This window comes from Marinobacter goseongensis (assembly GCF_023156235.1).
GTDB lineage: Bacteria > Pseudomonadota > Gammaproteobacteria > Pseudomonadales > Oleiphilaceae > Marinobacter > Marinobacter goseongensis.
Genome location: NZ_JAKZAI010000009.1, coordinates 57672 through 173014 on the forward strand (window position 1 = coordinate 57672; position 115343 = coordinate 173014).

The window sequence follows — 115343 nt, forward strand, 5'->3', positions numbered from 1 at the left end:
TCCACAGGCGGCCGAAAAGACCGATGCGGATGGTTGGTATGTAATGGATCAGCGTGCTGGCGGAACCCGCACACGATTGGCTCAGGAGGGAGAAAACACCAAGCGCCACCTGCCATCGTTGGCACAAAGGCAAGGCATATCCCCGATTCCGGGCTACGGATTATAAGGAGTACCCCCCTTAATTACAAACGTGCAACGCAGCCCAATGCCTGTAAACAGCGGCTTCACACCCACTATATGGATGATTGACAAATTCAATTTGAACGCGGACACGGCCCTGTTCGGGTATCCCCTCATTGACAGCTTCTGTCAAATATTGAGTTTTCCCACCTCATTTATTGACAAAAAAAGCCAACGCCCTATATTTTGCCGCCAGTTTTGCGATAATACGCGCCTTCCAAGCGCATCTATAAACGTAGATAAAGCTGTCAAAGCTGATAAATAGGAGAGCACCATGACCGACAGGAAAGCCACGCTCTCGGTGGGGGACAAGTCCATTGAGCTACCGGTTTACTCAGGCACCGTCGGCCCTGACGTTATCGACGTACGAGGCCTCGTCCAGGAAGGCGTTTTCACATACGATCCCGGGTTCGTATCTACAGCAGCGTGCGAATCAGCCATCACCTATATCGATGGCGCCAACGGCGTTCTCCTTCACCGCGGTTACCCGATCGAGCAACTTGCGGAACATTCCGACTACCTTGAAGTCTGCTATCTGCTGCTGAACGGCGAACTGCCGACACCGGAAGAGAACAAGCGCTTCCACGAAACCATCAAAAACCACACCATGCTGCACGACCAGATGCGCAACTTCTTCCAGGGTTTCCGCCGGGATGCGCATCCGATGGCCATCATGTGCGGTGTGGTAGGTGCGCTGTCTGCGTTCTACCACGACCAGATGGACGTTACCGATGTGCATCAGCGTGAAATCACCGCGCATCGCCTGATCGCCAAGATGCCGACCATCGCTGCCTGGTGTTACAAGTACAGTATCGGCCAGCCATTCATGTACCCGCGCAACGATCTTTCCTATTCCGAGAACTTCCTGCAGATGATGTTCGGCGTGCCCTGTGAAGAGTACAAGCCGAACCCGATTCTGGCGAAGGCGATGGACAAGATCTTCATCCTGCACGCGGATCACGAGCAGAATGCGTCAACGTCTACCGTGCGCCTCGCCGGCTCTACCGGCGCCAACCCCTATGCCTGCATCGCGTCGGGCATTGCAGCCCTGTGGGGGCCCGCTCACGGCGGCGCTAATGAAGCGGTTCTGGATATGCTGGCTGAGATCGGCGACGAATCCAACATCGAGAAGTTCATTGCCAAGGCCAAGGACAAGGACGACCCGTTCCGCCTGATGGGGTTTGGCCACCGGGTCTACAAGAATTTCGACCCGCGCGCCAAGGTCATGGCGGAAACGGCCCATGAGGTGCTGACCGAGCTGGGCCTGGAAAATGATCCGCTGCTGAGGATCGCCCAGCGCCTGGAGAAGATCGCACTGGAAGACGAATACTTCGTGAAGCGCAAACTGTACCCGAACGTGGACTTCTACTCCGGCCTGATCCTCAAGGCCATCGGCATTCCCACCTCCATGTTCACGGTCATCTTTGCCCTGTCGCGCACCATCGGCTGGTTCTCGCACTGGAACGAAATGGTTTCCGGCGATTACCGCATCGGTCGCCCGCGTCAGCTGTACACCGGTTCCGATGCCCGCGAATACCCGAAAAAGTAATCGAAGGCACGGTAACGGAATGGAAAAAGGCCGCTGAATCAGCGGCCTTTTTTTATGCGCGGCGCCCTACTCCCTGTGATAAGTTAAGCCAAACACAACCACAGCGGGAGATGATGCATGACTATCAAGGCAGCCTTTATCGGGCTTGGTGTTATGGGCTATCCCATGGCTGGCCATCTGGCCCGGGCGGGCATTGATGTCAGGGTCTGGAACCGTACGTCGGCCAAGGCCGAGGCCTGGGCCGGCGAACACACCGGGCGCGCCTGCAGCTCCATTGCCGAAGCGGTGAGTGACGCGGATATCGTGCTGACCTGTGTCGGCGCAGACAAAGACCTGAAGGCGGTATTCGAGGGCGACGACGGCATTATACGTCACGCGCCAGAGGGCGCCATCCTGGTGGACCACACAACCGCCTCGGCCGGCGTTGCCGTCAGACTGGCCGCTGCCGCTGCAAAACGTCGGCAGGGATTTATTGATGCGCCGGTGTCCGGGGGCCAGCAAGGTGCCGAGAACGGACAGCTCACCATTATGTGCGGCGGTGATCCGCAGGTATTCGAGCAGGCCCGGCCAGTGCTGGAACACTACGCCCGCGCACTCAACCTGATGGGGCCCGCCGGCAGTGGGCAGAAAACCAAGATGGTCAATCAGATTGCTATCGCCGGACTGGTGCAGGGCCTGTCCGAGGCGCTGCATTTTGCTGAACAGGCAGAACTCGATGTGGCCAGAGTGGTCGATGTGATCTCGAAAGGCGCCGCCCAGTCCTGGCAGATGGAAAACCGCTCGGGCACCATGATCGAGGGCAAATTCGACTACGGATTTGCGGTCGACTGGATGCGAAAGGATCTGGGGATCTGTCTTGAGGAAGCACGCAAGGTGAACGCGTCGTTGCCCGTTACCGCGCTGGTGGATCAGTTCTACGCCGACGTTCAGTCCATGGGCGGCAACCGCTGGGACACCTCATCACTGATTCAGCGTCTGAGAAAGTTCCGGTAGAGATTCCCGGCACAACGCTGCGACAAAGGTCTGCCCCCTCACCCATCACGTTGAAGGGGCAACCGTCACAACCTTACTTTTCCTTCGGCTGCCACTTGCCGTTGGCGTACCAGGCTGACCACCCGGTGGCCTTGCCGTCCTTCTCGGACATCACATACTGCTCCTTGCTCTTCCTGCTGTAACGGATCACGGTAGGATTACCTTCAGGGTCACGCTCCGGTGCGTCCATCAGGTAATCGTACTTGGGATCAATCTCTTTGCGATGGGGTTTGATTTCCATCACCAGCGGTGGCCGGGTTTCACGGTTTTTCGGAAACTTGCTGGCCGCCAGGAACAGACCGGATGCACCGTCCCGCAGCACGTAGGTATCGTCCACCTTCTGGCATTGCAGTTCCGGCATCGGAACCGGGTCCATTTTAGGCGGTGCCGGCTCGCCGCTTTTCAGCAGTTTGCGGGTATTCTTGCACTCGGTGTTGGTGCATCCGAAGTACTTGCCGAAACGACCGGTTTTCAGCTGCATCTCGGAGCCACACTTGTCGCAATCCAGCGTCGGCCCCTCGTACCCCTTGATACGGAACGTTCCCGTCTCTACCTCGTAGCCGGAGCAATCCGGATTGTTACCACAAACATGCAGCTTGCGGCCTTCATCCACCAGGTAACTGTCCATCGCGGTACCGCACTTAACACACCGACGTTTTTTACGCAGCAGGCGGGTCTCGCCCTCACCTTCCACGTCGTCATCAGCACTGACTACCTCATCTCCCGACACCAGGTTGATGGTGGTTTTGCAACGCTCCTTCGGTGGCAGCGAATACCCTGAGCAACCCAGGAACACACCGGTGCTGGCCACACGAATCTGCATCGGCCGGCTGCACGTGGGGCACGGGATATCGGTCTCGGTGGGGGTATTGGCGCGCATCCCCCCCTCCTCAGTGCTCTCGGCGGTTTCAAGCTGTTTGCGGAAGCGACTGTAAAAATCGTTCAGGACCTTCTTCCATTGCACCTCTCCCCCGGCGATGTCGTCGAGTTCGTCTTCCATCTTCGCGGTGAAATCGAAGTCCATAAGATTGGGGAACGACTCGGACAACCGCTCGGTGACAATCTCGCCCATCTTTTCAGCGTAAAAACGACGGTTCTGCAACCGCACGTAGCCTCGGTCCTGAATGGTGGAGATGATCGAGGCGTAGGTTGAGGGGCGGCCAATGCCCTGCTTTTCCAATTCCTTGACCAGGCTGGCTTCGGTATACCTCGGCGCCGGCTTGGTGAAGTGCTGGGTCGGGTCCAGCTTGGCCAGATCCAGTGCCTCATCCACCTTGATGTCCGGCAGCGCCACGTCCTCGTCTTTCTTGGCAGACTGCGGCGCTGCTTTGAGAAAACCGTCGAACTTGATGATGCGACCGCGGGTGCGCAGTTCGTAATCGCCATTGGCCACCACGATGGACGTGCTCAGGAACTCAGCGTCCGCCATCTGGCAGGCCATGAACTGGCGCCAGATGAGATCGTAGAGCTTCTCGGCGTCCTTCTCGAGGCCACTGATGTCTGCCGGCCTGCGGCTCACCTCGGTCGGGCGAATGGCCTCGTGGGCCTCCTGAGCGCCTTCCTTGCTGCCGTATACCCTCGGCTTCTCGGGCAGATAGCGCTCGCCGAACTGTTTCTGGATGAAATCACGGCAGGTGCTGACTGCATCCTGACTCAGGTTGGTCGAGTCCGTTCGCATATAGGTGATGTAGCCGGCCTCGTAAAGGCGCTGAGCCAGCATCATGGTTTTCTTGACGCTGAAACCCATACGATTGCTGGCAGCCTGCTGCAGCGTCGAGGTGATAAACGGCGCCGACGGACGCGAGCGAGTGGGTTTGTCTTCCCGCTTGGCAACCCGGAACGAGCCCTCCTTGAGACGCTCAACGTGTTCGCTGCTCTGCTGCTCATTCACCGGACGGTAGGGCTTGTCCTGATAACGGGTAACCTCGAAGCGGACCGGCTCTTTAGCCTGTTTTGCGCCCAGATCCGCGTGCAGCTGCCAGAACTCTTCCGGAATGAACTTGCGGATTTCCCGCTCACGCTCGACGATCAGGCGCACCGCCACTGACTGCACACGACCTGCAGACAGGCCGCGGGCAAGCTTCGCCCACAGCAAAGGTGACACCATGTAACCCACAACACGATCCAGAAAACGTCGTGCCTGCTGGGCATTGACCCGGTTATTGTCGAGGGCGCCAGGATCTTCGAACGCGGCCTGAATGGCGCGTTTGGTGATTTCGTTGAACACCACACGGCGGTACTTTTCCGGCTCACCGCCGATGGTCTGCTGCAGGTGCCACGCGATGGCTTCCCCCTCGCGGTCCAAATCCGTCGCGAGGTAAATGTGGTCGGCGGACTTGGCCAGGCGCTTCAGTTCGCTGACCACCTTCTCCTTGCCTGGCAGAATCTCGTAACGTGCACTCCAGTCCTGATCCGGGTCGACACCCATGCGGGCGACCAGCTGTTCACGAGCTTTGCGCTTTTTGTGAGCCACCTTTTCTTCGGGGCTCAGTTTGCGCGTCGCCGCCGCCTGTTTCGCGCGCTCTTTGGGATCTGACTGAGAGCCGCTGCCGCTGACCGGAAGATCACGAATGTGCCCGACGCTCGACTTTACAATGAAGTCGGACCCCAGGTACTTGTTGATGGTCTTCGCTTTCGCAGGCGACTCGACAATAACGAGACTTTTACCCATATCGGAGATCTGTATCCTTGGCGATAATCGGTTAATAATTCAGCAAACCGTAAACTCGCTGTAAAATCAGTCGGCTAGAAAACACACCATAGCCGGAACATTGTATAAGTGCATTGTTTTACAGGGTCAACAAATGCAAGACAACCCATTCTTGGTTTTCCGTTCTGCTTTTTTTAAATGAAGCATAAACAGGAAGGCCCGGCAATTGCCGGGCCTCCTGAAGAACGTTGCCAATTCGGTTTACCGAATCACAGACGCTCCCACACGGTCGCAATGCCCTGGCCCAGACCAATACACATGGTGGAAACACCAAGCTTACCGCCTTTGGCCTGCATGACATTCAGCAGGGTGGTAGAGATACGTGCACCGGAGCAGCCCAGCGGATGGCCAAGGGCAATCGCGCCGCCGTTCAGGTTCACTTTCTCTTCCATTACACCCAGCAGTTTCAGGTCTTTCAGAACCGGCAGGGACTGACCCGCGAAGGCTTCGTTCAGTTCCCAGAAGTCGATATCTTCAACTTTCAGGCCTGCACGCTTCAGCGCCTTCTTGGTGGCCGGAACCGGACCGTAACCCATGATCGCGGGATCACAGCCGGCAACCGCCATGCTGCGGATCTTGGCAATTGGCTTCAGACCCAGCGCTTCAGCACGCTCGGCGGACATCAGCACCATGGCGGCAGCGCCATCGGTCAGCTGCGAAGAGGTGCCCGCCGTTACGGTACCGCTCTTCGGATCGAACGCCGGCTTGAGCTGGCCCAGGGATTCCGCGGTGGTCTCGGGACGGATGGTTTCGTCGTTCTCGATCAGCACCTTGAAGCCATTCTCGTCGTGACCCTCGATGGGCACGATTTCGTTCTTGAAACGACCCTCAACGGTCGCTTCCTGGGCCAGACGGTGTGAACGTGCGCCAAACTCGTCCTGCTGCTCACGAGTGATGCCATGCATCTTGGCCAGCATTTCTGCGGTCAGGCCCATCATGTTGGACGCCTTAGCAGAATACTTGGAGGCGGCCGGGTTGTGGTCGAAACCTTCAGTCATCGGCACGTGGCCCATGTGCTCCACACCACCAACCACAAACACATCGCCGTTACCGGTCATGATGGCCTGGGCGGCAGTATGGATCGCGCTCATGGCAGAACCACACAGACGGTTGACGGTCTGCGCGGCCGACTCGTGAGGGATTCGGGTCAGCAGGGAAATCTGCCGTGCCACGTTGAAACCCTGCTCCTTGGTCTGGTTCACACAGCCCCAGATCACATCTTCCACTTCTTTCGGCTCGAGCTTCGGGTTGCGCTCAAACAGTGCTTCGATCAGCGCGGCGGACAGAGTCTCGGCACGCACGTTGCGGAAGCAACCATTTTTGGCACGACCCATCGGAGTCCGCACGCAATCGACGACGACAACGTCTCTCGGATTAAGGCTCATAGATCTTTCTCCGTTCGGAATCAGGGTTAGCCAAAGAACTTCTTGCCAGTCTTGGCCATTTCACGCAGCTTCTCGGTCGGGTGGTATAGAGGACCCAGATCTGCATACTTGTCTGCCAGTTCGACGAACTTGTCCACGCCCAGGTCGTCGATATAGCGCAGGGCGCCACCACGGAACGGCGGGAAACCGATACCGAAGATCAGACCCATGTCCGCGTCGGCCGGATCCTCAACGATGCCATCTTCCAGACAGCGAACGGTTTCAAGGCACAGCGGGATCATCATGCGGGCGATGATGTCGTCTTCTTCGAAGTCTTTCTTGCTCTGAACGATCGGCTCAAGCAGCTTGTAGGTTTCTTCGTCGACAACCTTCTTCTGCTTGCCCTTCCGGTCGAGTTCGTACTTGTAGAAGCCCTTGTCATTCTTCTGACCGTAGCGCTTGTTCTCGAACATCACGTCAATGGCGGTGGTGCCTTCGTGCTTCATCCGGTCCGGAAAGCCATCAGCCATCACTTCACCAGCGTGCTTGCCGGTGTCCATGCCAACGACGTCCAGCAGGTATGCAGGACCCATCGGCCAGCCAAACTTTTCCATTACCTTGTCGACTTTCTGGAAATCAGCACCGTCACGCACCAGGCCGATGAAGCCACCGAAGTACGGGAACAGGACACGGTTGACCAGGAAGCCCGGGCAATCGTTTACCACGATCGGCGTCTTGCCCATCGCTTTCGCGTAGGCGACGGTGGTCGCGATGGCGCGATCACTGGTTTTCTTGCCACGGATAACTTCAACCAACGGCATCATGTGCACCGGGTTGAAGAAGTGCATGCCACAGAAGTTTTCGGGACGCTTCAGGTTCTTGGCCAGAAGGTCGATGGAAATGGTGGAGGTGTTGGACGTCAGGATGGCGTCTTCACGCACATTGTCTTCAGTCTCACGCAGAACCGCATCTTTTACCTTCGGGTTTTCAACAACCGCTTCAACCACCAGGTCAACGTTCTTGAAGTCACCGTAGTTGAGGGTCGGCGTGATGCTGTTCAGGACGTCAGCCATCTGCTCCGGCTTCATCTTGCCCTTCTGGACACGCTTGGTCAGCAGCTTCTTGGCTTCTTTCAGACCCAGGGCGATACCGTCCTGGTTGATGTCTTTCATGACAATCGGGGTGCCTTTCAGCGCTGACTGGAACGCCACGCCGCCGCCCATGATACCGGCGCCGAGAACAGCGGCCAGGTTGACATCATTGGCTTCCTTCTCCCACGCCTTGGCCTTTTTCTTGAGTTCCTGATCGTTCAGGAACAGGCCTACCAGACAGGCCGCAACGTTGGTTTTGGCCATTTTGGCGAAGCCTTTGGCTTCCACTTCGATGGCCTTGTCACGGGTCATGCCGGCGTGCTTCTGCATGGTCTTGATGGCTTCAACCGGCGCAGGATAGTTCCGACCCGCTTTGGCACCCACAAACGCCTTGGAGATCTCGAACGCCATCATGCTTTCCATGGCGTTCAGCTTGATCTTGCCCTTCTTCTCGTCACGACGGGCCTGGTAATCCAGCTTGCCCTCGTTGCACTGGTTGATGATGGCAACGGCAGCTTCTACCAGCTTGGCAGACTCGACGACGGCATCAACGGCACCGGTTTTCAGCGCAGCGTCAGCGCGGTTTTCAGTACCACCGCAAATCCACTCAACAGCGTTATCCACACCCACCAGGCGGGACAGGCGAACGGTACCGCCGAAGCCCGGGAAGATGCCCAACTTGACTTCCGGCAGACCCACTTTGGCCTTCGGATCCATAACCCGGTAGTCGGTGGCGAGACACATTTCAAAACCGCCACCCAGCGCCATACCGTTGATGGCAGTCACGGTCGGGAACGGCAGGTCTTCAATAGCGTTGAAGACGTCATTAGCCTTGAGGTTGTTGGCTACCAGATCCTCTTCCGAGCCGGCAAACAACTCGGTGAATTCGGTAATGTCGGCACCAACAATGAAGCTGTCCTTGGAGCTGGTTACCACCAGACCCTCGAGTTTCTTCTGCGCTTTCAGTGCGTCAGTCGCGGCGTGGAGCTCTTCAATAGTGAGACGGTTGAACTTGTTGACTGACTCGCCCTGCAAGTCAAAGTTCAACTGAGCGATCCCGCCTTCGATCTCTTTAACCGTGATGGCTTTACCTTCGTAAATCATCAACTGATCTCCAGTCTGTGTTTGGAACTGCCTGCAAACGCTTCGCCTTCAGGAGGTGGTCGGCAAAGGCCTGCGGATGCAGCGAGATTTCGGTCACTGCCCGATAAACCGATTCAAAATTCATACAGTCGTTTGAATCGTGAGGGCACACGATGAAAAAAAACAGCTCATTTGTCAATTTGTTTCGGAAAAATCGGCGCAAAAGTCTCCACGTCCGTGAAGGCACCGGGGAATTTGTGGTTTGGATTTGTTGTTTTTCAGTGCGGTACATCCATGTCTGAACAGGAAACCGGAACTTCGTCACGCAAATTTGTCAGTTCTTTACAATTGCCCCGTGTTACGGGCTGTAAAACCGCTTGATCGGCCGGTAGAGTTACTTTACCTTCGGTTTAAGACCTTAGTCCACAATAATAAAACCCATTGACGGAGACATTTCCGATGTACGACGCTCGCCTGCGGGTACGCTCACTGGTGGCAGCTTTGATTCTGCTAGCCCTCACCTCCCTGACGGCCCGGGCAGAAACCGGAGACGGATTCCTGGCGGATCTCCACAACTTCCGTGTCAGCAATTACCTCGCCCTTGATGCCTACTACCGTTTCAGTGCCACAGGGGACACCGACACTCTCAACGAAATCGTCGGCAGTATCAATGAAGCCAATACCTCCATGAACGATCTGGCCGAAAGCACAGTCGGCATTCTCAGCGAGGAGCAGGTTGAAGGCCTCAACCAGGCCTTCGACACCTTCAAGAATCTGATGCGCGACAACATCAATGATGTGCGCAACACCGGCTACCCGGATTTGAGGCTGGTTTCTGACATGGCCAACCAGGCCTCGGCCCTGAGCGAAAAGGCCACAGCGCTCTACGTGATTGCCCAGGACAGCGGCGAAACCGGCGACAACCCGCGGGTGGAAGCGGCCCGTTCAGCCGCCATCACAATGGCACAAATGATGGCCAAGTACTCCGCTCGCACCCATTCAACGGTTGCTCAGACATTCCAGGGCTCCTCCTCTGACATCCCGCTTGATGAGCAGGCGCTGGAATTCGACGCCCTGCTCAGTGAAATCAACAAGGGCTCCAGTGAAGGCCAACTGAATACCGCACTCAACGACCTGTCCTCGAAATGGCAGTTCATTCGCGGCTCTTACATCAACTATAACGATAACAACGTGTCGTTCGTGATTGACCGATATTCGAAGGGCATTCTGCAGGGGCTGTCCACCGCCATTGAACTGCTGCAGGAAAACGCCTGACCTACCCGGGGCTGCGCCATCGCGGCCCCTCGCCTGCGGTCTTCGCTAACGTTAACCGCCCCGCTTCTTGATGCCCGTCACTTCCCGCCCCCAACAACTCGACTATCCTGAGTTCATTGTTATGCTGTAAGACAACACCCTGTTCGCCAAGGAGCAATGCGATGCCTACATACAAGAAAGTGCTGGTTGCCATCGACCTTACCGAAGAGGCACCACAGGTGCTGACCAAGGCCGTGGAGGTCTGCAGGGCACACCAGGCCGAACTGGTCCTGGTACATGTGGTTGAGCCGGTAGGCTACGCCTATGGCGGCGACATCCCGATGGATCTGACCGAACTGCAGGACCAGCTCGACAAGGCTGCCAGGGAACAGCTGACGACCTATGGAACCCAGTATGATGTTCGCGAGGAGAATCAGGTGGTGTCCGTCGGCCGGCCAGAATCGGAAATTCACCGACTGGCGAAGGAACACGGCGTGGATCTGGTGATCGTGGGAAGCCACGGGCGAAAGGGGTTCCAGTTGCTACTGGGCTCAACGGCAAACGGCGTTCTGCACGGTACCGAGTGCGACGTACTGGCCGTACGCATTCATTGACAGGTTGTGCCCGGCGCCGCACATCCGGCACCGGGCACATCCGCTGTCAACACGGGGTCAGTGCTCTGCCCCACCCTCCATTTTGCTCTCCAGCTTACGCAACTGACTTTCCAGGGAGAAACTGACACTGGAAGCCATCGAGAAAAAGTTCAGTAATGCCTTGAGGTTGCTGTCGCCTTTGCAGACCGAGTGAATCCTTTGCCACAGTGCCTGGTTGACCAGCTGTAACCGCTGATTGCGCTCCACCAGCCCTTTCAGATCCCAATCGGGGTCCCGGTGATTACGCTGGGCAAAGTACTGCTGCAACAGATAATGGGACACGCTGCGCATGATAAATTCATCGGTGCTGGCGAACGGCAGATGATGCACCGCCATCGGCTTCAATTCGCCCAGCACGGGGCACCCACTCGTGGCCATTTTCAACCCCAACAGCGAACGCAACGCTTCCTCAAGCGCCGTGGTCTTGGAATAGGTGCGCCTGTCGTCGGTGACGGACACATCCACTTTCTGATAGGCATCTTCCGCCTGAAAGGCATTGACCACCGGCAGAATTTCAATGGCAGCCGGACAGTGGGGAGAGTTCGCGGACTTCAGTGGACAATTGGAGCACTGACAGTGCTCCAGCCGCGTCCATGCCGGCGGGGGCGAGACCACCTCAGCCGGCTGGTCGGTGACCTTGAATTCAACCTGACGCCCATCCTGAAATTTGAAATTGTAATTAACGTTCATTGATTGGCCTGTTCTTCCAGCTCCATCCACCGCTCGATAACCTTTTCCAGACGGGATTCCGTTTCTGTCAACGCATCCAGAGTCGCCGAGACTTCGTTCGGTGGGCCTGAATAAAAGTCCGGATCAGAAATGCTTGCCTGCAATGCAGCCACTTCGCTCTCCAGAGCCTCAATTTTGCCCGGTAATTCCTCAAGCTCAAGCTTAAGCTTGTAACTGAGTTTTACCGGTTTCGTTTTTGTGGATTCCGCCACAGCTACGGGCTCTTTCTGCTCTGGTATCTCGCTTTTTTCAATACTGGGCGCGGGTTCCGGTTTGACAGGCTTTCGCGTAGGCGCCGCTTTCTGTTCCGCAGGGAATGCGCCACCTTGACGCCGCCAGTCGCTGTAGCCGCCCACATACTCTTTCACGGCGCCACTGCCATCCAAAAAGATGGTGTCGGTGACAACGTTGTCCAGAAACTCCCGGTCGTGACTGATCACAATCACTGTACCCTTGAATTCCACCAGCTGGGCCTCCAGCAACTCCAGAGTTTCGACATCCAAATCGTTGGTCGGCTCGTCGAGCACCAGAATATTGGCGGGCTTGCTGAACAGTTTGGCGAGCAGCAGCCGCGCCCGCTCGCCGCCGGAAAACACGCTTACCGGTGAGCGGGCGCGCTGCGGACTGAACAGGAACTCCTGCAGGTAGCCCAGCACATGCTTGCTCTGGCCGTTGATTTCAATGAACTCACGGCCCTCTGACAGGTTGTCCAAGGCATTGCGCTCCAGATCCAGTTCACCGCGCAACTGGTCGAAGTACGCCACTTCCAGATTGGTTCCGCGTCGGATACTGCCCTCTGTCGGCTCCAGATCACCCAGCAACAGACGAACCAGGGTGGTTTTACCGGTGCCGTTCTCACCTACCAGACCGATCTTGTCGCCTCGCAGAATCGTCAGATTCATGTCGCTGAGCACTGGCGTAGCATCTGGGTAGCGGAATCCGGCCTCTTTCGCCTCAACCACCAGCTTGCCGGAGCGCGCCGCATCCTCGACCACGAAGCTGGCAGTGCCGCCGCGCACTCGCCGTTGACGATGCTCTTCACGCATGGCCTTGAGGGCGCGAACGCGCCCCATATTGCGGGTCCGTCGTGCCTTGATGCCCTGTCGAATCCACACCTCTTCCTGCTTGAGGCGCTTGTCGAACAGCGCATTCTGCCGCTCCTCTTCCTCAAGCGCTTTTTCCTTGAGTTCGAGGTATTTGTCGTAACTCGCTGAAAAGCTGACCAGTTTACCTCGATCCAGCTCCACAACCCGGGTCGCCATTTTCCGAATAAAGGCTCGATCGTGACTGACGAACAGCATGGCACCACGAAACTGACCGAGGGCCTCTTCCAGCCAGGCGATGGCGGGGACATCCAGGTGGTTGGTCGGCTCGTCCAGCAACAGGATGTCCGGTTCTGCAACCAGCGCCTTTGCCAGCAGAACGCGGCGCTGCCAGCCACCAGACAGGGTGTTCAGGCGCTGTTCGGGATCGATGCGATACTGTGCAAGTATGGCGGTGACTTTCTGATCCAGACGCCAGCCATCCAGTGCCTCCAGACGCTCCTGCACTTTCATCATTTCATCAAGACTGGCCTCGTCGGCATTCTGGGCAAGCGCGTGAAACCGGGTAAGCAGCTGCCCTGTTTCCGGGAACGCACTGGCAACCGCCTCATAAGCCGTGCGGGTATCGGTGGCCGGCAGGTTCTGCGGCAACACTGCCAGTACCGCGCCCTCGTCCAGCCGCACTACTCCTCCATCGGGGGTCACGTCACCGCTGACAATCTTGAGCAGCGTTGATTTCCCCTCTCCGTTTCGACCCAGAAGGCAAACACGCTCTCCTGCTTCAATATTCAGCGAGGCCTGGTCCAGCAATGGCTGCATACCAAAAGCCAGGGAAATGGCATCCAGCGTTAACAATGGCACCTGTTGTTACTCCGTGGTTCTGTGAATGACCGGATCGCCAACACTGATCCGACCCGGTGTTTCGTGAATCCCATTCATACCGAAAATGACGCCATCCTCAGTACGCCGGTATTGCCCCAGGGTTCGAAGGGGTTGAAGGCTGGCAGCTTTGGTGCCTGTCAACGGATCAACGGTTGTCATCACGCAGCGGGAACAGGGCTTGACCAACCTGACCCGCTGATCCGCAATCTGAAGTTCATGCCAATGGTCCTCCTGCCACGCACCGGCGCCCTCAATCACAATATTGGGACGGAAGCGGATCATCTCCACCGGAGTTTCAAGGCGCGTGTTGAGCTCCTCGAGCGACAACAGATTGGCCACCAGCAGCGGAAATCCATCGGCGAAACCCACCCGCCTGATGTCCGTCACCCGACCGGCATCAACTCGGCGAAAGGTCTCATCCGGCATATAAACAAACCGGAGATCCGTGCCACAAAACCGACTCAGTGCCGCAGAGGCAACCGGCTCGCCCAACAGGGCTTTTACCCAGTCCTGCCAGATCCGGGCGCGAGTTTCATTCGCGGTTGCCTGCAACGGGAACCTGCCCTCGCCGGGTATGGTTACGGTAACACAATCGCCGTCGATGGATGTCGTCACCGTTGCCAGTTCGGGATGATCGCGTTGGGTCACAAACTGATCATCGGCATCAACGATCATCCAGCGGCGATCTCCCCGCGGTCCGAAGTTATCCAGGCCGAATGAGGACACAGGAATGCCAGCAAGGGACTTGACCGGATACAGATACAGGGCATGAACGCGCACGTTGGCTCCCACGGCTGGCAGAATAGAAATGCAGGGCCAGAGAGTATACCCGAGTTGACCGGAAAACGTGGAAATTGGAGGGGGCCGAAACGAAGAAACCCGGCCGTTTTAAAGGCCGGGTTTCCGGAATCTGGAGCGGGAAACGAGATTCGAACTCGCGACCCCAACCTTGGCAAGGTTGTGCTCTACCAACTGAGCTATTCCCGCAATTCGGTGCTGGCTTGAGGCCGACAACGGAGGCGTATTCTACGGATTCACTGGCGGCCGTCAACCACTTTTTTTCATGTTTTTGACGGCCTGATGGAACCGTGATCAGGTCCGGCTGGCGCCCTGCTCAGACGCACTGGCCATACGCCCAGTATCACAGTTCAGGTAGCCGGAAGACTGCAACCATTCCTGGTCGGGGTAATACTTGAACACCAACTGCCCCCCTTTGAGGTGATCAACCACCTGCCTGACCACCTGCTGATCAACGGCAGGGCAGCCATGGCTGCGGCCAATGCGCCCGTAATCCTTTACCCAGGTGTCGTTTACATAGTCGGCCCCGTGAATAACGATGGCACGCTGGCGCGCCAGATCGTTGATGCCCGGCTCCAGGCCGTCCAGCCTGAGCGAATAACCGTGTTTACCCCGGTAGGATTCACTGGCCCTGAACAGGCCGATGCTGGACTGGTGGCTGCCCTCGATGTTTGAGAATGCGTTGGACTCCAGCGTGCCGGAGTTCTTGCCATGCGCCACCAGATCCTGCAGCACAAGTTCGCCGGTCTGCAGATCAAAAATCCAGAGCCGCTCGACACTGGACGGCAGGGAAAAATCGATCACCGCGAGCCTGGCCGGCATCTCGACGCCGTTGCGCACTGCGCAGGCCGACGCGCTCAGTGCGCTCTGAAGAACATCCACATTCAGCGTGGGTGCAACACTTGATAGCCGGGAAAAAAGCGATGGGTCAAAGTCAGACGCGCTGGTCAGTGCCGGGAGGGCGAGCATGAGGGCCACCGTAGTAGCCCGGAAAACGCCGTGTTTTGACTGTTTCGGTTTCAGCATTCCGTCAATCCTGTCAGTCCAGCTCAACAAATGGTCAGCGGGCATCAGCCCGAGCCTGAGCTCAAGTGTCGGCTATTCTAACAGGGAAATTCGCGACGCTCGTCATGTTGTACATTGTTTATACAATTTACCACACAAGAGCACATCAGACGGCGAGCACCAGGCCAACGATCCGCCGCACAGCCTCCTCAAGTGCTTCCGGGTTGGCCGCCTGCCGATTCAACAAATGGTCATAACCCAGGCCCAGTACGACGCTTACCAGAAGCGAGGCATCCCGTGCCGGCGCCGGCGAGTCCAGACGCTGCAGAATCTGCTCGAGGCCGGCAACCCACACACTGCGGTACGTCCGGGCGAGTCCAGCGAGCTGATCGTCTCTCAGGGATTCCATCAGGAACACCTGCTCCGCCAGCATTTGCTCCCGGCGCTGCGTAAACTGCTGATCCAGATAAGCAGTCGCGATAGCGCTCAGACGCGATGCCAGGGCCTGACGACCAGCCCCACCACGCGACAGAGGCTCTGGCGGCATGTTGTCAAGCACCAGATTAACGGTGTCGTAAAAACACCCCAGTTCCTCGCGGGCCCGCTCCGCAAACAGCATGAAGGCGTCGCTGATGAGCTCGTCAATGTCGCGAAAGTAATACGTGGTTGCGGCCAGCGGCACCTTGGCCTCGCGGGCAACTGCCCGATGCTTGATACCCCGCAGGCCCTCCCGCGCAGCAATGCGCAGCGTCGCCTCAAGGATCTGTAATCGCCGGTGTTCGCTTTTCGCTCTTGCGGCCTTGCGGCCATGATACTGAATGGATTCCCGAAACGAGCGTTCTTCCGGCAGCTCCTGTGAATTCCATACGTTTATGGTTTGCGCTTGCCCCATGACCCCTGTCCTGTTTCGTCGCCTTCGCATCCGATGCTGTGCCGGACACTTTGCCGGTCCGCCCGGAGTTATTGTTATGTTTTGTAAATAATGACGGAAACGGAGGTCTGAAACCTTGACGGGTTCGGCAGTTTTCACCTTCTGAGACGGTAATCTGCACAACGCATAGGCCACTACTGACCGAAACGTCGCCCCTGCTCCAGATAACGCAATTCATCAGGGGTAGAGGGGCGCTTGAGAGCTGTATTGCGATGGGGAAAACGGCCGAACTCGCACACTATATCCCGATGATCTCGGGCCGCCTGCAGGAAGCTCTGCATGAGATTGCCCACAAGGCCCTCCGTCGATGCTGCCAGCTGCTCGTAACACTCGAGCGACAGGTCCTGGTCAGCGCGCCGTTCCGAGTGCTCCAGAGGCATATACAGAAACGCCCTTTGCACCGGGGGCAACATCATATCCTGGCCTTTTTCCATGGCCTGCCGGGTCAGGCTGCGCGCAAGCCGGTCGTGCTCGAAAGCCAGAGCGCTGCCACGGAAAATATTGCGGGTGAATTGATCCAGCAGCAGGATTTCAGCCAGCACCCCGCCGGGATGTTTTCGCCAGTGGTTCAGGCCGCCTTCGGATGCAAACAGCACCAGCGACAGAAACCGGTGGCGGATTTCCTGATCGAAGCGTCGGTCCGCACGGAACCAGCGTTTGCGATGTTCGTGGTCCGGCAGTCCTTCATCACCAAGTTCACCGAACCAGAAATCCAGAATGTCTTTCCAATCGAACATACCGGGGTATCCTGACCTGCAGAGTTTGGGGATTCACGGGCCCGTGCCCGTGGCCTATGGGTTACACTTTATGAAAAGCGTCTACGATAACAAGCTACAGATTGTTCACAGGAGCCCACATGGCCGAAGCGCACCGCATCATTCTCCTCGCACACGGCAGCAGCGATGCCCGCTGGTGCGAGACGTTCGAAAAACTGGCCGCGCCCACCGTTGAGTCGGTGCCCGGAGCGCGTGTTGCCTATATGGAACTCGCCGAGCCCTCCCTGGAGCGCATCGTAGAGGAAGGGGTTCAGGAGGGCGTTCGGCATTTCCGGGTTGTACCACTCTTTCTGGCCGCAGGGCGACATCTGCGCAAGGATGTGCCCGCCATGATCGACGCGCTGGAACAGACTCATGGCGTGTCGATTCATCTGGCGCCACCCATTGGAGAAAATCCGCAACTTGGTGACGCGATTCGCGATGTCGTGGAGCAGGAACTGGCAAAATAACCGCCCCGGTGACGCAAAACCGGGATAAGGGAGCTATCGAATGAGCAAACGCATTCTTGTCACCGGCGGCACCGGCTACATTGGCCAGGTCCTGTGCCCGAAACTCAATGCCCAAGGCCACAACCTGACCGTACTGAGCCGTCGGCCGGAAAATGACGTGCGGGCGATCTGTGGCCGCGTCGAAGCGGTATCGGATCTGGCGTTGCTGAGAGAACACCCCGGTTTTGACGCCATCATCAACCTAGCCGGTGAAGGCATTGCCGACAAGCGCTGGTCGGAACAACGCAAACAGGCACTCAGAAGCAGCCGCATCGGCCTGACTCGTGACCTGGTCAACGTCGCCAGAAGTTGGGCGACCAAACCGACGGTGTTGGTATCCGGATCGGCGGTAGGATTCTATGGCGATCAGCGCGATGCCCGGGTAACCGAGGCGACAGCGCCCAATGACGAGTTTACTCACCGTCTCTGCCGCGACTGGGAAGCAGAAGCGCTCAAGCTGGAAGACGACGGGGTGCGGGTATGCCTCTCGAGAACCGGCGTGGTGGCGGGTTCCGGCGGGGGCTTTCTGCAGCGGATGGTGCTGCCTTTTCGTCTCGGGCTGGGCGGAAGACTGGGCTCCGGCAGGCAGTTCATGCCCTGGGTGCACCGCGATGACGTTGTCGCCGCGCTGATGTTCATGCTCGAATCAGAGCAGGCCTCCGGCCCCTATAATGTGGTCAGCCCCAACCCGGTCACAAACCGGGAATTCACCCGTTGTCTCGCGAAGGCCGTCCATCGGCCGGCGCTATTCCCGGCGCCTGAGCCTGTCTTGAAACTGGTCCTCGGCGAGATGGCCCGACTGCTTCTGACCGGCCAACAAGCCGTCCCGGAGCGGCTGCAACAACAGGGTTTCCAGTTCACTCACCCTCAACTGCAGGAAGCGCTGGAGAGTTGCGTCCGGTGATCGCGCTACGGCTGCTGCAGCCTGTCATTGCTGTCACCCTGGCCATGGCGTTGTGGCCCGGCCAGGCGGCGGCCGAAGACCGCGGTCACAGCTTCAAAACCTGCAGTCTGATTACCGCTGAATACCTGACGGTGTTGCAGTTGGCCTCCCGTGGCCTCGATGAAACCACGCTGAACGCGTCGCTGCCTGACATCAGCGCGGCGGCCAGACAACGGGTCGACAGCCTCCTCGCCCTGTCTCGCAAAGAGGGGCTGGTTGACACCCATTCTCGGGTCCACTCTGAATACGCTGCCTGCGCCCGCCAGGTTTTCACGCGGCTCGGAATGCCCGAGGCCGGCACTCGCGACAGCGCTTTTCACTTCTGTGCCGGAGAAAACCGGGTTCGGTACGAAATCACACTCGCGGCCGTTATGGAAGCACCGGTGGAAGACGTGAAGCGAAGCCTTGAGCCTCAGCACCACGCTGTCGCCGAAGCGATTTATCGCATTTTTGAAGCCGAGGGACCGTTGGTAACCTTCGACCATCTCGCCGGGGAACTGAAGCACTGCCTGAACGACCCCGGGGCCTGATTTTTTTTCAAAAAAACTGTTTGACAGAGAAATCGTCGTTACTTAATATACGCGCCACCTCGACGAGGCAAGTCAGTAAGAACGTTGCGTCCCCTTCGTCTAGTGGCCTAGGACTCCGCCCTTTCACGGCGGCAACAGGGGTTCGAACCCCCTAGGGGACGCCAATTCTCTCTCTGTCACACCGGCTTTCCTTTCGGGCTCCGGACATTTTTACTGTCACCGTTTCTCTGCTGCTTTGCATCTCGCATTACGAACACGCCCACCGCAACCAGAAAGCCGATCATCAACAACACTGTTGCAATACCGGCAAATACCACCGCATCCATATACATAGCCTGATCTCCACCTTCGTTTTGTCTGATGGTTTTCAGATTACGCCTGCGGCGCTTCCACCGTATTGACCTGCATCAAACTGTCCGCGCGGGACATGGCCTTCAAAAGCCGGAACCGGGCCACACTTCTCTCTATTTTTCCCTTATTTGCAAGGCACTTGAAAGAAACTGCTGCTATAGTCCTGAGGATAACCAACGCTCAACTCTTGTTCCTCGATAAACTGGCCAGGGTGGCTGAACTAGCAGCATGCAGAAACTGTCGACACGTCTTCAACGTTTCCGGACGGGGTCTCCTCTTTCATTTCGGCTGCTTGCATGGATACTTCTGTTCAGCTCACTTTTCACACTGATTGCCTCTGCCATCCAGCTGCACTCCGATTACCGCAAAGACCTCCTGAAGATAGACAGCCGGATGCTGGTGGTGGAAACGGGCTATGCCTCCAGTCTGGCCCGCAGCTTGTGGGCATTGGATCAAAAACTTCTGCAAACCCAGATGGAAGGCATACTCAGCATGCCCGACGTCGTCCACCTCCGCCTGAGGATCGAGCCCGATTCTGAGCTGGTCATGGGCGAGATTCCCCGGCAGGCCAAAACCACCTCCCACAGTTTCGAACTGATTCATCGGGGCGATGAAATGTTCAAACTCGGGGAACTGACCGTCACCGCAGACCTGAATCGCGTATACGCCGACATGCAGCGCAAGGTCGGCTTTATTCTGGTCACCCAGTTCTTCAAAACCTTTCTGGTGTCCATCCTGATCATCTGGATCTTCCAGTATTTTGTGACCCGGCATTTGTCCGCCATGGCCGATTATGCCCGTGAATTTTCTCTGACCAACCCCACCAACCCCCTGCGGCTGGATAGGCCAGACACGCCGCGCAATCGCCGGGACGAACTGGCACAGGTCACCGATGCCATCAATCACATGCGTGAGCGCTTGAATGAAGATGTGGCACGGCAGGAACGGGATGCGGCTGAAATCCGGAAATTCTCCAAGGCCATTGAACAGAGCCCGTCGTCGGTATTGATCTGCGACCGCCAGTGGCGGATCGAATTTGCCAACCAGAAGTTTACCCAACTGACCGGCTATGACGCCGAAACGATTCACGGTAAACACCCGGGAGCCCTGTCCGAGAACGCCATGGAGCATCGGGAAACCCGTAATCTGTGGCAATCCATCCGCCTGCAGGTTCAGCGCGTGGGCGTCTGGCAGGGTGAAGTGAACAGCGTAAGGCGGAACGGTGAACGTTTCTGGGAGCAGCTGATCGTAACGCCCATCAAGAATTCCAGCGGCGAGGCCACCGGTTACCTGATTCTCGGTGAGGACATCAGCATCCGCAAACGCTATGAGCAGCAGCTGTTGCGGCAGGCCAACTACGACATTCTGACCGGCCTGCCTAATCGCATGCTGGCACTGGACCGCCTGAAACTGGCCCTCGCCCAGGCACGACGGGAAAATTCGCTGGTCGGCGTGATGTTTCTCGACCTGGACAACTTCAAACATATCAACGACACCCTCGGCCACGACGCCGGCGATAACCTGTTGATTGAGGCCGCCCGCCGCATCTCCAGTTGTCTGCGCGGTACCAGTACCGTCGCGCGACTGGGGGGCGATGAGTTCCTGGTGATCCTGCCAGGTCTGGCAGGACCTGAAGCAACCTCCCAGGTGGCGGAGCGCATCCTGAAAACCTTCGAGCCAGCCTACCTGCTCAATGGCCAGGAAGTGTTCGTCACCACCAGTATCGGGATTGCCATGTTCCCGACCGATTCCGATAACAGTGGCACCCTGCTCCAGCACGCGGACGCCGCCATGTACCAGGCCAAACATAAGGGCAAGAGTTCCTTTGCCCACTTTGCACCGGAGATGACCGAAGTCTCCCATGAACGACTGCAGATGGAATCGAGGATGCGGCGGGCCTTGGAGCTGAACGAATTCGAGCTGTATTTTCAGCCGATTGTTCACACCGACTCCGGGGCCCTGTGCAGCGCCGAAGCCCTGCTACGCTGGAACAATCCCACCATGGGTATGGTCATGCCTGACCGTTTTATCCCGCTGGCCGAAGAAACCGGCCTGATCATACCGATTGGCGAATGGGTGCTGCAGGAGGCCTGTAAAAAAGCCGTGCAATGGCGGGAGATAACCGGCACCGATATTGGCGTGTCGGTGAACGTTTCGCCACGCCAGTTCCGCGATCAGGGTTTCACCGCCGCCGTCATGGACGCCCTGCACAACAGTGGCCTTGCCGCCGAGAGACTGGAGCTGGAAATTACTGAACGGTTGATCCTGGACAACACCATTGAAACCGCTGACATCCTCAAGCAACTGGATGCTGCCGGAATCCGGCTGTCGGTCGACGATTTCGGCACCGGTTACTCCGCCCTGAGCTACCTCAAGAGCTACCCCTTTGATACCCTCAAGATCGACAAGTCCTTCGTTCAGGACGTCATGAAAGAGCAGGAAGACGCATCGCTGGTCAAGGCCATCATAAACATGGCCCACAGCCTGGGCCTCTCGGTCATCGCCGAGGGCGTCGAGGAAGAAGCACAGACCCACTTCCTGCAACAGCAAGGGTGTGACTACTCACAGGGCTATTTCTACAGCCGCCCCGTCCCCCACGCTGATTTCGAGACATGGTTGCGCACCAACCATCGCGCACAAGCCTGACAGAGGCACATCAGAAGCCTGATTAAAGGAGCATGATTCGTTTCATGGAAGCCATGGTACTGGTTATCAACTGCGGCAGTTCATCGCTCAAGGTGGCACTGTTTGACACCTCACTGAACAAATTGGCCGCTGGCCTGGCCGAACGGATCGGTGGCCCTGATGCCTTTGCCAGCCTGACCGGCACCCGGGACACCCTGCCGCTGGCGACCAATGCCGGTCATAAAGAGGCACTGCAGACCCTGATAGACGCACTGCGGGCTCAGGGCCTGTTGCGCGAAGCCCCGGTCGCAATTGGCCACCGGGTGGTTCATGGTGGCGAAACCTTCCGGGAAGCTGCACTGATCAACAACCCTGTCCTGTCCGCCATTCACGAATGCGCCAGCCTCGCGCCACTGCACAACCCGGTCAATCTGGTCGGTATCGAGGCCACCCGCGAACTGTTCCCAGGTGTCTCCCAGGTAGCGGTATTTGACACCGCGTTCCATCAGACACTGCCGGATTACGCCTACCGGTACGCGCTGCCGGAGCGCCTCTACAAGGACTGGGGCGTGCGCCGCTATGGATTCCACGGCACCAGCCACAGCTTCATGGCCAGCGAGACCGCGCGGCTTCTGAATCAGTCGCCGGAAACGACATCCATTATTTCCGCACACCTTGGCAACGGCTGCAGCATCACTGCGATACGGGATGGTGCCAGCGTAGACACCAGCATGGGACTCACACCGCTCGAAGGACTGGTGATGGGCACCCGCAGTGGCGATATCGATCCCGGCCTGTTCGACTTTCTGCGCTCCAAAGGCATCAATGCGGAGGACCTTCACCGCTTACTCAACCATGACAGTGGTCTATTGGGACTGTCCGGCGAAACCAATGACATGCGATCCCTGTGTGAACTCGCCGAACAGGGCCATGAAGCGTCGGCACTGGCTATCGAGGTTTTCTGCTTCCGGCTGGCGCGCTACATTGCAGCGATGATGGCCTCACTCACCCGCCTCGACGCTCTGGTGTTCACCGGTGGTATCGGGGAAAACAGCGCGCTCGTGCGCAGCAAAACTCTGGCTCACCTCTCCCTGGTCGGGCTCTCGCTCGACGCCGAGCGGAACCGGGATCATGGAAAACAGAGCGAATACCGCATCGAGAGCGGCGACAGCCGCTTCCGTATCCTGGTCATTCCCACCAACGAGGAACGGGTTATCGCCAGCGAAGCCCTGACCATCGCCCGGTCAGGCGCCAGTCACTGATACCGCATCTCCAGAAAGGACCCGCTCATGGCGAAAAGTCTGTTTATTGCTCCAACCTCCCTCGATTCCGGTCTCACCTCGGTCTGTCTCGGGCTGTTCCGCGCGCTGGAGCGCCAGGGGGTCAGTGTGGGCTTCTACAAACCCTTCAGCCAATCCGTCCATCAGGGCGAGTCACAGCACAACGATGGTAAGGACACCTCGATCGCCTTCGTGCGCGCCCGAAGCCATCTCGTGCCCCCCGATCCGATTGATCTCAAGGAAGCACAGCATCTTCTGAACAAGGGCAAGGCCGACCTGCTGATGGAAACCCTGGTCGGTGAGTACCAGAAGGTAGCCAGCATCGTCGATGTGGTGATTATCGAGGGGCTGGTTCCGGACCGCAGCGAGGCCTACATTGCCCGCCTGAATGTGGAGGTCGCACGCAATCTTGGCTCCGAGGTCATTCTGGTCAGTACTCCCAAGGACCTCTCTCCGGAAAAGCTGGATGAGGAGCTGGATTTCTCGTCTCGCCTGTTCGCGGATCCCTCCGACCCGGATGTGATCGCGGTGATCCTCAACAAAGTGGGAGAGCCGGAACGTTCGGAATTCACGCCAAGAATCAATTCCCACGCGGCTGGCGGCGATGTGGATTTTGCGACACGCTGCGCCGTGTTCCGCGACGGCCGGTTCCGGCTGCTGGCCAGCATTCCGTGGCAACCGGAGCTTTTAGCGGTGCGGGTTTCCGACATTGCGCGGGAAACCGGTATGCCCGTGTTACATGAGGGCCATATGCACACGCGCCGGGTGCAGAAAGTCTCGGTGTGTGCCCGCACCATTCGCAACATGGTGGATACCCTGAAACCCGGGACGCTGATGGTGACTCCGGGCGACCGTGAGGATATCGTCGTGGCGACCGCGGTGGCCGCGCTCAACGGCGTGCCACTGGCCGGACTCATGCTGACCGGCGGCCTCATGCCCGATGACCGTGTAATCGATCTGTGCCGGCGTGCCTTGGACACCGGGCTGCCGGTGCTGCGCGCGGACAGCAACACCTATGAGACCGCGCACCAGCTGGCCAACCTCTCCAACGCCATCCCCATTGACGATCCCGATCGCATCGAAAGCGCCATGGAGGCCGTCGCTAGCCGCATGGACACCGAATGGCTCCAGGAGCACCTCAAGGTTCATCGCCAGAGCCGTCTCTCACCGCCCGCATTCCGGCATCGGTTGTCCGAGCGTGCCCGGGCCGCGGCCAAACGGATCGTACTGCCGGAGGGTAACGAGCCCCGCACGGTTCAAGCGGCTATCATCTGCCATCAACGAGGGCTGGCAACCTGCGCGCTGATCGGCGAGCCTGCCGATATCCGTAATGTGGCCAACTCCCAGGGGCTTGAACTGCCCGAGGACATCGAGATCATCGACCCCGCAAAAGACCGTGAAAAATACGTGGCAGCCATGGTGGACCTGCGCAAGCACAAAGGGCTGACAACCGACATGGCCGACGCCATGCTGGAGGACAACGTGGTACTCGGCACCATGATGGTGGCGATGAACGAAGCCGACGGGCTGGTCTCCGGTGCGGTCCATACCACGGCCAATACCGTGCGCCCTGCCCTGCAACTGATCAAAACCCACGATCAGGCCAAAGTCGTATCCTCGGTGTTCTTCATGCTGCTGCCCCAGCAGGTGGTAGTTTACGGAGATTGCGCCATCAACCCCGACCCCAACGCCGAAGAGCTGGCCGACATTGCCATCCAGAGTGCGGAGTCAGCGGAAGCGTTTGGCATCGAACCCGTGGTCGCCATGATCAGCTACAGCACCGGTGAGTCAGGCAGCGGCCAGGATGTTGATAAGGTTCGGGAGGCCACCCGGATTGCCCGTGAGCGCCGCCCGGACCTGCTGATCGACGGTCCACTGCAGTACGATGCCGCCGCCATTGAGAGCGTCGCTAAAAGCAAGGCGCCGAACAGCAAGGTGGCCGGTCGTGCCACGGTGTTTATCTTCCCCGACCTGAACACCGGAAACACCACCTATAAGGCGGTCCAGCGAAGTGCCAACGTGATCAGTATTGGTCCGATGTTGCAGGGTCTGCGGAAGCCGGTGAACGATCTGTCACGTGGCGCACTGGTGGAAGACATCGTCTTCACCATCGCACTGACGGCGGTTCAGGCAAAACAGGTGGAGGATGCGGGGCTTGCATAACAGCCCCTTGGAGTTGCTAAAGGTCGTTTGAGGCCTAACGCTTCTTGCTTTTCATCCGGGGCTTTTTGGTTCGACGCCCCGCCTTGATATCGTTGTCTTTCTTGACCTTCTGGCGTGGCGTCAGGCGGTCGACCTTGTGGGCAAACGGGTTCTCGCTGGAGCGAAACTCGAAACGGATGGGAGACCCGGTCACTTTCAGCACCTTGCGGAAAGTGTTTTCCAGGTAACGCTTGTAGGATCCCGGCAGAGCGTCGGTCTGGTTGCCATGCACCACGATCACCGGCGGGTTGGAGCCCCCCTGGTGCGCATAGCGCAGTTTGATCCGGCGGTTGTGTACCATCGGCGGCTGATGCTGGGCAATGGCATCCTCGAGGATGGCCGTAAGCCGGTTAGTGGGCCACTTTGCCATGGCAGAGTCGTAGCAGGCCTGGACGGAATCGTACATCACGCCCACCCCGGACCCGTGCAGTGCAGAGATGTAGTGTTTGTCGGCGTAGTCGAGAAAATCGAGGCGTCGCTGCACCTGCTCCTTCACCCTCGCCCGGTCTTCCGGATCCATGCCGTCCCATTTATTGACCGCAATCACCAGCGACCGGCCCGCATCCAGCACGAAGCCGATCAGATGCAGATCCTGATTCATCAAACCATCGCGGGCGTCAATCACCAGAATCACCACATGGGCGTCATCAATGGCCTGCAGCGTCTTGATGATGGAGAATTTCTCCACCACCTCGTGCACATTTTTGCGACGGCGCACGCCCGCTGTGTCGATCAACGTGTATTGCTTGTCCTGACGCTCAAACGGAATGTAGACGCTGTCGCGGGTGGTACCCGGCATGTCGTACACCACCACCCGATCCTCACCGAGCATACGATTGACCAACGTCGATTTACCGACGTTCGGCCGCCCGACAATGCCGATACGGATACCAGGATAACGGTCTGCCCGATCCTGCTCTTCCCGCTCTTCCTCCGAAGGCAAAAGTAGCGTTAGCATCGAGCGGATCCCTCGATTATGGGACGCCGCGATCATGAAGGTGGAATCAAACCCAAGGCTGTAAAAATCGGAAGCGGCAATATCCGGATCCTGGCCGTCGGTTTTGTTCACCACCAGATGGGCACGCTTGCCTGTCTTGCGGAGGTGGTTGGCGATCAGCTCGTCGCCCGCCATCAAACCGGATCGGCCATCCACCAGAAACAGAACAATATCCGCCTCTTCGATTGCCTGCAGGGACTGGCGCGCCATTTCCGCGTCCAGGCCCTCTTCGTCACCGGTCAGGCCGCCGGTATCGATGACAATGAAACGCTGCCCCTCATGGTTGCCCTCACCGTATTTCCGGTCACGGGTAAGCCCGGGGAAATCCGCGACCAGCGCATCCCGGGACCGCGTCATCTGATTGAAAAGAGTCGATTTACCGACATTGGGTCGGCCGACAAGGGCAATTACAGGGGTCATAGTGTTCCGCTACAAAAGATTATCCGGGCCCTTGTGGACCCGGAGAAGGAGGCGATCAGTCGCTTTCCTTGAGTTCAAGCACGCTCAGTTTACCGCTGTTCCCGAACACCAGCAGCTTGCCATCGCGCAGCCGCTGGGCAGGCACACGAAGACCTTCATCGTCAAATTCCAGCTGGCCCTGAAGCGAGCCGTCTTCCAGCGACAGCATATGAATGTAACCTTCGAAATCCCCCACCAACAGGTAGTCACCGTAAACCACCGGCTGAGTAGTCTGGCGCCACGATAGCCTGTCCTGAGTCCACAGCTCACGGCGGTTCGAGCCCTGATAGGCAATGATGTCTCCATTGGCAGAGGAAACGTACAGGTTACCCGCACCTATCATGGGGGAATGAAGGCTGGAGGCACTGCGGCTCCAGATTTCCTCGCCATTACGCAGGTCCACCAGCGCCAGCTTGCCCTGATAACCGACCACCAGGGCCGCATTCTCCAGGATCAGTGGCTGGCTGGTCACATCCACCAGGCGTTCAAGCTCGGTACGCCCCTGCGCCTGTCCTACCTCATATTGCCAGGCCGGCTGGCCGTTCTTGGCAGACAAGGCCATCAGTTTGCCATTGGCAAAACCGGCCAGCACCAGCTCGCTACCCACCAGCGGTGGTGATGCCGCACGGATCGACAGTACCGGAACAACGCCGTCGTACTGCCAGTTGAGCTCACCGGAGGCGGTATCAAAAGCCAGCACTTTACCGTCGGTGGTCTGAATCACCACGATGTCGCCATTGGACTGCGGCATCGCCAGCACCTCGTTCGGCAGCGGCTCTTCCCAGATCACGTCTCCGGTATCCCGGGACAGCGCCACGAGCTGGGCGTCACGGGTCACCAGGTACAGTTGCGCACGATCACCGCCCAGACCGGCAAACACCTGCCTGTCCAGTTCCTGATACCACTCAACCTTGCCGTTCTCTGCCTGCACGGCGTATACGTCGCCGTTGGCCGCCGCCACATAGATAAGCTCACCGGTGTTCAGGGGCGTGAGGTAGAGAAACTGTTCCCCGTGGCCGTCGCCCACATCCATGGTCCAGACGCTGTCGAGTTCCACGGTGGTTTCGATCTCAGGGACCGGCGCAGGTTCCTCGATAGGCTCCCGCGTGCTACACCCGGCCACCAGAGTTGCTAGCAACGCAGCACCGATAAAACGACTGGCAATGGGCCGATCAGAAAACCAGGGCATTAGGCACCCCCTTGAACGCCGAGATCCGACAGTTTCAGCTCGAGAACGCCGCTGCGGCCCTGCTGACTCTGTTCGCGGGCAGCGAGGTAGGCTTCCCTGGCACCCTCACGATCACCCTTGGCCAGCAGAATGTCTCCGCGCAGTTCTGCGTAGATCGAAGCAAATGCCTGGTTGTCACCGGCAGCGTCCAGGGTGGCCAGAGCTTCGTCGTATTGTTCGGCAGCAAATTGGGCACGGGCCAGGCGGTTACGAATAACAAACGACAACGCGGTGCCGTCATCGATCCTGCTTTGAGCCCATTGCAGGGATTCAACGGCCGCCCCTGCGTCGCCCTGATCCATCAGTTGCTGACGGGCCAGCAGAAGCATGCCGTAGACCGCGTAGGCACTGTCAGAAAACTCTTCTTTCAGATTGCCGGCAACGAACGCCACAGTTTCGCCACTGTTGTCATCAGACTGATCGCTGTAGGCATTGAGCAGATTAGCAAACTGGGACGCCGCTTCGGTACGCTGCGTTTGCTGATGGTTCTGCCAGGTCTGCCAGCCAAAGACAATCGCCAGGGCTGCACCGATACCGATCAGAAGCGAACTGCCGTTCTTCTTCCACCAGTCCTTGATCGCCTGAATCTGTTCTTCCTCAGTCCGCAATTCAGCCATGATGACTCCTGTGATAAACGTTTTTATAAGTGTTCGCGGTTGCCCCGTTCAGGCGCCCAGCAAAGGTTTGAGTGTGGATACCAGTTCAGCCTGCGCCAATGCCTGTTGACCCTCGTCAGAGCGCAGCGGCTTAAGGCCAGCGGTGCCACTGTCGATTTCATTCTCGCCGAGGATGACCGCATAACGGGCGCCGCTGCGATCGGCTTTTTTCATCTGGCTCTTGAAGCTGCCGCCACCACAGTGGGTCACGATGACGGCACCCGGGAGTTCTGACCGCAGCGTTTCAGACAGCGCAAACGCAGCAGCCACTGCCCGTTCACCCATGGCGGTCACGTAGACGTCCGCATCACTGTTTGCGTCTTCGGGGACCAGGCCCAGGGTTTCCAGCAAAAGAATCAGGCGTTCGAGCCCCATGGCAAATCCGACTGCCACCGTGGGCTTTCCGCCGAGTTGCTCGACAAGGCCATCATAACGCCCGCCGGCACACACCGTGCCCTGAGCCCCGAGACTGTCGGTAATCCATTCGAACACCGTTTTGCCGTAATAATCCAGACCGCGCACCAGGCGGGGATTCACCGTGTACTGAATACCTGCGGCATCCAGCAGTTCGCACAGCCGGCTGAAATGGGCCAGTGATTCTTCGTCGAGGTATTCGTCCAGCTTCGGCGCATCGCCCAGAATAGCCTGGGTGTCCGGATTCTTGCTGTCCAGGATACGCAAGGGGTTGGTTTCCAGACGGCGCTGACTGTCCTCGTCCAGTTGATCACGAAATCCCGACAGATACCCCAGCAGAGCTTCCCGGTAGGCCTTCCGGGAGGCAGATGTACCGATCGAATTGATCTCGAGGCGGGTATGAGCGGTCAGGCCGAGCTCTTTCCAGAGTCGTGCCGTCAGAATCAGCAATTCCGCGTCAATATCCGGACCGGTCATGCCAAAGCATTCCACCCCAATCTGGTGAAACTGACGATACCGGCCTTTTTGCGGACGCTCGTGGCGGAACATCGGGCCGGTGTACCACAGCCGCTGCGTCTGGTTGAACAGCAGACCATGTTCCTCGGCCGCACGCACACAGCCAGCAGTACCTTCCGGCCGCAGGGTCAGGCTGTCCCCGTTGCGATCCTCGAAGGTGTACATTTCTTTTTCAACAATATCGGTCACTTCGCCGATGGAACGCTTGAACAGATCGGTCTGCTCCACAATAGGCATGCGGATTTCCCGGTAACCGTAACCGGCCAGCACTTTTCGAACCTTACCTTCAACAAACTGCCAGATCGGTGTCTGCTCCGGCAGGATGTCATTCATCCCGCGAATTGCCTGAATCTTAGCCAAGTTAAACCCTTAAATTCGAATCAATGATTGCGCGCTGACTGGTCACTCGCCCGAACGGGCAATAATGGCGTCTTCCTGCTCACGGCGGCGGGCAATTTCCTCCCGGATCAGACGCTCGAGATCGTCAGTCAGGGTGGCGTTATCCAGCTTCTGGTTCGGCTTTCCGCCCATATAGAACAGGTTCTTGGGGCTACCACCCGTGAGGCCGATGTCCGCTTCTTTCGCCTCTCCGGGGCCGTTCACGATGCACCCGATAATGGCCACATCCAGCGGGGAATTGACATCCTCCAGCCGGGCCTCGAGATCGTTCATGGTTTGGATAACATCAAAGTTCTGCCGTGAGCAGCTTGGGCAGGCAATGAAGTTAATGCCCCGGCTGCGTAAACGAAGGCTCTTGAGAATGTCGAAGCCGACCTTGACTTCCTGTATCGGGTCTGCGGCCAGCGATACCCGGATGGTATCGCCGATACCGTCCATCAGCAGCATACCGAGGCCAATGGAGGATTTAACCGTGCCCGAACGGAAACCGCCGGCCTCGGTAATGCCAAGATGCAGCGGCTGCTCGATCTGTGAGGCAATCTTGCGATAGGCGGCCACGGTCATGAAGACTTCTGAGGCCTTCAGGCTGACCTTGAAGTTCTGGAAATCGTGGCGATCAAGAATATCAATGTGGCGCATGGCGGATTCCACCAGTGCATCCGGCGTGGGCTCGCCGTACTTGCGTTGCAGTTCCTTTTCGAGAGAACCCGCGTTCACTCCGATCCGGATCGGGATGTTGCGATCCCGGGCCGCACTGATCACTGCACTGACCCGGTCTTCCCGGCCGATGTTGCCTGGGTTGATGCGAAGGCAATCCACTCCCAGTTCCGCCACCCGCAGCGCAATCTTGTGATCAAAGTGGATGTCCGCCACCAGAGGAACGGACACTTTAGAGCGAATCTGTCCGAACGCTTCAGCCGCGTCCATACTGGGCACGGACACCCGCACGATGTCGGCACCCGCGTCCTGCAACGCCTGAATCTGGCCGACCGTGGCCTCCACATCACAGGTGTTGGTGTTGGTCATACTCTGCACCGCAATAGGTGCATCGCCGCCCACGGGCACATCACCCACCATGATCTGGCGGGATTTACGTCTGATAATCGGAGATTCCTGTTTCATCTGGTGTTAACCAAAAATAAGTGTGTTCAGAATGTTCAGATTTCCAGGGAAAACTGGGCCCGGTTATTTACCACCTGGTAATCCGACAGCTCAACGGACTCGCCCTGGAAACGGATGGCGTCCACGGCGTCCACAGCACCGATAACGACCCTCAGCGGAACCTGCCCGGAAACGTCAATCACGTCACCGTCCCGTCGAAGGCCGCTGGCCAGCCTGACGCCGGTGGCGTCCGTAATTTCAACCCAGCAATCATTGGAAAAAGAGACCTCCAGACGGCCGGTACCCGGCAGATCACCGGTTCTGGACTCTTCGGTCAGCGCGGGGTCGGTACTGCTGGTCACTGTCGGTATCCGGCTCTCGTCCAGCGCGTCCTCATCATCCACGACCTCAGCCAGCGGCGCCGCGTCGTTCAGCGGCTCACCGGGCTCGGGTTCGGCACCAAGGGCCTGATTACCTTCCGAGGCCGCGTCGGGCTCTGCCTGCATAACCTCCGTCGGCGCCGCGTCTGAATCTGTTTCCGGTGCCACCACTTCCTCAGGCGCAACATTCGCACCCAGGGCGACGCCGTCGTCAGTGCCCTGTCCAGACGTGGCAGCTTCCTCCCTACCGCCACTGTCATCGCCCAGGAAAGTGAACGCCAGGGCACCCATCACGGCGAGTACCAGCAACACCATCAACGCCCTCGCTGCCTGGCGTTTCTGGCGCTTCCGACGTTCAATATCCACCAACGGGTTGGCCTCAAGTGCTTCGGCTTTCTGCTGTCGAAACGGCTCCAGTTCCCTGTCCAGCGTGGCCACGATGGCGTCGGCGTCTAGCCCGACCTGTTTCGCATAAGCTCTGACATAGCCCTTGAGAAACAGTTCGCTGTCGATTTGCTGGTACTCGCCATTTTCAATAGCCTGGATCACCGCAAGCCGGAGATGTTGCGCATTGGCAACGTCGGACACCGTCAGTCCTCGTTGCTCTCTGGCACGTCGGAGCTGGCTGCCTACCGACTCTCCGGAAACCTGCTGGGCGTTTTCTTCGTTACTCATTAGAAATCAGCACCCTGTATTGTTGGTATTCGACTGACTCCGGGAAATTATTTCGCAGTTGCAGCGCCAAGCTGGATTCCCGATCCCGTTCACCGAAATAGCGCGCAATCCGAATGCCCGTCAACAAACTCTCGGGAGAGTGCCGGTACCGGGAATTCTGCTGCATCAATGCGGACAGCCGCGCGTAATATCGGGAGGCAGTACTGTAATCTCCCGCTTCAAGCAGAGTACGGGACAGAGCGAGCAGAGACTTCGCGTCGCCTCTGGACAGTTCCACAGCCCGCTGATAGGCATCGATCGCTGCATCGTTATCTTCCAGACGCTCTTCGCTCATTCCCAGATTGAAAAAAATGGAAGCACGATCCGGATATTTGGTGTCATCGGCAGCCGTTCTGAACTGATCCCTTGCTTCCTCGAAACGACGCTCTCCATACAGGAAGGCACCGTAATAGACTCGGCCGCGGGTGTAGTCGCTGTCGCTGGCGATGGCTTTGCGGAAATTCTCCTCCGCCAGTTTGCGCTCGCCGTCGGAGTTGTGCAGCAGTGCCATGGCAGACAATGCGCCGGCGTCATCCGGTGATAACTCGAGGGCACGGTCGAGATGACTCCGAGCCCGGTCCAGATTGCCCTGGCTGATATAGGCCGTTGCCAGCTCAACGTAGTTCATTACCGCTTTCTCGCGGTCTTCTTCGCGGGAAAAACGACTATCGGACACCGTGACACAGCCCGCCGCAAGGAACATCACCAGCACAACGGTCATCAAAGCCTGGATACTGTTCACTGGATTGACTGCCACAGTTCGATCACCCCTCTTGCTCTGATTTTTTACAACGTTGGTAACGGTCAGGGATTGACCTGCTGCACCGCGATGTAACGTTGGCTTCGCTTGGTTCTGTCTTCAACCCGGCCAACCAGCTGCCCACAGGCGGCATCGATGTCATCACCACGAGTGGTGCGGATGGTGGCGATGTAACCGGCTTCGTTCAGGATTGTCTGAAAACGACGGGTCGCGTTCATGCTGGGCCGACGGAAATCGCTCTCCGGAAATGGGTTGAATGGTATCAGATTGATCTTGCATGGCAGATCCCGCAATAACTCGGCAAGCTCCCGGGCATGTTCCGGCTGATCGTTCATGCCCTCGATCACGGTATATTCAATGGTCGCCTTGCGCTTGTCCGGCAGGCGGGCAAAGTACCGTTTGGTGGCCGCCAGAAGCTCGGCAATCGGATACTTTTTATTTAATGGAACCAGCTTGTTACGCAGTTCATCATTGGGGGCGTGCAGCGAAATGGCCAGTGAAACATCGGTAACTTCCCCCAGCCGGTCCAGAGCCGGCACAACCCCGGAGGTACTCAGCGTCACACGGCGCTTGGAGATCCCGTAGGCCAGGTCTTCCATCATAAGATTCATGGCGTCGACAACGTTGTCAAAATTGAGCAGGGGCTCGCCCATGCCCATCATCACCACGTTGGTAATCGGCCGATCGGGGCCCGGCTCGAATGGCATGAAGGCTTTTCTGGCCACCCAGACCTGCCCGATGACCTCGGCCGCAGTCAGGTTACGGTTGAAACCGCGCTTGCCGGTGGAGCAGAAAGTACAGTCGAGGCTGCAGCCAATCTGGGACGACACACACAGTGTGCCGCGCTCACCGTCGGGGATCAGCACAGTTTCCACGCTGTTGCCATTGTCCATGCGCATCACCCACTTGCGGGTGCCATCCTTGGAGACTTCGTCGTAAACCACTTCGGGACCACGGATCTCGGCCACGGCCTTGAGCTTGTCCCGCAGGACCTTGCTCATATTGGTCATTTGATCGAAGTCATCAGCACCCCGCTGGTGAATCCACTGCAGCATCTGGGTAGCACGGAAACGCTTCTCGCCCAGGATCTCGAAGAAAGCCTCCATCTTGGCTTTCGGCATCCCGAGAAGATTCGTTTTTTCAGCGGCCGCTGTCATTTCATAACCTCGATCAGATAACCAATCCGGGGCGAGCCGTCAGACCCGCCCCGGCAGCGAATCAGCCGCGCGGGCAGATTTCGCTGTCATTGAAAAAGTACGCGATCTCGCGCTCAGCGGAAGCCGCGGAGTCTGAACCGTGTACTGCATTCGCGTCGATGGAAGAGGCGAAATCGGCACGGATGGTGCCCGCTTCGGCTTCCTTCGGGTTGGTTGCACCCATCAGATCGCGATTCTTCAGGATGGCGCCTTCGCCTTCCAGAGCCTGCACCACAACTGGGCCAGAGGTCATGAACGCTACCAGGTCATTGAAGAACGGGCGCTCTTTGTGCTCAGCGTAAAAACCTTCCGCCTGCTCCTGGGTCAGGTGCATCATTTTGGCGGCAACGATATTCAGACCGGCTTTTTCAAAGCGGGTGTAGATTTCGCCGATCACGTTCTTGGCGACTGCATCGGGCTTGATAATCGAGAGCGTGCGCTCATTTGCCATGGTATTTCTCCAGTATGGTTCAGGTTGAAAATTCAGGGTTGGGATTATACGCAGTCCGGAGGCTACTGCCTACCGCACCGACCTGAGACGCCCAACAACTTCAATGATTTGTGCGACCGCAAACTCGATTTCTTCGTCGGTGGTGTAACGCCCCATGGAAAAACGCAGGGCGCGGTGGGCCTGCTCATCGTCCAGCCCGATGCCCCGCAGCACAAAAGAAGGCTCAATGGTCGCGGACGCACAGGCAGAACCGGACGACACCGCCAGCTCCCGCAGCCCCAACATCAGCGACTCGGCGTCCACCCCGGTAAACGACAGATTCACAATACCCGGAACCCGGGCCTCGGCGCTGCCGTTCAGAGACATACCGTCAAGACCGGCCAGTCCCTCGAGGAACTGCGAGCGCAGAGCCTCCAGGCTGGCCACGTCCTCTTCCAGCTTTTCCTGCGCCAGCGCGAAGGCCGTACCCATGCCCACGATCTGATGCGTGGGCAAGGTCCCGGAGCGCATGCCCCGCTCATGACCACCACCGTGGATCTGGGACTCGATGCGTACATCCGGTGAACGTCGAACGTAGAGCGCCCCCACACCTTTGGGGCCATAAACCTTGTGGGCGGACAAGGACAACAGGTCGACGGGCATCCGGCCCACGTCTATCGCAATTTTACCGGCGGCCTGAGCCGCGTCCACGTGAAACAGCACACCGCGGGCGCGGAGCAGCTCGCCGATCGCGGCAATGTCCGTAACGCTCCCGAGTTCGTTGTTGACCATCATCAGGCTGACCAGTGCGGTATTGTCACGAAGCGCCGCCTCCACCTGGTCGGCGGTGATCCGGCCATCCTGATGGGGCGCCAGCCACGTCACCTCAACACCCTGCCCCTCCAGCCACTTGCAGGTATCCAGCACCGCCTTGTGCTCAATCACCGAGGTGATGACGTGCGCCGATGCTTTGCCCGCCACTGCTCCCTTGATGGCCAGGTTGTCGGATTCGGTGGCACCAGACGTCCACACGATCTCCCGCGGGTCTGCGTGAATGAGTCCGGCAACCTGTTTACGGGCGTTTTCCACCGCAGCCTCGGCCTGCCAGCCATAAACGTGGGTGCGGGACGCAGGGTTGGCAAACACACCGTCAAGGGTGAGGTATTTGACCATTTCGGCAGCAACAGCCGGATCAACGGGCGTGGTTGCCGCGTAATCCATATAGACGGGCTTTTTCATCATGGTATCGAGGTAACTTGATTCAGGCCGGCGTCTGTTCGTTCAGGCGCTCGGTATTGATGGTCTGGGAATCAGAGTCCGATTGGCGACGGTCCTGGCGGTCCGCCACCCGTTGGATTTCCCGCTTCCTCATCAGGTCCGCAAGACTGATTTCGCTGAGAAACTGATGGATCTGATCGCTCAGGTCGGACCACAGATGATGGGTCAGGCATTTTTCGCCGTTCTGGCAATCACCCTTGTTGGCACAACGGGTCGTATCGAGGGACTCGTTCACCGCGTCGACCACCTCGGCGACAAACACCGAGCACGGGTCACGACTCAACCGGTAACCACCGCCTGGCCCACGAATACTGACCACAAGCTGATGGCGGCGAAGTCGGGAAAACAGCTGTTCGAGATACGAGAGGGATATTTCCTGACGGGCTGAGATGTCCGCAAGACTGACCGGCCCGTGATCCCCGTGAAGGGCCAGATCCAGCATCGCCGTAACGGCATAGCGGCCTTTGGTGGTCAGTTTCATAGTCTCAGCCCCGATGAGGGAATGAATCAGAATTCACAGCGCCGAGTATGAATTGACCCACCAAAACAGTCAAGTATTCACTTTTCCCGGGGTTCGTCGTCCCGCACGCAGTCAAAATCCTCCTCATGGAGGGGCGGCAACGCGCCGTTCTGGTACTCACTGTTCACTTTGCGCAGTGCCTTGCACATGTTTTCAATGCGATCATCCACCGCATGCATGTGATCCAGCAAACTGCGCATAGCGCGGGCAACCGGATCCGGCATTTCCTCGGTCACCCCGTATGCGTCAAAGCCCATACGTTCTTCCATTTGCTTGCGACGAACCTCGTCACCCTCCTCAGGCTTACGCTTGGCAATGATACGCCCGGGAATACCCACCACCGTGGCACCGGCCGGAACCGCCTTGGTCACTACCGAGTTCGAGCCGATCTTCGCGCCCTCACCCACCTCGAATGGCCCCAGAATCTTGGCACCGGCGCCAACCACCACGCCATCTGCGATGGTCGGGTGACGCTTGCCCTTGTTCCAGCTGGTGCCGCCCAACGTCACACCCTGATACAGGGTGACGTCGTCACCGATAATGGCGGTTTCACCAATCACCACGCCCATGCCATGGTCGATAAAGAAACGCCGACCAATCGTTGCGCCCGGATGAATCTCAATGCCGGTGAACCAGCGGGCAAGCGTCGAGAGGGTGCGCGCCAGCCACTTGAACCCCAGATTCCACAGCCAGTGCGAAAACCTGTGGAACAACAGGGCGTGCAAACCCGGATAGTTCGTCAGCACCTCAAAAGTGTTTCTGGCCGCCGGGTCCCGGTGGAATACACTACCGACGTCTTCCCTCAATCTCTCAAACATGGTCTTTATCCTGCCCGCTCGCGGGGTTCCCGGCCGTCTCTGTCGGGCCAGTGGTGTTTGCTCCCGCGGATTTCTGAACCGCCGTCAGAATGCCACGGAGAATGTTGATTTCCATCTGATCCAGCTTCGATCTCTGGAACAGGCGGCGCAGCCGGGTCATCAGTTGCCGCGGATTCTCGCGACGGTGGAAATCAATGTCCACCAGCACCTGCTCCAGATGCCCGAAAAAACCCTCCACATCGTTTACCGGGGCCAGCGGCACATCCCATCCATCATCGCCGGGCATCGTCATGGCCTTTAGGTATGGGCTGCCCTCACCACCTTCAAGTCCCCGCAGATAATGCATCCGCATTTCATAGGTCACCACCTGAACCGCCATGGCCAGATTCAGCGAGCTGTAATCCGGGTTGGACGGGATATGAATGTGAAAATGGCAACGCTGCAGTTCCTCGTTGCTCAGACCGTGATTCTCACGCCCGAACACCAGGGCGACCGGCCCCGCCGGGGTGTGTTCCGCCGCCTTGGCCGCCGCTTCCGGCGGCGCGATCACCGGCCAGGGCACTTTGCGGCCGCGAGCGCTGGTACCCATCACCAGCACACAGTCGGCCAGCGCTTCATCCAAGGAGGAAACCACCTGCGCCTTGTCCAGCACGTCCGATGCACCCGCCGCGCGGGCATAGGAGGTTTCATCGGGAAACGACGCCGGGTTAACCAGCCACAAATTACCCAGGCCCATGTTCTTCATGCCACGGGCGACCGCGCCGATGTTCCCAGAGTGGGACGTTTCCACCAATACGATGCGAATCTGGTCCTGGAACGTGTCTGTGCCTTCCTGGGGAAGTGCCGGCTTGTGCATGGAACGTTGTCTCTATGATGGGTTTCGGGCCTCCAATGATACCAGATATCACATCGCCCTTGCCTCTCCGAACATCCCGAAACCCGCTGCTATCCGTGACATTGCTAAGGCAAAAAACATACAAGCAGGGCTATCTTTTGCTATAATACGCGACCTTCACACACCCGGATAATGATCACTCAGATGCAACCAGCAATTAAAATGGCTCTGCGCGTAGCGCGTCAGGGGTCTGACTATCTGAAAGCACATTTCGAGCGCCAGGAACCCAATGGCAAAGACGACGCGGAGCGTCGCAGCCAGCTGGAGCGCGTGGAAACTTCTATCTACGGCAACTTCACCGAGCAGCTCGAAAAAGCCTACAAAGACCACACCATTGCACCGATGGGCGAATCCGATGCCGCCGGCAGCGATAAAAGCTGGCACATCTTTCCGCTACTGGGTCGCGAAAACTTCCTCCGGGGCATTCCCGATTTTGCCCTCGCACTGGTCCAGAAGAAGAACAACCGAGCAGAAAACCTGCTGCTGGTAAACCCCATCACCGGCGAAGAATATTCTGCCAGTCGCGGCCATGGTGCCGCGCTGAACAGCCGCCGCGTGCGGACCAGCGAAATCAAACAGGCCCAGAAGGCCGCCATCTCCAGCAACCTGCTGGATCAGGCCCGCAGCGGCGATGACCCGCTGCTGTGGGGTGAGATGGCCTCGGTGATCGCACGGGAAACCGGCATGTTCCGCACCTCCGGCTGTGTCGCCCTGGACATTGCCCGGGTCTCTGCCGGCCATCTGGACGCTGCCATCATCTTCCGCCCTGAGGCGGCAGACCTGGACATCGGCGTGACCCTGGCGATGGAATCCGGCGCACTGACTGGTGATTTCTCCGGAAACCCCTCCGCGGGCCAGGCTCGTCAGTTGGTGGTTGCCAACCCCAAGCTGTTCCGGGAAGTACTGAAAGTGCTACACCCCTTCCGTGGCCGCCTGCCCCGCTGAGGCGGGCTGAATCGCAGCCACCACAAAAAAAGCCGCATCCTTTCGGGATGCGGCTTTTTTATGGGCAGGAACCGGGCATTACATTCGGTTCAGCCACTCAGGTGGCTGCTCTTCCTCTTCCTGATCTTCCGCACCTTCCTTGGCCGGCAACATCAGGTCCTGGCGACTCACGCCCAGCACCATCAGCATGTTCGCTGCCACGTAGATGGAAGAATAGGTTCCCACCACCACACCGACCATCAACGCAATGGCGAAGTTGTTGATGGCTTCGCCACCGAACAGATACAGCGCCATCAATACCACCAGCGTGGTACCGGAGGTGTTTATGGTACGACTGATGGTCTGATGAATGGACTCGTTGATGATAAACCAGGAATCCCCTTCCCTCAGCTTACGGAAGTTTTCGCGGATGCGGTCGGCCACCACAATGGTGTCGTTCAGCGAGTAACCGATCACCGCAAGCAGTGCCGCCAATACGGACAGGTCGAAGGTCCACTGGAACAGCGCAAACACGCCCAGCACGATGATCACATCGTGAGCCAGAGGCAACACGGAAGCGATACCGAACTTGAACTGGAAACGCATGCCGACATAGATCAGCACCACCGCCAACGCGATCAGCAGGCCGAGTCCGCTGTCTTCTTTCAGTTCATCACCGACCTGGGAGCCGACAAACTCGGAGCTGACCAGTTCAAGCTCGGTGCCGTCTGCCGTTAAAGCGCCAGTCAATTCTCGAGCGAGCTCGTCATTGCCGGATTCGCGCATGCGCACCAGCACCGTGGTATCTGAGCCAAAGTTCTGCACCACAAAGTTATCGTAGCCGGCTGCGTTCAGGGTCTGACGCACGTTTTCCAGGGCTGGCGCTTGCTGATACTCCAACTCCACCGACGTACCACCGGTGAAATCCATACCCAGATTGAGACCGCGCACGGCCAGCAGGGCAATGGAAATGATGACCAGAGCGATAGAGAACACGGAAGCAATCTTCCGGATTCCCATGAAATCGATAGGCTTCTTCTGTGTATCAGACATTAGCCAGTTTCCCTCCGATCGACAGCTTGCCGATCTTGCGACCGCCATAAACAAAATTCACGATGCTGCGGCTGACCATCAGCCCGGAGAACATCGACGTGAGAATACCCAGGCACAGGGTGATCGCAAAGCCTTTCACCGGCCCCGAGCCCATGGCGAAGAGGATAACCGCCACCAGCAAGGTGGTGATATTGGCATCCACGATCGACACAAAGGCACGGGAGTAGCCGGAATTGATGGCCGATTGCGGTGGCACACCGGCCTTCAGCTCTTCCCGTATGCGCTCAAAGATCAGCACGTTGGCGTCTACCGCCATACCCACTGTCAGTACAATACCGGCAATACCCGGCAGGGTCAGCGTGGCGGAGAGGATCGACATGCAGGCAATCAGCATCATCAGGTTCAGGGTCAGCGCCACGTTCGCAATCAGACCAAACCCGCGGTAGTAGAGCGCCATGTAGATCAACACCAGTGCAAAGCCCAATGCCACAGACATCATACCCGCATCGATGTTTTTCTGGCCGAGGCTGGGGCCAATGGTACGCTCCTGAACGAAGTACATAGGCGCGGCCAATGAACCGGCCCGCAGCAGGAGCGCCAGTTCCGACGCCTCCGGAATGGAATCCAGCCCGGTAATACGGAAGCTGGCACCCAGTGCTGACTGGATCGTTGCGAGACTGATGATGCCTTTCTCGACCACCCGCTCTTCAACACTCTGAACTTCGCCATCCACCACTTTCTGTTGGGTTTCGGTCTTGTACTCGATAAAAAGCACCGCCATACGCCGCTGAATGGCATTGCGCGTCGCACGGTTCATCAGGTCGCCACCGACGGAGTCCATGGTGATATTGACCTGTGGCTGACCATTCTCATCGAAGGCCTGCTGGGCATTCGAGACATTATTGCCGGTGACAATCACTTCCCGCTCCAGGCGGGCCGTCCGGCCCGGCTCATCGCGGAAGCCAAACGATTCCGTTTCCGCTGACGGCGCATCCTGGCGGGCCTCAAGACGGAACTCGAGATTTGCTGTCGCACCCAAAACCCGTTTGGCCTGCGCGGTATCCTGCACCCCCGGCAATTCGACAATGATGCGATCAGCGCCCTGACGCTGCACCAGAGGCTCAGCTACACCCAACTCATTGACCCGGTTGCGGATGGTGGTCAGGTTCTGCTCGAGCGCATAGTCCTGTATGGCGGTCACTGCCTGCTCGGACAGCGAGAGCACAATCTTCAGCTCTTCGCCATCGGTCTGCTCGTCCATCAGGAACTGGTTATACTGGCCGCGGATCAGGGCGAATGCTTCGCTGCGAGCCTCTTCATCCCGGAAACTCAGGATGATTTCCCGACCGGCGACATCGCCGCCACGGTAGCGGATGCGCTCCTCACGAAGCTCACGCTTGATCTGGCCAGACAACGCCTCAAGGCGCTGTTCAACGGCGGTTACCATGTCCACTTCCAGCAAAAAGTGCACACCACCACGAAGATCAAGACCCAGCTTCATCGGCCCTGCGCCAAGGCTGCGCAGCCAGTCCGGGGTGGAGGGCGCCATATTCAGGGCCACCAGATAGTCATCGCCCAGCGCCTCCTGAACAATTGGCCGCGCTTTCAGCTGGTCATCACCGTCGAGGACCCGGATCAACCCGTTCCTGTCCTGGAGTTCGCTGCTTTTCACGGAAATGCCTTCCGCTTCCATAGCGCCGAGCGCACGATCGAGAACGCGTTGGTTAATCTCGGTGCTGCTTCGGGCACCTGTGATCTGAATGGCGTGATCGTCAGGAAACAGGTTGGGCAAGGCGTAGATAAACCCGATCACGAGTGCGACCAGGATAATCAGGTTCTTCCAGAGCGGGTACTTGTTGAGCATGGGTTCCCTTTATAGCCGGCCCCGGAGGGCCGGCTCTGAAAAGTCGGCTTGGCAAATTCAGACTGGCGAGGTGCCGGTTCAGATATCCTTCAGGGTGCCTTTAGGCAGAGCGGCAGCAACGGCCACTTTCTGAACCTTGATCTCAACGTTGTCGGCCACTTCAACCACGATAAAGTCATCAGTCACCTTGGTGATACGACCCGCAACACCGCCGGAAGTGACCACTTCGTCGCCTTTGTTCAGGCCACCCATCAGCGCCTTGTGCTCTTTGGCGCGCTTGGACTGCGGACGCCAGATCAGGAAGTAGAAAATCAGGATAAAGCCCGCAAAGAAGATCACCTGCCCCATGACACCCATGCCCTGGGCGGCCGGATCCTGGGCCAGTGCCAGTGACGGCAGGAACGCAATAAGGGCAGCAACAAGCAGCTTGATCGATTTCATTCAAAGTCTCCGTTAAGTGAGATAACTGTTTCAGTCGTTAGTGAGTCATTTCAGCCTGCCGAGGCAGGTTTGTCAGTCCGCCAACGGCGGCACTGTCTCCCCTCGACGGGCGTAGAAGTCGCTAATAAAGTCCGACAATGTACCTGCTTCAATAGCGCCACGCAATCCGGCCATCAGGTTCTGGTAGTACCTCAGGTTATGGATGGTGTTGAGCTGGGACCCCAGCATTTCTCCACACTTATCGAGATGATGCAGATAACTTCTCGAAAAATTCTGACAGGTGTAACAGTCGCAGGTGGCATCCAGGGGACCGGTGTCGTGACGATTCTTCGCATTGCGGATCTTGACGATACCGGTGGACGTGAACAGATAGCCATTGCGGGCATTACGGGTTGGCATCACGCAGTCAAACATGTCCACTCCACGGCGCACGGCCTCGACCAGATCTTCCGGGCGGCCAACCCCCATCAGGTAACGGGGCTTGTCTTCCGGCATGCGGGTCGGAAGATGATCCAGAATGCGGAGCATATCCTCTTTCGGTTCGCCCACCGAAAGCCCCCCAATGGCATAGCCGTCAAAGCCGATGTCCGTGAGTCCTTCAAGGGACTGGTCCCGCAATGCTTCGTACATGCCACCCTGAACAATACCGAACAACGCCGCCGGGTTGCCGGCATGCGCCTGTTTGCTTCGTTTCGCCCAGCGCAGTGACAGCTCCATGGACTCTTTCGCCTGCTTCTCCGTTGCCGGGTACGGGGTGCATTCGTCGAAAATCATGACAATGTCAGAACCCAGATCCCGCTGAACCTGCATGGCAATTTCCGGGTTGAGCTTCACCGGCGAGCCGTCCACCGGCGAGCGGAAGGTGACACCTTCTTCGGTGATCTTGCGCATTTCGCCAAGGCTGAACACCTGAAAACCACCGGAATCCGTCAGGATCGGCCCCTGCCATTGGGTGAAATCGTGCAGGTCACCATGGGCCTTGACCACTTCGGTGCCTGGGCGCAGCATCAGGTGAAAGGTATTGCCGAGAATGATTTCGGCACCGATCTCTTTGATATCCCGCGGCAGCATGCCCTTGACCGTGCCGTACGTACCCACCGGCATGAACGCGGGGGTTTCCACGGTTCCCCGGGGGAACGTCAGGCGGCCGCGCCGCGCTCGCCCGTCTTCCCCGAGCTTCTCAAACGACATAAAGCAGGATTCACTCACGATGTCACTCCGCTGTCTTGCCCGGCATCCCCGTTATGGGCGATCAGGGTGCCGAGGCTGGGGTCCTGGCCGGTAATAAACATGGCGTCGCCATAACTGAAGAAACGGTATTGCTCCCGCACCGCTTCGGCGTATGCCGCCATGACATTGTTGTAGCCTGCGAATGCGCTGACCAGCATGATCAGGGTCGATTCAGGCAGGTGGAAATTGGTGACCATGGCGTCTACCGTCTGGAAACGGTAGCCGGGATGGATAAAGATATCGGTCTCGCCCCGGAAGGCTCTCAATACCCCGCCACGACTCGCGGATTCCAGAGAGCGTACCGACGTGGTTCCCACGGCGATGACACGTCCACCCCGGGCGCGGGCGCGATTCACCGCGTCAACCGTCGCATCCGGCACGTTGGCCACCTCACTGTGCATGACGTGCTCTTCAATTCGATCGACCCGCACCGGCTGAAAGGTGCCGGCGCCCACGTGCAGGGTCACCCAGGCCACCTCAACACCGCTGGCCTGTATTTTTTCGAGAAGTGCCTCGTCAAAATGCAGTCCGGCCGTGGGCGCAGCAACGGCGCCTGCCTTACGGGCATAGACGGTCTGATAGCGCTCGCGGTCGGAGTCTTCGTCCGGGCGGTCCACGTAGGGTGGCAGCGGCATGTGGCCAATACGTTCCAGCAGATCGAGCACCGCCTCACCGCTATCGCACACCAGATGGAACAGCGCATCCTCGCGGCCGGTCATGCGCAGGGCGGTGCCGTCTTCGAGAATGACTTTCTGATCCGGCTTGAGCGCCTTGGACGCGCGCACATGAGCAACCAGCTCACGCTCACCCAGAACCCGCTCCACCAGTATTTCCACCTGCCCACCGGATTCCTTGCGCCCGAACAGGCGCGCCGGAATCACCCGGGTGTCATTGAACACCAGCAGGTCGCCGGGTTGAAGCAGGTCGGGTAAGTCAGTAAACCGCAGGTGATTGGTCTCCCCGGACAGGCCGTTAAGACTCAATAAACGGGACGCACTGCGATCTTTGAGAGGATACCGGGCGATGAGTTCATCCGGCAGATCAAAGTGGAAATCGGAGACATTCATTGAATGGACTGTTCACGACACCGCGTATTGCGGCTTGTAAGTGGTAGCGGCGGGCGGACTCGAACCGCCACGGGTTTTACCCCAACGGATTTTGAATCCGTCGTGTCTACCAATTTCACCACGCCGCCATCGGAGAGTGGTGGGGATTATACTGAGCCTGAATGTGAAAGCAATAACAAGCGCCGGACTTCCTTGTTCCGGCAGTCATTTTCTTACAGGCGGTCGAACAATGACAACTGTGAAACCTGGGCAAAGGACTGCTGAGCGGCCTGCAGAACGAAGCTCTGGAAGCTCAGTGTGCTGATGGCCTCGGCATAATCCACATCCTGCAGCTGGGACCGAATTTCGTTACTGTACACCGACGAATCCTCGAGGAATGACTGAGTGGATTCCACCGCATTCATCCGTCCCCCAAGCTCGGTCTGTTTGAGCACAATGCTTTCCTGCCCGTTATCGAGATTAGTCAGGGAACTGGCGATCAGATCGTCATAGGCGCCCTGCCCTCCCGGAGCCGTCTTGTCGATGTTCTCAAGCCCGTAGATGAGCTTTTCGATGGAGGTGAACACCGATTGTTTCTGGGCTGTTTTAAGGGTGAATTCGTCACCCTCGACCGCGCCGAACACCTCGACCTGAGCACCTGCCACCTCAAAGCTGCCGCCACCGGTGTAGGCTGCCGGCACGACCGGCAACGGATCGTTGGTGCGGCGGTTGAAGGCCTGCACCTCCAGCCCCCCTGCGCCGTCATCCACCACAGACACAGCGATGTCGTCCGGGTACACCAGATCAAACGCATCCCGATCCGCCACCATACCGGAACTGATCTGCGCGCCCGAGGTATTCGACTTCGCGGCCTCAGCAAAGAACGTGGGTTCAGCTGCAACCACGTCCACGAATATGCCCTTGCCGTGATCGCTGATCGGCACCGTAACACCGTCGTCGATCTCCAGCACCCGCTGGCCCTCGTCGCCCTGGTACACCCAGTCGCCGGAGACATTCTGGGTAAAGGCCTGCTGGTTACCCTGGAAGCCGCTGAAGATGAACTCGCCAGAGGCGTCTTTGGTGTTGGCGATATTAGCCAGTTGCCCCAGGCGCTCTTTCATTTCCGAGGCCAGAGACTGGCGGTCATTGGGCGACAACGCTCCGTTACCGGCCTGAACCGTCAGCTCCCGGATCCGCTGGATCACGTCAACAGCGCTCGCCAACGTGCTTTCTTCCTGTTTCAGGCGGTTATCCGCCAGCTGCGCATTGCGCTGGTAGGTTTCCACCCGGCCCAGCTCCTGATCCAGCTTGAGAATCCGCGCCGCGGCGACCGGGTCATCCGACGGCCGGTTGACCCGCTTGCCGGTGGACACCTGCTCCGAAGTCTTGTTCAGGCTAGTGTTGAGATCCTGAATCCGGTTGATACCACCGGAGAACACTTGTTGTGAGGATATTCTGATCATGTCACATCACCTCTCCCTGTTACCGGAAACTCTGCAACAGAGTGTTGAACAAATCCTGCGCCACGCTCATCACCTGGGCGGATGCGTTATAGGCGGCCTGGTACTGAATCAGCTTGCCGGCTTCCTCATCGAGATTCACTCCGGAGACCGATTCCCGCTGGTTGGTTGATTGCTCCAGCAGGGTGGCTCCGGCGTCGCTGTCGAGCTGGCTCTGTCGGGTTTTCACGCCCACGGCTTCCACCAGCCCGGCGTAGCCCTCGGTGAAATTCTGAGTACCACCGTTCATGGTGTTGGCGGTCCCCAGGGCCGCCAGGAACTCGGCGTTGCGGTTATCAGAGACACCGTTTTCATTGAAGTCGATGGAGAAAACGTCGCCTACCGCAGGATTGCCGGAGATCTCGAACTGGAAGCCCTGATACTCGGCGCCATCGCCGGGGTTCTCGCTGAACAACTTGTTGGAGATACCGGCCTGATAGGGCTTTTCGTCAATGATTGCGTCGCCGTTGTTATCAAACACGCTGAACACCAGGTTGCCCGCACCGTCGTCGGCGAAGCGGACTTCCAGCGGGCCGTTGGTCAGCTCGCCTTCCGAACGGAACGACGGCAGCAGCGAATTGGTGAACGGGTTGCGAACGTCCAGCATTTTGCCCTGATTGATCTTGCCGGTGCCGCTGTTACCCAGATCAGATTCCGCCCGTACCGGGCTGGCAAACGCCAGATCCTCTTCCCGCTCCACTTCCATATTGATATTGGCCGCCGCATTGCGGGTCGGCTGAATCAGATATTTGTCACCGGCATTGAACGTGCCACCCTCGATACGGATATTGAATCCCGGCATCGAGATCTCCGAATCCACCGGGTCCGGCAGGCGGCCCTGATTGGCAATCTCACCGGTGGCGTTATCGACCAGTTCATAGCTGCGCCCGTCGCCGCTGAATTGCAGGGTCCAGTTACCGGCTTCGAGCACGCCACTGTCGGTGATTTCAACCGCCAGCTGACCGTTCTGGGGCACCTGGTTGTTGGCATTGGCAATCACCCGCCCCTGCTGAGCGGCAGCGTTGTTGATGTCGGTGAAGAACCGCCCGCCAAGCTCGCCCTCCAGATCCAGACCAATCTCATGCTGGTGGTTCAGGGCATCCGACAGCGCAATGGCAACCCGCCCCAGTTCCTCAAACGCCGGCCGCAGCGCTTCCGACTCGAAGCGGCGCAAACCGCCGAGCTTGCCCCCGTTGATCTGGTTGTCCACCATCAGGGTGCGACCACCGTTTCGCAGGGTAAACTCCAGAGACGTCGGGTCCTGAGCGCTCTCACGGGTGCCAAATTCCGCCGCATTACTGCCAACCACCAGCGACAAACCGTTATTCAGGGACACATTCACCTGGCTGCCTTCGGTCGGCGTCACTTTGATGCCCACCAGTTCAGACAGTTCGCGTAGCGCATCGTCCCGTTTGTCGAGCAACTCGTTGGGCATCTTGCCCTCTGCGAGCCCGGGCGATTCTGAGATCGCCAGGTTAAGCTCGGCGATGCTCTGCAGCAGCGTGTTGGCGTCTTTCACGCCCTGCTGCATCTGGGTTTTGACGGACTCGCGCTGCTGGATGAATTCCTGATTCAGCGCCTGGAAACGATTGACCACCTGCTGACCTTCACTCAACACCAGCTGGCGCTGCGGCAATGAGGCGGGATCTTCAGCGGCGTTTTGCAGGCTGGCAAAGAAGTTGTTCAGGGCGTCACTCAGCCCGGTGGTTTCGCTGCCCAGCAGGTTGTCCAGACGGCTGAGCTCGGATCGCAGGGTGTCCTGCTCACCGTACAGGGTGGTGTCTTCCCGCAGCTGTTGGGAGAGAAATTCGTTGGCCAGCCGGCGAATGTTGGTAATGCTCACACCACTGCCAACGCTACCCGCGCCGGTACGCTGACCCGACTGAGTGTCGAACTGCACCTCCTGGCGACTGTAACCGGGGGTGTTGGCGTTGGTGATGTTATTACCGGTCGTGTTCAATGCTGTCTGGTGGCTAAGGACGCCCGTCAGACCAATGTTAATCAGCCCTGCCATAATCGCTTACTCCTCAGCCTCTGATTCGCCCAGTGACAGGGTCATCAGAGAATCGCCATTCATGATGCGTCGGATCTTGGCACCGTATTCCGGATCGGTGGCATAGCCGGCATCCTGCAATTTCTGGGCAAACAGCTCGGGCCGGTCGGCACTGGCTAATACATCTCGGTAACGCGGGTTGGATTCCAGGAACGCCACGTAGTCGCGGAAGCTCGACTCGTAATCCGGGTACGCCCGGAATGCCGCCCGCTCACTCATGGGCACGCCCTCACGGAACTCGGTGGTGGTAATGTCCACGGCCTCGCCCTGCCAGCGGTGGTCCGCCTTGATGCCGAACAGGTTATGGCTCGGCTCGCCACTGCCACCTTCAATCATGTGTTTGCCCCACCCGGTCTCGAGCGCGGCCTGCGCAACCATCAGGCGAGGGCTGATGCCGCTGTCACGGGCAACACGCTGCGCCATCGGCAACAGTGTCTGTACGAATTCTTCCGGGCTGCTGAAACGCTTGGGTGGCGGCGCGGCGCTATCTGCCACCGGTATGGCCTCGGCAACATCTGCCGCCTTACCCGGGGGCGCCACGCGATTCACTTCCTGCACCCGTTCCGGTAACCGCTCCGACAGGACCGGCACCGCGCGGTCGTAATCCGCCAGCGTGGCCTTATGCCCGGAGAGCTTGTCGCCCTCCTCATTCATGCCGGGTATCTGGCGGCTCAGCTGGCGCACCAGTGCTTCCGCCAGGCCGGTGCCTTGCTTCTGCGACAGACTCAGGCTGAGCTGGTTGTCGAACATGTCACGGTAATGCTCGGATTCGTTGCTGTTCAGGTAATTGCCCTCGGCGAACACATCGCCCGCCTTACGCATAGACTTCAGCATCTCGCCGAGAAACAGACTCTCAAACTGACGGGCCACTTCCTGCAAAGCGGCTTTCTTGTCCGTTCTGGCCTGGTTCTTGAGCTCGTTGAGGCCACTGAAGTCAGTGTAGATACGGGCTTGTTGAACGCTGGAATCCTGCATCACGTCACCTAGATCACGATCAGCTCGGCGCGCAGTGCGCCGGCCTGTTTGAGCGCTTCCAGCACCGCCATCACATCACCCGGCGCGGCGCCTACCTGGTTTACCGCCTGAACGATCTCGTTCAGGGTGACCGCCGGTCCGAACTTGAACATACGGGCGGGATCCTCGGTAATCGCAATCTGGGTATCAGGCTCGATGACGGTCTCACCACCCGCGAACGGGTTCGGCTGCTCGACCTCCGGGTTTTCCTGAATGGTCACGGTGAGGTTGCCATGGGTCACCGCCGCCGGGCTGACCTTAACGTTCTGCCCCACCACGATGGTGCCGGTGCGGCTGTTAATCACTACCTTGGCGGCATCTTCCGCCGGGCTCACTTCGATGTTCTCCAGGATGGACAGAAAACTGACCCGCTGATTCACATCACGCGGCGCCTTGACGGACACCGAGGTGGCATCGTGGGCATAAGCCATGTCCGGACCGAGGATATCGTTGATCGCTTCAACCACCCGTCGCGCCGTTGTGAAATCAGCCCGCAGCAGGTTGAAAGTAATGGTATCGCCCTTGCTGAACGGTGAGATCACTTCCTGTTCGATGGTGGCACCATTGGGAATGCGACCAACGGACGGCACATTCACGGTAATACGGGAACCGTCCTGACCCTGGGCACCGAAACCGCCGACCACTAGGCTACCCTGGCCGATGGCGTACACCTGGCCGTCGGCGCCCTTCAGCGGGGTCATCAATAAGGTACCACCGCGCAGGCTGTCAGCGTTGCCGATGGAGGACACGGTAATGTCCATTTCCTGACCCGGCTTGGCAAAGGGCGGCAAAGTGGCACTGACGGTCACCGCGGCGACATTTTTCAGATTCGGGTTGACCCCCTCCGGGAGGGTGACGCCAAACTGGTTCATCATGTTGCGGAACGTCTGATTGGTAAACGGCGCCTTGTCACCGGTGCCATCAAGACCCACCACCAGGCCGTAGCCCACCAGCTGGTTACTGCGAACACCCTTGATGCGCGCCAGATCCTTGAGGCGATCCGCCAGCACTGGCGACGCCACGACGGCCATAGCAAGAACAACAACCCAGAACCGGATCATCCTCATAACGGCCACCACTCACTGTTGAAGAAGCGGGCCAGCCAGCCCATCTGGTTAGCCTGATCAAAGTCACCGGTGCCGCCGTAGGCAAAGCGCGCATCCGCAATGCGATTGGATGCCACGGTGTTGTCCGGGGCGATGTCCTGGGGGCGAACCAGACCGCTGAGACGGATGTACTCATCGCCATTGGTTAGCGAAAGCCACTTCTCGCCGCGAATGTGAAGCACTCCGTTGGGCAGCACCTCGGTAACCGTCACGGTGATGCTGCCGGCGAAGCTATTGCTCTGGTCGGCTTCGGCCGAGCCTTCGAAATCCCGCTCCTGCTGCAGATCGGTGTTCACGCCCAACCCCGCGTTACCCAGCAATTCCGCCGCCAGTAACGAGATGTCCTGATCCTTGGTAATGCTGGTTTCCGCGTTCTTGCTGGCCCGCGTTGACTCCTCGAGGGTCACGGTCAACACATCGCCGACATTTAGCGCGACGGTGTCACCGTAGAGGTTATAGTTGCGGGAGGTTTGATAGATGGCCCCGGAATGGGGGTCGCGCTGCATCATGGCTTCAGCGCGCACTGGCGAATACGCCGGGTCGTCCGGCATGGCCCGCGGCCGGCTCATGGCCGTGCATCCCTGCAGCACGATCAGAACCCCTACCAGCGCCAAAACGCTGAGTGGAGTTCCTGGTTTGGTTATCGCGATGCGTTTCATGTCTTATCCCCTCACCGAGCCGTCAAGCGGTTAACCGATGTTGTTCGTAATAAACTGCAGCATCTGGTCGGTGGCCGACACCACCTTGGAGTTCATCTCGTAGGCGCGCTGGGTGGTGATCATGCTGACCAACTCCTCAACCACCTCAACGTTGGAAGACTCCACCATGCCCTGTTCAAGGCTGCCCAGGCCGCCAATACCCGGCTCGCCCTCAGCGGGATCACCACTGGCGTTGGTGGCTTTGTAAAGGTTGTTACCGATGGCCTGAAGCCCTTGCGGATTGATGAAATCCACCAGAGTAATCTCGCCCAGGTTCACCGGTGCCGCCTGATCATCCACTACCGCGGACACTGTGCCATCCTTACCGATGGTGATGTTGGTGGCGCCTTCCGGCACGTTGATGTTGGGCTCCAGCGTGTAACCGTCCGGGTTGACGATGTCGCCATCGGCATTGAGTTGGAACTGGCCATCACGGGTATAGGCAATCTGTCCATCCGGCAGCAGTATCTGCATGAAGCCCCGGCCATTGACGGCCAGATCCAGCGGTTGCTCGGTCACTTCCAGGTTGCCCTGTGAAAACTGCTTTGTGGTGCCCACCACTCGCACACCGGTACCCAGTTGCAGGCCGGAGGGCAGCTCGGAGTTTTCCGTGCTCATACCACCCGGTTGGCGGTTGACCTGATAAAGCAGATCCTGAAACACCGCCCGATCCCGTTTGAAGCCCGTGGTATTCACGTTGGCCAGGTTATTGGAGATGGTGGTCATCTTGGTATCTTGTGCGCTCAACCCGGTCTTGCTGACCCAAAGTGCTGGATGCATGGTTTTACTCCTTGCCCTGGGGTGAAATCAGGCGGCCATTGTTTGCCGCTTTTTCACCCGTCCGGCGAATGATGCTGTGGTTTATCAAAGGTTCTGCAACAGCCGTGCCGAAGCCTCGGAATTCTCTTTGGCGGTGGTCATTACTTTCACCTGCATCTCGTACTGTCGCGACAGCTGCAGGTTGGCAATCATTTCCTCAACGGCGTTGACGTTGGAGCTTTCAAGGAAGCCAGATGCCACCCGCAACGCGGCATCCGGTGGCTCCGGGCCATCCAGAGCCTGATCCGCTTTACGACGGATGTAGCCGTCTTCACCTTTTTCCAGTGCTGCGGGGGGCGGATTCACCAGTTTCAGCCGATCAATCTCCACCAGCTGATCGGGAGGACCGCCCACCGGAATGATGGAAATGGTACCGTCGGAGCCGACTTGAAGGTTATCGAAAGGAGGCAGCGCGACGGGCCCGCCGTTGCCCATGACCATGTCACCGTTGGCATTTCGCAGCAGGCCGTTCACGTCGACCTGCAGGCTGCCGGAGCGGGTGAAGACTTCCTGGCCCAGCTGGTTCTGCACCGCCAGCCAGCCATCGCCTTCCACGGCAACGTCCAGCTTGCGGCCGGTTTCCATCAGGGCGCCGGCGGAGAGATCCGTACCCGGGCGCTCGGTCATGGCGTAGGCACGGGTAGGATGATGTTCGCCAAACACCGGCATGCTGCGGGCCTGGGCAAAATCTTTCTTGAACCCTGTGGTGCTCACGTTAGCCAGGTTGTTGGCGTGCGCGCGCTGGGCCAGCATGTTCTGCTTGGCGCCAGACATTCCAATATAAAGGGCTTTATCCATGGGAAAACTCCTGCCGGAATTTTGACTGTTTCCAGTCATCCTGCAGGAGTTGTGCCAGATTTATAGTTCAGGGATTAACGCAGGTTGATGATGGTCTGGGTGACCGCATCGGAGGTTTCGATGGTCTTGGCATTGGCCTGATAGTTCCGCTGGGCAATGATCAGATTCACCAGCTCCGCAGACAGATCCACGTTGGAATCCTCCAGCGAGCTCGCCTTGATGGAACCCAGGGTGCCAGTGTCCGGCGCGCCAATGATCGGCTGACCGGACTCGAAGGTTTCCACCCAGGTAGTGTCGCCCACCGGTGTCAGGCCATCAGTATTATTGAAGGCTGCCAGCGCCACCTGCCCCAACTCTTTGGACTGCCCGTTGGTGTAACGGGCAAACAGAATGCCCTGATCAGACACGTCCAGACCGGACAAACGGCCGGTTGTGAAGCCGTTCTGGTTCTGGTCATTCACCCCGAAGGCACTGCCATATTGGGTGGTATTACCCAGATCCACGACGAAGGCAGACGTGGTCGGAGGCTCAGGAATCGGGGTCACCACCTCTTCCCCGGCCGCGGGCGGGCCGTCACTGCCGTTGGGCAGCCCGTTGACGTCTTTCGGGATCCAGTCGGTCACCACAATCTCGCCGTTGGGATCACCGTTAATCGATTGAAGCGCGCCGTCCTGATTGAAACGGGCGGTGTAGGGCGCTTCATCCGTGCCGGCAACCATCTCGCCGTCGATCTGCAAGTAAACAGACCACTCACTCTGGCCAACACCGTTACCCGGTGCCGGTTCTTTTACGAAGAACTGGGTAAGCTCGTGGGAGTTGCCCAGGCTGTCGTAAATCGTGGTGGACGTGGCGTGATTGTAGGTACGCTGGTCCAGCGGATTGAATTCATTGGTGATTCGCGTCTCGCCGCTGTCGTACGCGGTGGCGAAAGCGTCGGTTCCGCCGGCAGCGGTGGCAATGCCGCTGACATCACGCTCGGTGGTCACAAACAGGTTGCCGCGCTGCGGGTCAACGAAGTCCTGAGCCCCGGCAGCACCGGTGGTGTACCCCATATCCACGGTAAACCCGCGGCTGTCGGTAATTTCGATGTCGTCACCGGTATCGCTTACCCGCGCGCGCAGTGTGTTCAATTCCGAATTGTTGATGGCCGCAGCCAACGTGTTCAGATCGGTAATGCCGTCGCTGCCGCGGAAAGTCACGTTATCACTCCCGTTCAGAGAGATCGTGAGCTCGAAATCCGGGTCTGCCAGATCCGTCTGCAACTGGGTAATGTCAAACTGACCGGACAGATCGAATTGGGTCCGCGCCGAAGCATTTACCCCGCTCTGCGATCCCAGGAGTTCGGCCACTTCGTTGGCCGGCTCACCGGTCCCTATGGTGATCGGCTGCGACGTCGTGCCATCCGAGTACTGAATCTGGAACACGTCGCCATCCAGGTCTGCCACATTGAGCGTTTCACCCAGATCGCGAATACGGTTCTCCAGCACACTCTGCCTGGAGTCCAGATTGAGGTCTGACCGCAGATTGGTGGTTCGCCGCGGCGCCAGGTTGTCGGTTTCCACCTGCAGGTCGCCGCGCACCCCGGACAGGTTGCCGTCAGCGTCGGCGGTGAAGCCCTGGACCCGCATGTTCTGGTTGTTGGTGATAAAACCGTCTTTGTCGATGCCGAACTGACCGGCACGGGAGTAACGGATTTCACCGCCGTTGTTCAGAACAAAGAAGCCGTCACCATTGATGGCCATGTCCAGGCCGTTGTCGGTAAAGCTGATGTTGCCCTGACCGAAAGACTGTTTGACGTCCTGCACCCGCACGCCGTCACCGATCGGATTGGTGCCCGAGCTCAGAAAACCGCTGGCGTACAGATCGCCGAACTGCGCCTTGCTGCCTTTAAAGCCGACCGTACTGGCGTTGGCAATGTTGTTACCGGTGACGTCCAGATCAACCGACGCCGCCCTCAAACCGCTAAGCCCTGTGTTAAAAGCCATAATTCACCTCGTGGTTCCGTACCGGTATCAGTTGATTTGTTCGACGTCCGACAGGGCAATGGAGCCCATACCCGCCAGATTCAGTGTTACCTTGCCACCCTGCCCCAGAGACACGCTGTCCACGTTGGCGCTGATACGGGTAGCCAGTTGTTCGGTGCCGCTCGGGTAAGAACCCTCTGCCACAATGCGATAGGGCCCGGGCGGCAAGGCGTTGCCGTTGCCGTCTTTGCCATCCCACTGGAAGGACGCAATACCGGCCTGACTGGCGCCGAGGTCAATCTGACGTATCCGCTCGCCATTCTGGCTTTCGATGGACACGCGCAGCCCCCCGGTCGATGCAGGCACTTCCACCGTTCCGGTAATCTCGCCCTCGGCACCCAGAATGCCGATTTCAGATGGTGCCAGCACGGTACGGCCCACCATGGCGGAGGCCTGCAACGCCTGAGTCGAGCGGAACTGGCTGGCCACGTCGTCTACGCTCTTCGACAGCCCCTGCATTTCCTCGAGCGAGCTGAATTGCGCCAGCTGGGAGATGAATTCGCCGTTATCCTGGGGCTCAAGCGGATTCTGATTCTTGAGCTGGGCAATCATCAGCTCCATGAACTCATTCTTGCCCAGTTCGTTGCCGCCGGCCGCGGCGGAATCCTGCTGCACCCGGAACTTGCCCAGTACATCGGCAGCGTCTGTTGCGTTAATTGCGCTCATCGGTCAGTCCTCGCCCGTTTACTGCTGCCCAAGTGTGAGAATGCGCTGCATCATCGACTTCGCGGTATTCATGATGTCGACGTTCATCTGGAAACTGCGGGATGACGACATCATGTCAGCCATTTCCTCGACCACGTTGACGTTCGGATAGAACACGTAGCCATCTTCATTGGCCGCCGGATGGTTCGGTTCATAACGCATCTGCAGCTCCGCATCGCTTTCCACGATGCCGTCAACCCGCACGCCCGCACCCTCACCGGAACCGCCGTTGAAACCCATGCCTTGCATGCCCTGAGAGTCCGGGTTGATCATGGACTGCTGGATGGCCGCGAACACCGGTTTGCGAGCACGGTAGGTGCCCTCGGTGCTTGAACTGGCCGTTTCCGCGTTAGCGATGTTGGACGCAGTGGTATTTAACCGCAGTGACTGTGCGGTCATGCCGGAACCGGCGATATCAAAAATGTTACCCAGGGACATAATGCTGCTCCTCTGCTCTCAGGCTGCGTCCGGTTTACTGACCGGTCAGGGCTTTTTTAAGGCCCGAAAATTTGCTGTTCAGGAACTGAAAACTGGCCTGGTAGTCCATCGCGTTTCTCATGAACCGGCTCTGTTCCTGCTGGGCATCCACGGTATTGCCATCGACCGACGGCTGATGTGGCGTGCGGTACAGCAGCTCGGCGTCGGCGCCCATGCCACCCATGGAGGTGTCCATGTGACCCTCGTGGGTGCGTGCCATACCAAAGCCGCTGGCTTCCTGCTGGGCTTTTTCCATCATGGCGCGGAAATCCACATCCCGGGCCTTGAAGCCCGGCGTATCGGCGTTGGCCAGATTGTTGGCCAGCACTTCGCCACGCTTCTCCCGGGCCATCAGAGCCTGCGGGTGAACACCCAGTGCGCTATCAAAAGAAATTGCCATACTGCCTCCCGAACCTTGTGACCGGACCTGCATCGGTTTGCCGGTTCACCTCTTTGAGATAGACAAAGCAACCTCAATGCCAGTTTTAGAGAATGGCCGAGTGGCGGGGCGTGACGGGGGATATCGGAGTGAAACAAGGCGTTCCACGGCAAAAACGGCAGAGGAAGCGGCAAACGCTTTCCTCTGCCCCTGAGGGATTATTCAGTGATCTGGCCAGCGACTTACAAAATCGGAGACCGCCGGGCGTGGCACCGACGGTTTTTCACCTGCCACGGTGCCTGTGTAAAGAAAGCCGATGATGTGCTCGTTTTCATCAAGCCCAAGCCCGGCCATCACTTCTTTCCGATACGCAATATTGCCGGTGCGCCACATAACACCGTAACCGGCCGCCTGCAACGCCAGCGACAAATGCCCCATTCCCACCGCGGCAGACAGCGACTGCTCGCTCTCGGGCACTTTCGGGTGAGGCTTGTGGGTGGCAATGCCAACGATCACCATCGGCGCCCGCAGCGGTGCCGCCCTCAGCTTCTCGCGCTCCTTTTCCGTGGCATTGTTTTCACAAACCGATTCGAACAGCTCGCCCAGCGCAACAAGCCCCTCGTCTTCTATGACCAGATAACGCCAGGGCCTCAGCAGCGCGTGGTCTGGTGTGTTGGCGGCGCACCGGAAAGCCGTTTCCAGCGCGACGGCGTCCGGCGCCGGAGCCTGCAGGCGCGGCTCGGATTTTCTCTGGAGCAGGAAATCGATTGCTGCCGTCATAATTTATCGCGATCCTGTATCAGCTGATGTGAATTTGCGGGTATAAAGGCGATGTCAAGCAGAAAAGCCCCGTCGGAATTGTGGCCTTTCTGTAATACTGTTAACCTTTGGTCGTAGTTCGACCACGAACATCGTTTATATTGAGCCGGTAAGCCGAACCATGAGTGAACAGAGCGCCTTTCGCAACTTTTCAGAATTCTATCCTTACTATCTGAAAGAACACAGCGATGTGGCCTGGCTGCTACTGCTCCCCTTAATCGGTTACGGTTTTGCCTGGGTCGGTCACTATGTCTTCGAGAAAAACCGCCCGGCAACATTCAAACACCCAGTGTACAGCCTGATGGGCGACTGGGTGATGTTTCGTGACATCCTCATCGGCCGGATCCGTTTCTGACATGATGAGTGCTCCGGTGGACCTGCGCAATGCCAGCGCCAACGCTGGCAAGGCAACTCTTGTTGACGCGCCGAACAATCCCATCGCCATTCCGCCCATGCCGGACTACAACGGTCGCATCCTGGCATACACCGTGACGGCAATGATCATTGCCGCCGGGGTTATTCAGGGCGCGTTCCCGGACTGGTTGATCTACGCCATCGCCGGAGCCCTGAGCTGGCCCCACGTCGCTCACGCGCTTACCCGGCGCACCTTTCTGAAAAATTCTTCCCGCATCCGCCAGAAAATGCTGATTGTCGATTGCCTGATCGGCGGTGCTTTGGTCGGCGCCATCGGACTGGTTGCCATTCCGTCGGTATCGGTGATGCTGATGCTGATGTTCAGCTGTCTGATCATCGGCGGTTTGCGGCAATGGCTGTTCGGCACCGTTTTCATGTTCACGACACTGTCCATCGGGCTGGCGGTCTGTGGTCCGGCCGAGAGCTTCCAGGCACCCCTGCTCACCGGCATCGTCTCGATACTCGCCACCGGGCTTTACATCTGTGTCACCGCCTTCTATTCGCACCAGCAGGCCCGTGCGCTGATGATGGCGAAAACCCAGATCCAGAACCAACGGGAACAGTCGATCGCACTGTCCCACAAACTGTCAAAATACCTCTCGCCCCAGGTCTGGCAGTCCATCTTTACCGGCGAGCGGGACGTGCGCCTGGAAACTCAGCGCAAGAAACTGGCGGTGTTCTTCTCCGACATCAAGGGTTTTACCGAACTGTCGGAAGAGATGGAGCCGGAAGCCCTGACCGAATTGCTGAACCACTACTTTAACGGCATGTCGGAAGTGGCGCTCAAATACGGCGGCACCATCGACAAGTTCGTGGGTGATTCCATCATGGTGTTTTTCGGTGACCCCACCAGCCGTGGCCAGCGTGAAGATGCCTTTGCCTGTGTGTCCATGGCCATCGACATGCGCAAACACATGAAGATCATGCGTCAGAAGTGGCGCAGCCAGGGCATCAAGACCCCGCTGGAAATCCGCATGGGTATCAGCACCGGTTACACCACCGTAGGCAACTTCGGCGCTGAGAACCGGATGGATTACACCATCATCGGCAAGGAAGTGAACCTGGCCAGCCGGCTGGAGTCCCTGGCCGAGCCCGGTGAAATTCTGGTGTCCTATGAGACCTTCTCGCTGATCAAGGACCGCATCATGTGCCGGGACAAGGGTGAGATCACCGTGAAGGGCTTTGGTAAGCCAGTACCCATTTACGAAGTGGTGGATTTCCGCCGCGACATGGGCCCCAACCGCAGTTTCCTGGAGCACGAGCACAGCGGTTTCGCCATGTACCTGGACTCAGACAAGATCACCGAGCGCGAGCGGCAGTCGATCCTGACGGCGCTGGAAGACGCCGCCGACCGCCTGCGCCAGGAAGAAGAAATCCGCTAACCTCTCACCCTGCTCAATCCCTGTGTTGGCATCCGCCCGTCATTACTGGCGGATCAGTCGCGCACCGGCGTCGCCTTCCGGCTCGGTACTCCGCCACGGATTGATATCCAGCCCCCCCCTCCGGGTGTATCGGGCACACACCATCAACTGTTTCGGCGCGCAACGGGCCTGGATGTCGGTGAATACCGTTTCCACACAGTGCTCGTGAAAATCCTGCTTCTGGCGGAAACTGACCACGTACCTCAGTAATCCCTTGCGGTCGATTCTCGGCCCGGTGTAACGGATCATCACCGTGGCCCAGTCCGGCTGCCCGGTCACCGGGCAATTGCTCTTGAGCAGGTGTGAGCACAGGCTTTCAGTGACCTCTCCGGCATCAGCCACGAGGGACTCCGGCGCATACTGATAGGTCACATCCTCCAGGATCTCGCAGTCGATCAGTTCGTAACCCTGCGGCCGACCCTCCGCGATGCCGCCCTCATCCACGCTTAACATGGAAACCTGAACAGCCGATCCGCTGGCACTGGAGAGATCCCGGGTGATGACCTCAGCCACTTGCTCCGGCGCGGTAAACACCGCCTGGTTCAGTGAATTCAGGTACAGCTTCAGGGATTTGGATTCGATGATGCAGGGGGATGCCGCCGGGAAACGGATTTCCGCCCAGGCCACCTCGGGCACCCCATCCGCCCGCAGCCAGGAGATTTCCCAGGCTTGCCAGAGATCCTCGCCGAACCAGGGCCAGCGGCCATCATCAAGACCGATGCGCCGGCGGTTTTCCTCCCGCGGGACCGGAAACAGCAGCGCCGGATCATAGCGATCCGGGTATTCACTGGATTTGCCCAGAGGGGCATCGTTAAGTGCCATGGTGTGTCCTGCTCAAAGGGGTCTGAATCAGTGGCGAATGCCCTTGCCTCGCTGCAGCATCCGCAGGGCAACGGCCGACAACAGCGTGATGAATACCAGAATCATACCGAGTGCCACGAAAGGATTCACATCGGAAACGCCGAGGATGCCGAAACGGAAGGCATTCACCATGTACAGGATCGGGTTGATCATCGACACGCCCTGCCAGAATTCCGGCAACATGTTGATGCTGTAGAACACCCCGCCGAGATAGGTCAGCGGTGTCAGTACGAAGGTAGGCACAATGGAGATGTCGTCAAACTTGGTGGCCAGCATGGCGTTGATGAAACCACCCAGCGCGAACAGCGCCGAAGTCAGAAACACCGTAACCACCACCATCGGCAGGTTGTGAATCTCCAACCGGGTAAAGCCGAGCGACAACAGCGTGACAATGAACCCGATCCCCAGCCCACGTGCCATGCCACCGCACACATAGCCGGCCAGAATGATCCAGTCCGGCACTGGCGATACCAGCAGCTCTTCAATGCTGCGCTGGAACTTCATCGAAAAAAACGACGACACCACGTTAGCGTAGGAACTGGTGATTACCGCCATCATGATCAAACCCGGTACGATGAACGACATATAGTCGAACCCGCCCATGTCACCAATGCGGGAACCGATCAGGTTACCGAAAATGATGAAATACAGGGTCATGGTCACCGCCGGCGGCAACAGGGTCTGAGGCCAGATCCGGGTGAAGCGGCGAATCTCCCGCAGCACAATGGTGTTAAACGCGGTCATTTTGGCCTGGGGCGTCATACGGCACCTCCCGCGCTGACCGGCGCCGCGCCCTCGTTGGCGTTTTCTTCCACCATGCGGATAAACAGTTCCTCCAGCCGGTTGGCCTTGGTGCGCATACTCACTACCTTGATGCCCAGGGCCTCAAGCTGCACAAACACTCGGTTGAGGCCCTGACCTTTCTCCACGTCGATTTCCAGCGCACCCTCGCCGTCCAGCCGGCAGGGAAAATCTGCCAGCGCCGGTGCGGAAGCCAATGGCGATTCGGTGTCCAGCACGAAGGTTTCAACGTGGAGCTGCTGCAGTAGCTCCCGCTTGCTGGTGTGCTTGAGGATGCGGCCGTGATCAATGATGGCGATGTTGCGGCACAGGGCCTCCGCCTCTTCCAGATAGTGGGTGGTCAGAATAATGGTGGTGCCTTGGCGGTTCATCTCTTCGAGAAACGTCCACATGGAGCGGCGCAACTCGATATCCACACCGGCGGTGGGCTCATCGAGAATTAACAGTTTCGGCTCATGAACCAGAGCCCGGGCAATCATCAGGCGACGCTTCATACCGCCGGACAGCATCCTCGCCGGCGTGTCTTTCTTGTCCCACAGGCCCAACTTGCGAAGGTATTTCTCTGCCGACACTTTCGCTTTTTTCATGGGAATGCCGTAGTACCCGGCCTGGGTCGTAACAATGTCGAACACTTTCTCGAACTGGTTGAAATTGAACTCCTGGGGCACAACGCCGAGATGCAGCTTGGCATCGGAGAGACTGGTATCAATGTCGTGCCCGAAAACCCGCACGGTACCCGCGGTCTTGTTCACCAGGGACGATACAATACCCAGCGTGGTGGACTTACCCGCGCCATTCGGCCCAAGCAGCGCAAAAAAGTCCCCCTCGCGGACGTTCATATCGATACCCTTGAGGGCCTGAAACCCATCGCCGTAGGTTTTTATCAGCCCTCCGATCTCCAATGCATTGGTCATAAACTACCCGGAATTGTGACGTGCCTGGCCGGCCTGACCGCCCACCGTCGTGATCTGTTTAATCGGAAGTCTTCTAGGTTGTGGCGAGTGGCGGATTTTCAAGTCATTGCCGCTCCGGGCAACCGGAAAACGGACCCCGGAGGGAAAACACCAAACTGCGACAGGAATCCCGATATCCCCGCCATGACGACCCTATAATGCCGGTTACAACACTTTACAAAAGGCCCGGCACCGCTCACTGCCTTTGTACGGCCGGCCGTCTGACCAGGGAATGTACGCCAGACCATGAAATCCGTTCACCACCCTCGCCTCTGCCTGACACTGGTTACCGCACTCACCCTCACCGGCTGCCTCGATGACGGCGGTGGCAGCAACGACGACGACACCCGCACCGGCGCTGTTAACGTCCATGGTTTCAGCGGCGTCAGTTACCGTACCGCCAGTCGCACCGGGCACACCGACGCGCAGGGGCAGTACCAATACTACCCGGGCGAAACGGTCAGCTTCCGTGTTGGCGACCTCACGCTGGCGGAGGATGTTCCGGCAAAAGAATTTGTCACCCCACTGGAGTTTTTCGAAGACACCCGGCAGAAACTCGACAACCCCGGCACAGACGATGAGGGCCTTCGTACCCACACACTGACCGAGCAGGCGCTGCTCAGTGACAATGCCCTGATCAATCTCACGCGGTTGCTGCTGGCACTGAACTGGGAGGAAAACCTGAAGGAAACCGACGGTATCGAATTGCGTGAAAGGGTCATCAGCCAGCTGAATGCGGCCCTGCCCGACCTCACGGCGCCGATTGATTTTTCCGTCAGCGAAGCCGAGTTTGCCCACACCGGATCAGAGAGCGAACCCACCCCGTCGCCGGCCAATCAGCTGCTGGCAGCTATCTGTTTCTACCCGGAGGACGACGAACTCTGCGACGCACCGCCCACCCAGTCCGAGATTGACGCCCTGCCGCCACGCCCGGAAAACGAAGACGACCGCGACCCGGATGTGGAATACCAGGAAGATCTTGAGAACAAGCGAGACAGCATTCTCGAAGCCCGGCGCAGCCTGGACGACTTCGATCGCGAGGCGGCTGAGGATTACCTCACCCGCGAGCTCAACGCCATCACCACCACCTATGGCAACCGCTACTATCTCAACAACGAGACCGCCAGTTACTCCCCGTCCGACACCGGGATTAAAAGCGTGGATGTGCGCCGCGTAGGGCGCGATGCCAGGCTGGCGCAGATAGAGGCCATCAGCACCCGCCAGCAGGACGTGGTGGTGCACAGTTTCGACTGGCAGTCAGCAACGGTGGATTATTTCGTGGCGGGCGCCAGCGGCGGCGAATCGGAAATCGTCATCAGTTTTCGACCCGACAACACCTACCGCTGGATACGAAAAAGCCTCAGGGTGCTCATTCGCTGATCAGGCGCCAACCAGGCGCGCAAGATTCCAGCGGGATTCAGTACCGGTAACGTCGTAATGCTCGGGGTTCAGTCCTTCGGTGCCATGGGGCAGGCACTCGGCAATGGACAGGGTTTCACCGGCTTCCTTGTTCGCGTTGAAGCTCGCCAGATCAATCACCTTCGCCGACTTCAGTGGCTTCTGGAATTGGTCCGTCATTACCATCACCCTCGGCCACAACCGGCGTTCCGGTGAATGCGACACCACCATCCCACGCTGGCCATCATTGAGCTGCACCAGGCTACCGGTGGGATAGATACCCACCGCCTGAATGAACGTTTCAACCAGATCTTCCTGGAACTCAATGTTCCGCATGTCATACAGCAGCCGCACGGCTTTGGCCGGCGTCATCGGCTCGGACGACGCACGCGGGCCGATCAGGTTTTCGAAGAACTCCGCCAGCCCGGCAATCTTGGCCAGCAGTGGGATGCGGTCGCCACGAATACCTTCCGGGAAGCCGGAACCGTTGTGACGCTCCCGGTGCCCCTGCACCACACTGATTACCGCTCGAGAAACCCCGCAACCGTCCAGCATGGCCACGCCACGATTGACGTAGGTGCGGTATTCCGCGAATTGATCAGGGCTGAGCTTGTCTTCATTTTCCAGCATGGAGACCGGCAGCGCGATCTTGCCGATCTGCGACAACAGACACCCCAGACCCAGATGGTTCAACAACCCTTCGTTCAGTCCCAGCTCACGCCCGCACACCAGAGCCCAGACTGCCGTATTCATGGCGTGCCGGTAGATGAAGTCGTCATGCTGGCGGGTACGGCTCAGCCACAGCAGAGCGTCCGGATTGCGCACCACGCTGGACACCATGTTGCGGGTAACGCCCGCCACTTCCCGCAGATCGGGCGTAGCCTGGCGCTTGATGGTTTCAGACACGCGCTTGAGCGCGATCTCTGCATCTGCCAGCACCATGCCCGAGACCTTCAGCTCCCGCTTCATGGTGGTGGTGGTTTCATAATGAACCGGCTCGCGGATGTGAAGCGGCGGCAGCTGAATGGCTTCCCGGTTGCCGCCCATTTTCCGCGCGCGCTGACCAAACACTGGCCCGGGATCCTTGCCGGCATCGATTTTCTCACGAGCTTCCGCGACATCAATCAATACCCACTTGCAGTAAGACACGACCGAGCGGATGTCGTCCTGGGAGCGAACAGGAAAGCCCTGAATCGGGAACGGAGTCTGGTGCCATGGCCGGTCCAGATCGGACACAAACATGCCGATTTCCAGATCTTGTACGGCGATTTTTTTCTGACGAACGCCCACGGTGCACCTCAATTTTTACAACAATCGATACTGACTATTTTGACGGCTCAAACGATAGAGTCCATTACATATTTGTAGTCCAAAGTAACTTGAAAGCAACAGGAGGTAACGATAGTCATCATGAGGAAACAAAATGTAGCAACGTGACGTGAAGTACACTTCCGGACCAAAAGTGTCAATCTGCGTCACACACCGAATCGTCCACGGCGGGCGGGCGCCCATTCAGCGCGCCCCGGGGCGCTTTGCGGATGTAGACCCTGTAGGGCACCACCGAGGCGCGAAGGTAATCGGTGTTCTCTTCCTCGTCTTCGGCCTGACGGCTGGTGCTCACCGGCTCGCAGGACACCAACAGGGTCATGGACTGGCCAATATCGGTCACCTTCGACAGGCTCTCTCCGGGGTCTATGGACAGGCACACATCGTCTTCACCTGCCGGCTGCCCGCTGGCCGCAACCAGGTCCTGTCCCGGCCGCCCACAGGCGCGGATACCGTCACCGCAACTGGCCGGATCACGGTGGGAATCATCGGTCAGGCGCCAGGCCCGCTCACTGCACTGAGTAGCCACCCGGATCGGCGTAGACTGGCTGTCTTTTACCCACCAGCCGGGGTATTCCGCCGTTTGCCAGCTCAACACCACCTGCCGCGCCTCGCCCGCGGAATTTTCCGCCGGGAAGGCGCCATAGTGGCTGTAATAGGAGGCACATCCGTTGAGGGCAGAGACAACAAACAAGAAAGACAGGCGCAGGGTAATCTGGCGAAAACGATTCATTTGGGCACTTCACGGCTTGAGAATGACGGATCAGCACTGGCTATTATCCACAGCCGTGGCCGGGAAACCGTTTATTGATCCGCAAATTGCAGACCGAAGCCGTCATTGGTCTTGCGCACCACAACCATTTCCAGCACCGGCGCCGGCACTGGCAATCCCTGCACCTGCACTTGCACACGGTCTCCCATCGCGGGCTCGAAGGGATCGCTCTCCACCACAATGAAGATACCGCCGTCAGAAATGTCCCGTGTTGAGAACAGGAACTCCCCGAGGGTGGCGTGCTGCACCTTCACCTTCGCACTCAAAGCGGTGCGACTGTGTTCTCTGCGATCGTTGCCAACCATAAACCGTGTATCCACCGCTTTTTTTGCATAGTTTTTAGGGCTTTCCGAAGCATAGCACCATTTTGTGCAAAATCAGCAACAGCACCTTGACATGATCGTTAACACTAATGAGAATGGTTGTTGTTTTTAATGCTATCTCCTGTCAACCAGGTGATAACTCAACCATCTGCCCGACAAAGGACACACGCTATGCGAATGAAACTGGCTGCCGCCACTGCAATGGCCCTGTCTGTGATGCCCCTGAGCGCTTCCGCCGACGGCGAAGTCAACATCTACTCCTATCGCCAGGCGTATCTGCTGGAGCCGCTGCTGAACGCTTTTGAACAGGAAACCGGCATCAAGGCCAACGTGGTTTTCGCCAAACAGGGTCTGGCAGAGCGTCTTGAGCGCGAAGGCCGCAACAGCCCCGCCGACGTGGTCATGACGGTCGACATTTCCCGCATCAACGAGCTGGTTGAGCGCGACCTGGTCGCCGGTGTGGACAGCGAAACCCTGGCAGACAACATTCCGGAAAACCTGCGTCATCCGGAAGGCAAATGGTTTGCACTGACCACCCGTGGCCGTCTGATCTTCACGTCGAACGAGCGTGTTGAAGAAGGTGAGATCACCACATACGAAGAACTGGCCGACGACAAGTGGAATGACCGCATCTGCACCCGCAGCGGCAAGCATCCCTACAATATCGCCCTGATCTCCTCAATGATTGCCCACCACGGTGAGGAAGCAACCGAAGAGTGGCTGGAAGGCGTGAAAGTCAACCTGGCCCGCAAGCCCCAGGGCGGCGACCGTGACCAGATCAAGGCCATCTCCGAAGGCGTGTGTGACATCGCCATCGGTAACAGCTATTACTACGGCAACATGCTGAACGACGAGAACCAGCGCCCGGCCGCTGAAGCGGTTCGTCTGGTGTTCCCGAACGCGGACGATCGCGGCACCCATGTTAATATCAGTGGTATCTCGCTGACCAAGAGCGCGCCGAACCGCGAAAACGCACTGCGCCTGATGGAGTTCCTGTCCACAGACGAGGCTCAGCGTATTTACGCAGAAGCCAACACCGAATACCCGGCCAACCCGGATGTTCAGCCTTCAGGCCTCGTCGCCGAGTGGGGCGAGATCAACCCGGACGACCTGTCACTGCAGGAGATTGCGAACAACCGCAATGCCGCCGTGAAGCTGGTTGACCGTGTAGACTACGACGGCGAGTAACACCGTCGCGAACGAGCAAGGGTGGGCGCTGCCCACCCTTTTTAGTTTGCAGAGGCCCGCTCGGGTGACTAGAATCGGATCTCTTTTTTGAACGCCAAAGGACCAACATGAGCGAGGCAGTAACCAGCGGTGCTCCCGGGCTGACACAGCCACTGCTGGCGAAGCGTACCTCCAAACGCTGGTTGATCTCCGCTGCGCTGACCACCGCCATCGTGGCGCTCCCGGTTCTTTCGGTGATTTTCCTGGCCTTCTTCCCTGAAGAAAACATCTGGCCCCATCTGCTCGACACCACCCTGCCCCGCTACCTGACCACCACCATCAAACTGATGCTGGGTGTTGCCGGCATTACCCTGGTCATCGGTCTGGCCACGGCGTGGGCCGTCACCATGTGTGAATTCCCCGGCCGGCGGTTTTTCGAGTGGGCCATGCTGTTGCCCTTTGCGGTACCGGCGTATGTGATCGCCTATGTCTATACCAGCCTGCTGGATTACGCCGGCCCCGTACAGGTCACCCTGCGGGAGTGGTTTGGCTGGACCAGCGCCCAGGACTACTGGTTCCCGGAGATCCGCACCCTGGAGGGCGCCACCCTGATGATCGGCCTGGTGCTTTACCCCTACGTTTACCTGCTGGCGCGGGCGGCCTTCCTGGAGCAGTCGCCGTCTCTGTTTGCGGTCAGCCGCAGCCTGGGCCACTCCGCCATCAGCACCTTCTTCCGGATTGTACTGCCCATCGCCCGGCCCGCCATCGCCGTGGGCCTGTCGCTGGTGCTGATGGAAACTCTCAATGATTTCGGCACCGTGGACTTCTTCGCAGTGCAAACGCTCACCGCCGGCCTGTTCGACACCTGGATGAACCTGGGTAACCTCGGTGGTGCCGCACAGATTGCCTCCACCATGCTGATGTTCATGGTGATTCTGGTCACCCTGGAGCGCTATTCACGCCGGCGCCAGCAGCAGTTTGCGGCGCGGGACAACCGCGATCCTATCCGCCGCTTTACCATGTCCATGCCGCGCCAGCTGATCTGCGTGGCGGTGTGCGCCATCCCGGTGATTCTGGGCTTTGTGATTCCCGCCATCACCCTCGGCCAGTTCGCCTGGGAATACTTTGATGAAAGCTGGAACTCCACGTTCTTCCGCAACACTCTGAACAGCCTGTTCCTGTCCGGCACCGCCGCGTTCACCACCCTGCTGATCGGCGTCACACTGGCCTACAGTCGCCGTCTGCACAACACCCGTGGCATGCAGATCATGATGCGCCTCTCCAGCCTGGGTTACGCCATGCCCGGCGCGGTACTGGCGGTGGGTGTGATCATTCCGCTGGCAGGTTTTGACAACTGGCTGGATTCGGTGATGCGCAACACCTTCAACGTCAGCACCGGCCTGTTACTGAGCGGCTCGGCCTTCGCCCTCGTATTTGCCTACACCGTGCGTTTCCTGGCGGTGTCCGCCGGCAGCGTGGAGAGCGCGCTGCAGAAGATCACCCCAAGCATGGATATGGCTTCACGCTCGCTCGGCCATTCGCCGGGTAACACGCTGGTGAAAGTGCATCTGCCCATGCTGCGGGGCACGCTGCTGACCGCCGCCCTGGTGGTGTTCGTGGATTGCATGAAGGAATTGCCGGCCACCTTGATTCTGCGCCCGTTCAATTTCGATACGCTGGCAACCTATGTGTATCAGTTTGCCTCGGACGAGCAGCTGGCGCAGAGCGCCCTGCCGGCGCTGGTGATTGTGTTGGCGGGGATAGTGCCCATCATCCTGATGAGCCGCTCCATTTCTGGTAGCCGCCGTATCGCCTGAAGGCGCCGATAGCGGCATTCAGAGCACCGGGCGTGATACCGTATCCTGAACCACGAAACGTCCCTGGAAAGTAGCAACAGGCGCTCCACGGGGTTCCATGGTGGGCTCACCGCAATAGACATCGGCGTGCAATGCCAACCGACCCTTACCGTGTCGTGCCAGGCTCTTGCGAAACCGGTCCGGCACCTCACCGGCCGGCAACCGGCACAGCGCGTAGAAATTCCCCTCCACGGGCGTCAGGTAATCGATGCTGCCACTTTGCACCACCACATTGCCCTTCAGACCCATATCGGCAATGGCCAGCTCGATCAGCCCCCAGGCCGAGGTCACCGCCAGCGAATACACGCTGCCACCAAACCCGGTGCCCTGATGATTGTGATTGGGCTCCAGCGGCGCGCTGACCAGCAGCGCTCGGCCATCGTAATCAAGCACTTCAATCCCCAGTGCACGGGTAATCGGAATAGCGTCGTGAATGCGTTTCTGGAAACGGCCTAATTGCGTCATAGTCCCTCCTGATACGTTTCATTTTAGTTCGACGGCCCGGATCGCCCTATGCGACTTATGTAGGCATTGTGTGACCAAACGCAAAAGACCCGGACAGGGTCCGGGTCTTTTGGATCAACACCAGTCACAGTGGCTGTCAGTGATGCTTACTGCCAGATCACCGGCTGACGCTTGGCGTACCAGCTGTCGACCTTCTCCTGGTAGGCATCCTCTACCACATTACGCTTCAGCTTCAGGGTGGGTGTCAGGAAGCTGTTCTCGATGGACCACTCGTCACTGACCACGGTAATGAACGCCAGTTGCTCGTGGGGATCCACGGTCTTGTTCACATCGGTGATCAGCTTCTTAAAGCTTTCCTCAATCTCCTTGCGGAAGCCCTCGTCAGCCATTTTCGGGCGAATTTCCTCGCCCAGCATCACCAGCGCGTGGGGCTGAGTCTGGTTGGCACCGGATACACAGACCATTTCGATGGCATCGTGAGACATCAAGCGGTTCTCGATCGGCGCGGGCGCAATGTACTTGCCCTTGCTGGTCTTGAAGATCTCTTTGATGCGACCGGTCAGCTTGAGGCGGCCCATTTCATCGATCTCGCCCTTGTCACCGGTTTTCAGAAAACCGTCCTCGGTGAAGGCTTCGCGGGTTTTCTCTTCGTCCTTGTAGTAGCCCATCATGGTGGCCGGACTCTTGACCAGCACTTCGCCCTGCTCGCTGATCTTCACTTCCACACCCGGCGCCGCCTCACCCACGTAACCAGTGCGGGACCTGCCGGGCTTGTTCATGTGGGAATAGGCAAAGTTCTCGGACATGCCATAACCCTCGAGCAGCTCCAGCCCCAGATTGCGGTACCAGTCGAGCACATCGCTGGACAAAGGCGCCGAGCCGCTGCCGGCCAGCTTCACTTTGCTCAGGCCCAGGCCTTTGAGAATTTTCTTTTTAATCAGACCTCTTACAACCGGAATCTTCAGCAACTTATCAAGTTTTTGCTTGGGCAGCTTCTGCAGCACACCGTGCTGGAACTTCACCCACAGCCGCGGCACTGAAAGGAACAACGTCGGTTCAGCCCGCTGCAGATCCTGTACGAAGGTATCCAGGGATTCCGCAAAGTACAGCTCGAAACCGGTATAGACCGAACCCAGCTCAACGAACGTGCGCTCGAAAACGTGGGCCAGCGGCAGGTACGACAGCATGCGCTCTTCAGAGCCCACACCCAGCACCTGGGTTCCACCGGCGGCAGCAAACGCCATGTTATTGAAACTCAGCATCACACCCTTGGGGCGACCGGTACTGCCGGAGGTGTACACAATGGTGGCCAGCTCGTCGGCTTCCCGCTGGGTGTTTTCTTCCATGGGCGGGTATTTGGCGACCAGGTCATCCCAGGTTTCGAAATCGTTGGGCGGGCTCAGCGGGTAAGACACACAACGCAGGGTCTCGGGCACGCCCGGCTTCATCATGTCCCAGTCGTCCAGCTTGCCCACGAACAGCAGCTCGCATTCACTGTGTTCAAGGATGTAGCGCACGGTGTCTGCGTTCAACGTGGGATACAGCGGCACGGAAATATGGCCGGCCATCCAGATTGCCCAATCCGACATGATCCACTGGGCGCAGTTCTTGGAGATAATACCTATCCGGCTTTTCTCCGGCAGGTTGCGAGACTTGAGGTAAGACGCCATCCGGCGGGATTCGTCAACGGCCCGCTTCCAGGTGTACTCCACGACTTTTCCGTTGCCGATCGGCTGGGTCATATACAGAGAACCGCCTTTGGCTTTTTCCCAGTGATAGACCATATCCAGTGGAAGTTTGTTCGTTGTGTCCATGGACCTTTCCTTGCTTGCTGTTTTTGGTATTGTTTCGAGAGCCAGGCCTCTTGGCGGGCTTGTTAAACTTTCGTAGCGTATTTCAACACACCACCTCTCGTCAAAACGTGATGGCAATATAAATATTGCACTTCTCATGTTTTTTTCCAGATACTTAGCGTGCCCCCGAGCGCCTTTCGCTGTGATAAACTTTCGCACCTTCAAATTACGGCTCATTTCACTCGGGAGAAACGGCGTATGGCCAATAAAGCTCTGAGAACCCTGATCGGTGCAATGCTGCTTGCCGCAGCCGGACTGGCACAGGCAGGCGAACTCAAATCCGTTGCCATTACCCAGATTGTTGAACACCCCGCACTGGACGCGGTTTATCAGGGCGTCAGGGATGAGCTTGCCGAAGAAGGCTTCAGCGAGGGCGACAACCTCACCATAATGCATGAGAGCGCCCAGGGTAACTCCGCGATTGCCTCTCAGATCGCCCGCAAATTCGTCGGCGAAGGCCCCGACGTGATCGTGGCCATTGCCACCCCATCTGCCCAAACCATGGCCGCCGCCGCCCGCAACATCCCGGTGGTGTTCTCTGCCGTCACCGACCCGTTGGGCGCGAAACTGGTCCAGAGCCTGGAAAAGCCGGGCGCCAACATCACCGGCGTCACCGACATGCTGCCCATTGAGCGCCACATCGACCTTCTCGAGCGCGTGGTCCCGGATGCGAAAACCATCGGCACCGTCTACAACCCCGGCGAAGCCAACGCCGTGGCGCTGGTGGAACTGCTGGAAGCCAGCCTGGAGGCCCGAGGCCTGAAACTGACCAAAGCCGCGGCCACCAAGACCTCGGAAGTGCTGGGCGCGGCCCGTTCACTGGTGGGCAAGGCAGACGCCATTTACCTGACCACCGATAACACCGTAATCAGCGCCGCAGAAGCCGTGGTGTCTGTGGGTGAGCGCGCCAAAATACCGGTGTTCGCCGCCGACACCGCCACCGTCAGCCGCGGTGCCGTTGCTGCCCTGGGCTTTGATTACTACGACCTGGGCCGCCAGACCGGCGGCATGGTGGCGCGCATCCTGAACGGTGCCAACCCGGCCGACATGGCCGTGGAATCCGTGGATACCTTGAACCTGTTTGTAAACCCTGCAGCCGCCGAGCGCATGGGCATCACCCTGTCCCAGGACGTGCTGGACGACGCCCAGGAAATCGTCAAAAGCGACAAGTAACCGCGAACCAACACGGGCGGGGCCTCACGAGGGCACCGTCCGTTCCATCTATAGTGAACATTACCCATGCTCAGTGACATTGCTCTGTACGGCGCCATCGAGACCGGCCTGATCTACGGCCTGGTGGCGTTCGGCATCTATATCTCCTTTCGTGTTCTCGACTTCCCGGACCTCACCGTTGACGGCAGCTTCCCCCTGGGCGCGGCCGTCGCCGCGATGCTGATCATCGCCGGCTGGAACCCATGGATCGCCACCGGTGCCGCCGTGCTGGCCGGCATGGCCGCCGGTGCGGTCACCGCCATTCTCAACGTGAAGCTGAACATCCTCAACCTGCTGGCGTCGATCCTTACCATGATCGCGCTCTACTCCATCAACCTGCGCATCATGGGCCGACCCAACGTGGCGCTACTGGGCGAAGACACCGTGCTCACCCCCTGGTACGACCTACCCCTGGACTACCATCAGGTGCCGGTGCTGCTGTTCGTGATCGTGGTGCTGGTCTCGCTGGTGCTGTTGTGGCGGTTTATGAAATCCGAAACCGGCCTGGCCATGCGTGCCACCGGCGCTAACGCACGCATGGCCCGCGCCCAGGGCATCGCCACCGGCGGCATGATCATTCTGGGTGTGGCGCTCTCCAATGGCCTGGTGGGTCTGGCGGGCGCCCTGTTTGCCCAGAGTCAGGGCGCGGCGGATGTCACCATGGGTGTCGGCGTGATCGTGATCGGCCTGGCCTCGCTGATTGGCGGTGAGGCGGTGATCACCCCCAACACCGTTATCAAGGCCCTGGTTGCCTGCGTGGTTGGCGCCATTATCTACCGCCTGGCCATCGCCTTCGCCCTGAACGCTGATTTCCTCGGGCTCCAATCCCAGGATCTCAACCTCATCACGGCAGTGCTGGTCACCCTGGCCATCGTTCTGCCCGGTGCGCGCGCGTCACTCGTCGCCCGCTTCACCCGCAACAAGGCCTGAGGGGTAAAGCATGATTAGCGCAACAGATCTTAAACTGACCTTCGGCAAAGGTACGCCGCTGGAAAACCCCGCGCTGCGGGGCATGAGCCTGACCGTCAACCAGGGTGAATTCGTCACCGTGATTGGCAGCAACGGCGCCGGCAAATCCACCTTCCTGAACGCCCTCGCCGGTGAAGTGATGGTGGACAGCGGCAACATCATCGTCGACAACGTGGATGTCACCAAGCTGCCCACCCACAAGCGTGCCAACCGCGTGGCCCGGGTGTTTCAGGATCCGCTGGCCGGCACCTGCGAGGGCCTGAGCATCGAAGAGAACCTGGCCCTGGCGATCAAGCGCGGGCAACGCCGTGGCCTGACCACTGCGGTCAAAAAACAGTACATGGAGCGTTTCCGCGAGAGCCTGTCGACCCTGAAGCTGGGTCTGGAAAACCGGCTCGGCGACAAGATGGGCCTACTCTCCGGTGGCCAGCGCCAGGCTGTCAGCCTGCTGATGGCCAGCCTGACGCCCTCCGCCATACTGCTGCTGGACGAGCACACCGCCGCGCTGGATCCGAAAACCGCTGCCTTCGTGCTGGAACTCACCACCCGCATTATCGAAGAGCAGAACCTGACGGCGCTGATGGTCACCCACAGCATGAAACAGGCGCTGGAAGTGGGCGACCGCACGGTGATGCTGCATCAGGGCGAAGTGGTCTTTGATATTGAGGGCGAAGACCGCAAGGGTCTGGAAGTGAAAGACCTGCTGGGGCTGTTCGAGAAACAGCGGGGCCTGGAAGTGGACGACGACAGCCTGCTGCTGGGTTGATCCAAAAAAAAGCGGGGCCTGGGCCCCGCTTTTTCTATCGGGCTGTCACCAGCCCTGCGCCTCAATGACCGTAGATCAGCATCGACGTATCGGTAATTGCCAGGTTATCCATGGCTATGGAACCGATGGACGTACCCCCCACAATCACCCCGCCAATGCGGATATCCGCCTCAAAGTTCGCCAGATCAATCGCCAGGCTTTCGACATTCTGGGAGTTCTGCGCGGTGTACATATCCAGCTCAACGGCCGCAAACAGCCGCAACGGCTGCGGTGCCTGCAGATCGTAATCGGCGCCGGTCAGCTCGAAGTCACGGATCCCGAGGGCCAGAAACGGCACATCAAAGTCCATATCATCGATGGCGATGTCAGTGCGGAAATTGAGGGTATCCGTGGCGGTGTCCACCCGGATGGTGCCCGACCCCACCAGCATGTCCATATTGAAGTTATCCAGTATGGTGGTGTTGCCGTCGGTTCCGATCAGGTTCCAGGCGCCGGTTGCGATCCGCACATCCACCGCATTGAAGCTCAACGGCAACAGATTGATGATGGCGTCGCCGTCGCTGGCCAGATCAATGTTGATGCGAATGTTGTCGAGCCGGTCCGTGGCATCGCCGTTGAGGTTGAGGTTCATTTCCGAGAACATGTCGGTACGGTTGGCACCGCCCACGAAGATGTCGTTAATCTCCAGCGAGCCTTCATCGGTGTAGATGAAGCGATCAATGTTCAATTTGGTTTCCAGTTCAATCGTCACACCGGCCTGGCCGGTGATGTTTCCCATTGCGCTGTCGTCCAGCATCTGGATGTCAGCCGCGGCAAGCGCCGGCACCCCCATGATGCTCAGCGCCAGCAATGAGCGTTTCAGGCCTTTCATTATTATGTTCCTTTTATCGTTGTCATTACTCCCTAACTACCCGTGGGCCACTGCAGAGTTCGACGCCACATTCGTACTTTAGCGACACGTCCGAAAGGGGTACGTGCACCGGTCACAATTACCTGAGTTAGCGATTGAATGGCGGATTCTGGCGAATATTTTTTAACCACAACATATTGTGCTTTGTAGGCCAGACACCCAACTTGCCGGTTTTTCGGGCAATTCCGTGGATTCAAGGGCCTATCCATTGATTTTCTTTGCCGCACAGACACAACCGATAGTTGTCTCCTTCTTCACAGACCACTATATCCTGTTATACTTTGTGAAAAGACGCCCATATATAGGGTCGCCCCGGAGAAACCTCCCCAGCGGCTCGCTCAGCCCTTACGGCTGTTCTGGCGCGATTACAAAGGGCTTTAAAGCCCATGCCACCGGCCAACACCGGTTGGAGCCAACACCACATCTAGTGGTTTTGTTCAACAAGCACACAATCCGGCCAGGGCACCACCTCTGGCGCAGGTTTTCAATACTGATTCACAGGGGTAAGGCTGAATGAACGCTAAGGCACAGGCAGTGATAACAACAATCCCAATGCAGGAAGCTTCGCTGGACATCTGGAACAGCAAGTACCAGCTCAAGACCAAAACCGGTGAGCCGGTCGACAAAGACATCAACGCTACCTACGAACGTGTAGCCACTGCCCTGTCTCAGGTTGAAGCGAAAGCTAACCGCTCCAAATACATGAAGGAGTTCATCTGGGCCCTTCAGCACGGCGCCATCCCGGCAGGTCGCATCACCTCCAACGCCGGCGCGGAAGCCCACAAGCCTGCCACATCGACCATCAACTGCACCGTGTCTGGCAGCGTTCGTGATTCCATGAACGACATCCTGGAAAAGAACCACGAAGCCGGCCTGACACTGAAAGCCGGTTGCGGCATCGGTTATGAATTCTCCACGCTGCGCCCGCGCGGTGCCTACGTGGCGGGCGCCGGTGCCACCACCTCTGGCCCGCTGTCGTTCATGGATATCTTCGACCGCATGTGCTTCACCGTGTCGTCCGCCGGTGGTCGCCGTGGCGCGCAGATGGCTACTTTCGACGTGCACCACCCGGACATCATCGACTTCATCCAGGCCAAGCGTGAAGACGGCCGCCTGCGCCAGTTCAACCTCTCGCTGCTGATCACCGAAGACTTCATCGACGCCGTGCGCAACGACGCCGACTGGCACCTGTCGTTCCCGGTCACCGAGAAAGAAGTGGCTGAAGAAGGCCTGGATCTGAACAACCCGGACCAGTTCGTGTACCGCGACTTCCCGATTCTGGAAGGCTATGTGGTCAACGATGAGGGCAAGGTCGCATGCCGCATCTACCGCACCCTGAAAGCCCAGTTCATCTGGGACACCATCATGACCAGCACCTACGACTACGCCGAGCCGGGATTCATCCTGATCGACAAGGTCAACCAGATGAACAACAACTGGTTCTGCGAAGACATCCGCGCCACCAACCCCTGCGGTGAACAGCCCCTGCCCCCCTACGGCAGCTGTCTGCTGGGCTCGGTGAACCTGACCAAGTTTGTGGACTACCCGTTCACCGACAAGGCCAGCTTCAACTATGAGAAGTACCGCAAGGTTGTGGCCATCTTCACCCGCATGCTGGACAACGTGGTCGAAATCAACGGCCTGCCGCTGGCCGAGCAGCGCCACGAAATCACCTACAAGCGCCGCCACGGCATGGGCATCCTTGGTCTGGGTTCCACCCTCGCCATGCTGCGTATGCCTTACGGTTCGGAAGAGTCTGTGCAGTTCACCGAAGACGTGGTGCGTGAAATGGCCGTGGAAGGTTGGCGTCAGTCTCTGGCCCTGGCTGAAGAGAAAGGCGCGGCCCCGATCATGGACGACGAGTTCGAGATCACCCCGAAAATGATGGGCAAGTGCCCGCGGCTGGCTGAAGACGGCTACAAGCTGGGCGACAAGCTCAAAGGCAAGGTACTGCACGCCAAGTACAGCCGATACATGCAGGAAATCGCCAAGGTCGCGCCGGACGTGGTCGAGCAGCTGGCCGAGAAAGGTGGCCGCTTTACCCACCACACCTCCATCGCGCCCACCGGCACCATCAGCCTGTCACTGGCCAACAACGCCAGTAACGGCATTGAGCCGAGCTTCTCGCACCACTACGCCCGCAACATCATCCGCGAAGGCCGCAAGACGAAAGAGAAAGTCGACGTGTTCTCCTTCGAGCTGCTGGCCTACCGCCACCTGGTGAACGCCGGCGCCATGCCGTTCTCCGAAGAGGAAGACAAGAAGCTGCCCAGCTACTTCACCACCTCGGACGACGTCACCCCGGCCCAGCACGTAGACATCCAGGCCGCTGCGCAGAAATGGGTAGATTCCTCGATTTCCAAAACCGCGAACGTGCCTACTGACTTCGCCTACCAGGAATTCAAGAACATTTACCTCTATGCCTACGACATGGGCCTGAAGGGTTGCACCACCTTCCGCTTCAACCCCGAGGCGTTCCAGGGTGTACTGGTCAAAGAGAAAGACCTGGAAAACACCCTGTACGAATTCACACTGGATGACGGCAGCAAGGTGACCCTGAAGGGTAACGAGCAGGTTGAATACGACGGCGAAATTCACAACGCCGCCAACCTCTTCGACGCCCTCAAAGAAGGCACCTACGGAAAATATTGATCCGGTAACCGACAAGGACAACGAACATGACAGTTAAAATCAGCAACAAGATCGTCGGCTACCGCGTCAAGAAAGCCGACCCGGAAGCCAGTCAGGAACAGGTGGCTGTGCAGCCGGAAGTCAAACCCGTACAGATGAACGAATACATCGAGCGGCCGGACTTCCTGCTGGGCACCACCTACAAGATCAAGCCGCCGATCGGCGAGCATGCGATGTACATCACCATCAACGACATCCTGCTCAACGAAGACACCGACCACGAGAGCCGGCAGCCGTACGAAGTATTCATCAACTCCAAGTCGATGGAACACTTCCAATGGGTTATCGCCCTCACCCGCGTTATCTCTGCGGTCTTCCGCAAGGGTGGCGACGTGACCTTCCTGGTGGAGGAGCTGCGCAGCGTGTACGACCCCAACGGCGGCTACTTCAAGAAAGGCGGCGTGTTCATGCCCTCGCTGGTGGCGGAAATCGGCGCTGTGATCGAGAAGCATCTGAAAGCCATCGGCCTGCTGGAAAGCGAGGAAATGAGCGAGACCACCAAGCGCATCCTCGCCGAAAAGCGCGCCGAGTTCGAGGCCAGCCACACCACGGCCACGAACGACGACAAGGTTGGCGACTACCCCGCCAACGCCACCATGTGCGGCAAGTGCAGCACCAAGGCGGTGATCGTGATGGACGGATGTGCGACCTGCCTGTCTTGTGGCGACAGCAAGTGCGGTTGAGGTGATTGATCGCAATGAGTGATGAAGAGGCCTGGAGCGAGAACTTCGGGCCTTTTTGTTTTGTGGGGAACACCGGGGCAGACCTATTTTGTGCACACGGTTTTTTGGCGTTATCAGCCAACGTCGAAAAATATCTATCAAACAAGAGCCATCAAAAGCTATGACGAGAAAGACATTAGGGTTGACCCGAAAACCAAATAAAGACGCCAAACCAGTGGCCAAGGAAGCCGAAGCGATGGTTGAGGTTGATCCACAAAAACGTTTTTTGAACGGTGTGGCTATCAATCCAACGCCGGGGATCCGCCTGGAGTCGGGTTCAGAAAAACTCACGGTGCGCGCGATGGATTTGATCACGCCGATTGGAATGGGGCAGCGAGGTTTGATCGTTGCACCGCCGGGGTCTGGAAAATCGACGATTTTAAAGGATATTTGCCAGGCGGTGGGAAAGGCGTATCCCGACATTAAACTTTACGCGTTGTTGATAGATGAGCGACCCGAAGAGGTCACTGATTTCAAGCGAAGCGTCCCGGCTGAGGTACACGCGTCTTCTTCGGATGAAAGCTATGCTCATCACGCTCGCGTTGCCGATGAGCTTCTTGATATCGCCCGCCAACAAGCCGGCGAGGGTCAAGACGTCATGATTGTGATTGATTCTCTTACCAGGCTTGCGCGTGTGCACAATGCGGAGCGAAAGAGCAGCGGTCGTACCATGTCTGGCGGGGTTGATGCGAGAGCGATGGAGATCCCGCGGAGGTTGTTTGGCTCTGCACGAAACCTTGAGAATGGCGGCTCGCTGACCATCCTGGCAACCGTTCTGGTTGATACCGGCAGCCGTATGGACCAGGTTATATTTGAGGAGTTTAAAGGCACGGGGAACATGGAGCTGGTTTTATCAAGAGACGTGGCGAATCAGCGAATCTTCCCCGCGCTGGATATTTCGAAAAGCAGCACACGCCGTGAAGAGCTGCTGTTGGATCCGAAAGATTTGCACAAAATAAGAGCGTTGCGCCGGGCGCTTAGCGGTCTCAAACCGCTAGAGGGCACAAAACGGCTGGTTGAGCTGCTAGAGAAGTACCCCACAAATGCCGAGCTTCTGCACAACATTCCCGGGGCGCCCATCAATTAAATCCGGGCTACGGTGGTCAAGCCCTGGTTAAAGTTGATGGCTCGTGGCGGTCAATATGCGTCGTCTGGGGCAATTGCCGGGGCCGACCATCACCAACTGCGCATATCTTCTTATCCAGAAAAGCTGCTTGGGATGCGGAGTTTGGGGAGGTGCCAAAGTTAGCGGGACTGCCGGTATTTTTGGCAGCAATCCGAAATGAACGATCAGCAATAAGCCAGACGTTTTAAAGGGAGCAACTGCCCATGCTAAAAGCTCTGAAAGCGCTGGCAGTCTGGTTCAGCATACTCGCCCTTGCCATCGCTAACGGCTTGCTCCGCGAGACTCTACTTCTTCCAGCATTCGGGACTCCATCCGCCTTCATCCTGAGCGGTCTGCTCCTTTCAGCCCTGATTATTGCCGTAGCGTGGCTTTCGCTTCCCTGGCTCCACCTGCACCGCCCCGGACAAGTCTGGCTGATGGGATTTGGCTGGCTCGCACTCACCCTTGCGTTCGAGTTTTCCTTCGGGCTTGCACAGGGAAAGTCGTGGCCAGTGATGCTTGAGGCCTACACCTTCAAGGATGGCAACCTCTGGCCGGTGGTGCTTGCGGTGACCGCTTGTGCGCCGTTCATCGCGGAAAAGATCCGGCGCAAGGCAAGAAACTGAACCGGGGATCATAAGGGGTATAAGCAGCTGGCAGCGGCGCCCCCCGTGCCTGGCCGTTCTGGCGGTTTCGGTACACTGCGCCTACATTTTCAGGATATGCGAAGGCAGTTTGAAGGAATCAAACACGCGGGTTGTCTCTCATGCCAGTACGCCAATCCTGGAGAATAACCATGAAAAGCATACGCTTAAAAGTCGCCACATTGCTTGGCGTCCTTTCATGTTTCGGATCGGTTCATGCCACAGAGGCGAGAATACCCCTCGTTCCCCTCCCCTCGGTCGTCGATTTTACAGATGGTGATGGTTGGGGCGTTGGCTTGGGCCTAAGCGTTGAATATGAGTCGGCTTATGAGGGCTCGGACGAATTCCAGTTTGAGGTCGATCCGGCTGGGGGTGTGCAGTGGCGAACTGGCGAACAGGTATTTTTCTGGGCCGGTGAGGCCATCGGCTGGCGTGCTCTAGCCGGGGGTGCGTGGTTGTTTCAGGCGTCTGCTGGTTACGAGGAAGGCCGTGAAGAAAGCGATTCAGATGACGGCCGGCTAGACGGGTTGGGCGAATCGAGTTCCGGGGTGGCCTTCCTGTTGGAACTGCGTCATGCCCTTGCAGAGGACTGGCGTTACTTTCTGGATGGCCGGATATCAACCGGAAAGGTCGGCACGCTCGGGATTTTCGGCGTGGGAACGTGTCTGGGTTGCCAGCCTGACGGCACAGGCTGGGAGGTGGGCGCCGCAGTTACGTTCCACGATGGTGAGCGCGCCAATCGGGATTTCGGTGTCGACACAAAACAATCCATAGATTCAGGTATCTCGGAAACCGACGTTGATAGCGGGTATCGGTCAGTGGGGCTCAATGTTAACTACCGGGATTACTTGAGCGAGAGCTGGCAGGTCTTCGGCGAGGCTCTTTATGAGCACTATGGGAGTGACGTGTCAGATAGCCCGATCTCTCGAAATAATTATGAAGCAGAAATCGGTATCGGCCTCATTTATGTTTTTTGAGGAGCCCGGCGCGCGAAGCGCCGCCCATTCTGTGATTCCCGGGGTCGGAACTCAATTATCGGACTTTTGAACCTGCGAATAACCACAACCAGATGATTTTCGTACTATGCTGTGTTTTTTCATTTCATGGGAGATTCGCGAATGAGCCGTTGGGTTGGTCCTGCATTTCTGGCTGCTGGCGCAGTGAACATCATTGGCATGCTTATGATTTCAAAAGGGTTCACCAACGACGTGCTCACGTTCGCCGACCCCGTTGTGTTCTCTGTTTTCGGGCAAGCGATGATTCTGGTGTGGGGCCTGGCCTACGTTGCCGTTGCCCGGTCCTGGGCGTTGGTGCCCTGGCTATGCCTGGTATTCTTTATCGAAAAACTGTTCTATGTCGGTGCCTGGATCGTCTGGTGGTGGAACTCGGCTGACCAGTTCTCATCGATCCTGGAGCAGGACAGCCTCACGGCCGTTTTTATTGCCGGGTATGGCATCAATGACCTGGCGTTCGGGTTGCTGTTTCTCTACGCGTTCGTTCTTGCCCGGCGTGGCGCCTGAGTCATTCCCTACCCCTTGCCAAGGACCTGCTTCAGAACACGGCGGTCAGGCGTAGCCCGCCAGGAAGCAGTCCAGTAGATGAGCTCCCCCCCGGCTGATCGGTGACGGCGTTCAACACCACAAAAAACCGGGTCAGATCTATTTCTCCCAAGGCCTACACGTTCAAGGATGGCACTCTCTGGCCGGTGGATGGTCTAAAGATGACGCCGTTCAGGATCAGATCGACGCCAGGTTGAACATGAGGTAAAGCGCGCGTAGCCAGTTCACGGGCGGTGAGAGCGCTTTACATTGCGATGAGTTATGACTTTGGCTGATTCCAGCGTCCTCAGGACGGGTCTGCAAGATAGCGGTCCAGCACCTGAAAGAAGTGCTTCAGCTTCAGGGGTTTGGTGAGGTAATCATCAAAGCCGGCGGCCTTGCCGCGGTGGATGTCCTCGGGCAAGGCGTGGGCGGTCATGGCGATGATGGGGATGCCCGCCAATTCCGGTTTTGCCTTCAGAATTGCCAGCACCTGAAAGCCGTCCATGCTCGGCATGCTCAGATCCAGCAGGATGACGGCCGGCTTCAGGTTCGTCGCCAGTTCGATGCCTTTCTCCGGTGAATCCGCCGGTACCATCCGGGCCTTGCCGTGGCGGCGGACGAACTGCTCCACCAGCTTGAGGTTGACCGGGTTGTCCTCGATGTACAGCACGATGTCAGACCATTGTTCCGGCACGGTAACTTCTGCTGCGGTTTTCTCCACCGGGATTTCCGGTTCCGGCGCCTTTGGCTGGCACTCGGGCAGCTCAATCCAGAAGGTGCTGCCGGCGCCCACCTCGCTGCTGATGCCCAGTGTTCCGTCCATGGCTTTGACAATCTGGCGGGTGATGGTCAGGCCGATGCCGGTGCCTTCCACGCTGGCCTCTTCTCGTTGCAGGCGATTGAATGGGGTGGCCAGGCCGGCAAGATCTTCCGGGTCGATGCCCGGTCCGGTATCGGTCACGGACAGCCGCACCCGGGCGTTGCCATTCTCCTGAATACGCCGCACATCCACGGTGACTTCGCCGCCCTCGCGGTTGTATTTGATGGCGTTGGAAACCAGGTTCAGCAGCACCTGTTTCAGGCGGGTACGGTCCGCTAACACCCCAAGTTTGGCGGTGCCGGTCAGGCGGCATTGTATGCGGCGTTTATCGGCCAGGGGCCGCACCAGCCTCAGCACGTCCTTAACGGCTGTGGTCACCGGCACTGGCTCCAGCGACAGGTCAATCTGCCCGGCCTCTACCCGTGCCAGATCCAGCACCTCGTTGATCAGGTCCAGCAGATGCTGGCCGGCCCCGATGATTTCCTCAACGCTGCCGGCGTGACTGCCAGGCAAGGCCGGATCGGCTTTCAGGATCTGGCTGAACCCGAGGATGGCGTTCATCGGGGTGCGCAATTCGTGGCTCATATTGGAAAGAAACCGGGACTTCGCCCGGTTCGCCTGCTCGGCCATGTCCCGGGTCTGGTTCAGCTCCTTGTAGAGCCGGTCGCGCTGAACGGCTCGGAACAGGCTCCAGTAAATGTATTCCTCGCCCGGGCTGTCGGTGGTGGCGTTCACCACCACCGGTACGCGCTCCCCATCGGAGCTGAGCACCTCCAGCAGAATCTCCTCCACTTTCCCTTCATGCTTGATCATCGGCAGCATGAAACTGTCCAGAATGATGCGGGATGCGGGAGTAAGCACAGAGGCCAGCGGTTGCCCCACCAGGGAGCCGCCGGTGAAACCCAGGCGGTCGTAGAAATACCGGTTCGCAAACACGATCAAGCGATCACCCGCCGTACCCATCCCCGTGGTGACCAGGCAACCACAGGGGAACTTTTCAGTGCCGGGGGCGGCAAATTCCTGCATTCATTCGCTCCGGTCGGCGCAGAAGTGCTGGATAACGTCGGTGACCTGGTCAGGGTGGGTCATATGAAGACAGTGGCCTTCCCCCTTGATCAACGCAAACGTGCTTCCGGGCATCCGTTCGTGCACGAAGCGGCCAATCCTCTGCTCGGCCAGGGCGTCGGTTTCGCTCTGAAGAATCAACGTGGGGTGCCTCGCGTCCGGAAGGATGTGGCGATAGTCCGAGAGAAAGGTAGCGCGGGCAAACACCCGGGCAGCGTTGAGGTCTGTTGAACAGAAGCTGTTGGCCAGATCGTCCACCAGCTCCTTGGGCGCCTCGCGGCCCATCACCAGTGGCGCCATAAAACTGGCCCACCCCAGATAGTTTCTCTCCATCAAGTCGAGCAGCTCCTGGAGGTCCTCCCGCTCGAAGCCGCCGAGATAGTCCGGCGGGATATTCAGGAAACAGGGCGACGGACAGACCATCACCAGCCGGTCAAAGAGCTCCGGGTGTGACTGGGACGCAATCAGACCAATCATGCTGCTGACCGAGTGGCCCACGAAGATCACATCCTTCAGCTCCAGCGCCTCACAGATCTCCGTAACGTCCTTCGCATAGCCCTCAAGGGAACCGTAACGATCCGCATCAAAGGCGGCGATATCCGAGCCGCCGGAGCCGACGTAATCAAACAGCACCAACGTGTAATGTTCACGCAGCCGCGGGATCAGGTATCGCCACATGGTCTGGTCACAACCAAAACCATGGGCAAGCATCATGACGCGGGATCCACTTCCAATCAGGTGGACGTTGTTCCTCTGGACGATTTTCTGTCGGTTCACCAGCGACTCCATCTGCCGATGGCCCGGTGTGGGCCCCTCACATCAAGCATAGACCCATCACAAGGGAGCTCCAAGCGGGAATTGGAAACCCAAGTGAAAACCTGAACGGGACCACGATTTGCGAAGAGTCCACTCCGACAGCCGGCTCATGCTAGTCTGGTTGCATATTTCCGGAAATCAACAAGGTAAACCCATGCGAAAGAACATTCTGATCACTGGTGCCAGCACCGGTCTCGGCGAAGGTATGGCCCGTGAGTGGGCCGCCAAGGGCTGTAATCTGGCGCTGTGCGCCCGGCGGGCTGACAAGCTGGAGGCGCTGCAGCGGGAACTGCAGCAGGCCCACCCCGAGATCCGGGTGCTGGTAAGAAGCCTGGACGTGTGCGACTACGATCAGGTCTTCGAGGTGTTCCGGGGCTTTCGGGAGGAACTGGGCAGCCTGGACCGGGTGGTGGTGAATGCAGGCATCGGCAGCTCCCAGCCGATCGGCCGCGGGCATTTTGCGGCGAATCGTCACACCGCGGAAACCAACTTCATCGCCGCGATTGCCCAGAGTGAAGCGGCCATGGAGATTTTCCGCGAACAGAACAGCGGCCACCTGGTGCTGATGTCCTCGGTCAGCGGTGTTCGCGGGTTCCGCGGCCCACTGAATGTGTACGCCGCCACCAAGGCCGCCGTGGCCTCGCTGGCTGAGGGCCTTCAGCTGGACACCGACGGCAAGCCGATCAACGTCAGCAACATTCTGCCGGGCTACATTCTCACGGACATCAACCGCGACACCAAGGACGCGCCGTTCCGGGTGGATCTGGACACCGGCGTCAAGGCGCTGGTCAAGGCCATTGATTCCGAAAAACGCCGCGCCTACGTGCCCTGGTGGCCGTGGACACCGCTCAGTTATGTGTTGAAGTCCATGCCTTTCCGGCTGTTCGCCAAAGCCATGTGACGGGCTCACTCACCCATCCCGTAACAGAACCGCCGGGTCGAGCCGCATCGCCCGCAGGGTCGGCAGCAGGCCGGCCAGCAGCGCCAGCGCGCTGACACCGCCGGCCACCAGAGCACCCAGCCACCACAGATCCCCGGCTGGCAGCTTCAGTGCGGTGGCCGCAACGGGCAAGGCAATCAGGGCGCCCAGTGCGGTCGCGAATACCGTCGCTAACACGGTCAGCAGGCCGGTTTCCAGCAACATGGACTGGCGGATGGCCTGATGCCGGGCCCCCAGGCAGTGCAGCAGGTTGGCCTCATACAGCTGCCGGCGGCGGCTGACACTCACCACGCTCGACAACACCAGCAGGCTGGCCAGAAGGCTGACGATGGCGACCGCAGCGAGGCCGGCAGCCGCCTTGTTGAGCAGGTTGCCGGCGGTTTCCAGCCAATTGGCGGTGCGCAACGTGATCACGTTAGGGAGGTTTTTGGCCAGCCATTGCTGAGAGGCTTTGGCGGCCTCGTCACTCTGGTAGACCGCCCCTACGTGCAGACTGATCAGTCCGTCCAGCGCGCCGTCCTGGAGAATCCCCTCAAACCAGAACCGGGTCTGCAGACCCTTTTGCCGGTAGATCGCCCGGATTTCCGCGGCGATGGGCTGGTCCTGGACGGTGAATGCGATCCGGTCACCCACGCTCAAGCCGAGCTGGTAGGCTTCCCGGTCTTCCATGCCCATGTAGGCCGGCTTGCCTTCGGGCGCGGGTGATGTCCACCAGTCGCCCTCGACCAGCTCCAGTCCCTCCGGGTTGCCCGACAGGTAGGTCAGCTTGTATTCGTCGCCCATGGCCTCGCGGCGGGCTTGTGGGTCGTCGGCGAGCACCTCCGCAATGGGTGCGTTGTTGATTTCCTGCATGCGGGCCCGAACCAACGGCAGCAGCTCGGCCCGGCTCGACGGGTCCAGGGATGCCAGGCCGGACTTGAGGCCGTCCATTTGATCCGGGAACACCTCATACAGGATCAGTGCGGGAGATTCCTCCGGTATGGTGGTTTCCAGCGCCCGCAGTAATGTAGCCACAATCAGCGTGCAAGCAACCACCAGAGTGAGTGCGGTACCCAGCGACAACAGCGTGGCACGCAGGGGCGAATCTGGCCGATGGAGATTGGCCAGCGCCAATCGCCGAGCGAAATTCCGATCGGCAAAGCCGCTGGCCTCCAGCGCCCGGGCACCGCGCCGCAGCCCATTGATAATGCCTTCCAGCAAACCCCAGAGCACCACCACCGCCAGCAGGAACAGGAAGCCCAATTGCGGCGATGGCAGCCAAAACAGGGTGGCGGAGATATAGACCGCCAGCAGCAGATAACTGGCGATGCGCCAACTGCGCGGTTCGTGGCGGGCAGCCTGCACCTGGCCCCGGAACAGCCCGGCCGGCGAGGCCGCCAGCGCTCTTGCCAGCGCCGGCAGGGCGAAAACATAGGCGGTGAGTACTGCAAACAGCCAGCTCAGCAGCAAGGGCAGCAACCACAGCGAGATCCCCTCACCCGCACTGCCAGGAGCGGACAACGCGTAGGCATCGCCGGCCAGGCTGATGGCCACGGCCGAAAAACCCAACCCGAGGCCACCACCCACAAGCCCCGCCAGGCTGCCAAGAATACCGATCTGCAGCAGGTAGATGCCCACCAGCGGTTTGCGGCGCAGGCCCAGTGTCTGCAGGGTGGCGATGGTACCCAGTTTTTCATCTAGGTAGGCGTGGATGCTGTTGGCCACCCCGAGACCGCCGATGAACAGTGTGGTGAACGCAATCAGAATAAGCGCGGTGGCAATCTGGTCGAGCCGCTCGGAAATCCGCTCACTGCGTTCGGCAAAGGTGGTGGTGTCCCAGTCGGGTTCGGGAAAGGCCTGTTCGAATTCATCCAGCCAGACGTCCAGGTTCTGGTCGGTCTGTACCCGGTATTCATAATCCACCCGGCTACCCGGGCGAATCAGGCCTGTGGCTTCAACCGCCTGCTCCGAAATCATGATCGGCAGGCCGCGCCAGTTGGCGTTCAGGTTGCGGTCCGGCTGCGCCTCGATCAAGCCGCTGATGCGAAAGGTGGCTGCGCCGATCTGGATCTCGTCACCCACGGACTGGCCCAGACGCTCTGCCAGCAGGGGATCAATAATGGCGCCCCAGAGACCGTTCTCGTTGGCATTGAGGTCGGCGCGGGGCTGGTCCGGGGTCAGTTGCAGCTCCCCGTAGAGCGGGTAGGCCGCGTCCGGAATCAGGATCTTGGCTCTGAAGAAGCCTTCGCCGTCATTCCCCGTGACAATGGTTTCAAAGTCCCGGACCAGGGAAATTCGACCGGTGTCACGGATCCATTGAAGCACGTCACCCGGTAGCGGCTCACTGGCATCCAGCTCCACATCCCCGCCCAGCAACGCGCGGGTGTCCGCCAGCAGGCTTTGCTCGATAACCCGGTACAGGCTCGCAGTGGCCGCCACCAGAGTGACGCCCAGGATCAGGCAGGCAAGGAACACCTTGAGTGCGGAGAGACGGGACCTGAGATCGGTAATCGCGAACGTCAGCATCCACCGGGGCCGGGTGGCGGTGTCAGATCTCATACAGGCACCCGCCTTCCATCCGCACCCGGTGCTGGCAGCGTTCCGCTACCCGCTCGTCGTGAGTGACCAACACCAGGGTAGACCGGCTTTCCTGGTGGAGATCAAACAGCAGCGAGAGCACTTTCTCGCCGGTTTTGTGGTCCAGGTTGCCGGTGGGTTCATCCCCCAGTAGCAGGCTGGGCTGATGAACCAGTGCCCGGGCAATCGCCACACGTTGTTGCTCACCGCCGGAAAGCTGGCCCGGGTAGTGTTGCAGCCGATGGGTCAACCCCACCGCTTCCAGCATGGCAACGGCACGCTCACGGGCATCTGACTGCCCGGCAATCTCCAGCGGCAGACTGACGTTACCGAGCGCGGTCAGCCCCGGCAGCAGGTGAAAAGACTGGAATACAATACCCAGGTGCTCGCTACGCCAGTCCGCCAGCGTGTCAGCGTCCATCTCCCCCAGGCGCTGGTTGCCCACCAGGATCTCGCCCCGGTCCGGTCGCTGAAGCCCCGACAGCAGCAACAGCAACGAAGTTTTCCCGCTTCCGGACGGGCCGGTAATGGCCAGCGTCTCACCCGGCGGCACATTCAGTGATGCGCTGCTGAGAACCGCCACGTTGCCGGATTCTGTGGGGTAACTGAGGTGGATATCGGTCATCTGGACGCTGTGGGACACGGGGCACCTTTGAGTTGGGGAGCATCAGGCATTGACAGGGTAGTGTACGCGCAGCCCAAGCGACTGGCGCACAATCCGTCAAAGACGATGCTATCCGCAACGACGCGCCCGCAGACCCGGCCGATCTGCGCCAGATCAGAAGCTAGAAGCCGTTCTCCGGCACCGGGAATGGGGCCGTGCCGCAGCGAAAGAAGTACGGCAGCTCGTCGGTTGCCGCCAGCATGAATTTTGTCTGCGGCCCCTGCACAGTTTCACCGGTTTCCGGGTGTCGCCAACATGTCTCAGGGAAGTAGACTTCCCTGCCCCCGGTGCCCGGAGTTACCACGGGCGCCACCAGCACGTCCGACCCCAGCATGAACTGCTGATCCTGGCGTGCAGCTTCCGGATCATTCGGGTACTCAAGCCACAGCGGGCGCGTAATCGGTACGCCCGTCGCGAGGGCTTCCTGCCACAGGCGGTAAATCAGGGGTTGGGCTGCCACGTGCCGCTCCATGGCTTTCCGGTACTGCGCAATCACCTGGGGGTCATCAAATCGCCAGGGCATCGGGGTGCCGTTGACCGGCCCACCGTGCTGCCGGAACACCGGCATCAGTGATGCGTGATGAGCCCATCGAATGAGCAAGTCCGAGTCGATCGATCCCAGCGTGTCGATGTAGCCGCCAATTTCAGTCACGAAACCATAAGCCCCGCCAACACTGCGATTCAGCATGTCCGGGATCACCGAGCCGATACCGGAAGCGCGGCTCCAGTCTGCGGTGTTATCACCCGGCCAACTGGCGGATTCATAATGCGCTGACCCCCTGCGCCCGGAATTGCCAAACCGCACAAAGAACCACGGCTCTCTGGTGGGGTTTGCAGCCGCAAATTCATCAAACGCTTCCCGGGTTGCCTGGTGAAACAGCGCCGCATTTCGATTATGCATCGCGATACCTGAGCTGCCATCGTGGAACACCATGTCCACCTGCACCTGCTCGCCAAAATCCTGCATGAAGCCTTCGCTGCCCTCTTCCAGACCTTTTTTGATGCGCGCTTTCCACCACTCGAATGCTTCCGGGTTGGTGAAATCGATCAGGGCAGCGACACCACCCATCAACGGCGAACCAAAAATATAAGGCAAACCCAATACGTTCTCGGCGACATAGCCCCGTGACACGGCCTCGGTGTATACCTCTGGTTCCTCCAGCTCATCCTCGGTCTGACCGACAAAAGCCCGATAGTAGGTCAAAGGTTTGATGTTCTGCGCCCGCAGGCGGTCAATGATGTCATCGAAAGCGCCTGTTGCTTTGGTACCGACCCATCCCTCGAAGGCAAACGCAGTGACCGGCAGTCCTAATTGCTCGATCTGATCCAGAGATTCCATGACTTTGACCGTGTAGTTCTCGGGGGTATCCGTGAATTCCTGGATAGTTTCCGAGAGCATGGGCCCTAACGACCAGCGGGGCGGCAGCCGGTGCCGGCCATTGATGCCCGACAGTTGGCTGACGGCATGCTTTTCATCACCCGGCACTACCAGAAAATCCAGTTCGCCGCCGGCCACTTCCACGCGCCACGCATCCTCGCGATCAGAGGCCATGCGCCAGTGGGAGAGCTCATCCCGATCCAGCATGAAACCATAGCCATCACTGGAGACGAACAGCGACTGAATGTAATAGGCACCCTGAGGTCCGGTCGGGAACTGGTATGCATCACCGAAATTGTCGCCAATCAACGGCTCGAGTTGCTCCGGAGTCTGGGAGAATTCTTCCGCCCAATTCAGGAAAGCCTCGTTGCGCTGATCAATCTTGTTGCGCCTGCCGCCGAAGCCCCTGAACGCCTCGTCCAGCCCGGCATCAAAACTCGCGGCTATCAGAGGCACCTCGGTTAACAGGCGATCGACCCTGACCGATACCTTGAAGCTGTGGTTCTCGTCCGCCGACACGGTCACCCGCGCGAAGCGCCCACTGGGGTCCGACGTGCCCACGCGCAATAACACCTGATTGCCGTCAACCGTTACTTCCTCAACATCGGTCAATCGATATTCAACACCCACCGAGGTCGAGGCCAGCATGTTGCCAACCCAGAAGGTTGCGGGAAACTGAATGTTCATGGGCGTTCCGACCATAAAGGTGAACGGTGCGTACAAGGCTGGCGCTTGTGGCATTACCTGAGACCAGCCGCCCAGCAAACGGGTTGGCAACGGCAGCCGGGTCAGCAGCGGCGCGAGCGGCTCCTGGCTGACACTGCCTAGCACTTGCTCGCCGGCCTCATCGTAGAACCGTATCGCCAGCGGTCTCTGCTCGACTTCCACATGGCCATAGTCGGTTTCCAGATAGATGCGCTCAGCTTCCTCCCGTATGTGCACGTTGGCAGGTTGGACCGTAGCCGGCGTTTGATTCAGGGTTGTACGAGGCGGGTCCGGAACCATCGGGGGCGAATCGGACTCCGGCCGTGGTTGGTTCGGTGCGCCGTCCGATTGAGTTGATGCGGAGTTTTTGCCACCACACCCAGCCAGGTAGCCAAGGAAAAGAATAAGAATGAGCCGAGCACAGGTTTTCATGGTGGGGTTCGCCTTTAGTTTTTATCATTTTTCAGGCTTTCAACGCTATAACGTGACAGATTGTTACCCATTGGCCCAAACGTCCGCAGCGCGGATACCGCGGTCAATTCGCATCCCCTGTTTGCCGCTGCCGGCAGCGTCTATCGGCCGGCAAGCCGACACATGTGTACTGTCAGCTTATTAAACAGTCCTGAAATAACACGCGCTCCTGGGCCCTTCCGCAACGCTGTTTTCCGTCAGTTTCCGATTCCGTGGCGTCCATTTTGCGTGCAAATCATCACCGGCAGGCTTGTCGGTTTTTGACCAGGGGTTTGACCATGACAGGGATCGCAAAGGGAGCAGGTGTCCTGACTCTGGCAGTGGCATTGAATGGTTGCAGCCCATCAGGACCTTCGCAGGATGACTCGGGCGATATCGCAGGTGATCAGCTGGCGATTCTGTCCGGGCGGGCGGCGGTTGGTGCGCCAATCGCCAACGCACCTGTTGCTGCGCGGTGTGCCCAAGGCGAAGGTTTTATCGAAACAGTCACTACCGATGACAGCGGTGGTTTTGAAGGGCAGGTAGAGACGTCTTCCCTGCCCTGTGCCCTGCAGGTAACGGGCGAGGGTACAGCGCAGCGCCTGCACAGCTATACGGACGCTCCTGGTACAGTCAACATTACGCCGTTCACTGACTTGATTATCGCTCTGACTGCGACAATTACGCCCACCACGTGGTTTGATCAGGAAGATCGAACAACCGCAGTGGGTGAACTGGAGCAGCAGAAAAACCTATTCCTGAATACGCTGCAGGAAAAAAACTACACTTTCCCCGGGGACGACTTCGATCCTTTCTCTACCCGATTTGAAATCAACGACGACGCAGACCAACTGCTTGAGGCGTTCTCCGCTGCGCTGGCAGACAGTCCTACCATCGCAAACTATGAGGAGCTGGTGAACCTGATCTCTAGCGGAAACCTTGGGAGCATTCCCGAGGCGCTCACTTCCCCCGCCACGCCCGAGCCCGAGCCAGAACCTGAACCTGAACCCGAACCCGAACCTGAGCCTGAACCTGAACCTGAACCTGAACCCGAACCCGAACCCGAACCCGAACCCGAACCTGAACCAGAGCCAGAGCCAGAGCCAGAGCCAGAGCCAGAGCCAGAGCCAGAGCCAGAGCCAGAGCCAGAGCCAGAGCCAGAGCCTGAGCCTGAGCCCGAGCCCGAGCCCGAGCCAGAACCTGAGCCAGAACCACCGGTCGATGAAAACCCCGGGAACGGCGGTGGCGGGGACGATGATGATGACGAAGAGGAGGAGGATGAAGAAGATGGCGGCCTGAACCTCATCGATATCCTGTTCGGCTGAACCCCAACCCCACCCTCGTACCCAGCGGAACGCAACTTTTCGCTCACCAGTTCCGTAGCTGAATCTGAATACCCAGGAACGCCAGGCCCGGTGCCTGCGATTTTGTGCGCCACCCGTTTGTTCAGTAATAACAATCAGCGAAGGGATATCTGTAATGAACAATAAAGTATTTACTGTCTCAATGCTCTCTGTGGCCGTTTCACTGGCTGGCTGTTTCGATGGAGGCTCTGGCTCCAGCAGCCGCGCCGGCGACAACCGACTCGACTGCACACCGGCCAGCGACCTTGCGGCCCTGACAACTGACGACATGCTGGCCGTAACCTCCCAAAGTAATTGCCTGGTCCGGTTCCCGGTATCCGATCCCTCGGCAATCGCCGTCATCGGGCCACTGGACGCTGCGGGGGATGTGGTGGGGCTGGATTTCCGCCCGGCTTCCGGCGAACTGTTTGCACTCACCGCCATGGGTGAGTTGTTACTCGTAGACCCCATGACCGCCCAAACCACCCAGGTGACCGCGAGTATTGGCGAATTACAGGGCGCGCGTTACGACATCGATTTTAACCCCGCCGCCAACGCCCTGCGGCTGATCAGCGACGCCCGGCAGAATTTCCGCATGGGGTCCCCCGCTCTGGTCGAGAGCGCCATGATGGAAGCGCTGGTGGACGGCAAGTTTGGTTACCTGCAGGGTGTGGTGGCCACCGCGTACACCAATGTGAATCCGGATCAGGACGGCACGCAGATGTATGTGATCAGTGCCGACTCCCGAACGTTCTACCAGCAGAACCCCAATGTGGGCCTGCTCACCCGAATTGGTGGGTTGTTTGAAGCGGCCGGCAGCCTGGATGTTAAGGGCTACAACGTGTTGACCACCGCTGACGGCAGCAATGAACACTATGCCGTGTTCGATGTGGACGGCACTGTAGGCCTTTATTCCATTGACCCGGCGAACGCTGAAACCACGTTACTCAAGGAGCTCCCGCAAGCCAGTGGTGACTTTATGGATCTCACCGTGGCCGCAAACGCACAACCGCGCGAGTTTATTCTTTATGAGCAGCTCGATACGGACGATTTCCAGCTGCAGATTTTTGAACTGGACCCAGCCAATCCAGACTCCGGAACCCCTCTCGCCAGCTTTGAAAGCACCATTTCATTAGATGGGGTGATGATGGGAGACGTTATCGTCGGCTTTGATTTCCGAACAACCAGCCCAGAAGCCGAGAACAACGGACTATACGCAGTGGCAGACAGCGGCAGAATTTATAGCATCACAATCACGGAAGGCGGTTCTGTCCTGCCAATCCCACTTCCGATACTTCCTTCCACGCCAGACACCGCTCAGGCAACAGAGCTTGCAACTTTGTCTGAGAGCCTTTCAGGCCGTCGCTTCGATATTGACTTCAACCCCCGTGCAGATCTGCTCCGCATCATCGGCGATGCCGGCCAGAACCTGCGAGTGAACCTTGATCAGGACCGCGAGCTGGCCGGTATGGCCCGCGACACCGGATTTGCCTTTGTCGATGGCACGGTGCGGCTGGATGACACCATGGCGCCTATTCCCGTGGCCGTGGCCTACCGCGCCGCTCCCATGCAGCTGATGAACGCCACACCGAGCCTGGATTTCCAGTACCTGGTTGATGCTCGCAACAGTGGCCTGGCGCGGGTCGCCGTACCCAATGACGGAGCCCTTGTGGCCGTCGGTGATGGTCTGGCAGAGGGCCTGACGCTGCACTCCGATGGCCTGATCCAGCAAAGCATGGACATTGCCCAGGCTGGAACCGCCTATGCGGCCCTGAGAGCTGCGAACGAAACAGCTTCCACCCTGTACACGGTCAGCCTAAGTGACGGTACCGCTGCAGCTGTGGGGGTGATTGGCGGCGCAAACGCGGCAGAAGGGGTGAACGCGATCTCTGTGTTCATTCCGGAAAGCACGGAGATCGAATAAAGAGAGCCGCAAGATCAATGAGCCTCAGGCGTTTTCACGGTCCTCCATGGCTTACCGTCGCAGGATGCATAATTCGGACAGTCAGGGAGGCATCCCCGACAAGGGAGCCGATGCGAGTCTGAGGATTCCTGGGAAGGTTTGTGCTGAGACATGGTTGCGGGTTCCTTAGTAAATAGACTTTATGATTACGCTGTTGCTACGAGATCAGACGCCCGCGCCCGGAAAGATGTCTCAAAGCTGTTCCAGGAATTTCAGATAAGAGCCGGACACCTCACCCGGGGCTTCAATCTGGGGATAATGCCCGATACGCGGGAGCTCACCGAACCAGGCCAGAGGCAGATCCAGTTCTCGAAAACGCGCCACCATATGGGCGCCGGAAACCGGGTCCAGAGACCCGTTGATCAGTGCCACAGGTACCCTGGCGTCGCGAATCGCGCTGACCCAGCGCTCCCGATGCTGCTTGCGGTCGTTCATGTAGGTGATCAGGTTGTGAAAGATGTGCTTGCCGTTGTTGTGGTTGACCAGCGCCCAGAAGTCCTCAAGCTCCCGGGCGTCTGGTTTGGTGTCCGGGCCGAACACCCGGGCCATGGCGCTGTTAAATCGGCGTTTGTTGGATAGCTTGTTGAACAGCGGGCCCAGGGGACTGAGCAGGAGTTTCTGGGTCAGCAAGGCTCGGTGGGTTTCGGGGAACAGGCCGCCATTGAGAAAACACACGGACTGCCACTGCCCGGCCCCCTCACCGGAGTTCTGCCGTGCCAGCAATTCCTGGGCGACGGTATCGCCGTAATCGTGGGCCAGTACATGGAAGCGCCCCAACCCCAGTTGCCGAACCACACCCTCAACGACATCGGCCTGACCATGAATGGAATAGCGGTGGCGACCCGGCTTGTCGGAGAATCCGAAGCCAAGCATGTCCATGGCGACCACCCGGTAGGACTGCCGCAACGCCGGCCAGATCCTGTGCCAGTCCCAGCTTGCGGTCGGAAAGCCGTGGATCAGCAGGATGGTGTCCTGATTCGGCTGGCCCTCATCCACAACAAAAATCCGGAACCCGTTGATGTTGAGTGTCCTGCCTCTGGATTGCCATTGTTGTGGTCGCATGCTGTTCTCCCGGCGCCGTATTCGATGCTGTGTTGGTGTTGTTGTGACAGGATCATGCGAAAACCTGAACTTGACGTCAAGTTTGATCTTTGTTAGTTGTCTTGTACACAGACCGGACACCGTTATGAAACCAGCACCGAGACAGCAACGGGCCATCCGCAAGCGAAACGCATTGCTGGAGGCCGCCTTTCAGGAATTCTCCGTCCAGGGGTTTGAGGCCACCACGGCGAAGTCCATCGCGGATCGGGCCGGGGTCGCCACCGGTACGTTTTACCAGTACTTCCACAACAAACACGATGTGTTGCTGGAAATCACACGCCAGCGGTTCGAAGATCTTCACGCCCATATTCAGATACCCGACGCCCGGCTCGGGCTCACGCGTGGCGTGTCAACCCGGCCACAGGCCCCCAGCATCCGAGATCTTTTCCGCGAAGCCCTCGGTTTCCTGTACGACTTCCACCAACAGGAAGCGGGTCTTCATGACGTGCTGGAATACCGCCGCCGGGTCGACCCGGCACTGGCAACGCTGATGGACGACGGCGAGGCGATCCTGATGGAACGGGTGCGGGCTTTTGTCGCCCGCTACGTGCGGGACGACGTGGAAACCACCGCGTTTTGCCTGTTCTCCATGGCAGAGGGCCTTATCCACCGGCATGTGTTTCAGGGGCATCAGGATGTGACGCGGAATGAATTGATCGAAACCGGCACGCAATTGCTGGCGGCCTATTTTGAAAACCAGAACAACAAAGCGAGGGGCAATGATGAGTGAGACAACCGCGAGTGTCGCAACCTGGGATTATCTGATTCACGGTGCCAAAGTGTTTGATGGCACCGGAGAGCTACCGCTCCGGGAGGACATTGCCATTGCCGACGGAAGGATCGCTGCACGGGGTCAGGAACTGGATCCGGCCAACGCTCGCCAGGTCATCGATGGCAATGAATACTGGGCCATGCCGGGGCTGTTCGATATTCATACCCACTACGATCTTGAGCTGGAGGTGGCACCCGGATTGCCGGAATCCGTTCGCCACGGTACCACCACGGTGGTGATCGCAAACTGCAGCCTGGGGCTGGCATTCGGTGCCCAGCGCAAGGATGACGCCGATCCCATTGTGGATTGTTATGCCCGGGTAGAGAACATTCCCAAAGAAGTGCTGCGGGCCACCGCCGACAAGGTGGACTGGCACAACCCCAAAGAATACATCCAGCACCTCAACAAGCTCAGCCTCGGCCCCAACCTGGTGACGCTGGTGCCCCACTCCATGCTGCGCATAGAAGTGATGGGGTTTGACGCCAGCATCTCCCGCGATCCGACGGAAAACGAGCTGCAAGCCATGGAAGCGTTGCTGGAAAAGGCGCTGGATGATGGCTACGCCGGTTTTTCAACCGACGCCCTGCCCTTTCACTACCTGGCCAACCAGCCCAACACGCGGAAAACCATCCCCACTCAGTTCGCCAAATACCCGGAGATCAAACGGCTGACGGATGTGGTGCGTCGCAAGGGCGGTGTATGGCAGGCCACGCCACCGAAAGACAGTACCATCGGCACCATCAAGACCTTTTTGCTCAGCTGCGGCCGCCTGCACGGCAAGCCCCTGAAAACGACCGTTGTTGCTGCCCTGGATGTGCAAAGCAATCGGAAGATCGTGCGGCTGGCGCGCCTGCTGGCGCGGGTACTTAATTCCCGGCTATTGAAGGGCGACTTTCACCTGCAGGCCCTGGCAGCGCCGTTCAAAGTTTGGTCTGACGGCGCAGTCACACCGCTGTCCGAAGAAATCGAGGAACTGCGCACTCTCAATGAAACCGAGCTGGAAGACCGCGAGGAGCGCATCCGGATCCTCAACGACCCCGATTACATCAAGCGTTTCAAAGCCATGTGGATGAGTGGCAAGACCGGCTTCGGTCTGAGCCGGATCAAACGCTGGCTGCGGCTGGAAGATTATGCGTTCAACCGCACGCTTGCGGACATGACTATTGACGTATGCCCCCTCAAGGCCTGGGAGGGCAACACCTTCGCCGAGGTCTTTGACCGGGTAAGGGCCGCCAACACCGGTCGGGAATTCCACGCCACCGAAGCGAAAACCACCCTGCTCAAAACCCATTTCGGTGACGTGAAAGACGAAGGTGATTTCGTGTTGGCCATGCTGCGGGCCTTTGACCGCGACCTGAGCTGGTACACCGTATCCGCCAACCGGGACGAGACAATGGTTCGTAACCTGCTGATGGACCGCCAGCTGCTGCCCGGTTTCAATGACAGCGGTGCCCACCTCACCAATATGGCGTTCTACGATGGCAACCTTCGCGCCCTGAAGCTGGCCTCCGACGGCGGCGATACCGACGTTGCCTACATGGTTCGCCGGCTGACCCGCGATCCGGCCCGGGTGTTCGGCGTGAAGGGCGGCAGCATCGAGGTGGGCGATCAGGCGGATCTGATTCTGGTGAACCCGTCTGCCCTGCGTCGCCTGGACCACAACAATACAGTGCAACGACAGTATCGCGAGGAATTCAGCCACGAGCAGTTGGTGAACCGGACCGATGGCGTGGTGCCACTGGTAATGATTGCCGGGCATCCGGCATGGCAGGGGGATGAATTCGACCCGTCTCTGGGCAAAACCCGGATGGGCACGGTTTTGGACACCACCTTCTGATTGCGGCTCGCGATACCGGGCATCATACCGTCATGGCCGGCGCAGCTACTTTTGTGCCGGCCATGCCCTCCTTTGCTACATTAAACCAACACTTCAGATACGGTTTGAATCCCAAAATGCCCATTATTTGACTAACATAACGAAGAACAAGAACCTTCATACTGCGGGCTTCAATTGCACTTTCCCATCGCGCGGCGACCAACCCTCAACAAGAGACTTTCCCGGCACCTCTGGTCCCGGGTCGCGTTCCTGGTCTTCGTGTGTGTGGCACTTCCGGGTTTCGCTGCCACAGAGCCGGTAGCTCTGCCCCAAGCCGGTGAAACCCTCGCTCTTGGCCCCCACATCGAGCATCTGGAAGACCCGGAGCGCTCCCTGACGCTGGAAGAGGCTCGCGCCAGCGCGGATCGGTTCCGGCCAAATAGCAGCGAAGTTCTGAATATTGGCTATAACCGCGCCGGTCATTGGGTCCGTTTCCAGCTCCGCAATAGCGGAGCCGAACCACTCAAACGTTTCCTGGAGTTCCGTTCCCTGTTTGCGGATAGGTTGAATCTCTATGCTCCGGATGAGCAGGGGCACTACACGAAGGTGGAATCCGGCCGCCTTGTGCCTCCGCCGGACCGCCCCTTTCAGTCGCGGAATTTCGTGTTCCCGTTAACGGTTCCACCCGGCGGCGAAGCGCTTTACTACCTGTATGTGGACAGTGCCGACACGCTGACCATTCCACTCTACCTGCACACCGATACCGGTCTGGTGCACACCGAGCTGACCAGCCGTTCCTGGCTCTCCTTCTACCAGGGTCTGATCCTCACCATGGCGCTGTTCAGCATCTTTCTGCTGGCCACACTGCGGGACCGGGTTTACGCCTACTACATCGGCGTCATTGTGGTGCACCAGGGGTTGTTCTTTACCCTGTTCAACGGCCTTGGCTATCAGTATCTGGGTCTGGAGGACCCCTGGTGGTCTCGCGAGGCCATGTCGGTGCTTGTCAGCCTGTCGATGTGGATGATTATGCAGTTTGGCCGCGTTCTGCTGGCAACTCGGGACGAACAGCCCCTGCTCGACCGGGTGATTGTGCTGATCCAGCATGCGGCCCTGGTAATTATGGCGCTAAGCTTCGTTGTGGATTACTCCGTGTCGATCCGCCTGGCCAACCCCCACGGTGCGGTGACGGCCGCGGCCATGTGGGTGGTTGGCTGGAACAGTCTGCGCAAAGGTAATCCCGCTGCACGCTATTTCCTGATTGCCTGGTCGATGCTGATCGTGGGTGGCATTGCCTACAGCCTGAAGTCCTGGGGGCTGGCGCCCAGCAATCTGTTTACCGAACACAGCTGGCAGATCGGCGCGGCCATTGAGGCCATATTCCTGTCCCTGGCCATTGCGGATCGCATCAACACCGAGAGCCAACAGCGTATCCGCCACCAGCAGGAAGCCCAGTTGGCCCAGGCCCAGGCGCTGGACATCCAGCGCAAGGCGAACGACATGCTGGAGCAGAACGTCAAAGAACGCACCGAGGAACTGCGGAAAGCGAATCGAAAGCTGCAGCAATTGAGCGACACCGACCAGCTCACCAGCCTCAGTAACCGCCGCTCACTGGATCGATTTCTGACCCACACGATCGCCCGCGCGCGGATAGACCGAAAGCCGGTTGCGGTTCTGATGATTGACGTGGACCACTTCAAGCCGGTCAACGATACCCACGGTCATCAGGTGGGAGATGACAGCCTGCGGGAAATCGCTGCCCGCATCCAGAACAGCTCACGCTGGCCTGCCGATATGGTCGCCCGCTATGGCGGCGAGGAGTTCTGTGTGGTGCTGCCCAACACCGACCGTCAATCTGCGATGTCTGTTGCCCAGCGCATGCGAGATAGCGTGGCGTCTGAACCCGTCACCACCCGGATCGGACGCCTGAAGCTAACGGTCAGCCTGGGCGTTTATGCCGCCGTGCCGACAGAAGACGATTCCAAGGATAGCTTTCTGGAGCAAGCAGACATCGCGCTCTATCAATCCAAGCAGGAAGGGCGCAATCGAGTGACTCTGTTGGGCGCCACCGCTTCCTAGTTTGCCCGATCCGAGTGGCCCAGCGAATGCTCCGGCGCGATCTGGTCGCGCACCAGCTGCTTGAGCTGCTTGATCTCCGGAAATCCACCCTGCTCCTTGCGGGACCAGATCCGTGTGTTGTTCACGTAGATCTCGAAAATGCCGCCAGTGCCGGGTTTGAGGGTGAGTTCATCAATCATGCCGTCGAAGGTGCTCAGCAGCTCCTGCGCCATCCAGGTGGTTCGCAGCATCCATTTGCAGCCAGTGCAGTAGTGAAGGGTTACGCGGTTTGTCATAACGTTGGGTTCCCGGATTGTAGGCGTTGGTTCTGCCGATACTCACCCGGCGTACACGCCATCCAGCGGCGGAAGGCGCGGGTAAAGCTGGCGGTATCGGTATAGCCGAGGTGTATGGCCAGTTCATCAAGTTTCATGTCGCTGCCGTCGAGAAACTGGAGCGCCGCTTGCCGGCGCTCGTCTTCCACCAGCGTACGGAAACTGGTGCCTTCCTGGTCCAGCTTGCGGCGCAGGCTGCGGGGCGACAGCGCCAGTGCCTGAGCCATTTCGTCCAGCGAGGCCACCAGGCCCAGAGGCCCATGCAGTTTCTGCCGCACCTGCCCCGCCAGACCGGAGGCCTGCAACCGTTCCAGACGCCGGCGGCATTGATCGTCGAGCATGCGCACCAGTTGCGAATCGTAGGTAGCCAGAGGCTGATCCGCCAAGTCGCTTTGGACCACAAGGGCATTCCGGGAGCTGCGGTAGATCGGATCAATACCACACAATTCACCGATCCGTTGCGCATGCTCCGGCGGCTCGCCCTGAAACTCCAGCGCAACGATGCCCATACCGGAGAGACTCAGCTCCTTGAGCAGATTCAGGCCGGTGGCGATGTCCCGTTCCAGCAGAAACTGGCGCAGATGGTGGGGAATCGCCTGCGGGTCCATGGAGATACCGAAGCGGTTCGCTTCATCGATTCTGGCAATGGTGCAATAGGCGGTACTCAGCGGCAGATATCGCATGGCCCGTCCGATGGCTTCTCGGAGAGTGCGGCTGGTGCGCAGGGCAAAGCCCCAGATACCGAAGGTGGCCAGGCTGTACTGGAGACCCAACTGAAATCCCAGTGCCGGGGTATCCGGCAGTGCAAGCATCAGGTTCTCGATCAACCGCATTTCCTGCCCACGGGTAACCAGCGCCTCACCATCCTGCAGATCCAGGTCAGTAATGCCGGTGCCCAGCAGGCAGGTATCGCGATCAACACCCTGACCAAGGGCAAAGTTGATCATGACCTGGCTGATGGCTACGGGGTGCAGGGTATTTTCGAAGTTCGACATGGCACGGAGTCTACCCCGACAGGCTCATCAACGGCCATCGCAATAATGGCCATAAATGTCTGCCGAATGGCCACCGGGGTCCTGTTGCGCTTTCCTGGCGCCCCATAGACTGGCTGTTGTGACCATTATCCATGCAGAGGTTTACTCATGGCAGACGATTTGACGGTGCTCAACAAACAGGCGATTGCGTCCGCCAAACAGTATATGGGCCATATAGCGTGGCCCACGGTTCTGCTGGTGGCGGCCACGCTGATCGGCTTCGTGGCAAACCTGGCCCTGTTTGCCGTAGGCGCCATACCGGCCTGGGTAGCACTGCCGGTTCTGGGTGCCCTCACCTACATGGCTTACACTCCCCTGCATGAGGCCGTACACGGCAATATCCACGGCGGCCAGGAACGCTGGCAGTGGCTGAACGATCTTTGCGGTTACCTGGTGGCACCACTGATTGCCATACCTTACGCCTCGCACCGGCTCGAGCATTTCACCCACCACCGGTACACCAACCAGCCCGACAAGGACCCGGATTACATGGTCAGCGGTATGGGCGGGGGCGTGCTTCCGGCACTGGCCACGGTGGTCCGGTTTCTCGGGGTCCAGAACAGCTTTTTTGTCAAACAACACTGGGCGTCCGCTTCGCGGAAGGATCGTGTCATTTACTGCCTGGAGGTCCTGGTGTCTGTAAGCTGGCGCGTGGGGTTTGTGGTGATGGTCGATCAGCCGTGGACCCTGGCTGTCGTTGTTGGGGGTTATCTGCTGGGCGGCTTCTTCACCGCCTACTGGTTCGCCTACCGCCCGCACATTCCGTATCAGGATCCCAAGCGCTACCGCAACACCAGCAGCCTGATCATGCCCCGGTGGATGAAACCCCTGGAGTGGTTCTGGCTGGGCCAGAACCTGCACTCGGTTCACCACCTTTTCCCGCGCGTGCCTTTTTACCAGTACCACGCACTACATCGCGAGATCGAGCCCGTCATGCGTGCCCACGGTACGCCGATTATCGGCATATTCAGCCGCGAGCCGGTGGCGGGTAAGGAATAAACTCTACTTCGTCACCGACCACCCGGGCGAAGCGCCCGGCGCTCCAGTCTTCCTTGGCCCGCTCGATGCGGGCCTGGCTGGACGACACGAAGTTCCATTCGATAAAACGCTTGCCCACAGGCTCGCCGCCAATCAGGGCAATGCGGGTGTCTTCCGTCGCCGTTACCGCTACCCCCGCCTCCGGCGCAAATACCGTCATGCTGTGAGCGGGCAGTTCGGAGCCGTGGGCAGTCAGCGCCCCGCGAGACACGTACACGGCCCGCTCGGCTGCCTCTGGCAGCTCCAGGGGCTGGCCGGCCTTGAGCCTGGCCTCAAGATACAGGGTTTCACTGAACTGACGCACCGGCGAGGTCACGCCGTAAGCGCTGCCCATCATGACCCGGACCGGGACCCCGTTCACTTCGATGGCCGGAATGTCATTACCCGGGTAATGGTGGAACCCCGGGTCGGTCTCTTCGTGCGCGTCCGGCAGCGCCAGCCAGAGTTGCAAACCGTGAAGGCGATGGTCTGTGGCGGTGATCTCCGGGCGCTCACGCTCGGAATGGGTGATGCCCCTGCCAGACACCATCAGGTTGACATCGCCGGGCCGGATGGGCTGAAGGCTGCCTACGGAATCCCGGTGCAGTATCTCGCCCTCGAACAGGTAGGTGACCGTTGCGATGCCGATGTGGGGGTGCGGGCGCACATTGATGCCCGCTCCCGCCGGAAAATCCGCCGGTCCCATTTCATCAAAAAAGATCCAGGGGCCCACCATTTTCCGCCTGGCCGTGGGCAGCAGACGGCGCACGGAAAAGCCGCCCAGGTCGGCCACCCGCGGGCTCAATATGGTTTCGATGGCGCTGCAGGGCGCCTCGGTGGCATCGCAACGCTGCTCGGCCGATTCCAGTACATTACTCATATCATCATTCCTCGCAATGCTCAGCCATGTTTGACTGACTCAGCGCAGGGTTTTCAGTGCCTGCGCCCACTTGGCCAGCTCTTCCAGCATGGCGCCCGCAGAACCGGTGTGGTGATCGCCGGCCATAAACACCCGGTTGTCGTCCAGCAGTTCCCAGGGCATCTGTACCATGACACCCTCCACCATGGGCATCATCTTCACGGTATTCACCAGCTGTTTGGCAAGCTGGGCCGAGCGCAGACCACCGGAAGCCCCGCCGTAGCTGACAAAGCCGCAGGGCTTGTAATTCCATTCGTTGTAGACGTAGTTCACCGCGTTCATGAACGAGGGCGGCGGGCAGAAGTTGTACTCCGGAATCACGAACACGTAGGCGTCCGCCCGGGCTACGCTCGCGGACCAGGCTTTGGTGTGTTCGTGCTCGTATTTCTGCAGTCTCGGGTGATTGGGTTCGTCGTACACCGGCAGGTTGAAGTCGGCCAGGTCCACCAGCTCGCAGTCGAAACGGCCGTGCTCTCTGGCGAATTCGTGGAACCATTGAGCCACCGACGGCCCGATGCGACCGGGGCGGGTGCTGCAGATGATGATTTGAAGTTTTAACGTCATGGATTCGGTCCTTGATTCTGGGAAGGTTGCTTGTCAGTTTAGCCGCTGCTAAAACCTAAGCAAAAGTGATGTTTAACGGAGTTGACATGCCCTATCAGTTCGAAGACCTGAAACACGCCTGCCGGGCCGAATGGCAGGCCTACATTGAACACAGTTTCGTCCGGCAGCTCGGCGATGGCTCGCTGGCCCCCGAGGCGTTCCAGCATTATCTGAAGCAGGATTACCTGTTCCTGATCCAGTTCGCCCGGGCGTTTGCTCTCGCCGCCTACAAGAGCCCTACCCTGAGCGATCTCCGGCAAGCCAAAGAGGGGTTACAGGCCATCGTGGATGTAGAGCTGGATCTGCACATCAGCTACTGCAAGGAATGGGGAATTTCGGAGGAGGAACTGGCACGGCTGCCGGAAGCGCGGGCCACTCTGGCCTACACCCGTTATGTGCTTGAAACCGGTAACCGTGGCGATCTACTGGATCTCCACGTAGCGTTGTCGCCCTGCATGGTGGGCTACGGTGAAATTGCCAACTGGCTGAACAGCCGGGCGGAAACCCTCCGCGGCGCGCACAATCCTTACGACGCGTGGATTGCCATGTACGAAAGTGACGAGTTCCAGCAGGCCATGGGCGCGGAAATCCGCTGGTTGGACGAGCGCCTGGCCGACGTCTCCCCGGCGCGGTTTGAACAGCTCACCCGCATCTTCCGCGACGCGACACGGCTCGAGATCGATTTCTGGCAGATGGGCCTGACACAGAGCGATTAAAGACCCACGAAAATCCCACCAAGACGAACGCCTGCAAAAACTGGATAATGGCCGCCATTGAATTCAATGGCGCGCCAAACTCTCCGATCCAGGTATCTTTGTAATGGAAATCAACGTCAACTTTCTCGACAACCTCAGACTTGAAGCCAGGTTTGACGATTTCACCGTGGTGACGGACCAGCCAATTCGCTACAAGGGGGACGGTTCCGCCCCCAGCCCCTTCGATTATTTTCTGGCGTCGTCTGCCCTGTGTGCGGCCTATTTTGTGCGGGTGTATTGCCTGGCGCGGGACATACCCACCGAGAACATCCGCCTGTCCCAGAACAACATCGTGGACCCGGAAAACCGCTATAACCAGATCTTCAAGATTCAGGTAGAGCTGCCGGAGGATATCTCCGACAAGGACCGCCAGGGCATTCTGCGCTCCATCGACCGCTGTACCGTCAAGAAGGTGGTGCAGACCGGCCCGACGTTCGAAATTGAAACCGTCGAAAGCCTGGACGCCGACGCCCAGGCGCTGCTGATGACCCAGCCGGAAGGCAGCAGCCAGACCTTTATCGAAGGCAAGGACCTGCCCCTGGAGCAGACCATCGCAAACATGACCCGCATCCTTGAAGATCTGGGCATGAAGATTGAGATCGCGTCCTGGCGCAACATCGTGCCCCATGTGTGGTCGCTGCACATCCGCGATGCGGCCTCGCCCATGTGTTTCACCAACGGCAAGGGAGCAACCAAGGAAAGCGCCCTGTGCTCCGCATTGGGTGAATTCATCGAGCGGCTGAACTGCAATTTCTTCTACAACGACCAGTTCTTCGGCGAGGACATCGCCAACAGCGAGTTCGTACACTACCCGAACGAAAAATGGTTCCAGCCGGGCCCCGAAGACGAGCTGCCCGAGGGCATTCTGGATGACCATTGCCGGGCCATATATGACCCCGACGGTGAGCTGTGCGGCTCCAATCTGATTGACACCAACTCCGGCAAGACCGAGCGCGGCATTGTGTCTCTGCCGTTCGTGCGCCAGTCCGATGGCGAGGTGGTCTATTTCCCCTCCAACCTGATCGAGAACCTGTTTCTCAGTAACGGCATGAGTGCCGGCAACACCCTGCAGGAAGCCCAGGTGCAGTGTCTGTCAGAAATCTTCGAGCGGGCGGTCAAGAAGCAGATCATCGAAGAGGAACTGGCACTGCCAGACGTGCCCATGCACGTGCTGGAAAAATACCCGAACATCCTCGAAGGAGTGCAGGCGCTGGAAGCCCAGGGCTTCCCCACACTGGTCAAGGACGCCTCCCTGGGTGGCCAGTTCCCGGTGATGTGCGTCACTCTGATGAACCCGCGTAACGGCGGCGTGTTCGCCTCCTTCGGCGCCCACCCGAGCTTCGAGGTAGCCCTCGAGCGCAGCCTGACCGAACTGCTGCAGGGCCGCAGCTTTGAAGGCCTGAACGATGTACCGCCGCCCACCTTCAACAGCCTGGCGGTGACCGAACCGAACAACTTCGTGGAGCATTTCATTGATTCCACCGGCGTGGTGTCCTGGCGCTTCTTCAGCGCGAAGTCCGATTATGACTTCTGTGAATGGGATTTTTCCGGCACCAACGCCGAAGAGGCGGCTGGCCTGTTCGGTATTCTGAAAGAGATGGACAAAGAAACCTATGTGGCCGTCTACGAGGAACTGGGCGCGCCGGTGTGCCGCATTCTGGTGCCCGGCTATTCCGAGGTGTACCCGGCGGACGATCTGGTGTGGGACAACACCAACAAGGCCCTGGACTACCGCGAAGACATCCTCAACCTGCACAGACTGGACGATGATGAGCTGGCCGCTCTGGTGGAGCATCTGGAAGAAAGCCAGATCGACGACTACACCGACATCATCACCCTGATCGGCATCGAGTTTGATGAGAACACCGTGTGGGGCCAGCTCACCGTGCTGGAACTCAAGCTATTGATCAATCTCGCACTCGGGCAGCACGAAGACGCCCTGGAGCGGGTGGAGGCGTTCCTGCAATTCAACGACAACACGGTGGAGCGCAACCTGTTCTACCGAGCGGTCAATGCGGTGCTGGAGATCACCCTCGATGAGCAACTCGAGCTGGGCGACTTCCTGTTCAACCTGCAGCGTATGTATGGTGAACAGACCATGCAGGATGTGGTTGGCCTTGTGGACGGCAGTGTGCGCTTCCATGGCCTGACGCCGACCAACATGCAACTGGAGGGGCTCGACAAACACCTGCGCCTCATCGACAGCTACAAGAAACTGCATGCAGCCCGTGCGGCAGAGGCGCTCTGACCGCCTCAGGTTTCCTGGTTTCGCGCCTTGCCCTCGCGGATGTTCTCACGGGCTTCCTGCCGCTCCTCCCGATCGGCCTCCGGCGCCTCGTGCTCATCGGAGCGCGACGGCCGGAAACACAGGGTTGCCAGCATCGGAAAATGATCGGATCCGAACGCGGCCAGTCGCTCGATATTGCCGAGGGTAAAATGCTCGGTCGTGAACACGTGATCCAGCGGCCAGCGCAGAAACCAGTGGCCGGCGTGGAAAGTGTTGAACATGCCGCGACCCCGCCGCGGATCAAGCATACCGCTGACCCGGCAGAACAGCCGGGTGGTTCGTGACCAGGCGACATCGTTGAGGTCGCCGGCAACAATCGCGGGGTACCCGCTCTTGCGGATCTGCTCACCAACCAACAGCAACTCGGCATCCCGCCAGAGCGACTCCTCACTCTCGCTCGGGGCCGGGGGCCGGGGGTGAAGGGCGTGCAGTCTGACGCGATCACCACTGGGCAGTTTCAGCCAACCGTGAATAGATGGGATGTCGTCCTGAATCAGGTAGTTGACCTCGATTTCTTCCAGCGGCAAGCGGGAATACAGGTGCATGCCATAGAGGTTATCCAGGGGCACGCGAACGATGGTGGGCCAGTCGCCGAAGGCCTGATCCAGTTGATCGCCCCACCACTGGTCCGATTCGAGGGTCAGCAGCACGTCCGGTTGCCGCTCACGCACCTGACGGATCAGGCCCTCACTGTTCCGGTTAGGCGTAAGTACGTTGGCGACCAGCAGGGTCACACAGCGTTCCTTCTGGCCGGGCTCGGCACTCTGCATCTGAAGCGGCCACAGCCGCGTCCAGGGCAGGATGCGGAACATCTGCAGGACCAGCACTGCGGTACACAGCCCGACCACCCAACCCCGGACGTCGCCCTCTCCCAACCAGAAGGCAATCACGGCAACCAATACTGCCAGGCAGACGATCTGTACCCGGGGGAACTCGCACACCCGTATCCACCAATCGTGAAGACGCACCTTGCCCAGTGCAGTAACCACCAGCAGAATCACGGCAAAAGCCAATAAAGAATAAGTGATCAAACCATTCTCCACCGCGGGAAATGTCCATGTGGCTTACAACATAAACCATCGGGCGCCGTTGCGCTGCTAAAAATCCATTCATCCACCTGCCCTCGTATGCAATTGAGTTCACAGGACAAAAGGATCGAAAATGAGCAAGCTGCAGGACCACATTCAGAACACCCTCGACCAGAGCCACCCCCACTCCGATGAGTACCATCAGGCAGTCATGGAAGTGTTCGACGACGTGGCCAGCGTCTATCGCAAGGAGCCGGCCTACCGACGCTGGAATATCGCGGAGCGTATGCTTGAGCCGGATCGCATCGTGCGGTTCCGGGTCTGCTGGGATGACGACAAAGGCAATATTCAGGTCAACCGTGGCTGGCGCGTGCAGTTTAACAATGTGCTGGGCGCCTACAAGGGCGGGATCCGCTTTGATCCTTCGGTCAACGAAAGCGTGCTGAAATTCCTCGGCTTCGAGCAGTGCTTCAAAAATGCCCTCACTGGCTTGCCCATGGGCGGTGGCAAAGGCGGTGCAGACTTTGATCCCAAGGGCCGCAGCGAACGTGAAATCATGCGTTTTTGTCAGGCCTACATGCAGGAGTTGTATCGTCACATCGGACCGAACGTCGACGTGCCGGCGGGCGACATCAACGTAGGGCCCCGTGAGATCGGCTTTCTTTATGGCCATTACGTGAAGCTAACCAATCGCTGGGAGGGCGTGCTCACGGGCAAATCACCGGGCTTCGGCGGCAGCTGCGGCCGCACTGAAGCGACAGGGTATGGCGTGGTCTACTTTCTCAAGAACATGCTGAAAGCCCATGATCAGTCTGTGGAAGGCCAGCGGGTGCTGATCTCCGGTGCCGGCACCGTGGCACTCTACGCCGCCGAGAAGTGCATTCAGGAAGGCGCGAAGGTACTCACGGTGTCGGATTCCGGCGGCACCCGGGTATTTCGCGAGGGTATGACCGCGAAGGAGCTGGCGTCGATCCGCACCCTGAAGCTGGAGAAACACGGCGCCCTGGCGGACGCATCCTGCGGCACCTGGCACCCGGGCAAGACTCCCTGGGTCTCGGCCAAGGGCGCCATCGCCCTGCCCTGCGCCACCCAGAACGAGGTGGACGGAAACGCCATGAAACGGCTGATCAAGAATAACCTGGTGGCCCTGTGCGAAGGTGCCAACATGCCCCTGACCCAGGAGGCCCATGACCAGCTGATTGAGGCCAACCTGCTCTATGGTCCTGGCAAAGCCGCCAATGCCGGCGGTGTTGCGGTATCCGGTCTGGAGCGGTCCCAGAACGCTTCATTGCAAAGCTGGAGTATGGATAAAGTTGATACCATGCTCAGCGGCATCATGGCGGACATTCACGACCGCTGCATTGCGCATGTAAAGCGCAGAAACGGCATTTACCCCTACAGCAAGGGTGCCAACATCTACGCGTTCAAAAAGCTGGCCGAGGCAATGATGGCTTACGGCGTAAAATAGCCTCACCCGTGGGGCATTGACTGCAGACGCTCGCTGCTTGCCGGTACGCCGGCTCTGGCCAGCGAGCGCACCCGTTCGAAGTCCTCCTCACCGAATACGCCATTGACCCCGGAAATGGCCGCCAGCGTCATACCGTGCCTGAGACCCAGTTTGTAGATCTCCCGCACCTTTTCCCACTCGATGTTACGCCCCAGTGTGAAGTTCTCGAACCGGCTTTCGAGCGCCAGCACAATGGTTTCGGCCAGGCAGGCATAGGCAATACCCCTGGGCAGCCCGATGTCTTTCATGTGGACATCACCGGGCAGGCGGATTTCACCGGACTCGATCACCAGTACGTCCGGCCGCTTCGCCACATCCTCCGCCGGAATATCCAGCGGACGGGCAACGTCGGTAATCACACAGCCGGGCTTGACCTTAAGGATATCCAATACCCGCTTTCCGGCGCCGGAGGTGGCTGTCACCACCATATCCATGGCACCCAACTCGCGATCGGTGGAGGCAGCAACGCGTACCGTCGCGCCCGGCGACTCCATCAGGATGCTCTCTTTCAGTGCCAGCAGTTTCGCCGCCTCCGGCGACACCAGAACAATCTCATCCACTGCCTTGGCCAGCAGCCTGGCGCATACCGAGCCGATGGCACCGGTCGCCCCGACGACCATGGCCTTACCGGCCATTTTACCGCTGGGTCCCACCTGTACCAGCCCGATCCTTTTTACCGCGTCGTGGGCCGCCCACAATGCGCCCGAGGCGCTGTAACTGTTGCCGGTGGTAATGGGCAACGGAGCTCGCTTGGCGACCGTGATGCCGGCGTCGCCCACCACTTTCGTGAAGGCGCCGAGACCCATAATCTGGGCACCCAGTTTTTTCGCCAGCCTCGCGGCGGACAGTAAACGACTGTAGGTGAATTCCGGACTGTGGGACATGATCTCCCGCGGCGTACCGCCCACGGTGATCAGCCAGCCCTCGGCCTCGTCCCCGGTGGGCGATGTCACACCCTCAATATGTGAATAGACAAACGGCGGCGTGTAGGCCACCACTTTCTCAACCAGATTCATGACCCCCGGGGGCGACACGCTGGCAATCCAGTCCAGGGGTGGGGTCTTGGTGAGGTACTGCTGTGACAGTGGATGAATCACGAACGCGAATCGGTTCACCCGCCGGTAACCATTGGGATAAAGAATCCGCGGCTCGATGCCCAGCCGGTCAATCACATCCAGGAAGTCGTTCGCGGCCAGTTGCGCCGGCGCCCGCTCCAGGGCCGCACTGATCATCGCCTCCATGACGTTGGCGCCCACCGGCCGGCCTTCCAGCCACGGGCTGTAGTCCACCACCATTGCGACTTTGCGTGAGCGCATCCAGTCCAGTGATTGCTCGGTCACCCGAGAGGTTATGACGGTTTTACCGTCCAGCTCGGTCTGGGTGAAATCCGCCAGCTCTCCAACCGCCGCCACCAGTACATGAGACTGTTTGACGGCCTGATGCAGAGACCCTTGCACCAGGCCCTCTCCGAGTCGGTACAGGGGATTGTGAATCAGGGCATCCAGCGCCCGTACCGCGAGTGGTTTGTACAACAGCGGTGCGGTGATCGCGGTATAGCGCTCGACCTGTCCCAGGGACGTCAGCAGACGCGGCAGGCCGAAATCCGTGTAGGGATCGGCGAATCGCAGATTATCAGTGTGCTCCGATAACGCCAGAGCAATGCGATAGCTGGCCTGACCGTTGAAACAGAGCACCCGGGCATTATCAAAAAAATGCCCCAGTTCACTCTGGGTGTGGCGAACCGCCCATTCCTGCAGGATGCGACGCAGCCCTGCGCCGGTGGTCACGGACTTGTCTGGTACACAGGCCTCCAGCCGGGCCGTGTCCGGGTGCTCGATCTGTTCCCGACCTACCTGGTAGTGATCGTGCACCATGCTCAGGCCGATGGCGTCGGCCTGCTCCCGTACGTTTTCCAGAATCGCCTCAGCCCGCGACAGATCACCGTCGGTGCCGATCCGGATCACCCGGAAGGCCTGCCCCATAAATTCGGTTTCCAGCTGATAATCGTATTCTGAAGAGCCCTGACTGACACTCACAACGGTTTTCATGGTTTGCATCCTTTCCCATGTGGTCCTGACCTCAGCTTATGCCTGATTTGCCGGCGGCGCCTTTGCACAGATCAAAATTTAATCTGTGTGAACGGTCTACACTGGATAACACGCCTTCGGCCAAACCAGCAGCCAGCAGGGAAAGGAGAAACCTCATGAGCCATCAGCAGGACATGGAAGACACCGTCGAGAAACTGATTCACAAGGGCAAAGGCATACTTGCCGCCGACGAAAGCGCCCCCACCATCGCCAAGCGGTTTGCGGCGATCGGGGTTGAATCCACGAAAGAGAAGCGCCAGGAGTATCGCAGCCTGATTTTTGCCACCCCCGGTCTGGGGGACCACATCAGCGGAGTGATCCTCTACGAGGAAACCCTGAACCAGCGCAGCCTCGACGACGAACCCATGGCCGGGCTGTTGCTGCGCCAGGGCATTGTGCCCGGCATCAAGGTGGATAAAGGCAAGGGACCGATGGCCAACGCACCGGGGGATGAGATCACCTACGGGCTGGATGGCCTGGAGGAGCGGCTGCAGGGTTACCGGGAACAGGGCGCCCGGTTTGCCAAGTGGCGGGACGTCTATCACATCACCGACACCAACCCGAGCCGACTGGCGATTGAAGCCAATGCCGAGGTACTGGCCCGCTATGCCGCCGTTTGCCAATCGCTGGGTGTGGTGCCGATTGTGGAACCGGAGGTTCTCATCGACGGCTATCACACCATTGAACACAGCGCGCAGGTATGCGAATCGGTATTAAAGGCGGTTTTCGACGCGCTCCATCGCCACGGCGTGGTTTTGGAGCGCATGCTCCTCAAGCCCAGCATGGTGACACCCGGCAAGTCCCATACCACCCAAGCCAACCCGGAACAGGTGGCTGAAGCCACCCTCCACGTGTTCCGGCGTGTGGTACCGGCGGCGGTTCCGGGCATTGTGTTCCTGTCCGGTGGCCAGACGCCGGAAGAAGCGACAGCCAACCTTAACGCCATCAACCAGCACGGCCCGCAACCCTGGGCCCTGAGCTTTTCTTACGGGCGGGCCCTGCAGGAACCGGCGCAAAAGGCCTGGGCCGGCGCGCTGGAAAACGGCCCCGCTGCCCAGAGAGCCATGCACAAACGGGCGCAACTGAACGGCGCGGCACGTAACGGGGAATACAGCACTGACATGGAGGGCTAAACGCTCTCCTTCGTGCTTTTACCGGCGATTAGCTCAGCAGCCGGAAACGCAGCTGCCGTTGCCATCAAACCCCATGGTCTTGCCACTCAGTGGGACGTGGACCGGGGCCTGGGCCAGTTCGGCGAACCGGGCAGTGCGTGTGCCGTCCTGCACTTTTCCGTTTTTCGTGGCGGGCTCGTTGGCGTGAGAGGCGATGACGGCCTTCGGCTGAATCAACTCGTTCACAACAAAGGCCGCTTCTTCCGGGCCGGTGGTGAAGGTATCGCCAATGTTCATCACCACCAGTTCCGCTCCGTAATGGTCATTGACCACCAGTTTCTGTTCCGCGGTGATGCCGGTGTCGCCGGACAGGTACACCACCAGACCGTTACTGAAGGTCAGCACGTAGCCGGTTGGCGGCCCCACGCTGGCTCCGACGCCCGCCGCTTGCAGATAGTCCGCCAGCGGACCGGTAAGAAACGAGGGTGAAACGCCGTTGCTGTGTGCTGCCGGAACGGTGGTGATTTTAACGCCGCCCTCTTCGCGCTCGCCGCCGAAGCGAACCAGCACGGAATTCGAGGGATCTGCACCGGCTTCTTTCAGTTTCGCGGCGAAGAAGGCTGGCATCTCACTGCCGGTGACAATCCGCGATTTCTTTTTAACGGCGATGTCGATGGTGTTGGACTGCGGCAGCGTGCTCACCGAGGTGTCCGGCGATGCGCAGGTGCCGGCGTTGGTTTCGCGGATGCGCTGGTCGCCCACGTGATCCCCGTGCATATGAGACACCAGTATCACGTCGATATCACCCAGCCTTGAATCGTCTGGCCCGCCAACCGTGCGACCGGCATCGTATAGAATCCGGGTGCCGTTGGGGTCTTCAAACACCAGGGCGCGGTCGCGGCCACAGAATTCGCCGTCATGGCTTCCCAGAGGCGTTACTTGCACCACGTCTTCCGCCGCCACCGGGGCAGAACCCAGCGCGAACCCCACCGCAAGGGCAGCTATCAATCCTGAACGTACCATCACATCCCTCTCCGCTGTTTATTGTTCGATTTTCATCTAACGACTACGAACAGCACCACTATCCGTACCAGTGTAGACGGCAAATCCGGAGGGGAAATAATGCAGGGAATCCACAAAGCCTGAGTGACCGTTGCCAGCCTTGATCAGGCGGCCTGCGGCACCTTGACGGCTTGCCGGAGGCAAGCCAGCATGGGCTCGACCTGGCGGATTTTGCGGGCTTCAGGCCACAACACCTCAGCCTCAACAAAGCCCTGGCGCAGGTAATTGAGCCATTGTTTGATACGGCCGGTGACGAAACGGTCCTCCAGGCGAGTCTGCAGCGCGAACGCGTATTCACAGACCAGCGCCACCGCCTCCGGCCAGGTCATATCCGCCACCGCCTCGCCCTGCTGGCTGGCGCGGATTTTTCTCGCCAGGTCCGGACGGGCAATCAGGCCGCGGCCGATCATCACATCCTCACAACCGGACACGTCACGGCAGCGCCAGTAATCGTCGACCGTCCAGATCTCACCGTTGGCGATGACCCGGATACCAACCGCCTCACGCGCTTTCGCAATTTCTTCCCAGTACGCCGGGGGCTTGTAGCCGTCGACCTTACTTCTGGCGTGGATCACAATCTCCTCGGCTCCCGCCGCTTCCAGCGCCTGGGCGCAGGCCACGCCCATGGAGCGATCATCGTAGCCGAGGCGCATCTTGGCGGTGACCGGGATGTCCGCCGGCACAGACTGACGGACCCGGGCAACAATGTCGTGCATCAGCTCCGGCTCCCGCATCAGCACGCAACCGCCCTTGTGCTTGTTGACGGTTTTGGCGGGGCACCCGAAGTTGATATCGACCTGGTTGGCGCCGAGCTCCGCCGCCTTCAGGCCATGCCGGCCCATCTGATGCGGATCTGAACCCAGTAACTGAACGGCCACCGGTGTGCCCACCTCGGTGAGCGAACCGTTTTGAAGCTCGGGAGCATACTTGTAGAAAACCCGGGGCGGCAGCATGCCGTGAGTCACGCGAATGAATTCGGTCACACACCGGTCAATACCACCAACTTTGGTCAGGGTTTCGCGGATGGGGGCATCCACCAGACCTTCCATCGGGGCAAGGATTATTCGCATGCGGGCTCCGGCAGTACTTCACAATTGGTTAAACAATAAACGGAGCGGGATTGTAAGGAATATGGGCGGAGGTTGGTAGTAGGTCGTCGTTGAGACAAGGCAGACACTCCCCGAAGAGAGTGCCTGCCCTTTGCAGCGTGGCTTATTTAACGTCGAAGCGGTCCGCGTTCATGACCTTGGTCCAGGCCGCAACGAAGTCTTTCACAAACTTTTCTTCGTTGTCGTCCTGAGCGTACACCTCGGCGTAGGCGCGCAGGATGGAATTGGATCCGAACACCAGGTCAACACGGGTCGCGGTGAACTTGGTGTTGCCGCTCTTGCGATCCACAATGTTGTAGGAATTCTTGCCAGTGGGCTCCCAACGGTTCGCCATGTCGGTGAGGTTCACGAAGAAGTCGTTGGTCAGCTGGCCAACGCGATCCGTGAATACACCGTGTTTGGTGTTGCCGTAGTTGGTACCCAGCACCCTCATGCCGCCCATCAACACGGTCATTTCCGGCGCGGTCAGGCCCATCAGCTGGGCACGGTCCAGAAGCATTTCTTCCGGTTTGACTACGTAGTCCTTCTTCTGCCAGTTGCGGAAGCCATCAGACAGCGGCTCCATCGGCTCGAAAGACTCTGCATCGGTCTGAGCGTCTGTAGCATCGCCACGGCCTTTCAGGAAGGGCACGTGTACGTCGTGGCCCGCTGCCTTGGCGGCT

At 58.9% G+C, this 115343-nt stretch carries 100 protein-coding genes and 3 tRNA genes (1 of these 103 only partly in view); 37 read left to right on the forward strand and 66 right to left on the reverse strand.

Annotated features, from left to right (window positions below; genetic code table 11):
- Window positions 1-454 precede the first annotated feature (454 nt).
- Complete coding sequence (gltA, locus tag MLC70_RS09840; protein WP_248183496.1) at window positions 455-1729, forward strand: citrate synthase; 1275 nt, start codon at window positions 455-457, stop codon at window positions 1727-1729.
- Window positions 1730-1846: 117 nt separating this feature from the next.
- On the forward strand, window positions 1847-2722 hold the full coding sequence (locus MLC70_RS09845; RefSeq protein ID WP_248183497.1) for an NAD(P)-dependent oxidoreductase: 876 nt from the start codon (window positions 1847-1849) through the stop codon (window positions 2720-2722).
- A 73-nt stretch (window positions 2723-2795) separates the two neighbouring features.
- On the opposite strand, the gene topA is transcribed toward MLC70_RS09845, so the two are convergent.
- The 3 genes from topA to fadB form a co-directional block, all read right to left on the reverse strand.
- Window positions 2796-5432, reverse strand: coding sequence for a type I DNA topoisomerase (gene topA / locus MLC70_RS09850; protein WP_248183499.1), 2637 nt, complete (start codon window positions 5430-5432; stop codon window positions 2796-2798).
- Between the two features lie 248 nt (window positions 5433-5680).
- On the reverse strand, window positions 5681-6856 hold the full coding sequence (gene fadA, locus MLC70_RS09855) for an acetyl-CoA C-acyltransferase FadA (protein WP_248183500.1): 1176 nt from the start codon (window positions 6854-6856) through the stop codon (window positions 5681-5683).
- 26 nt (window positions 6857-6882) lie between these two features.
- The gene (fadB, locus tag MLC70_RS09860) at window positions 6883-9030 is read right to left on the reverse strand and encodes a fatty acid oxidation complex subunit alpha FadB (RefSeq protein ID WP_248183502.1); all 2148 of its coding nucleotides are present in this window, start codon (window positions 9028-9030) and stop codon (window positions 6883-6885) included.
- A gap of 438 nt (window positions 9031-9468) precedes the next feature.
- Here fadB and MLC70_RS09865 point away from each other — a divergent pair, with 438 nt between their 5' ends.
- Both MLC70_RS09865 and MLC70_RS09870 read left to right on the forward strand, forming a co-directional pair.
- On the forward strand, window positions 9469-10284 hold the full coding sequence (locus MLC70_RS09865; RefSeq protein WP_248183503.1) for a hypothetical protein: 816 nt from the start codon (window positions 9469-9471) through the stop codon (window positions 10282-10284).
- Between the two features lie 161 nt (window positions 10285-10445).
- Window positions 10446-10877, forward strand: coding sequence for a universal stress protein (locus tag MLC70_RS09870; RefSeq protein ID WP_248183504.1), 432 nt, complete (start codon window positions 10446-10448; stop codon window positions 10875-10877).
- 57 nt (window positions 10878-10934) lie between these two features.
- Here MLC70_RS09870 and MLC70_RS09875 read toward each other — a convergent pair whose 3' ends face one another.
- From MLC70_RS09875 to MLC70_RS09905, 7 genes are all read right to left on the reverse strand, one after another.
- On the reverse strand, window positions 10935-11606 hold the full coding sequence (locus tag MLC70_RS09875) for a DUF6901 family protein (RefSeq protein ID WP_248183505.1): 672 nt from the start codon (window positions 11604-11606) through the stop codon (window positions 10935-10937).
- Entirely contained in the window at window positions 11603-13549 is a 1947-nt protein-coding gene (locus tag MLC70_RS09880; protein WP_248183506.1) for an ATP-binding cassette domain-containing protein, read from the reverse strand. Before MLC70_RS09880 ends, MLC70_RS09875 begins: the two co-directional genes overlap by 4 nt.
- 6 nt (window positions 13550-13555) lie before the next feature.
- Window positions 13556-14350 (reverse strand): MOSC domain-containing protein, encoded by a 795-nt coding sequence (locus tag MLC70_RS09885; protein WP_248183507.1) that lies wholly within the window; start codon window positions 14348-14350, stop codon window positions 13556-13558.
- 131 nt (window positions 14351-14481) lie between these two features.
- Window positions 14482-14557, reverse strand: a tRNA-Gly gene (locus MLC70_RS09890).
- Window positions 14558-14662: 105 nt separating this feature from the next.
- Window positions 14663-15337 carry a murein L,D-transpeptidase catalytic domain family protein gene (locus tag MLC70_RS09895; protein WP_248183622.1) on the reverse strand — a complete coding sequence of 225 codons (675 nt, stop codon included), beginning with the start codon at window positions 15335-15337 and terminating at the stop codon, window positions 14663-14665.
- Between the two features lie 202 nt (window positions 15338-15539).
- Complete coding sequence (locus MLC70_RS09900; RefSeq protein ID WP_248183508.1) at window positions 15540-16265, reverse strand: TetR/AcrR family transcriptional regulator; 726 nt, start codon at window positions 16263-16265, stop codon at window positions 15540-15542.
- Between the two features lie 173 nt (window positions 16266-16438).
- Window positions 16439-17041, reverse strand: a complete 603-nt coding sequence (locus MLC70_RS09905; RefSeq protein WP_248183509.1) for a DUF924 family protein — start codon at window positions 17039-17041, stop codon at window positions 16439-16441.
- A gap of 119 nt (window positions 17042-17160) precedes the next feature.
- Between MLC70_RS09905 and MLC70_RS09910 the strand changes: the two genes are divergently transcribed.
- From MLC70_RS09910 to MLC70_RS09925, 4 genes are all read left to right on the forward strand, one after another.
- Window positions 17161-17529: a sirohydrochlorin chelatase gene (locus MLC70_RS09910; RefSeq protein ID WP_248183510.1), complete on the forward strand. Its 369-nt coding sequence runs from the start codon at window positions 17161-17163 to the stop codon at window positions 17527-17529.
- 40 nt (window positions 17530-17569) lie between these two features.
- Entirely contained in the window at window positions 17570-18472 is a 903-nt protein-coding gene (locus MLC70_RS09915; RefSeq protein WP_248183511.1) for a TIGR01777 family oxidoreductase, read from the forward strand.
- On the forward strand, window positions 18469-19041 hold the full coding sequence (locus MLC70_RS09920; protein WP_248183512.1) for a hypothetical protein: 573 nt from the start codon (window positions 18469-18471) through the stop codon (window positions 19039-19041). The genes MLC70_RS09915 and MLC70_RS09920 overlap by 4 nt, the downstream gene beginning before the upstream one ends.
- Before the next feature lie 88 nt (window positions 19042-19129).
- Window positions 19130-19205 (forward strand) — tRNA-Glu (locus MLC70_RS09925).
- Between the two features lie 12 nt (window positions 19206-19217).
- Here the strand turns inward: MLC70_RS09925 and ccoM are convergent.
- Window positions 19218-19373 carry a cytochrome c oxidase subunit CcoM gene (gene ccoM / locus MLC70_RS09930; RefSeq protein ID WP_248183513.1) on the reverse strand — a complete coding sequence of 52 codons (156 nt, stop codon included), beginning with the start codon at window positions 19371-19373 and terminating at the stop codon, window positions 19218-19220.
- 247 nt (window positions 19374-19620) lie between these two features.
- Between ccoM and MLC70_RS09935 the strand changes: the two genes are divergently transcribed.
- From MLC70_RS09935 to pta, 3 genes are read left to right on the forward strand one after another with little or no spacing between them, the layout of a single operon-like run.
- The gene (locus MLC70_RS09935) at window positions 19621-22038 is read left to right on the forward strand and encodes a bifunctional diguanylate cyclase/phosphodiesterase (RefSeq protein ID WP_248183514.1); all 2418 of its coding nucleotides are present in this window, start codon (window positions 19621-19623) and stop codon (window positions 22036-22038) included.
- 44 nt (window positions 22039-22082) lie between these two features.
- On the forward strand, window positions 22083-23279 hold the full coding sequence (locus MLC70_RS09940) for an acetate/propionate family kinase (RefSeq protein ID WP_248183623.1): 1197 nt from the start codon (window positions 22083-22085) through the stop codon (window positions 23277-23279).
- Between the two features lie 27 nt (window positions 23280-23306).
- Window positions 23307-25460: a phosphate acetyltransferase gene (gene pta, locus MLC70_RS09945; protein WP_248183515.1), complete on the forward strand. Its 2154-nt coding sequence runs from the start codon at window positions 23307-23309 to the stop codon at window positions 25458-25460.
- Between the two features lie 34 nt (window positions 25461-25494).
- Here the strand turns inward: pta and der are convergent, their stop codons facing one another.
- From der to trmJ, 13 genes are all read right to left on the reverse strand, one after another.
- Entirely contained in the window at window positions 25495-26916 is a 1422-nt protein-coding gene (der, locus tag MLC70_RS09950) for a ribosome biogenesis GTPase Der (protein ID WP_248183516.1), read from the reverse strand.
- 55 nt (window positions 26917-26971) lie between these two features.
- Window positions 26972-28144, reverse strand: a complete 1173-nt coding sequence (bamB, locus tag MLC70_RS09955; protein WP_248183517.1) for an outer membrane protein assembly factor BamB — start codon at window positions 28142-28144, stop codon at window positions 26972-26974.
- The gene (locus MLC70_RS09960; protein ID WP_248183518.1) at window positions 28144-28800 is read right to left on the reverse strand and encodes a YfgM family protein; all 657 of its coding nucleotides are present in this window, start codon (window positions 28798-28800) and stop codon (window positions 28144-28146) included. The genes bamB and MLC70_RS09960 overlap by 1 nt, the downstream gene beginning before the upstream one ends.
- A 48-nt stretch (window positions 28801-28848) precedes the next feature.
- A complete protein-coding gene (gene hisS, locus MLC70_RS09965) occupies window positions 28849-30129 on the reverse strand; it encodes a histidine--tRNA ligase (RefSeq protein WP_248183519.1) in 1281 nt (426 codons plus the stop codon).
- A gap of 42 nt (window positions 30130-30171) precedes the next feature.
- Window positions 30172-31290, reverse strand: coding sequence for a flavodoxin-dependent (E)-4-hydroxy-3-methylbut-2-enyl-diphosphate synthase (ispG, locus tag MLC70_RS09970; RefSeq protein WP_248183520.1), 1119 nt, complete (start codon window positions 31288-31290; stop codon window positions 30172-30174).
- 35 nt (window positions 31291-31325) lie between these two features.
- Complete coding sequence (locus tag MLC70_RS09975; RefSeq protein WP_248183522.1) at window positions 31326-32324, reverse strand: RodZ domain-containing protein; 999 nt, start codon at window positions 32322-32324, stop codon at window positions 31326-31328.
- On the reverse strand, window positions 32317-33084 hold the full coding sequence (pilW, locus tag MLC70_RS09980) for a type IV pilus biogenesis/stability protein PilW (RefSeq protein WP_248183624.1): 768 nt from the start codon (window positions 33082-33084) through the stop codon (window positions 32317-32319). The genes MLC70_RS09975 and pilW overlap by 8 nt, the downstream gene beginning before the upstream one ends.
- A gap of 83 nt (window positions 33085-33167) precedes the next feature.
- A complete protein-coding gene (gene rlmN, locus MLC70_RS09985; protein WP_248183523.1) occupies window positions 33168-34280 on the reverse strand; it encodes a dual-specificity RNA methyltransferase RlmN in 1113 nt (370 codons plus the stop codon).
- Window positions 34281-34341: 61 nt separating this feature from the next.
- Window positions 34342-34770, reverse strand: a complete 429-nt coding sequence (gene ndk, locus MLC70_RS09990; protein ID WP_213476374.1) for a nucleoside-diphosphate kinase — start codon at window positions 34768-34770, stop codon at window positions 34342-34344.
- 69 nt (window positions 34771-34839) lie between these two features.
- Window positions 34840-35988, reverse strand: a complete 1149-nt coding sequence (locus tag MLC70_RS09995; protein ID WP_248183625.1) for an IscS subfamily cysteine desulfurase — start codon at window positions 35986-35988, stop codon at window positions 34840-34842.
- Between the two features lie 22 nt (window positions 35989-36010).
- On the reverse strand, window positions 36011-36508 hold the full coding sequence (gene iscR / locus MLC70_RS10000) for a Fe-S cluster assembly transcriptional regulator IscR (protein ID WP_248183524.1): 498 nt from the start codon (window positions 36506-36508) through the stop codon (window positions 36011-36013).
- A gap of 77 nt (window positions 36509-36585) precedes the next feature.
- Entirely contained in the window at window positions 36586-37365 is a 780-nt protein-coding gene (cysE, locus tag MLC70_RS10005; protein ID WP_248183525.1) for a serine O-acetyltransferase, read from the reverse strand.
- Complete coding sequence (trmJ, locus tag MLC70_RS10010; protein ID WP_248183527.1) at window positions 37358-38221, reverse strand: tRNA (cytosine(32)/uridine(32)-2'-O)-methyltransferase TrmJ; 864 nt, start codon at window positions 38219-38221, stop codon at window positions 37358-37360. The genes cysE and trmJ overlap by 8 nt, the downstream gene beginning before the upstream one ends.
- Before the next feature lie 183 nt (window positions 38222-38404).
- Here trmJ and MLC70_RS10015 point away from each other — a divergent pair, with 183 nt between their 5' ends.
- Window positions 38405-39205 (forward strand): inositol monophosphatase family protein, encoded by an 801-nt coding sequence (locus tag MLC70_RS10015; protein ID WP_248183528.1) that lies wholly within the window; start codon window positions 38405-38407, stop codon window positions 39203-39205.
- A gap of 78 nt (window positions 39206-39283) precedes the next feature.
- Here MLC70_RS10015 and secF read toward each other — a convergent pair whose 3' ends face one another.
- From secF to MLC70_RS10105, 18 genes are all read right to left on the reverse strand, one after another.
- Window positions 39284-40237, reverse strand: a complete 954-nt coding sequence (gene secF / locus MLC70_RS10020) for a protein translocase subunit SecF (RefSeq protein WP_248183529.1) — start codon at window positions 40235-40237, stop codon at window positions 39284-39286.
- On the reverse strand, window positions 40230-42101 hold the full coding sequence (gene secD, locus MLC70_RS10025; RefSeq protein WP_248183530.1) for a protein translocase subunit SecD: 1872 nt from the start codon (window positions 42099-42101) through the stop codon (window positions 40230-40232). Before secD ends, secF begins: the two co-directional genes overlap by 8 nt.
- 78 nt (window positions 42102-42179) lie before the next feature.
- Complete coding sequence (gene yajC / locus MLC70_RS10030) at window positions 42180-42542, reverse strand: preprotein translocase subunit YajC (protein WP_248183531.1); 363 nt, start codon at window positions 42540-42542, stop codon at window positions 42180-42182.
- Between the two features lie 72 nt (window positions 42543-42614).
- Window positions 42615-43733: a tRNA guanosine(34) transglycosylase Tgt gene (gene tgt, locus MLC70_RS10035; RefSeq protein WP_248183627.1), complete on the reverse strand. Its 1119-nt coding sequence runs from the start codon at window positions 43731-43733 to the stop codon at window positions 42615-42617.
- Between the two features lie 14 nt (window positions 43734-43747).
- Window positions 43748-44839, reverse strand: coding sequence for a tRNA preQ1(34) S-adenosylmethionine ribosyltransferase-isomerase QueA (queA, locus tag MLC70_RS10040; RefSeq protein ID WP_248183532.1), 1092 nt, complete (start codon window positions 44837-44839; stop codon window positions 43748-43750).
- Window positions 44840-44880: 41 nt separating this feature from the next.
- Window positions 44881-44967, reverse strand: a tRNA-Leu gene (locus MLC70_RS10045).
- Between the two features lie 84 nt (window positions 44968-45051).
- Window positions 45052-46281 carry a flagellar hook-associated protein FlgL gene (gene flgL, locus MLC70_RS10050; RefSeq protein WP_248183533.1) on the reverse strand — a complete coding sequence of 410 codons (1230 nt, stop codon included), beginning with the start codon at window positions 46279-46281 and terminating at the stop codon, window positions 45052-45054.
- Between the two features lie 19 nt (window positions 46282-46300).
- Entirely contained in the window at window positions 46301-48331 is a 2031-nt protein-coding gene (gene flgK, locus MLC70_RS10055; RefSeq protein ID WP_248183536.1) for a flagellar hook-associated protein FlgK, read from the reverse strand.
- A gap of 6 nt (window positions 48332-48337) precedes the next feature.
- A complete protein-coding gene (flgJ, locus tag MLC70_RS10060; RefSeq protein ID WP_248183538.1) occupies window positions 48338-49345 on the reverse strand; it encodes a flagellar assembly peptidoglycan hydrolase FlgJ in 1008 nt (335 codons plus the stop codon).
- An 8-nt stretch (window positions 49346-49353) separates the two neighbouring features.
- Entirely contained in the window at window positions 49354-50451 is a 1098-nt protein-coding gene (locus MLC70_RS10065) for a flagellar basal body P-ring protein FlgI (protein WP_282448414.1), read from the reverse strand.
- Complete coding sequence (flgH, locus tag MLC70_RS10070; protein WP_248183539.1) at window positions 50448-51149, reverse strand: flagellar basal body L-ring protein FlgH; 702 nt, start codon at window positions 51147-51149, stop codon at window positions 50448-50450. Before flgH ends, MLC70_RS10065 begins: the two co-directional genes overlap by 4 nt.
- Window positions 51150-51179: 30 nt before the next feature.
- Window positions 51180-51968, reverse strand: coding sequence for a flagellar basal-body rod protein FlgG (gene flgG / locus MLC70_RS10075; protein ID WP_248183540.1), 789 nt, complete (start codon window positions 51966-51968; stop codon window positions 51180-51182).
- A gap of 84 nt (window positions 51969-52052) precedes the next feature.
- Window positions 52053-52805, reverse strand: a complete 753-nt coding sequence (locus tag MLC70_RS10080; RefSeq protein WP_248183541.1) for a flagellar basal body rod protein FlgF — start codon at window positions 52803-52805, stop codon at window positions 52053-52055.
- 74 nt (window positions 52806-52879) lie between these two features.
- A complete protein-coding gene (locus tag MLC70_RS10085) occupies window positions 52880-54790 on the reverse strand; it encodes a flagellar hook protein FlgE (protein WP_248183542.1) in 1911 nt (636 codons plus the stop codon).
- Window positions 54791-54817: 27 nt separating this feature from the next.
- Complete coding sequence (locus MLC70_RS10090; RefSeq protein WP_248183543.1) at window positions 54818-55495, reverse strand: flagellar hook assembly protein FlgD; 678 nt, start codon at window positions 55493-55495, stop codon at window positions 54818-54820.
- Window positions 55496-55513: 18 nt separating this feature from the next.
- Complete coding sequence (gene flgC / locus MLC70_RS10095; RefSeq protein ID WP_248183545.1) at window positions 55514-55972, reverse strand: flagellar basal body rod protein FlgC; 459 nt, start codon at window positions 55970-55972, stop codon at window positions 55514-55516.
- 34 nt (window positions 55973-56006) lie between these two features.
- Window positions 56007-56411 (reverse strand): flagellar basal body rod protein FlgB, encoded by a 405-nt coding sequence (gene flgB, locus MLC70_RS10100; RefSeq protein WP_248183547.1) that lies wholly within the window; start codon window positions 56409-56411, stop codon window positions 56007-56009.
- Between the two features lie 201 nt (window positions 56412-56612).
- Window positions 56613-57170, reverse strand: a complete 558-nt coding sequence (locus MLC70_RS10105; RefSeq protein WP_248183549.1) for a nitroreductase family protein — start codon at window positions 57168-57170, stop codon at window positions 56613-56615.
- A 160-nt stretch (window positions 57171-57330) separates the two neighbouring features.
- Between MLC70_RS10105 and MLC70_RS10110 the strand changes: the two genes are divergently transcribed.
- Both MLC70_RS10110 and MLC70_RS10115 read left to right on the forward strand, forming a co-directional pair.
- The gene (locus MLC70_RS10110; protein WP_248183550.1) at window positions 57331-57564 is read left to right on the forward strand and encodes an Mpo1-like protein; all 234 of its coding nucleotides are present in this window, start codon (window positions 57331-57333) and stop codon (window positions 57562-57564) included.
- Between the two features lies 1 nt (window position 57565).
- Window positions 57566-59005, forward strand: a complete 1440-nt coding sequence (locus tag MLC70_RS10115) for an adenylate/guanylate cyclase domain-containing protein (protein ID WP_248183552.1) — start codon at window positions 57566-57568, stop codon at window positions 59003-59005.
- Window positions 59006-59047: 42 nt separating this feature from the next.
- Here the strand turns inward: MLC70_RS10115 and queF are convergent, their stop codons facing one another.
- The 3 genes from queF to MLC70_RS10130 are packed head-to-tail and all read right to left on the reverse strand — an operon-like array spanning window position 59048 to window position 61620.
- Window positions 59048-59866, reverse strand: coding sequence for an NADPH-dependent 7-cyano-7-deazaguanine reductase QueF (gene queF / locus MLC70_RS10120; protein WP_248183554.1), 819 nt, complete (start codon window positions 59864-59866; stop codon window positions 59048-59050).
- 27 nt (window positions 59867-59893) lie between these two features.
- The gene (locus tag MLC70_RS10125; protein ID WP_248183555.1) at window positions 59894-60667 is read right to left on the reverse strand and encodes an ABC transporter permease; all 774 of its coding nucleotides are present in this window, start codon (window positions 60665-60667) and stop codon (window positions 59894-59896) included.
- Window positions 60664-61620: an ABC transporter ATP-binding protein gene (locus tag MLC70_RS10130; protein WP_248183556.1), complete on the reverse strand. Its 957-nt coding sequence runs from the start codon at window positions 61618-61620 to the stop codon at window positions 60664-60666. The genes MLC70_RS10125 and MLC70_RS10130 overlap by 4 nt, the downstream gene beginning before the upstream one ends.
- A 285-nt stretch (window positions 61621-61905) precedes the next feature.
- Between MLC70_RS10130 and MLC70_RS10135 the strand changes: the two genes are divergently transcribed.
- Window positions 61906-63039: an organic solvent ABC transporter permease gene (locus tag MLC70_RS10135; protein WP_248183557.1), complete on the forward strand. Its 1134-nt coding sequence runs from the start codon at window positions 61906-61908 to the stop codon at window positions 63037-63039.
- On the opposite strand, the gene MLC70_RS10140 is transcribed toward MLC70_RS10135, so the two are convergent.
- From MLC70_RS10140 to MLC70_RS10150, 3 genes are all read right to left on the reverse strand, one after another.
- Window positions 63040-64347 carry a cyclic di-GMP phosphodiesterase gene (locus MLC70_RS10140; RefSeq protein ID WP_345799550.1) on the reverse strand — a complete coding sequence of 436 codons (1308 nt, stop codon included), beginning with the start codon at window positions 64345-64347 and terminating at the stop codon, window positions 63040-63042.
- A 175-nt stretch (window positions 64348-64522) separates the two neighbouring features.
- Window positions 64523-65116, reverse strand: coding sequence for a hypothetical protein (locus tag MLC70_RS10145; RefSeq protein ID WP_248183559.1), 594 nt, complete (start codon window positions 65114-65116; stop codon window positions 64523-64525).
- A 71-nt stretch (window positions 65117-65187) separates the two neighbouring features.
- Complete coding sequence (locus tag MLC70_RS10150; RefSeq protein ID WP_248183560.1) at window positions 65188-65460, reverse strand: PilZ domain-containing protein; 273 nt, start codon at window positions 65458-65460, stop codon at window positions 65188-65190.
- 189 nt (window positions 65461-65649) lie between these two features.
- Between MLC70_RS10150 and MLC70_RS10155 the strand changes: the two genes are divergently transcribed.
- Together MLC70_RS10155 and MLC70_RS10160 are read left to right on the forward strand one after the other, a co-directional pair.
- Window positions 65650-66666: a Fe(3+) ABC transporter substrate-binding protein gene (locus MLC70_RS10155; protein WP_248183561.1), complete on the forward strand. Its 1017-nt coding sequence runs from the start codon at window positions 65650-65652 to the stop codon at window positions 66664-66666.
- Window positions 66667-66773: 107 nt separating this feature from the next.
- Entirely contained in the window at window positions 66774-68462 is a 1689-nt protein-coding gene (locus MLC70_RS10160; protein WP_248183562.1) for an ABC transporter permease, read from the forward strand.
- Between the two features lie 18 nt (window positions 68463-68480).
- Here the strand turns inward: MLC70_RS10160 and MLC70_RS10165 are convergent, their stop codons facing one another.
- A complete protein-coding gene (locus tag MLC70_RS10165; protein WP_248183563.1) occupies window positions 68481-68966 on the reverse strand; it encodes a thioesterase domain-containing protein in 486 nt (161 codons plus the stop codon).
- 146 nt (window positions 68967-69112) lie between these two features.
- Complete coding sequence (locus tag MLC70_RS10170) at window positions 69113-70780, reverse strand: AMP-binding protein (protein ID WP_248183564.1); 1668 nt, start codon at window positions 70778-70780, stop codon at window positions 69113-69115.
- Window positions 70781-71017: 237 nt separating this feature from the next.
- On the opposite strand from MLC70_RS10170, the gene MLC70_RS10175 reads away from it, so the two are divergent.
- From MLC70_RS10175 to MLC70_RS10185, 3 genes are all read left to right on the forward strand, one after another.
- The gene (locus MLC70_RS10175; protein ID WP_248183565.1) at window positions 71018-71992 is read left to right on the forward strand and encodes an ABC transporter substrate-binding protein; all 975 of its coding nucleotides are present in this window, start codon (window positions 71018-71020) and stop codon (window positions 71990-71992) included.
- A 66-nt stretch (window positions 71993-72058) separates the two neighbouring features.
- Window positions 72059-72961 carry an ABC transporter permease gene (locus tag MLC70_RS10180; RefSeq protein WP_248183566.1) on the forward strand — a complete coding sequence of 301 codons (903 nt, stop codon included), beginning with the start codon at window positions 72059-72061 and terminating at the stop codon, window positions 72959-72961.
- Between the two features lie 10 nt (window positions 72962-72971).
- The gene (locus MLC70_RS10185) at window positions 72972-73766 is read left to right on the forward strand and encodes an ABC transporter ATP-binding protein (protein WP_248183567.1); all 795 of its coding nucleotides are present in this window, start codon (window positions 72972-72974) and stop codon (window positions 73764-73766) included.
- Window positions 73767-73827: 61 nt separating this feature from the next.
- On the opposite strand, the gene MLC70_RS10190 is transcribed toward MLC70_RS10185, so the two are convergent.
- Window positions 73828-74637, reverse strand: coding sequence for a DUF6160 family protein (locus MLC70_RS10190; RefSeq protein WP_248183568.1), 810 nt, complete (start codon window positions 74635-74637; stop codon window positions 73828-73830).
- Between the two features lie 552 nt (window positions 74638-75189).
- Here MLC70_RS10190 and MLC70_RS10195 point away from each other — a divergent pair.
- The 6 genes from MLC70_RS10195 to MLC70_RS10220 all read left to right on the forward strand — a co-directional run bounded on the left by MLC70_RS10195 (window position 75190) and on the right by MLC70_RS10220 (window position 81358).
- Window positions 75190-77328: an adenosylcobalamin-dependent ribonucleoside-diphosphate reductase gene (locus MLC70_RS10195; RefSeq protein WP_248183569.1), complete on the forward strand. Its 2139-nt coding sequence runs from the start codon at window positions 75190-75192 to the stop codon at window positions 77326-77328.
- A gap of 26 nt (window positions 77329-77354) precedes the next feature.
- A complete protein-coding gene (locus tag MLC70_RS10200; RefSeq protein WP_248183570.1) occupies window positions 77355-78050 on the forward strand; it encodes a TSCPD domain-containing protein in 696 nt (231 codons plus the stop codon).
- 160 nt (window positions 78051-78210) lie between these two features.
- Entirely contained in the window at window positions 78211-79176 is a 966-nt protein-coding gene (gene rho / locus MLC70_RS10205; protein ID WP_248183571.1) for a transcription termination factor Rho, read from the forward strand.
- 242 nt (window positions 79177-79418) lie between these two features.
- Window positions 79419-79820, forward strand: coding sequence for a hypothetical protein (locus MLC70_RS10210; RefSeq protein ID WP_248183572.1), 402 nt, complete (start codon window positions 79419-79421; stop codon window positions 79818-79820).
- A 170-nt stretch (window positions 79821-79990) separates the two neighbouring features.
- The gene (locus MLC70_RS10215; protein ID WP_248183574.1) at window positions 79991-80815 is read left to right on the forward strand and encodes a MipA/OmpV family protein; all 825 of its coding nucleotides are present in this window, start codon (window positions 79991-79993) and stop codon (window positions 80813-80815) included.
- 141 nt (window positions 80816-80956) lie between these two features.
- Window positions 80957-81358, forward strand: coding sequence for a hypothetical protein (locus MLC70_RS10220; RefSeq protein ID WP_248183575.1), 402 nt, complete (start codon window positions 80957-80959; stop codon window positions 81356-81358).
- A gap of 325 nt (window positions 81359-81683) precedes the next feature.
- Here the strand turns inward: MLC70_RS10220 and MLC70_RS10225 are convergent, their stop codons facing one another.
- The gene (locus MLC70_RS10225) at window positions 81684-83225 is read right to left on the reverse strand and encodes a PAS domain-containing hybrid sensor histidine kinase/response regulator (protein WP_248183576.1); all 1542 of its coding nucleotides are present in this window, start codon (window positions 83223-83225) and stop codon (window positions 81684-81686) included.
- Window positions 83226-84041: an alpha/beta fold hydrolase gene (locus MLC70_RS10230; protein ID WP_248183577.1), complete on the reverse strand. Its 816-nt coding sequence runs from the start codon at window positions 84039-84041 to the stop codon at window positions 83226-83228.
- Window positions 84042-84234: 193 nt separating this feature from the next.
- On the opposite strand from MLC70_RS10230, the gene MLC70_RS10235 reads away from it, so the two are divergent.
- Window positions 84235-84981, forward strand: a complete 747-nt coding sequence (locus MLC70_RS10235; protein WP_248183579.1) for an SDR family oxidoreductase — start codon at window positions 84235-84237, stop codon at window positions 84979-84981.
- Window positions 84982-84990: 9 nt separating this feature from the next.
- On the opposite strand, the gene MLC70_RS10240 is transcribed toward MLC70_RS10235, so the two are convergent.
- The 3 genes from MLC70_RS10240 to MLC70_RS10250 all read right to left on the reverse strand — a co-directional run bounded on the left by MLC70_RS10240 (window position 84991) and on the right by MLC70_RS10250 (window position 90560).
- Window positions 84991-87558 (reverse strand): ABC transporter permease, encoded by a 2568-nt coding sequence (locus MLC70_RS10240; RefSeq protein WP_248183580.1) that lies wholly within the window; start codon window positions 87556-87558, stop codon window positions 84991-84993.
- Entirely contained in the window at window positions 87548-88201 is a 654-nt protein-coding gene (locus MLC70_RS10245) for an ABC transporter ATP-binding protein (protein ID WP_248183633.1), read from the reverse strand. The genes MLC70_RS10240 and MLC70_RS10245 overlap by 11 nt, the downstream gene beginning before the upstream one ends.
- A 160-nt stretch (window positions 88202-88361) precedes the next feature.
- The gene (locus MLC70_RS10250; RefSeq protein WP_248183581.1) at window positions 88362-90560 is read right to left on the reverse strand and encodes a TIM-barrel domain-containing protein; all 2199 of its coding nucleotides are present in this window, start codon (window positions 90558-90560) and stop codon (window positions 88362-88364) included.
- Between the two features lie 512 nt (window positions 90561-91072).
- Here MLC70_RS10250 and MLC70_RS10255 point away from each other — a divergent pair.
- On the forward strand, window positions 91073-92098 hold the full coding sequence (locus MLC70_RS10255) for a hypothetical protein (protein ID WP_248183583.1): 1026 nt from the start codon (window positions 91073-91075) through the stop codon (window positions 92096-92098).
- A 154-nt stretch (window positions 92099-92252) separates the two neighbouring features.
- Complete coding sequence (locus tag MLC70_RS10260; protein ID WP_248183585.1) at window positions 92253-94040, forward strand: DUF4394 domain-containing protein; 1788 nt, start codon at window positions 92253-92255, stop codon at window positions 94038-94040.
- A gap of 231 nt (window positions 94041-94271) precedes the next feature.
- Here the strand turns inward: MLC70_RS10260 and MLC70_RS10265 are convergent, their stop codons facing one another.
- Window positions 94272-95141: an alpha/beta fold hydrolase gene (locus tag MLC70_RS10265; protein WP_248183586.1), complete on the reverse strand. Its 870-nt coding sequence runs from the start codon at window positions 95139-95141 to the stop codon at window positions 94272-94274.
- A gap of 124 nt (window positions 95142-95265) precedes the next feature.
- On the opposite strand from MLC70_RS10265, the gene MLC70_RS10270 reads away from it, so the two are divergent.
- From MLC70_RS10270 to MLC70_RS10280, 3 genes are all read left to right on the forward strand, one after another.
- Window positions 95266-95910, forward strand: a complete 645-nt coding sequence (locus MLC70_RS10270) for a TetR/AcrR family transcriptional regulator (protein WP_248183588.1) — start codon at window positions 95266-95268, stop codon at window positions 95908-95910.
- Window positions 95903-97789: an N-acyl-D-amino-acid deacylase family protein gene (locus tag MLC70_RS10275; RefSeq protein WP_248183590.1), complete on the forward strand. Its 1887-nt coding sequence runs from the start codon at window positions 95903-95905 to the stop codon at window positions 97787-97789. Before MLC70_RS10270 ends, MLC70_RS10275 begins: the two co-directional genes overlap by 8 nt.
- A gap of 174 nt (window positions 97790-97963) precedes the next feature.
- Window positions 97964-99847, forward strand: coding sequence for a sensor domain-containing diguanylate cyclase (locus tag MLC70_RS10280; protein ID WP_248183593.1), 1884 nt, complete (start codon window positions 97964-97966; stop codon window positions 99845-99847).
- On the opposite strand, the gene MLC70_RS10285 is transcribed toward MLC70_RS10280, so the two are convergent.
- Window positions 99844-100122: an Rdx family protein gene (locus MLC70_RS10285; RefSeq protein ID WP_248183595.1), complete on the reverse strand. Its 279-nt coding sequence runs from the start codon at window positions 100120-100122 to the stop codon at window positions 99844-99846. The two genes, MLC70_RS10280 and MLC70_RS10285, sit on opposite strands and share 4 nt — an antisense overlap.
- Window positions 100119-101156: an AraC family transcriptional regulator gene (locus MLC70_RS10290; protein WP_248183596.1), complete on the reverse strand. Its 1038-nt coding sequence runs from the start codon at window positions 101154-101156 to the stop codon at window positions 100119-100121. Before MLC70_RS10290 ends, MLC70_RS10285 begins: the two co-directional genes overlap by 4 nt.
- Window positions 101157-101303: 147 nt before the next feature.
- Here MLC70_RS10290 and MLC70_RS10295 point away from each other — a divergent pair, with 147 nt between their 5' ends.
- On the forward strand, window positions 101304-102194 hold the full coding sequence (locus MLC70_RS10295; RefSeq protein ID WP_248183598.1) for a fatty acid desaturase family protein: 891 nt from the start codon (window positions 101304-101306) through the stop codon (window positions 102192-102194).
- On the opposite strand, the gene MLC70_RS10300 is transcribed toward MLC70_RS10295, so the two are convergent.
- Together MLC70_RS10300 and MLC70_RS10305 are read right to left on the reverse strand one after the other, a co-directional pair.
- Complete coding sequence (locus tag MLC70_RS10300; RefSeq protein WP_248183599.1) at window positions 102163-103092, reverse strand: pirin family protein; 930 nt, start codon at window positions 103090-103092, stop codon at window positions 102163-102165. The genes MLC70_RS10295 and MLC70_RS10300 overlap by 32 nt on opposite strands.
- A 39-nt stretch (window positions 103093-103131) precedes the next feature.
- Window positions 103132-103695, reverse strand: a complete 564-nt coding sequence (locus MLC70_RS10305) for an NADPH-dependent FMN reductase (protein WP_248183600.1) — start codon at window positions 103693-103695, stop codon at window positions 103132-103134.
- An 86-nt stretch (window positions 103696-103781) separates the two neighbouring features.
- Here MLC70_RS10305 and tenA point away from each other — a divergent pair, with 86 nt between their 5' ends.
- Both tenA and MLC70_RS10315 read left to right on the forward strand, forming a co-directional pair.
- Entirely contained in the window at window positions 103782-104450 is a 669-nt protein-coding gene (gene tenA, locus MLC70_RS10310) for a thiaminase II (RefSeq protein WP_248183601.1), read from the forward strand.
- Between the two features lie 103 nt (window positions 104451-104553).
- Window positions 104554-106737: an OsmC domain/YcaO domain-containing protein gene (locus MLC70_RS10315; RefSeq protein WP_248183602.1), complete on the forward strand. Its 2184-nt coding sequence runs from the start codon at window positions 104554-104556 to the stop codon at window positions 106735-106737.
- A gap of 5 nt (window positions 106738-106742) precedes the next feature.
- On the opposite strand, the gene MLC70_RS10320 is transcribed toward MLC70_RS10315, so the two are convergent.
- The gene (locus MLC70_RS10320; protein ID WP_248183603.1) at window positions 106743-107807 is read right to left on the reverse strand and encodes an endonuclease/exonuclease/phosphatase family protein; all 1065 of its coding nucleotides are present in this window, start codon (window positions 107805-107807) and stop codon (window positions 106743-106745) included.
- Between the two features lie 130 nt (window positions 107808-107937).
- On the opposite strand from MLC70_RS10320, the gene gdhA reads away from it, so the two are divergent.
- Window positions 107938-109272, forward strand: a complete 1335-nt coding sequence (gdhA, locus tag MLC70_RS10325) for an NADP-specific glutamate dehydrogenase (protein ID WP_248183605.1) — start codon at window positions 107938-107940, stop codon at window positions 109270-109272.
- Between the two features lie 2 nt (window positions 109273-109274).
- Here gdhA and MLC70_RS10330 read toward each other — a convergent pair whose 3' ends face one another.
- A complete protein-coding gene (locus MLC70_RS10330) occupies window positions 109275-111359 on the reverse strand; it encodes a dehydrogenase (RefSeq protein WP_248183607.1) in 2085 nt (694 codons plus the stop codon).
- Window positions 111360-111514: 155 nt separating this feature from the next.
- On the opposite strand from MLC70_RS10330, the gene MLC70_RS10335 reads away from it, so the two are divergent.
- Window positions 111515-112531, forward strand: a complete 1017-nt coding sequence (locus tag MLC70_RS10335; RefSeq protein WP_248183608.1) for a class I fructose-bisphosphate aldolase — start codon at window positions 111515-111517, stop codon at window positions 112529-112531.
- A gap of 33 nt (window positions 112532-112564) precedes the next feature.
- On the opposite strand, the gene MLC70_RS10340 is transcribed toward MLC70_RS10335, so the two are convergent.
- The 3 genes from MLC70_RS10340 to katG form a co-directional block, all read right to left on the reverse strand.
- Window positions 112565-113533, reverse strand: coding sequence for an MBL fold metallo-hydrolase (locus MLC70_RS10340; protein WP_248183634.1), 969 nt, complete (start codon window positions 113531-113533; stop codon window positions 112565-112567).
- 143 nt (window positions 113534-113676) lie between these two features.
- A complete protein-coding gene (locus MLC70_RS10345) occupies window positions 113677-114642 on the reverse strand; it encodes a tRNA dihydrouridine synthase (protein ID WP_248183609.1) in 966 nt (321 codons plus the stop codon).
- 142 nt (window positions 114643-114784) lie between these two features.
- On the reverse strand, window positions 114785-115343 hold the 3' portion of the coding sequence (gene katG, locus MLC70_RS10350; protein WP_248183610.1) for a catalase/peroxidase HPI. 1613 nt of this gene lie beyond the right edge of the window; the window shows 559 of its 2172 coding nt (coding positions 1614-2172); its start codon lies off the right edge, out of view — the gene reads right to left on this strand; its stop codon occupies window positions 114785-114787.

What these genes read in the sequence shown, in the direction of transcription:
- gltA (WP_248183496.1), top strand. Translation starts at nt 455, where the DNA reads ATGACCGACAGGAAAGCCACGCTCTCGGTGGGGGACAAGTCCATTGAG.
- MLC70_RS09845 (WP_248183497.1), top strand. Translation starts at nt 1,847, where the DNA reads ATGACTATCAAGGCAGCCTTTATCGGGCTTGGTGTTATGGGCTATCCC.
- topA (WP_248183499.1), bottom strand. Translation starts at nt 5,432, where the DNA reads ATGGGTAAAAGTCTCGTTATTGTCGAGTCGCCTGCGAAAGCGAAGACC.
- fadA (WP_248183500.1), bottom strand. Translation starts at nt 6,856, where the DNA reads ATGAGCCTTAATCCGAGAGACGTTGTCGTCGTCGATTGCGTGCGGACT.
- fadB (WP_248183502.1), bottom strand. Translation starts at nt 9,030, where the DNA reads ATGATTTACGAAGGTAAAGCCATCACGGTTAAAGAGATCGAAGGCGGG.
- MLC70_RS09865 (WP_248183503.1), top strand. Translation starts at nt 9,469, where the DNA reads ATGTACGACGCTCGCCTGCGGGTACGCTCACTGGTGGCAGCTTTGATT.
- MLC70_RS09870 (WP_248183504.1), top strand. Translation starts at nt 10,446, where the DNA reads ATGCCTACATACAAGAAAGTGCTGGTTGCCATCGACCTTACCGAAGAG.
- MLC70_RS09875 (WP_248183505.1), bottom strand. Translation starts at nt 11,606, where the DNA reads ATGAACGTTAATTACAATTTCAAATTTCAGGATGGGCGTCAGGTTGAA.
- MLC70_RS09895 (WP_248183622.1), bottom strand. Translation starts at nt 15,337, where the DNA reads ATGCTCGCCCTCCCGGCACTGACCAGCGCGTCTGACTTTGACCCATCG.
- MLC70_RS09900 (WP_248183508.1), bottom strand. Translation starts at nt 16,265, where the DNA reads ATGGGGCAAGCGCAAACCATAAACGTATGGAATTCACAGGAGCTGCCG.
- MLC70_RS09905 (WP_248183509.1), bottom strand. Translation starts at nt 17,041, where the DNA reads ATGTTCGATTGGAAAGACATTCTGGATTTCTGGTTCGGTGAACTTGGT.
- MLC70_RS09910 (WP_248183510.1), top strand. Translation starts at nt 17,161, where the DNA reads ATGGCCGAAGCGCACCGCATCATTCTCCTCGCACACGGCAGCAGCGAT.
- MLC70_RS09915 (WP_248183511.1), top strand. Translation starts at nt 17,570, where the DNA reads ATGAGCAAACGCATTCTTGTCACCGGCGGCACCGGCTACATTGGCCAG.
- ccoM (WP_248183513.1), bottom strand. Translation starts at nt 19,373, where the DNA reads ATGTATATGGATGCGGTGGTATTTGCCGGTATTGCAACAGTGTTGTTG.
- MLC70_RS09935 (WP_248183514.1), top strand. Translation starts at nt 19,621, where the DNA reads ATGCAGAAACTGTCGACACGTCTTCAACGTTTCCGGACGGGGTCTCCT.
- MLC70_RS09940 (WP_248183623.1), top strand. Translation starts at nt 22,083, where the DNA reads ATGGAAGCCATGGTACTGGTTATCAACTGCGGCAGTTCATCGCTCAAG.
- pta (WP_248183515.1), top strand. Translation starts at nt 23,307, where the DNA reads ATGGCGAAAAGTCTGTTTATTGCTCCAACCTCCCTCGATTCCGGTCTC.
- der (WP_248183516.1), bottom strand. Translation starts at nt 26,916, where the DNA reads ATGACCCCTGTAATTGCCCTTGTCGGCCGACCCAATGTCGGTAAATCG.
- bamB (WP_248183517.1), bottom strand. Translation starts at nt 28,144, where the DNA reads ATGCCCTGGTTTTCTGATCGGCCCATTGCCAGTCGTTTTATCGGTGCT.
- MLC70_RS09960 (WP_248183518.1), bottom strand. Translation starts at nt 28,800, where the DNA reads ATGGCTGAATTGCGGACTGAGGAAGAACAGATTCAGGCGATCAAGGAC.
- ispG (WP_248183520.1), bottom strand. Translation starts at nt 31,290, where the DNA reads ATGAAACAGGAATCTCCGATTATCAGACGTAAATCCCGCCAGATCATG.
- MLC70_RS09975 (WP_248183522.1), bottom strand. Translation starts at nt 32,324, where the DNA reads ATGAGTAACGAAGAAAACGCCCAGCAGGTTTCCGGAGAGTCGGTAGGC.
- pilW (WP_248183624.1), bottom strand. Translation starts at nt 33,084, where the DNA reads ATGACCGTTGTGCTGGTGATGTTCCTTGCGGCGGGCTGTGTCACGGTG.
- rlmN (WP_248183523.1), bottom strand. Translation starts at nt 34,280, where the DNA reads ATGACAGCGGCCGCTGAAAAAACGAATCTTCTCGGGATGCCGAAAGCC.
- ndk (WP_213476374.1), bottom strand. Translation starts at nt 34,770, where the DNA reads ATGGCAAATGAGCGCACGCTCTCGATTATCAAGCCCGATGCAGTCGCC.
- MLC70_RS09995 (WP_248183625.1), bottom strand. Translation starts at nt 35,988, where the DNA reads ATGAAAAAGCCCGTCTATATGGATTACGCGGCAACCACGCCCGTTGAT.
- iscR (WP_248183524.1), bottom strand. Translation starts at nt 36,508, where the DNA reads ATGAAACTGACCACCAAAGGCCGCTATGCCGTTACGGCGATGCTGGAT.
- cysE (WP_248183525.1), bottom strand. Translation starts at nt 37,365, where the DNA reads ATGTTTGAGAGATTGAGGGAAGACGTCGGTAGTGTATTCCACCGGGAC.
- trmJ (WP_248183527.1), bottom strand. Translation starts at nt 38,221, where the DNA reads ATGCACAAGCCGGCACTTCCCCAGGAAGGCACAGACACGTTCCAGGAC.
- MLC70_RS10015 (WP_248183528.1), top strand. Translation starts at nt 38,405, where the DNA reads ATGCAACCAGCAATTAAAATGGCTCTGCGCGTAGCGCGTCAGGGGTCT.
- secF (WP_248183529.1), bottom strand. Translation starts at nt 40,237, where the DNA reads ATGTCTGATACACAGAAGAAGCCTATCGATTTCATGGGAATCCGGAAG.
- secD (WP_248183530.1), bottom strand. Translation starts at nt 42,101, where the DNA reads ATGCTCAACAAGTACCCGCTCTGGAAGAACCTGATTATCCTGGTCGCA.
- yajC (WP_248183531.1), bottom strand. Translation starts at nt 42,542, where the DNA reads ATGAAATCGATCAAGCTGCTTGTTGCTGCCCTTATTGCGTTCCTGCCG.
- tgt (WP_248183627.1), bottom strand. Translation starts at nt 43,733, where the DNA reads ATGTCGTTTGAGAAGCTCGGGGAAGACGGGCGAGCGCGGCGCGGCCGC.
- queA (WP_248183532.1), bottom strand. Translation starts at nt 44,839, where the DNA reads ATGAATGTCTCCGATTTCCACTTTGATCTGCCGGATGAACTCATCGCC.
- flgL (WP_248183533.1), bottom strand. Translation starts at nt 46,281, where the DNA reads ATGATCAGAATATCCTCACAACAAGTGTTCTCCGGTGGTATCAACCGG.
- flgK (WP_248183536.1), bottom strand. Translation starts at nt 48,331, where the DNA reads ATGGCAGGGCTGATTAACATTGGTCTGACGGGCGTCCTTAGCCACCAG.
- flgJ (WP_248183538.1), bottom strand. Translation starts at nt 49,345, where the DNA reads ATGCAGGATTCCAGCGTTCAACAAGCCCGTATCTACACTGACTTCAGT.
- MLC70_RS10065 (WP_282448414.1), bottom strand. Translation starts at nt 50,451, where the DNA reads ATGAGGATGATCCGGTTCTGGGTTGTTGTTCTTGCTATGGCCGTCGTG.
- flgH (WP_248183539.1), bottom strand. Translation starts at nt 51,149, where the DNA reads ATGAAACGCATCGCGATAACCAAACCAGGAACTCCACTCAGCGTTTTG.
- flgG (WP_248183540.1), bottom strand. Translation starts at nt 51,968, where the DNA reads ATGCATCCAGCACTTTGGGTCAGCAAGACCGGGTTGAGCGCACAAGAT.
- MLC70_RS10080 (WP_248183541.1), bottom strand. Translation starts at nt 52,805, where the DNA reads ATGGATAAAGCCCTTTATATTGGAATGTCTGGCGCCAAGCAGAACATG.
- MLC70_RS10085 (WP_248183542.1), bottom strand. Translation starts at nt 54,790, where the DNA reads ATGGCTTTTAACACAGGGCTTAGCGGTTTGAGGGCGGCGTCGGTTGAT.
- MLC70_RS10090 (WP_248183543.1), bottom strand. Translation starts at nt 55,495, where the DNA reads ATGAGCGCAATTAACGCAACAGACGCTGCCGATGTACTGGGCAAGTTC.
- flgC (WP_248183545.1), bottom strand. Translation starts at nt 55,972, where the DNA reads ATGTCCCTGGGTAACATTTTTGATATCGCCGGTTCCGGCATGACCGCA.
- flgB (WP_248183547.1), bottom strand. Translation starts at nt 56,411, where the DNA reads ATGGCAATTTCTTTTGATAGCGCACTGGGTGTTCACCCGCAGGCTCTG.
- MLC70_RS10105 (WP_248183549.1), bottom strand. Translation starts at nt 57,170, where the DNA reads ATGACGGCAGCAATCGATTTCCTGCTCCAGAGAAAATCCGAGCCGCGC.
- MLC70_RS10110 (WP_248183550.1), top strand. Translation starts at nt 57,331, where the DNA reads ATGAGTGAACAGAGCGCCTTTCGCAACTTTTCAGAATTCTATCCTTAC.
- MLC70_RS10115 (WP_248183552.1), top strand. Translation starts at nt 57,566, where the DNA reads ATGATGAGTGCTCCGGTGGACCTGCGCAATGCCAGCGCCAACGCTGGC.
- queF (WP_248183554.1), bottom strand. Translation starts at nt 59,866, where the DNA reads ATGGCACTTAACGATGCCCCTCTGGGCAAATCCAGTGAATACCCGGAT.
- MLC70_RS10125 (WP_248183555.1), bottom strand. Translation starts at nt 60,667, where the DNA reads ATGACGCCCCAGGCCAAAATGACCGCGTTTAACACCATTGTGCTGCGG.
- MLC70_RS10130 (WP_248183556.1), bottom strand. Translation starts at nt 61,620, where the DNA reads ATGACCAATGCATTGGAGATCGGAGGGCTGATAAAAACCTACGGCGAT.
- MLC70_RS10135 (WP_248183557.1), top strand. Translation starts at nt 61,906, where the DNA reads ATGAAATCCGTTCACCACCCTCGCCTCTGCCTGACACTGGTTACCGCA.
- MLC70_RS10145 (WP_248183559.1), bottom strand. Translation starts at nt 65,116, where the DNA reads ATGAATCGTTTTCGCCAGATTACCCTGCGCCTGTCTTTCTTGTTTGTT.
- MLC70_RS10150 (WP_248183560.1), bottom strand. Translation starts at nt 65,460, where the DNA reads ATGGTTGGCAACGATCGCAGAGAACACAGTCGCACCGCTTTGAGTGCG.
- MLC70_RS10155 (WP_248183561.1), top strand. Translation starts at nt 65,650, where the DNA reads ATGCGAATGAAACTGGCTGCCGCCACTGCAATGGCCCTGTCTGTGATG.
- MLC70_RS10160 (WP_248183562.1), top strand. Translation starts at nt 66,774, where the DNA reads ATGAGCGAGGCAGTAACCAGCGGTGCTCCCGGGCTGACACAGCCACTG.
- MLC70_RS10165 (WP_248183563.1), bottom strand. Translation starts at nt 68,966, where the DNA reads ATGACGCAATTAGGCCGTTTCCAGAAACGCATTCACGACGCTATTCCG.
- MLC70_RS10170 (WP_248183564.1), bottom strand. Translation starts at nt 70,780, where the DNA reads ATGGACACAACGAACAAACTTCCACTGGATATGGTCTATCACTGGGAA.
- MLC70_RS10175 (WP_248183565.1), top strand. Translation starts at nt 71,018, where the DNA reads ATGGCCAATAAAGCTCTGAGAACCCTGATCGGTGCAATGCTGCTTGCC.
- MLC70_RS10180 (WP_248183566.1), top strand. Translation starts at nt 72,059, where the DNA reads ATGCTCAGTGACATTGCTCTGTACGGCGCCATCGAGACCGGCCTGATC.
- MLC70_RS10185 (WP_248183567.1), top strand. Translation starts at nt 72,972, where the DNA reads ATGATTAGCGCAACAGATCTTAAACTGACCTTCGGCAAAGGTACGCCG.
- MLC70_RS10190 (WP_248183568.1), bottom strand. Translation starts at nt 74,637, where the DNA reads ATGAAAGGCCTGAAACGCTCATTGCTGGCGCTGAGCATCATGGGGGTG.
- MLC70_RS10195 (WP_248183569.1), top strand. Translation starts at nt 75,190, where the DNA reads ATGAACGCTAAGGCACAGGCAGTGATAACAACAATCCCAATGCAGGAA.
- MLC70_RS10200 (WP_248183570.1), top strand. Translation starts at nt 77,355, where the DNA reads ATGACAGTTAAAATCAGCAACAAGATCGTCGGCTACCGCGTCAAGAAA.
- rho (WP_248183571.1), top strand. Translation starts at nt 78,211, where the DNA reads ATGACGAGAAAGACATTAGGGTTGACCCGAAAACCAAATAAAGACGCC.
- MLC70_RS10210 (WP_248183572.1), top strand. Translation starts at nt 79,419, where the DNA reads ATGCTAAAAGCTCTGAAAGCGCTGGCAGTCTGGTTCAGCATACTCGCC.
- MLC70_RS10215 (WP_248183574.1), top strand. Translation starts at nt 79,991, where the DNA reads ATGAAAAGCATACGCTTAAAAGTCGCCACATTGCTTGGCGTCCTTTCA.
- MLC70_RS10220 (WP_248183575.1), top strand. Translation starts at nt 80,957, where the DNA reads ATGAGCCGTTGGGTTGGTCCTGCATTTCTGGCTGCTGGCGCAGTGAAC.
- MLC70_RS10225 (WP_248183576.1), bottom strand. Translation starts at nt 83,225, where the DNA reads ATGCAGGAATTTGCCGCCCCCGGCACTGAAAAGTTCCCCTGTGGTTGC.
- MLC70_RS10235 (WP_248183579.1), top strand. Translation starts at nt 84,235, where the DNA reads ATGCGAAAGAACATTCTGATCACTGGTGCCAGCACCGGTCTCGGCGAA.
- MLC70_RS10240 (WP_248183580.1), bottom strand. Translation starts at nt 87,558, where the DNA reads ATGAGATCTGACACCGCCACCCGGCCCCGGTGGATGCTGACGTTCGCG.
- MLC70_RS10245 (WP_248183633.1), bottom strand. Translation starts at nt 88,201, where the DNA reads ATGACCGATATCCACCTCAGTTACCCCACAGAATCCGGCAACGTGGCG.
- MLC70_RS10255 (WP_248183583.1), top strand. Translation starts at nt 91,073, where the DNA reads ATGACAGGGATCGCAAAGGGAGCAGGTGTCCTGACTCTGGCAGTGGCA.
- MLC70_RS10260 (WP_248183585.1), top strand. Translation starts at nt 92,253, where the DNA reads ATGAACAATAAAGTATTTACTGTCTCAATGCTCTCTGTGGCCGTTTCA.
- MLC70_RS10265 (WP_248183586.1), bottom strand. Translation starts at nt 95,141, where the DNA reads ATGCGACCACAACAATGGCAATCCAGAGGCAGGACACTCAACATCAAC.
- MLC70_RS10270 (WP_248183588.1), top strand. Translation starts at nt 95,266, where the DNA reads ATGAAACCAGCACCGAGACAGCAACGGGCCATCCGCAAGCGAAACGCA.
- MLC70_RS10275 (WP_248183590.1), top strand. Translation starts at nt 95,903, where the DNA reads ATGAGTGAGACAACCGCGAGTGTCGCAACCTGGGATTATCTGATTCAC.
- MLC70_RS10285 (WP_248183595.1), bottom strand. Translation starts at nt 100,122, where the DNA reads ATGACAAACCGCGTAACCCTTCACTACTGCACTGGCTGCAAATGGATG.
- MLC70_RS10290 (WP_248183596.1), bottom strand. Translation starts at nt 101,156, where the DNA reads ATGTCGAACTTCGAAAATACCCTGCACCCCGTAGCCATCAGCCAGGTC.
- MLC70_RS10295 (WP_248183598.1), top strand. Translation starts at nt 101,304, where the DNA reads ATGGCAGACGATTTGACGGTGCTCAACAAACAGGCGATTGCGTCCGCC.
- MLC70_RS10300 (WP_248183599.1), bottom strand. Translation starts at nt 103,092, where the DNA reads ATGAGTAATGTACTGGAATCGGCCGAGCAGCGTTGCGATGCCACCGAG.
- MLC70_RS10305 (WP_248183600.1), bottom strand. Translation starts at nt 103,695, where the DNA reads ATGACGTTAAAACTTCAAATCATCATCTGCAGCACCCGCCCCGGTCGC.
- tenA (WP_248183601.1), top strand. Translation starts at nt 103,782, where the DNA reads ATGCCCTATCAGTTCGAAGACCTGAAACACGCCTGCCGGGCCGAATGG.
- MLC70_RS10315 (WP_248183602.1), top strand. Translation starts at nt 104,554, where the DNA reads ATGGAAATCAACGTCAACTTTCTCGACAACCTCAGACTTGAAGCCAGG.
- gdhA (WP_248183605.1), top strand. Translation starts at nt 107,938, where the DNA reads ATGAGCAAGCTGCAGGACCACATTCAGAACACCCTCGACCAGAGCCAC.
- MLC70_RS10330 (WP_248183607.1), bottom strand. Translation starts at nt 111,359, where the DNA reads ATGAAAACCGTTGTGAGTGTCAGTCAGGGCTCTTCAGAATACGATTAT.
- MLC70_RS10335 (WP_248183608.1), top strand. Translation starts at nt 111,515, where the DNA reads ATGAGCCATCAGCAGGACATGGAAGACACCGTCGAGAAACTGATTCAC.
- MLC70_RS10340 (WP_248183634.1), bottom strand. Translation starts at nt 113,533, where the DNA reads ATGGTACGTTCAGGATTGATAGCTGCCCTTGCGGTGGGGTTCGCGCTG.
- MLC70_RS10345 (WP_248183609.1), bottom strand. Translation starts at nt 114,642, where the DNA reads ATGCGAATAATCCTTGCCCCGATGGAAGGTCTGGTGGATGCCCCCATC.